General features: G+C 38.4%; 98 protein-coding genes, 1 other RNA gene, 3 pseudogenes and 1 riboswitch (2 of these 103 only partly in view). Of the genes and pseudogenes, 77 read left to right on the top strand and 25 right to left on the bottom strand.

All coding sequences use genetic code 11. The features are described from left to right. Positions 1-199: the 3' end of an NRAMP family divalent metal transporter gene (locus J4G36_RS10245; protein WP_210469900.1), read on the top strand. The gene continues 1,019 nt to the left of window position 1, outside the view; 199 of the gene's 1,218 nt are visible here — the last part of the coding sequence; its start codon lies beyond the left edge, outside the window; it ends in the stop codon at positions 197-199. A gap of 148 nt (positions 200-347) precedes the next feature. Here J4G36_RS10245 and nagE read toward each other — a convergent pair whose 3' ends face one another. Beyond that, positions 348-1,799: an N-acetylglucosamine-specific PTS transporter subunit IIBC gene (gene nagE, locus J4G36_RS10240; protein WP_210469899.1), complete on the bottom strand. Its 1,452-nt coding sequence runs from the start codon at positions 1,797-1,799 to the stop codon at positions 348-350. Between the two features lie 634 nt (positions 1,800-2,433). Here nagE and J4G36_RS10235 point away from each other — a divergent pair. After that, a complete protein-coding gene (locus J4G36_RS10235; protein WP_210469898.1) occupies positions 2,434-2,988 on the top strand; it encodes a hypothetical protein in 555 nt (184 codons plus the stop codon). A 136-nt stretch (positions 2,989-3,124) separates the two neighbouring features. Here J4G36_RS10235 and J4G36_RS10230 read toward each other — a convergent pair whose 3' ends face one another. After that, a complete protein-coding gene (locus J4G36_RS10230; protein WP_368668772.1) occupies positions 3,125-3,841 on the bottom strand; it encodes a DUF443 family protein in 717 nt (238 codons plus the stop codon). Between the two features lie 195 nt (positions 3,842-4,036). Here J4G36_RS10230 and J4G36_RS10225 point away from each other — a divergent pair, with 195 nt between their 5' ends. The 3 genes from J4G36_RS10225 (at position 4,037) to J4G36_RS10215 (ending at position 8,774) form a co-directional block, all read left to right on the top strand. Beyond that, positions 4,037-5,830 carry a sigma-54-dependent Fis family transcriptional regulator gene (locus J4G36_RS10225; protein WP_210469896.1) on the top strand — a complete coding sequence of 598 codons (1,794 nt, stop codon included), beginning with the start codon at positions 4,037-4,039 and terminating at the stop codon, positions 5,828-5,830. Positions 5,831-6,073: 243 nt separating this feature from the next. Further along, on the top strand, positions 6,074-7,267 hold the full coding sequence (locus tag J4G36_RS10220) for an iron-containing alcohol dehydrogenase (protein ID WP_210469895.1): 1,194 nt from the start codon (positions 6,074-6,076) through the stop codon (positions 7,265-7,267). Positions 7,268-7,322: 55 nt separating this feature from the next. Then, positions 7,323-8,774 (top strand): CoA-acylating methylmalonate-semialdehyde dehydrogenase, encoded by a 1,452-nt coding sequence (locus J4G36_RS10215; RefSeq protein ID WP_210469894.1) that lies wholly within the window; start codon positions 7,323-7,325, stop codon positions 8,772-8,774. Positions 8,775-8,832: 58 nt separating this feature from the next. Here the strand turns inward: J4G36_RS10215 and rpoN are convergent, their stop codons facing one another. Then, positions 8,833-10,122 carry an RNA polymerase factor sigma-54 gene (gene rpoN / locus J4G36_RS10210; RefSeq protein WP_210469893.1) on the bottom strand — a complete coding sequence of 430 codons (1,290 nt, stop codon included), beginning with the start codon at positions 10,120-10,122 and terminating at the stop codon, positions 8,833-8,835. A 414-nt stretch (positions 10,123-10,536) separates the two neighbouring features. Here rpoN and J4G36_RS10205 point away from each other — a divergent pair, with 414 nt between their 5' ends. From J4G36_RS10205 to J4G36_RS10165, 9 genes are all read left to right on the top strand, one after another. Further along, a complete protein-coding gene (locus tag J4G36_RS10205; RefSeq protein ID WP_210469892.1) occupies positions 10,537-10,863 on the top strand; it encodes a DUF3870 domain-containing protein in 327 nt (108 codons plus the stop codon). A gap of 268 nt (positions 10,864-11,131) precedes the next feature. Continuing rightward, complete coding sequence (locus tag J4G36_RS10200; protein WP_210469891.1) at positions 11,132-12,292, top strand: CaiB/BaiF CoA transferase family protein; 1,161 nt, start codon at positions 11,132-11,134, stop codon at positions 12,290-12,292. Positions 12,293-12,308: 16 nt separating this feature from the next. Beyond that, complete coding sequence (locus tag J4G36_RS10195) at positions 12,309-13,514, top strand: acyl-CoA dehydrogenase family protein (RefSeq protein WP_210469890.1); 1,206 nt, start codon at positions 12,309-12,311, stop codon at positions 13,512-13,514. A 551-nt stretch (positions 13,515-14,065) separates the two neighbouring features. Further along, on the top strand, positions 14,066-14,668 hold the full coding sequence (locus tag J4G36_RS10190) for a TasA family protein (RefSeq protein WP_210469889.1): 603 nt from the start codon (positions 14,066-14,068) through the stop codon (positions 14,666-14,668). A 166-nt stretch (positions 14,669-14,834) separates the two neighbouring features. Further along, a complete protein-coding gene (locus J4G36_RS10185) occupies positions 14,835-15,437 on the top strand; it encodes a SipW-dependent-type signal peptide-containing protein (RefSeq protein ID WP_210469888.1) in 603 nt (200 codons plus the stop codon). Further along, positions 15,430-16,059 carry a signal peptidase I SipW gene (gene sipW, locus J4G36_RS10180; RefSeq protein ID WP_210469887.1) on the top strand — a complete coding sequence of 210 codons (630 nt, stop codon included), beginning with the start codon at positions 15,430-15,432 and terminating at the stop codon, positions 16,057-16,059. The genes J4G36_RS10185 and sipW overlap by 8 nt, the downstream gene beginning before the upstream one ends. A 33-nt stretch (positions 16,060-16,092) precedes the next feature. Beyond that, positions 16,093-16,752 carry a M73 family metallopeptidase gene (locus J4G36_RS10175; protein WP_210469886.1) on the top strand — a complete coding sequence of 220 codons (660 nt, stop codon included), beginning with the start codon at positions 16,093-16,095 and terminating at the stop codon, positions 16,750-16,752. Positions 16,753-17,019: 267 nt separating this feature from the next. Continuing rightward, complete coding sequence (locus J4G36_RS10170) at positions 17,020-18,165, top strand: PD-(D/E)XK nuclease family protein (protein ID WP_210469885.1); 1,146 nt, start codon at positions 17,020-17,022, stop codon at positions 18,163-18,165. A 437-nt stretch (positions 18,166-18,602) separates the two neighbouring features. Beyond that, complete coding sequence (locus tag J4G36_RS10165; RefSeq protein WP_210469884.1) at positions 18,603-20,345, top strand: choline/carnitine O-acyltransferase; 1,743 nt, start codon at positions 18,603-18,605, stop codon at positions 20,343-20,345. 189 nt (positions 20,346-20,534) lie between these two features. Here J4G36_RS10165 and queE read toward each other — a convergent pair whose 3' ends face one another. The 3 genes from queE to queC are packed head-to-tail and all read right to left on the bottom strand — an operon-like array spanning position 20,535 to position 22,326. Continuing rightward, positions 20,535-21,242, bottom strand: a complete 708-nt coding sequence (gene queE / locus J4G36_RS10160) for a 7-carboxy-7-deazaguanine synthase QueE (RefSeq protein ID WP_210469883.1) — start codon at positions 21,240-21,242, stop codon at positions 20,535-20,537. After that, positions 21,239-21,664 (bottom strand): 6-carboxytetrahydropterin synthase QueD, encoded by a 426-nt coding sequence (queD, locus tag J4G36_RS10155; protein ID WP_210469882.1) that lies wholly within the window; start codon positions 21,662-21,664, stop codon positions 21,239-21,241. The genes queE and queD overlap by 4 nt, the downstream gene beginning before the upstream one ends. Continuing rightward, complete coding sequence (queC, locus tag J4G36_RS10150) at positions 21,661-22,326, bottom strand: 7-cyano-7-deazaguanine synthase QueC (protein ID WP_210470524.1); 666 nt, start codon at positions 22,324-22,326, stop codon at positions 21,661-21,663. Before queC ends, queD begins: the two co-directional genes overlap by 4 nt. Before the next feature lie 7 nt (positions 22,327-22,333). Then, a riboswitch (PreQ1 riboswitch) is annotated at positions 22,334-22,377 on the bottom strand. Positions 22,378-22,636: 259 nt separating this feature from the next. Here queC and J4G36_RS10145 point away from each other — a divergent pair. From J4G36_RS10145 to J4G36_RS10125, 5 genes are all read left to right on the top strand, one after another. Further along, the gene (locus tag J4G36_RS10145; protein WP_210469881.1) at positions 22,637-24,850 is read left to right on the top strand and encodes an EAL domain-containing protein; all 2,214 of its coding nucleotides are present in this window, start codon (positions 22,637-22,639) and stop codon (positions 24,848-24,850) included. A 25-nt stretch (positions 24,851-24,875) separates the two neighbouring features. Beyond that, entirely contained in the window at positions 24,876-26,510 is a 1,635-nt protein-coding gene (locus J4G36_RS10140; protein WP_210469880.1) for a thiamine pyrophosphate-binding protein, read from the top strand. Between the two features lie 4 nt (positions 26,511-26,514). Further along, entirely contained in the window at positions 26,515-26,904 is a 390-nt protein-coding gene (locus J4G36_RS10135) for a carboxymuconolactone decarboxylase family protein (RefSeq protein WP_210469879.1), read from the top strand. A 275-nt stretch (positions 26,905-27,179) separates the two neighbouring features. Further along, positions 27,180-28,277 (top strand): hypothetical protein, encoded by a 1,098-nt coding sequence (locus J4G36_RS10130; protein ID WP_246880473.1) that lies wholly within the window; start codon positions 27,180-27,182, stop codon positions 28,275-28,277. Beyond that, positions 28,235-29,497, top strand: coding sequence for an amidohydrolase family protein (locus J4G36_RS10125; protein ID WP_210469878.1), 1,263 nt, complete (start codon positions 28,235-28,237; stop codon positions 29,495-29,497). The genes J4G36_RS10130 and J4G36_RS10125 overlap by 43 nt, the downstream gene beginning before the upstream one ends. A 225-nt stretch (positions 29,498-29,722) precedes the next feature. Here J4G36_RS10125 and J4G36_RS10120 read toward each other — a convergent pair whose 3' ends face one another. Continuing rightward, positions 29,723-30,328, bottom strand: a complete 606-nt coding sequence (locus J4G36_RS10120) for a zinc ribbon domain-containing protein (protein WP_210469877.1) — start codon at positions 30,326-30,328, stop codon at positions 29,723-29,725. A gap of 378 nt (positions 30,329-30,706) precedes the next feature. Between J4G36_RS10120 and J4G36_RS10115 the strand changes: the two genes are divergently transcribed. The 8 genes from J4G36_RS10115 to J4G36_RS10080 all read left to right on the top strand — a co-directional run bounded on the left by J4G36_RS10115 (position 30,707) and on the right by J4G36_RS10080 (position 38,270). Continuing rightward, the gene (locus J4G36_RS10115; RefSeq protein WP_210469876.1) at positions 30,707-32,746 is read left to right on the top strand and encodes a BglG family transcription antiterminator; all 2,040 of its coding nucleotides are present in this window, start codon (positions 30,707-30,709) and stop codon (positions 32,744-32,746) included. A 2-nt stretch (positions 32,747-32,748) separates the two neighbouring features. Next, the gene (locus tag J4G36_RS10110; RefSeq protein WP_210469875.1) at positions 32,749-33,030 is read left to right on the top strand and encodes a PTS sugar transporter subunit IIB; all 282 of its coding nucleotides are present in this window, start codon (positions 32,749-32,751) and stop codon (positions 33,028-33,030) included. Between the two features lie 23 nt (positions 33,031-33,053). Next, positions 33,054-34,418, top strand: a complete 1,365-nt coding sequence (locus J4G36_RS10105; RefSeq protein WP_210469874.1) for a PTS ascorbate transporter subunit IIC — start codon at positions 33,054-33,056, stop codon at positions 34,416-34,418. A 15-nt stretch (positions 34,419-34,433) separates the two neighbouring features. After that, the gene (locus J4G36_RS10100; protein WP_210469873.1) at positions 34,434-35,279 is read left to right on the top strand and encodes a transketolase; all 846 of its coding nucleotides are present in this window, start codon (positions 34,434-34,436) and stop codon (positions 35,277-35,279) included. Next, on the top strand, positions 35,276-36,220 hold the full coding sequence (locus tag J4G36_RS10095; RefSeq protein ID WP_210469872.1) for a transketolase family protein: 945 nt from the start codon (positions 35,276-35,278) through the stop codon (positions 36,218-36,220). Before J4G36_RS10100 ends, J4G36_RS10095 begins: the two co-directional genes overlap by 4 nt. Positions 36,221-36,293: 73 nt before the next feature. Next, positions 36,294-37,091 (top strand): histidinol-phosphatase HisJ family protein, encoded by a 798-nt coding sequence (locus J4G36_RS10090; protein ID WP_210469871.1) that lies wholly within the window; start codon positions 36,294-36,296, stop codon positions 37,089-37,091. A gap of 332 nt (positions 37,092-37,423) precedes the next feature. Further along, positions 37,424-37,672, top strand: coding sequence for a DUF6429 family protein (locus tag J4G36_RS10085; RefSeq protein ID WP_210469870.1), 249 nt, complete (start codon positions 37,424-37,426; stop codon positions 37,670-37,672). Between the two features lie 238 nt (positions 37,673-37,910). Further along, positions 37,911-38,270 carry a DUF488 domain-containing protein gene (locus tag J4G36_RS10080; RefSeq protein WP_210469869.1) on the top strand — a complete coding sequence of 120 codons (360 nt, stop codon included), beginning with the start codon at positions 37,911-37,913 and terminating at the stop codon, positions 38,268-38,270. A gap of 117 nt (positions 38,271-38,387) precedes the next feature. On the opposite strand, the gene J4G36_RS10075 is transcribed toward J4G36_RS10080, so the two are convergent. Further along, the gene (locus J4G36_RS10075; RefSeq protein WP_368668771.1) at positions 38,388-38,996 is read right to left on the bottom strand and encodes a transposase; all 609 of its coding nucleotides are present in this window, start codon (positions 38,994-38,996) and stop codon (positions 38,388-38,390) included. 482 nt (positions 38,997-39,478) lie between these two features. Between J4G36_RS10075 and J4G36_RS10070 the strand changes: the two genes are divergently transcribed. From J4G36_RS10070 to ssrS, 4 genes are all read left to right on the top strand, one after another. Next, positions 39,479-40,210 carry an ABC transporter ATP-binding protein gene (locus J4G36_RS10070; protein ID WP_210469867.1) on the top strand — a complete coding sequence of 244 codons (732 nt, stop codon included), beginning with the start codon at positions 39,479-39,481 and terminating at the stop codon, positions 40,208-40,210. Next, positions 40,207-40,956, top strand: a complete 750-nt coding sequence (locus tag J4G36_RS10065; protein WP_210469866.1) for an ABC transporter permease — start codon at positions 40,207-40,209, stop codon at positions 40,954-40,956. The genes J4G36_RS10070 and J4G36_RS10065 overlap by 4 nt, the downstream gene beginning before the upstream one ends. A 68-nt stretch (positions 40,957-41,024) precedes the next feature. Beyond that, the gene (locus tag J4G36_RS10060; RefSeq protein WP_246880471.1) at positions 41,025-41,474 is read left to right on the top strand and encodes a VanZ family protein; all 450 of its coding nucleotides are present in this window, start codon (positions 41,025-41,027) and stop codon (positions 41,472-41,474) included. Positions 41,475-41,487: 13 nt separating this feature from the next. Next, positions 41,488-41,678, top strand: a non-coding RNA gene (gene ssrS / locus J4G36_RS10055) — 6S RNA. Positions 41,679-41,942: 264 nt separating this feature from the next. Here the strand turns inward: ssrS and J4G36_RS10050 are convergent. Further along, a complete protein-coding gene (locus J4G36_RS10050; protein ID WP_210469865.1) occupies positions 41,943-43,259 on the bottom strand; it encodes a uracil/xanthine transporter in 1,317 nt (438 codons plus the stop codon). Positions 43,260-43,468: 209 nt separating this feature from the next. Between J4G36_RS10050 and J4G36_RS18940 the strand changes: the two are divergent. Beyond that, positions 43,469-43,753, top strand: a pseudogene (locus J4G36_RS18940) (aldehyde dehydrogenase family protein); the annotation flags it as partial. A 99-nt stretch (positions 43,754-43,852) separates the two neighbouring features. Here J4G36_RS18940 and J4G36_RS10040 read toward each other — a convergent pair. After that, positions 43,853-44,185, bottom strand: coding sequence for a hypothetical protein (locus tag J4G36_RS10040; RefSeq protein WP_210469863.1), 333 nt, complete (start codon positions 44,183-44,185; stop codon positions 43,853-43,855). A gap of 349 nt (positions 44,186-44,534) precedes the next feature. Next, positions 44,535-45,210: pseudogene (locus J4G36_RS10035) on the bottom strand (bile acid:sodium symporter family protein); the annotation flags it as partial. A 488-nt stretch (positions 45,211-45,698) separates the two neighbouring features. On the opposite strand from J4G36_RS10035, the gene dacB reads away from it, so the two are divergent. From dacB to J4G36_RS09995, 8 genes are all read left to right on the top strand, one after another. Continuing rightward, the gene (gene dacB, locus J4G36_RS10030; protein WP_210470521.1) at positions 45,699-47,225 is read left to right on the top strand and encodes a D-alanyl-D-alanine carboxypeptidase/D-alanyl-D-alanine endopeptidase; all 1,527 of its coding nucleotides are present in this window, start codon (positions 45,699-45,701) and stop codon (positions 47,223-47,225) included. Positions 47,226-47,492: 267 nt separating this feature from the next. Next, entirely contained in the window at positions 47,493-47,882 is a 390-nt protein-coding gene (locus tag J4G36_RS10025; RefSeq protein ID WP_210469862.1) for an NEAT domain-containing protein, read from the top strand. A 299-nt stretch (positions 47,883-48,181) separates the two neighbouring features. Then, entirely contained in the window at positions 48,182-49,369 is a 1,188-nt protein-coding gene (locus J4G36_RS10020; RefSeq protein ID WP_210469861.1) for a M20 family metallopeptidase, read from the top strand. A 219-nt stretch (positions 49,370-49,588) separates the two neighbouring features. Beyond that, the gene (locus J4G36_RS10015; protein ID WP_210469860.1) at positions 49,589-50,602 is read left to right on the top strand and encodes an ABC transporter substrate-binding protein; all 1,014 of its coding nucleotides are present in this window, start codon (positions 49,589-49,591) and stop codon (positions 50,600-50,602) included. 22 nt (positions 50,603-50,624) lie between these two features. Next, positions 50,625-51,734: an ABC transporter ATP-binding protein gene (locus tag J4G36_RS10010; protein WP_210469859.1), complete on the top strand. Its 1,110-nt coding sequence runs from the start codon at positions 50,625-50,627 to the stop codon at positions 51,732-51,734. Next, a complete protein-coding gene (locus J4G36_RS10005; RefSeq protein WP_210469858.1) occupies positions 51,724-53,382 on the top strand; it encodes an ABC transporter permease in 1,659 nt (552 codons plus the stop codon). Before J4G36_RS10010 ends, J4G36_RS10005 begins: the two co-directional genes overlap by 11 nt. A 66-nt stretch (positions 53,383-53,448) precedes the next feature. Beyond that, on the top strand, positions 53,449-55,161 hold the full coding sequence (locus tag J4G36_RS10000) for a sensor histidine kinase (protein WP_210469857.1): 1,713 nt from the start codon (positions 53,449-53,451) through the stop codon (positions 55,159-55,161). Further along, positions 55,154-55,939, top strand: coding sequence for a response regulator transcription factor (locus tag J4G36_RS09995; RefSeq protein WP_210469856.1), 786 nt, complete (start codon positions 55,154-55,156; stop codon positions 55,937-55,939). The genes J4G36_RS10000 and J4G36_RS09995 overlap by 8 nt, the downstream gene beginning before the upstream one ends. A gap of 72 nt (positions 55,940-56,011) precedes the next feature. Here the strand turns inward: J4G36_RS09995 and J4G36_RS09990 are convergent, their stop codons facing one another. Together J4G36_RS09990 and J4G36_RS09985 are read right to left on the bottom strand one after the other, a co-directional pair. Continuing rightward, positions 56,012-56,932 carry a CPBP family intramembrane glutamic endopeptidase gene (locus tag J4G36_RS09990; RefSeq protein WP_210469855.1) on the bottom strand — a complete coding sequence of 307 codons (921 nt, stop codon included), beginning with the start codon at positions 56,930-56,932 and terminating at the stop codon, positions 56,012-56,014. 161 nt (positions 56,933-57,093) lie between these two features. After that, a complete protein-coding gene (locus J4G36_RS09985) occupies positions 57,094-57,282 on the bottom strand; it encodes a hypothetical protein (protein ID WP_210469854.1) in 189 nt (62 codons plus the stop codon). Positions 57,283-57,416: 134 nt separating this feature from the next. Here J4G36_RS09985 and J4G36_RS09980 point away from each other — a divergent pair, with 134 nt between their 5' ends. Further along, positions 57,417-58,241, top strand: coding sequence for a protein-glutamine gamma-glutamyltransferase (locus J4G36_RS09980; protein ID WP_210469853.1), 825 nt, complete (start codon positions 57,417-57,419; stop codon positions 58,239-58,241). A gap of 32 nt (positions 58,242-58,273) precedes the next feature. Here the strand turns inward: J4G36_RS09980 and thpR are convergent, their stop codons facing one another. Next, entirely contained in the window at positions 58,274-58,819 is a 546-nt protein-coding gene (gene thpR / locus J4G36_RS09975; RefSeq protein WP_210469852.1) for an RNA 2',3'-cyclic phosphodiesterase, read from the bottom strand. Between the two features lie 139 nt (positions 58,820-58,958). Between thpR and J4G36_RS09970 the strand changes: the two genes are divergently transcribed. After that, entirely contained in the window at positions 58,959-59,549 is a 591-nt protein-coding gene (locus J4G36_RS09970; RefSeq protein WP_210469851.1) for a superoxide dismutase family protein, read from the top strand. A gap of 50 nt (positions 59,550-59,599) precedes the next feature. Here J4G36_RS09970 and J4G36_RS09965 read toward each other — a convergent pair whose 3' ends face one another. After that, positions 59,600-60,691, bottom strand: a complete 1,092-nt coding sequence (locus J4G36_RS09965) for a carbohydrate kinase (protein WP_210469850.1) — start codon at positions 60,689-60,691, stop codon at positions 59,600-59,602. A 183-nt stretch (positions 60,692-60,874) separates the two neighbouring features. Here J4G36_RS09965 and J4G36_RS09960 point away from each other — a divergent pair, with 183 nt between their 5' ends. The 4 genes from J4G36_RS09960 (at position 60,875) to J4G36_RS09945 (ending at position 65,016) form a co-directional block, all read left to right on the top strand. After that, entirely contained in the window at positions 60,875-61,765 is an 891-nt protein-coding gene (locus J4G36_RS09960; RefSeq protein WP_368668770.1) for an EamA family transporter, read from the top strand. A gap of 105 nt (positions 61,766-61,870) precedes the next feature. Beyond that, complete coding sequence (locus tag J4G36_RS09955) at positions 61,871-62,803, top strand: carbohydrate kinase family protein (RefSeq protein WP_246880470.1); 933 nt, start codon at positions 61,871-61,873, stop codon at positions 62,801-62,803. Then, entirely contained in the window at positions 62,800-63,720 is a 921-nt protein-coding gene (locus J4G36_RS09950) for a pseudouridine-5'-phosphate glycosidase (RefSeq protein ID WP_210469847.1), read from the top strand. The genes J4G36_RS09955 and J4G36_RS09950 overlap by 4 nt, the downstream gene beginning before the upstream one ends. Before the next feature lie 114 nt (positions 63,721-63,834). Beyond that, the gene (locus J4G36_RS09945) at positions 63,835-65,016 is read left to right on the top strand and encodes a NupC/NupG family nucleoside CNT transporter (RefSeq protein WP_210469846.1); all 1,182 of its coding nucleotides are present in this window, start codon (positions 63,835-63,837) and stop codon (positions 65,014-65,016) included. 119 nt (positions 65,017-65,135) lie between these two features. Here the strand turns inward: J4G36_RS09945 and J4G36_RS09940 are convergent, their stop codons facing one another. Beyond that, positions 65,136-65,960 carry an aldo/keto reductase gene (locus tag J4G36_RS09940; protein ID WP_210469845.1) on the bottom strand — a complete coding sequence of 275 codons (825 nt, stop codon included), beginning with the start codon at positions 65,958-65,960 and terminating at the stop codon, positions 65,136-65,138. A gap of 383 nt (positions 65,961-66,343) precedes the next feature. Here J4G36_RS09940 and J4G36_RS09935 point away from each other — a divergent pair, with 383 nt between their 5' ends. The 4 genes from J4G36_RS09935 to nagB all read left to right on the top strand — a co-directional run bounded on the left by J4G36_RS09935 (position 66,344) and on the right by nagB (position 70,436). Continuing rightward, entirely contained in the window at positions 66,344-66,826 is a 483-nt protein-coding gene (locus J4G36_RS09935; RefSeq protein WP_210469844.1) for a hypothetical protein, read from the top strand. 192 nt (positions 66,827-67,018) lie between these two features. Next, positions 67,019-67,765 (top strand): toxin regulator, encoded by a 747-nt coding sequence (locus J4G36_RS09930; RefSeq protein WP_246880469.1) that lies wholly within the window; start codon positions 67,019-67,021, stop codon positions 67,763-67,765. 773 nt (positions 67,766-68,538) lie between these two features. Then, complete coding sequence (gene nagA, locus J4G36_RS09925) at positions 68,539-69,702, top strand: N-acetylglucosamine-6-phosphate deacetylase (protein ID WP_210469842.1); 1,164 nt, start codon at positions 68,539-68,541, stop codon at positions 69,700-69,702. 2 nt (positions 69,703-69,704) lie between these two features. After that, entirely contained in the window at positions 69,705-70,436 is a 732-nt protein-coding gene (nagB, locus tag J4G36_RS09920) for a glucosamine-6-phosphate deaminase (protein WP_210469841.1), read from the top strand. Positions 70,437-70,465: 29 nt separating this feature from the next. On the opposite strand, the gene J4G36_RS09915 is transcribed toward nagB, so the two are convergent. Continuing rightward, on the bottom strand, positions 70,466-70,897 hold the full coding sequence (locus J4G36_RS09915; RefSeq protein ID WP_368668749.1) for a hypothetical protein: 432 nt from the start codon (positions 70,895-70,897) through the stop codon (positions 70,466-70,468). A 110-nt stretch (positions 70,898-71,007) separates the two neighbouring features. Between J4G36_RS09915 and J4G36_RS09910 the strand changes: the two genes are divergently transcribed. Next, on the top strand, positions 71,008-72,114 hold the full coding sequence (locus J4G36_RS09910) for an alanine racemase (RefSeq protein WP_210469840.1): 1,107 nt from the start codon (positions 71,008-71,010) through the stop codon (positions 72,112-72,114). Between the two features lie 69 nt (positions 72,115-72,183). Here the strand turns inward: J4G36_RS09910 and J4G36_RS09905 are convergent, their stop codons facing one another. Then, positions 72,184-72,852 carry a GntR family transcriptional regulator gene (locus J4G36_RS09905; protein ID WP_210469839.1) on the bottom strand — a complete coding sequence of 223 codons (669 nt, stop codon included), beginning with the start codon at positions 72,850-72,852 and terminating at the stop codon, positions 72,184-72,186. 298 nt (positions 72,853-73,150) lie between these two features. On the opposite strand from J4G36_RS09905, the gene J4G36_RS09900 reads away from it, so the two are divergent. Both J4G36_RS09900 and J4G36_RS09895 read left to right on the top strand, forming a co-directional pair. Further along, entirely contained in the window at positions 73,151-74,170 is a 1,020-nt protein-coding gene (locus J4G36_RS09900) for a zinc-binding alcohol dehydrogenase family protein (protein WP_210469838.1), read from the top strand. A 65-nt stretch (positions 74,171-74,235) separates the two neighbouring features. Next, positions 74,236-75,588, top strand: a complete 1,353-nt coding sequence (locus tag J4G36_RS09895; protein WP_210469837.1) for a gluconate:H+ symporter — start codon at positions 74,236-74,238, stop codon at positions 75,586-75,588. A gap of 96 nt (positions 75,589-75,684) precedes the next feature. On the opposite strand, the gene J4G36_RS09890 is transcribed toward J4G36_RS09895, so the two are convergent. Next, complete coding sequence (locus tag J4G36_RS09890) at positions 75,685-75,924, bottom strand: hypothetical protein (protein ID WP_210469836.1); 240 nt, start codon at positions 75,922-75,924, stop codon at positions 75,685-75,687. A gap of 560 nt (positions 75,925-76,484) precedes the next feature. On the opposite strand from J4G36_RS09890, the gene J4G36_RS09885 reads away from it, so the two are divergent. The 3 genes from J4G36_RS09885 to J4G36_RS09875 all read left to right on the top strand — a co-directional run bounded on the left by J4G36_RS09885 (position 76,485) and on the right by J4G36_RS09875 (position 86,413). Continuing rightward, positions 76,485-77,087 (top strand): class D sortase, encoded by a 603-nt coding sequence (locus J4G36_RS09885; protein WP_483315885.1) that lies wholly within the window; start codon positions 76,485-76,487, stop codon positions 77,085-77,087. A 110-nt stretch (positions 77,088-77,197) separates the two neighbouring features. Beyond that, a complete protein-coding gene (locus J4G36_RS09880; RefSeq protein WP_210469834.1) occupies positions 77,198-78,307 on the top strand; it encodes a response regulator in 1,110 nt (369 codons plus the stop codon). Positions 78,308-78,628: 321 nt separating this feature from the next. Then, positions 78,629-86,413, top strand: a complete 7,785-nt coding sequence (locus J4G36_RS09875; RefSeq protein WP_210469833.1) for a SpaA isopeptide-forming pilin-related protein — start codon at positions 78,629-78,631, stop codon at positions 86,411-86,413. Positions 86,414-87,045: 632 nt separating this feature from the next. Here J4G36_RS09875 and J4G36_RS09870 read toward each other — a convergent pair. From J4G36_RS09870 to J4G36_RS09860, 3 genes and pseudogenes are all read right to left on the bottom strand, one after another. Then, positions 87,046-88,257, bottom strand: coding sequence for an NAD(P)/FAD-dependent oxidoreductase (locus J4G36_RS09870; RefSeq protein WP_210469832.1), 1,212 nt, complete (start codon positions 88,255-88,257; stop codon positions 87,046-87,048). Between the two features lie 97 nt (positions 88,258-88,354). Continuing rightward, a pseudogene (locus J4G36_RS09865) lies at positions 88,355-88,651 on the bottom strand ((2Fe-2S)-binding protein); the annotation flags it as partial. After that, complete coding sequence (locus J4G36_RS09860; protein WP_246880467.1) at positions 88,644-88,916, bottom strand: (2Fe-2S)-binding protein; 273 nt, start codon at positions 88,914-88,916, stop codon at positions 88,644-88,646. The gene J4G36_RS09860 and the pseudogene J4G36_RS09865, both read right to left, overlap by 8 nt. Positions 88,917-89,116: 200 nt before the next feature. Here J4G36_RS09860 and J4G36_RS09855 point away from each other — a divergent pair, with 200 nt between their 5' ends. Both J4G36_RS09855 and J4G36_RS09850 read left to right on the top strand, forming a co-directional pair. Continuing rightward, complete coding sequence (locus J4G36_RS09855; RefSeq protein ID WP_210469830.1) at positions 89,117-90,292, top strand: NAD(P)/FAD-dependent oxidoreductase; 1,176 nt, start codon at positions 89,117-89,119, stop codon at positions 90,290-90,292. Positions 90,293-90,400: 108 nt separating this feature from the next. After that, positions 90,401-91,480: a YkvI family membrane protein gene (locus J4G36_RS09850; protein WP_210469829.1), complete on the top strand. Its 1,080-nt coding sequence runs from the start codon at positions 90,401-90,403 to the stop codon at positions 91,478-91,480. Between the two features lie 112 nt (positions 91,481-91,592). Here the strand turns inward: J4G36_RS09850 and J4G36_RS09845 are convergent, their stop codons facing one another. Beyond that, the gene (locus J4G36_RS09845) at positions 91,593-92,486 is read right to left on the bottom strand and encodes an AraC family transcriptional regulator (RefSeq protein ID WP_210469828.1); all 894 of its coding nucleotides are present in this window, start codon (positions 92,484-92,486) and stop codon (positions 91,593-91,595) included. A gap of 180 nt (positions 92,487-92,666) precedes the next feature. On the opposite strand from J4G36_RS09845, the gene melA reads away from it, so the two are divergent. Beyond that, entirely contained in the window at positions 92,667-93,968 is a 1,302-nt protein-coding gene (gene melA, locus J4G36_RS09840; protein WP_210469827.1) for an alpha-glucosidase/alpha-galactosidase, read from the top strand. Positions 93,969-94,046: 78 nt separating this feature from the next. Here the strand turns inward: melA and J4G36_RS09835 are convergent, their stop codons facing one another. Continuing rightward, positions 94,047-94,979, bottom strand: a complete 933-nt coding sequence (locus J4G36_RS09835; protein ID WP_210469826.1) for an aldo/keto reductase — start codon at positions 94,977-94,979, stop codon at positions 94,047-94,049. Positions 94,980-94,996: 17 nt separating this feature from the next. Further along, positions 94,997-95,989, bottom strand: coding sequence for a Gfo/Idh/MocA family protein (locus J4G36_RS09830; protein ID WP_210469825.1), 993 nt, complete (start codon positions 95,987-95,989; stop codon positions 94,997-94,999). A 231-nt stretch (positions 95,990-96,220) separates the two neighbouring features. On the opposite strand from J4G36_RS09830, the gene J4G36_RS09825 reads away from it, so the two are divergent. The 18 genes from J4G36_RS09825 to J4G36_RS09740 form a co-directional block, all read left to right on the top strand. Further along, positions 96,221-97,795, top strand: coding sequence for a response regulator transcription factor (locus tag J4G36_RS09825; RefSeq protein WP_210469824.1), 1,575 nt, complete (start codon positions 96,221-96,223; stop codon positions 97,793-97,795). After that, positions 97,792-99,579 (top strand): cache domain-containing sensor histidine kinase, encoded by a 1,788-nt coding sequence (locus J4G36_RS09820; protein ID WP_210469823.1) that lies wholly within the window; start codon positions 97,792-97,794, stop codon positions 99,577-99,579. Before J4G36_RS09825 ends, J4G36_RS09820 begins: the two co-directional genes overlap by 4 nt. Before the next feature lie 143 nt (positions 99,580-99,722). Further along, a complete protein-coding gene (locus tag J4G36_RS09815) occupies positions 99,723-101,009 on the top strand; it encodes an ABC transporter substrate-binding protein (protein WP_210469822.1) in 1,287 nt (428 codons plus the stop codon). A gap of 176 nt (positions 101,010-101,185) precedes the next feature. After that, on the top strand, positions 101,186-101,998 hold the full coding sequence (locus J4G36_RS09810; RefSeq protein WP_210470518.1) for a carbohydrate ABC transporter permease: 813 nt from the start codon (positions 101,186-101,188) through the stop codon (positions 101,996-101,998). After that, entirely contained in the window at positions 101,995-102,819 is an 825-nt protein-coding gene (locus J4G36_RS09805) for a carbohydrate ABC transporter permease (protein WP_210469821.1), read from the top strand. The genes J4G36_RS09810 and J4G36_RS09805 overlap by 4 nt, the downstream gene beginning before the upstream one ends. 53 nt (positions 102,820-102,872) lie before the next feature. After that, positions 102,873-103,637, top strand: a complete 765-nt coding sequence (locus J4G36_RS09800) for a sugar phosphate isomerase/epimerase family protein (RefSeq protein ID WP_210469820.1) — start codon at positions 102,873-102,875, stop codon at positions 103,635-103,637. Between the two features lie 13 nt (positions 103,638-103,650). Beyond that, a complete protein-coding gene (locus tag J4G36_RS09795) occupies positions 103,651-104,676 on the top strand; it encodes a Gfo/Idh/MocA family protein (protein ID WP_210469819.1) in 1,026 nt (341 codons plus the stop codon). A 232-nt stretch (positions 104,677-104,908) separates the two neighbouring features. Beyond that, positions 104,909-105,799, top strand: coding sequence for an ROK family protein (locus J4G36_RS09790; protein WP_210469818.1), 891 nt, complete (start codon positions 104,909-104,911; stop codon positions 105,797-105,799). Positions 105,800-105,892: 93 nt separating this feature from the next. Then, positions 105,893-106,588, top strand: a complete 696-nt coding sequence (locus tag J4G36_RS09785; RefSeq protein ID WP_210469817.1) for a YesL family protein — start codon at positions 105,893-105,895, stop codon at positions 106,586-106,588. A gap of 168 nt (positions 106,589-106,756) precedes the next feature. Then, complete coding sequence (locus J4G36_RS09780; RefSeq protein WP_368668748.1) at positions 106,757-108,058, top strand: ABC transporter substrate-binding protein; 1,302 nt, start codon at positions 106,757-106,759, stop codon at positions 108,056-108,058. Between the two features lie 87 nt (positions 108,059-108,145). After that, positions 108,146-109,006: a carbohydrate ABC transporter permease gene (locus tag J4G36_RS09775; protein ID WP_210469816.1), complete on the top strand. Its 861-nt coding sequence runs from the start codon at positions 108,146-108,148 to the stop codon at positions 109,004-109,006. Beyond that, positions 109,006-109,824, top strand: a complete 819-nt coding sequence (locus J4G36_RS09770; RefSeq protein WP_210469815.1) for a carbohydrate ABC transporter permease — start codon at positions 109,006-109,008, stop codon at positions 109,822-109,824. The genes J4G36_RS09775 and J4G36_RS09770 overlap by 1 nt, the downstream gene beginning before the upstream one ends. Before the next feature lie 21 nt (positions 109,825-109,845). Beyond that, positions 109,846-110,871, top strand: a complete 1,026-nt coding sequence (locus tag J4G36_RS09765; protein WP_210469814.1) for a LacI family DNA-binding transcriptional regulator — start codon at positions 109,846-109,848, stop codon at positions 110,869-110,871. Positions 110,872-110,948: 77 nt separating this feature from the next. Then, positions 110,949-111,674, top strand: a complete 726-nt coding sequence (locus J4G36_RS09760; protein ID WP_210469813.1) for a ThuA domain-containing protein — start codon at positions 110,949-110,951, stop codon at positions 111,672-111,674. A gap of 17 nt (positions 111,675-111,691) precedes the next feature. Beyond that, on the top strand, positions 111,692-112,717 hold the full coding sequence (locus J4G36_RS09755) for a Gfo/Idh/MocA family protein (RefSeq protein WP_210469812.1): 1,026 nt from the start codon (positions 111,692-111,694) through the stop codon (positions 112,715-112,717). Between the two features lie 21 nt (positions 112,718-112,738). Continuing rightward, positions 112,739-113,707, top strand: coding sequence for a sugar phosphate isomerase/epimerase family protein (locus J4G36_RS09750; RefSeq protein ID WP_210469811.1), 969 nt, complete (start codon positions 112,739-112,741; stop codon positions 113,705-113,707). Positions 113,708-114,072: 365 nt separating this feature from the next. Continuing rightward, positions 114,073-115,065, top strand: coding sequence for an asparaginase (locus tag J4G36_RS09745; RefSeq protein ID WP_210469810.1), 993 nt, complete (start codon positions 114,073-114,075; stop codon positions 115,063-115,065). Positions 115,066-115,134: 69 nt separating this feature from the next. Next, on the top strand, positions 115,135-115,343 hold the start of the coding sequence (locus tag J4G36_RS09740) for a copper homeostasis protein CutC (RefSeq protein WP_210469809.1). 487 nt of this gene lie beyond the right edge of the window; the window shows 209 of its 696 coding nt (coding positions 1-209); it begins with the start codon at positions 115,135-115,137; its stop codon lies beyond the right edge, outside the window.

Below are 115,343 nucleotides of genomic sequence, written 5' to 3'. Positions count from 1 at the left end.
TCTTATTATCGCAGGCGCTTTGAATGCGCTCATCTTGCCACTCGCACTTGGCACGTTGTTGATCGCTGTTTATAAAAAAGAGATTGTGGGCAGTTATAAACACCCGATGTGGTTGACGATTGGCGGAGCGATTGTTGTTGTGATTATGGGGTATTTGGGAATCGTGACAATGATTGAACAGATTCCGAAGGTTTTTTAAGGTACCTGTGCAAGACACTATTCGGACAATACACTACAATTGCATCAAACGAAAAGGGGATATCGACTATATAACGCTTTGTCGATATCCCCTTGTTTATTTATCCAAAGTGGTGAATTGTCATAATTGCACCTTGCACAGGTACCTATTATTCTTGACGTATTTTTTCGATTTCATCCGCTACGAACTGTACGCTTGTGCCGACAATCACTTGGATACTTTGTGGTCCGACGACATTGATGCCTGGGACACCTGTACTTTTAATTTTCTTTTGGTCAACGGCTTCCATATCTTTCACTTCGACGCGTAGTCGTGTTGCGCAGAAGTCGATCGATGTGATGTTATCATTTCCGCCTAAACCATCATGAATTTTAGTGGCCATGTTCGTAAATTTGTTGTCTGATTGTGAACCTGTTTCCAGATCCTGCTCTTCGTCTTCCTCATCATCTCCACGACCTGGTGTTTTCAAGTCGAATTTAGTGATTAGGAATCTGAAAAGGAAATAGTAGATAACTGCAAACACGAGCCCTTGTACCATAAGCATTAAGGGTTGATTTGCGAGGGGTAATCTTGAGCTTAAGAAAAAGTCGATAAACCCTGCACTAAATCCAAATCCTGCCGTCCAATTAAAGCTTGCGGCGATGAATAAAGACAAGCCTGTTAACGCGGCATGTACAACGTAAAGAGCTGGCGCAAGGAACATAAATGCAAATTCAATTGGCTCTGTAACGCCTGTGAAAAATGCTGCAAACCCTGCAGCTAACATTAATGAAGCTGTTTGTTTTCTTCTAGTTGTTTTAGCTGTGTGATACATAGCAAGCGCTGCCGCCGGTAATCCAAACATCATAATTGGGAAATACCCTGCCTGATACATACCAGTGACGCCTTTCGTTCCGGTACCATCCCAGAACTTCCCGATGTCATTAATCCCGATTGTGTCAAACCAGAATACTGCGTTTAAAGCGTGATGCAATCCAGTTGGAATTAATAAACGGTTAAAGAATCCATAAAGACCTGCACCAACACTACCTAACTCACTGATTCCTGTACCAAAAGAAACTAAGGCACCGTAGAAAAGCGGCCAAATATAGAACAATGCAGCTGAAGCAAATAACATCGCAACTGCCGACATGATTGGAACCAGCCGTTTTCCACTAAAGAAAGCTAAGAAATCCGGTAATTTAACGTGACTAAAACGATTGTACATAGCTGCAGAAATAAGACCAGAAAGAATTCCAATAAAAGCATTATCTACCTTTGCAAAAGCGGCGTTCGTGTTTTCTGGATCAATGCCTTGAAACAACGCAACAGTTTCAGGCGCTAACAAAGTAGTAATCACCAAGAACGCAACCAATCCACTTAGAGCAGAAGCCCCGTCCTTACCCTTAGACATCCCATAAGCGACCCCGACAGCAAATAAAATCGGGATGGAATCGATAATAGAAGCCCCGGCTTTAATTAAAAACGCGGCAACAACGTTTCCTTCACCCCATCCAGCAGGGTCAATCCAATACCCGATTCCCATCAAAATCGCAGCCGCTGGCAATACAGCCACAGGCAACATCAAGGAACGTCCAAGCTTTTGCACATACTTCATCAAAATAAACCAACCTCCATTCTAGTTTTCATTATAATTGTATAACGTTCGTGGTATAAAAGGTATATTCAAATATACCTATCTACTAAATATACTAATAGACAGACACGAACAGAACATAAAGGCACCAGGGGTATATTCCAGATACCTTCAAAGACAATCTTCGACATTAAGGGGGAAACTCCTTCTATAATATACTGTTTTTTAGTTGCCTTTCAGGGATCACCTTTTTCAAGTGATATTTATTGGTACTATTATCAGGTAACTTTTTAGGTACCACTTTTTAGGTACCTGTGCAAGGCACTATTCAGAAAATACACTACAATTGTATAAACCACAAAAGGGATACCGACTCAGTAACACTTTCCCGATATCCTTTTGGATTTTCATTCGAAGCAATGAATAGTCATAATTGCACCTTGCACAGGTACCTATGAAGGGGAAACTTCTAGTGGTACTTAAATGGACAATTTTCAATCTGGTTTCATCACTTTGGAGTTCAATTTGTATTCCGTTAAACCAATGGTATAATTGTTTAAAAATGGATTTTAAGAGGGATCAGTATAAGTAATGCTGTAGAAGGAATTGTAAATGTTTTAGGCACAGTGTTTGGTTAATAGAAGAGGATGTGAGTATCTTGAAAAGAACATACATACCGGTTTTTCCAGATAGGAAGGATCATAGCAATAGTATATTTTATGATTATGAGTTAAATGAGTTTTTTACGACGTCACAACAAAAAATTAGTAGCCTCGCTTATTTATCTGGTTTTGTTGGGATAGTTTTCTATTCTTTTTTTAAAAATGTTTCAATTGATATCGGGCTAAATCCATTTGCCATGGTTTTGTTAAGTTTACTTATAGGTGCTACTATAGCTCTCATAACTTTGAAACTAACGATGAATATAATAAATAAAGGTTTAGCTGAAAAGAAAATAGTATTAACCCTTACAAAACAACAAGCTAGAGAATATATTTATGAAGGAAACAAACAATTTAAAGAGACGTATCGTGTTATAATATTTGTACTTTTTTTAAATCTCGTTAGCGCTATTTTTACTCTTTTAATGCCACATAATTTTATAATGTTTCTAGCGAATATAGTTTTCTGTGCAATATTAATAATACTGATATGGGGAGTTAGACCAATAAAAAGAAGACAAATTATTACTCAATTAATTAATGAACAGTAAAATTGGCCAATTTTTAGGTACCTGTGCAAGACACTATTCAAAAAATACACTACAATTGCATAAACCCAAAAAGGGATACCGACTCAGTAACGCTTTGTCGGTATCCCTTTGTTTTTTTATTCAGTACCGCGAATAGTCATAATTGCACCTTGCACAGGTACCTCCCAAAGTCTCCAGGAATAAAGGATAAAAGATTCGTTAATGAAAACAATAAAAAAATAATCATGAGACTTAGTGAAATAATCCAATAACCACTTAATATAATCATTAAGTAGGCAGAAGAAAATAATAAGAAACCGAAAAAGATATATACACCAATCGTTTTTAAAACAATGGAAACTGAGTTAGGAAGTATATTAATTTCTACAACGGGTAATTTATCAATATCCACTGTTTCTAAGAGTCTTTTCTTTGCTCTGATAGATAAACAGACTCGAAGCAAAACAGCAGGCGCCACTATTGAGACTAATAAAAATAGAATGAATGTCGTGGAGGGCATGACAAAATAGATGTCTCCAATTCGACGTAAATCTCCGAAAGTAGCAGAAGATTTATCAAAGTACTGAAATATTTTCGGGATAAATAATGCGAAAACAATCATTATAAAGCCGATTCCAAACAGATTTAAGCTGTTTTGTTTTTTTACATTTAGCCGATTAACGATTAGGTCATCTGCGTCTCGTTCCGTAATGGCATATGCTTTTTGCGGAATTAACCAATTGAAAGCAAAGAAAAGATAGCCCAATATTGAATGATCTCCATCTATTAAATAGTAATTTGAATTTGTATGTATAACTCTATAACGATTATTTTTAAAAAGAGATTTTACCGTTGCTTTCTCCAAATCTACCACGTCCAATTCAACGAATTAATGATCGTCGACACCTTCATCGACTTTACTGCCAGCCCAATCCACCTTACTAATAAACCTACCGCAAAAACTCCTAAAATACCAGTTCGTTCTCAGCAAACGTACCTATTAAGAATTGTGGTAAAATGGTGTTAATACAGATATTTCAAGAACTTATCTAAGGATTAGGGTGAAGCAATGAAAATACTGAATGAATTAGTTGATGGACAGGCCGATGAGAAGTTAAGCGCAGGACATTGGATGACGCCGTTTCCTCATATAATCGAGGTAGGGAAAACATATCGGGAAGCCGCGATAAAGATTGAGCAGCTTCAGCTTAACTGTTTACCCGTAGTCGATGAACGAGGGCATCCGGTAGGTTTAATCACTTTAAAGAAATTAATGAATATATTTTTGCACGAGAATCCAGATGAAGAGATTAATAGTAGTATTCGAATTCGAGATCTAGTTCTAATTGAACAAGACGCTAGTTTATTGGATATATGTCAGATTCCTCATAAGCAGTTTTTAGTAGTGGATGACAGTGGAAAACTCGTTGGAATTTTGACGAATCAAGATATCTTAGATGGATTTTCGAAATACATTTATTCATTAAAGCAAAGCGAGAACCAAGCTGATGCACTTAGTGTTATTTTGGAAAAAGCCTATGAAGGCATTGCCGTCGTCGATGAAAATGGGGTTTTATTGGAGTTTAATGAAGCATACAGCCGCTTTACAGGTGTGAAGCGAGAAGAGGCAATTGGCCGTCATGTTACAGAGGTCATTGAAAATACAAATCTACATATGACAGTAAAGACAGCCATTCCGGACCGTGGAGTGCTGCAAGTTATTCAAGGTCAGCCTATGGTTGTGCATCGAATCCCACTTTGGAAAAATGGGAAAGTTGTTGGAGCGATTGGCATGCTGATTTTTGAAGGTGTATCGGAAGTTTATGAAATTCTGGACAAATTACAAAGTGAAAAGGTTAAAAACAAGACGGAAACCAAAATGATGACGACTGAAATCGCGGAAGATAGCCGTATAACGATGGATCAAATCATTGGAACGAGTGAAAGCATTTTACGAGCGAAGCGATTAGCGCGAAAAGCGGCCAGAACAGCGGCTACAATTCTTATTTCCGGTGAAAGTGGCACCGGGAAAGAGGTGTTTGCCAAGTGTATTCATCATTTGAGTCCGTACTATAATGGGCCATTTATCAGTGTGAATTGTGGGGCTATCCCTGAAAACTTATTTGAGTCGGAGCTCTTTGGTTATGAAGAAGGCGCTTTTACCGGTGCTAAAAAAGAAGGGAAACCAGGAAAGTTTGAACTTGCGCAAAATGGAACGATTTTTTTGGATGAAATCGGTGAGTTATCGCTTTTATTGCAAACGAAATTATTGCGTGTCTTGCAAGAAAAAGAGGCAGAACGAGTTGGTAGTATTAAAAAGTATCGCGTAGATGTTCGTGTGATTGCAGCAACGAATCGCAATCTTGAGCAGATGGTTGAAGCCGGTACATTTAGAGAGGACTTGTATTATCGCTTAAATATTATCCGATTACATTTACCGCCTTTACGTGAACGAACAGAAGACATCCCTACATTATTAGCCCATTTTTCAAAAGAAATCTGTGATAAATACAACATCGTGGAAAAACATTTTACTTCGACTGCGGTTGCATCTTTAGTTAATAATCCATGGAAGGGAAACATTAGAGAACTGGTGAATACAATCGAGCAGGCAGTCATCATGTGTGATAAAGACATGATTGACGTCAGTGATTTACCTAAAGTAATGCGGCAGGATTCAAACGATGAACGGAAGAATTTGTCCTTAATCGAACAGGCAAAGTCTGTAGGCGAAGAAGCTGAAAAAAAGCTCATTTTAAAGACGTTGGAAACAGTTAATGGCAATAAATCACAAGCAGCACTCAAACTAGGTATCCACAGAACGACACTGTACCAGCGATTAAGAAAATACAGGATTCACTAATGTGTAGTGTAGTGACTACATAGTGTCGGTAGTTGTAGTGATGTCGCTACACTTTTGATAAGGAAGTGTAGGGGGATTTGTCATTTGTGAATTAATTCATAAATACTTATTTTGGGGTTTAATTGCCGGTAGGAGAGGGGTTAGAGCCTTTTAGTATTATTGCATCATGAACATTTTCTTCCAAATTATTAAATTGGCACGCTTCTTGCAATTAAGTAGGGTGAAGAGAATGGAGTGATGATAATGGAAAACTATAAGCTTTTCAGATCGCCACAATTAACGGTTTACGGGCGTGATGCTTTCAATCAGGTAGGTTCAGAAACTGCTCTCCGGGGAAAAAGAGCATTAATCGTAAGTGATGGAATTATGGAGGGGCTTGGTTACATAGAACGTTGTGTCAATTCATTGAATGAGAAAAGTATTGAAAGTGTCACGTATATTGGCGTGAAATCAGAACCAAGCGATAAGTATGTCGATGAAGCATTGACGCTGTTCAAAGACAACAACTGCGATATCATTCTTTCGCTTGGCGGTGGAAGTTGTATCGATACAGCGAAGGCGGTTGCGGTAGTTGCGACAAACGGCGGTTACATCGGAGATTATATGGGCGGAAAAAAGATGGTTTCGGTGCCAGCGATTCCCCATATCGCGATTCCAACTACGGCAGGTACTGGATCAGAAGCAACGGATGTAACGGTGATTACGAATTTAAGTAATGATGAAAAAATGATGATTAAGCAGCCAGCTTTTATGCCGGTAGTTGCGATTGTCGATCCGCTGTTAACGATGTCCTCTCCAGATAAAGTCACGGCTGCTACGGGAGTAGATGCATTATGTCATGCTGTAGAAGCGTATTTATCCAAAAGGGCACAACCATTGACTGACACACTTGCACTATCTGCAATTACATTGATCGTGAAGAACTTAAAACGAGCATACAAAAATCCGCAAGACATCGATGCTAGGGAAGGGATGTCTATTGGTTCGATGTATGCAGGTATGGCGTTTTCTAACGCATCTGTAGGTCTGGTGCACGGAATGTCTCGACCGATTGGTGCGCTGTTCAATGTTCCCCATGGCGAATCAAATGCAATGTTACTACCCGCAGTGCTTGAGTTTAGCCGCGAAGCATGCATAGACAGGCTCGCAGTAATTGGGCGGATCTTTTCCGAAGAAGCAGCACAAATGGACAATGATGTGGCTTCTAAACATGCCGTCGAGCAAATTAGAAACCTTTGTTCAGATCTCAAGATTCCTAATTTAAAATATTGGGGAATTGAGCAAGACAAATTTGAAAGTGTTCTCAAAAAAATGGCGGTAGATGCTTTAAATAGCGGTAGTCCTAGCAATAACCCTCGCGTTCCAAGCCAACAAGAAATCGAAGAATTATACCGAATCTGTTACGATTATCAATTTTCAGGCACAGAAGTCTGTTAGGATTAATGGGACGAAGTGATTTGATTGTGATTAATATTTCAAGGAGGAATAAACAATGACAAAAAATATAATAAAAAACTTTATTAACGGCGAATGGGTAGCGGCGAAAACAGAGAAGTATGAACAAGTACCGAATCCAGCAACAGGTGAAATCTTAGCAGAAGTACCCATTTCAACCGCGGAAGATGTAAACGATGCAGTTCAAGCAGCGTCAGAAGCGTTCCGTACGTGGAGTAAAACAGCTGTACCGAGGAGAGCACGGGTTTTATTCAAATATCAGCAGCTTCTTGTAGACAATTGGGATGAACTGGCTGAATTGATCACAATTGAAAATGGGAAGAGTTTTAATGAGGCGCGTGGTGAAGTTCAAAGAGGAATTGAGTGTGTTGAATTTGCGGCAGGCGCACCGTCACTTATGATGGGGAAACAATTGCCTGATATCGCTACGAATATCGAGTCGGGGATGTACCGTTATCCAGTCGGCGTGGTTGGTGGAATTACACCGTTTAACTTCCCAATGATGGTACCTTGCTGGATGTTCCCGCTAGCGATTGCAATGGGGAATACCTTTATTTTGAAGCCTTCAGAAAGAACACCACTTCTCGCGAATCGTTTGGCTGGATTATTACAAGAAGCTGGTCTCCCGGACGGCGTATTTAATATTGTTCACGGTGCGCATGATGTTGTAAATCGTATTCTGGAGCATGAAGATATTCCAGCAATTTCATTTGTAGGGTCAGAGCCAGTCGCGGAATATGTCTATAAAACAGGCGCAAGTTACGGGAAACGCGTCCAAGCATTGGCAGGCGCGAAAAATCACTCCATCGTCATGCCCGATGCAGATTTAGATTCATCTGTTAAAGAAATTATCGGTGCGGCTTATGGTTCAGCAGGCGAAAGATGTATGGCTTGTGCCGTGGTTGTTGCGGTAGGTGATGTTGCAGAACCGCTAATTGAAAAATTAATGGAAGCGGCTGATGGCCTTAAAATCGGTAACGGAATGGACGATGGTGTATTCCTTGGACCGGTTATTCGCCCAGACCATAAAGAAAAAACGGCTAATTATATTGAAATTGGTCAAGAAGAAGGTGCGAAACTTTTACGTGATGGACGTGAAGATGCGTGCATGACCGAAGAAGGCTACTTCATTGGCCCAACTATTTTCGATCATGTGACAACAGATATGAGAATTTGGAAAGAAGAAATATTCGCTCCAGTTCTGTCGATTGTTCGCGTTGCAACATTAGAAGAAGCAATTGCACTCACAAATAAATCCGATTTCGGAAACGGAGCCTGCTTATTTACACAAAGCGGTCACAGCGTTCGATACTTCCGTGAAAATATCGAGGTTGGCATGCTCGGCGTAAACTTAGGCGTTCCTGCTCCAATGGCATTCTTCCCGTTCTCAGGATGGAAAAACTCATTCTACGGTGATTTACATGCGAATGGATCAGATGGTGTAGAGTTTTATACGAGAAGAAAAATGCTAACGGCTCGTTGGTCGTAAACTAAAAAAAGGTTGCAGGGGAGAGTAGTTCTCTTCCTTGCAACCTTTTGAATTTGTATTAGATTTCTTTCCGCATTCTCGATGAGGGAATATTAAGTTCTTCCCGGTACTTACTGATTGTTCGTCTTGAAATCACAATGCCTTTTTCCGTTTTAAAGTATTCGGAAATATTCTGATCGGATAACGGCTTTTGCTTGTTTTCGTTCTCAATAAAGTCTCTTAAAAGTGCTTTCATTTTTGACTTTGAAATATCGTTACCATCTGTCATTTCTAGTTTTGAATTAAATAACAACCGTAAATCAAAGGAACCTTTCGGCGTTTGAAGTACTTTATTCGCTGTTGCGCGACTAACGGTTGATTCATGCATATTAATCTTATCTGCGACTTCCTTTAAGGTAAGCGGTTTTAAAGCGACAAAACCATCTGTGAAAAACGCTTCTTGCTTTTTAATGATGACTTTCATAATTTTAATGATCGTTTGACGGCGTTGCTCGATGCTGCTAATTAACCAATTATAATTCGCCAGTTTATGTCGAAGGTAGGTGGACGTTTCGTCGGTTGATGTTAAGGCATGTGTATAGTTATTCCTGAAATGGATTGTAGGCAGGTAACTGTCATTTAAGTAAAATGAAATGCCTGTTTCATTAAGTTCTACAATGATATCAGGATTCAAATATTGCGCCGAAAAGTCAGACAAGGAAGCACATGGTTTTGGATTTAAAGTTTTAATAAAGTCAGTGACTTCTTTTACTTTCTCTAGCGAAATATTCATGATAGACGCCAATTCATTCCATTTGCGATTTGCTAATAAATCCAAATGATTTTTAATTAGGGACTCCGCTAATTTCTGCTGTGGATAGTCGTAAGTAATTTGTAAAAGTAAGCATTCTTGTAAACTTCGGGCACCTATCCCGATCGGGCCGAGTAGTTGCAAAAGATGAATCCCGCGGGAAATTTCGGCGTCGTCATACCTTCCATTTTCCGGAAGAGTCAAATAGCCATTATCGTCTATATGATTAAGTATGAAACGAGTGAGTTTTTGATCTTGAGGATCCGTAAATAAAAGCTTCGCTTGTTCAACTAATTTAGCACGCATCCCAATATTATCACTTTTAATCAAATCAATCGGTGACTGAGAAGTACCAGTTGCTCTTGGATTACGAGTTCTGTCCTCATAAAGATTGTCTTTCGGCCGCTCTTCCAATTGAATTAATGGATTTTCCATCTCTTGTTCTTTTATATATTCATAAAGTTCATACGTGGAATACTGTAATAACTCAATGGCTTGTCTTAATTCAACAGTCATCTTTAGATTTTGTGTTTGTCTTTGCTGGAGAACAAGTTCCAATAAAATCACCTCCTAGCGTTTAAGATATATTCCCCACGCGATTATCATTACTGTCTATTATACCATAATCAGATTTATAGAAAGAATTAAACTTATCAGATGGTCATATTCTGGTATCCCTTTCTGCACCCTTTTTAAGTCATTTTTTCATCCCCTTTTTCAGGTCCTCTTTTCCAGGTACCCCTTTTTGGCACCTCTTTTTGGTACCTGTGCAAGACACAATACACTACAATTGCATAAAATAAATCGGGAGGGCGACATCATAGCATTTAGTTGATATTTTTCTGATTATGTATTCGAATTTGTGAATAGTCATAATTGCACCTTGCACAGGTACCTATCCAGGTACCTATCTATTGAGGGTATCTTTTGACGACTCCTATTGTATAATTAATTCAGAAAGGATTTGAGTGGATGAATACTATTTTTATAGCGGGGCATGCGCGTCTTCCGTCAGGTATGGCGGCGCAAAATATGTATGAAACACTGACGATTACAGCAGAAATCGATAAGCATTATGGTGTGATTGTTACGGCTAGCTGTACGTTGGCGACGCTTCATGGACAAGAGTTTGTTCAACAAATGCTGAGAGGATATAGTTTGCGAGATGGCATTGATAAGCCAATTGAGGTTGTGAGAAATCATTATTTAGGTAAAGCAGGGAATGCGTTAATTTCAGCGTTGAAAGACTTGTATAAACAATATGGTGCATATATTGAACTGAAGAATGAATCGAAGTGAAGATTATATAGAAGATTTTAATTAATATAATAATTGTATTTACAAATTACTTTCTATGGACTAAAATTAGAGATAACGAATCATGTTGAAACGTTCAAACGTTCATTGCGCATGATCAGCATTAACCGAAAGCCAAAACTGCCTAGTCTGCTGATAGTTCTTTTTCGGAGCTATCGCCACAGATAAAAGCCAGTTCAAATTGACTTACAGAAAAACTGTAGTCTATTTGAATTGGCTTTTTTAATTTAAAAGGAGCAGGGGTGAAAATGTGGCCGGAGCACTAAGTACGATTAAAGTACTTGATCTGTCGAGGGTTCTTGCGGGCCCTTATTGCACAATGGTTTTGGGCGATCTTGGTGCTGAAGTGATAAAAGTAGAAGCGCCAAATGGTAGTGATGAAACGCGCGGGTGGGGCCCGCCATTTAAAAATGGTGTTAGCGCGTATTATTTAACAGCGAATCGAAATAAGAAATCAATTACACTTGATTTAAAAACTGAAGAAGGTGTCGAAGTCATTAAAAAGTTCGTACTCGAAAGTGATGTCGTTATTCACAATTTCAAAACGGGAACGATGGAAAGGTTTGGGCTGGGCTACGATGCGCTCTATGAATTAAATCCGCGTATAGTCTATTGTTCGATTACAGGTTTTGGCGAAACGGGTCCTAATCGTGACATGCCTGGCTATGATTTTATTATCCAAGCAATGAGTGGCCTTATGAGTATCACAGGAACCAATGCGTCAGGTCCACAAAAATCTGGCGTTGCCATTACAGATGTTTTGACTGGCCTGTATGCATGTATTGGGATTCAGGCCGCTTTATTGGAACGCGTGCAATCGGGGGTCGGCCAGAAATTAGATATCGCTTTGTATGACACTGCGGTTAGTGCATTGGTGAATATCGGTAGTAACTATTTGATGTCCGGAGAAATTCCGACCGCGCTTGGCAATGAACATGCAAATATTGTTCCGTATCAAACATTTAGAACATTTGACGGTGAAATGGTCATAGCGGTGGGAAATGACCATCAGTTTAAAGCGCTTTGTCATATACTTGGCGAACCAGAAATTGCGGTAGACGATCGATTTAAGACCAATCAAGAACGCGTGAAGTATCGTGATGAATTAATCCCGAAGCTTCAAAAGGTGTTTATGACGAAAACGACAGTGTATTGGCAAGAGAAATGTCGAGAGAATAATATTCCAAGCGGACCGATTCAAAACTTGGAAGAAGTCGTGGGGGACGAACAACTTCAAGCGCGAAATATGTTCATCTCTCAAGACCATCCGACAGCGGGATCCATCAAGATGATAGGAAGTCCTTTAAAGCTTTCTAGGACACCTGTTGAAATTAAACACCATCCTCCGAATCCGGGAGAGCATCAAAAAGAAATCATGGACCGCATAGGTATGAATAAAACAATTAGATAAAAGGGGAGAACAACTAATGAATTTTTCATTCTCAGAAGAACAAACAATGTTACGCAGCACGGTCAGAGGATTTGTAGATAAGGAAATTATGCCACATATTGGGCAATGGGATCGCGAGGGGAAATCGGATCCGGCGATTTACAAGAAGCTTGCAGATCTTGGATTAATGGGCGTTTGTATACCAGAAGAATACGGCGGCAGCGGCATGGACTATAATTCACTAGCGATTGTTTGTGAAGAATTGGAAAGAGGAGATACTGCGTTCCGTACGGCCGTTTCCGTTCATATCGGGTTAAATAGCCTGTCAATTTTGCAGTGGGGGAATGAAGCGCAAAAGCAAAAATACTTGGTGCCACAAGCAAAAGGTGAAAAAATTGGCGCGTTTGGATTAACGGAACCTGCAGCTGGATCTGATGTGGCAGCACTTCAAACGACTGCCGTGAAAGACGGGGATCATTATATTTTAAATGGCCAGAAAACATGGATTTCGTTATGCGATGTCGCGGATAACTTTCTCGTATTTGCATACACAGGAGACCGTTCTAAAAAGCACAAAGCAATCTCCGCCTTTATCGTAGAACGAACTTGGGAAGGTTTTTCATCGGTTGCAACAAAAGGAAAACTAGGAATCCGTGCTGGAAATACAGGCGAGTTATTTTTCGAAGATGTTAAAGTGCCAAAAGAGAACTTACTTGGCGAAGAAGGCGAAGGGTTTAAAATTGCAATGGCTTCATTAGATAACGGACGTTTCACAGTCGCCGCAGGTGCAGTCGGCCAGATCATGGCATGTATGGAAGCAAGTGTTGACTATTGTAATGTGCGCAAAACGTTCGGAAAAGAAATCGGTAAGCATCAGCTCGTGCAACAAATGATTGCCAACATGGAAGCAGGTTTCCAAATGAGCAGATTACTCGTTTACCGCGCTGGCGTATTGAAAAATGAAGGCAAACGAAATACGAGAGAAACATCACTCGCAAAGTGGCAAGCCTGTGATTTTGCAAATCAAGCAGCAGACGACGCAGTCCAAATACACGGCGCCAATGGTTATTCAGATGAATATCCAGTTGAACGATATTTACGTAACTCCAAAGCGCCGGTTATTTACGAAGGAACACGTGAAATCCATACAATCATGCAAGCAGAATACGTCATGGGCTATCGCGAAGATAAACAACTGAACAAGATGTTACCAAGTTGGGAAGAAGAATTGATACAATCATAAACTAATTTAGTTGCCAGCTAACTTAAAGTATTTTTAGGTACCTTTTTTAGGTACCTGTGCAAGAAACTATTCACTACAATTGCATAAATTTAATGGGGTATCGACTGTGTAACACTTTGTCGATACCTTTTTTGTGTTTTCATTCGAATTATTGAATAGTCATAATTGCACCGTGCACAGGTACCTATCTATCAGCTATCAAATAGTCCAAAAGTATACCATTAAAATCACACCAAAGTAGAATAACAAAACGGTGAAAAGTACTCGTTAGAGGGAGGATGGATTCTTTAGCTGAGTCTATACTTAAGTTAGTTCCATTTTCATAGGGAGAAAAAATGAGTCTCTAGGAGGAGATGACCGGCGCTTAACTATAGAATTTTTTATCTACTACTGTAAATAACGTTAGAAGATAAACACAGTTATCGAACTATGAAAATGTTTGGAACCTGATCTGCCAAATTAATCGCAATAAAATTGATACTCGGAAAAGTATCTACCAAGTAAGTTTAGGTAACAACAAAATTAAAAACAAATCTTAGGAGGAAATTAAAATGAGTCTTAAAAAGAAACTAGCAATGAGTATCGCAACTGGGGCATTAGCTGTAAGTATGATCGGTGGGGGGACTTATGCTTATTTCAATGATGTTGAAGTGAACCAAAGTACATTTGCAGCAGGAACATTGGATATTAATATTGAAGGTAACGATGCAGACAATGCAATTATTAATGTTGACAATCTGAAACCAGGGGATTATATGATACGTACATTTAAAATTAATAACACTGGTAGCTTGGATGTATCTAAGGTATTGTTGACATCAAATTATACAGTATCTGACTACCATAACGATAATAAGGCTACAGACGACTTTGGAGAACATATTAAGGTTAAGTTCCTTGTCAATGCAGACAAAAGATCTCCTGTTCTCTGGGAAACTACTTTAAAGAATCTGAGTGAAGCAGACGCTGTTGAAAGAGATATTATTGGAACTATTCTTGGCGGAGAACCTAGCGGACTAAAGGCCGGCACATCCGATGAGCTTATCGTTATGTTCGAATTTGTTGACGCTGGTGATCAAAACGTTTTCCAAGGAGATTCTTTAAAGCTTAACTGGACATTTGACGCAAAGCAGACTAGTGGGACATTGAGATAACATATTTCCCCGGGAGGAGAGCACCTCTCCTCCTCTCTTTTATTTTATAAGACTGCCAGTACTCCTACTTATATATATTTCTCAACACACAACCCAAACCAACCTTGTGTTTTGAGAAATCTATTTAAGAAATGCCATTCATAAAAATTCGAAAGGCGTGAACAGGTTGAAAAAAGAATTGAGAAAAGAACGTAGACGCAGATACAAGAAGAATAATCAAGGTCTTTTCGTAGTTTTGAAAATGGCTTTGATATTTTATTTAACTATTTTTAGCGTTAGTTACATGACCTCCGGCACATCCGCATTTTTCAGCAACCAGTCGACAGTTTCCCAATCAATCACTGCCGGTATATGGGATGATTCCGATGAACCGGACGAATGCGATAAAGAAGAAGCGGAATCTGACAATGAAATCAATCCAGACTGTGAAAATGAAGATGATGAGCTTGTTCCAGAAGACGAAAATGAAACTGAACAAGAAAATAGTGAGCCAACGAAGTCAGAAGATAAATCAAATGAACCAGATATTGAAAAAGAAGATGAAGTTGATTCAGAAGAAGCTGTCAACGAGGAAGAGAACGAAAATCCTAAGGAAGATAATGAACAACCAGAAACTGAAGAAGAATCTGTAGACGAATCCAATGAAAAGAAAGCAGAAGTTGAAGCACCTATAGAAAAGTCGCCAGATGACGGCGCCGATGATGAAACAAACACTGCTGAACCTGAAGAAGAAAACACGGAAAAAACAGAGGGGGATTCAAATGAATAAGAAAAAAGTAGCGTGGAATAGGGAGAAAAAAGAAAAGAAGAAAATAATGAAATGGATAAATAGCATTGTAACTGGGATACTGATGGTCTTGCTAATCACTGTAGCTTCGGTAGTAGTTATCACGAAAGCTTCCGGCGGGGAGCCGCAACTTTTCGGTTATCAATTAAAAACAGTTCTATCTGGGTCAATGGAACCGGATATCCAAACCGGCTCAATAATTTCCGTAAAACTAGCCGAAGATAAAACGAAATTCAAAGAAGGCGACGTCATTACATTCATGGAAGAGGAAGGGATTTTGATTACACACCGGATCACTGAAGTGATGGGAAGTGGAGATTCTGTACTCTACCGAACCAAAGGTGACAACAATAACGCTGAGGACATGAATCCGGTTCTTGCCACCAATGTGGTTGCTGAGTACACTGGGTTTACATTGCCTTACGTCGGTTACTTTATAAACTTTTCTCAATCAAAGAATGGCGCATTCCTTTTGTTAATACCTGGTTTTCTACTGCTTATCTATTCTGCTTTTACGATTTGGAGGGTATTGTCTCAAATCGAACTGTCTCCAAAAAAGCAAGCAGATATTTTGGAAGAAGATGCAGAAAAAAGTTCTTCTTGAATCGATCGCTAAGATATAAAAGGAGGCTTAATCATGAACAAACTGTTTCGGTTTATCCCGCTATTATTATTGATTAGCGGAATATGCATCTTTCCCGTAGCGAGTGTATTTGCAGAAGATGATAATGATACAAAGAAGAAGGATATAGATATCACGCTTTCACCAAAAGATACGTTATTTAACATTAGCAATATGAAGCCCGGTGACTGGGCGCCCCGGACCATTACAGTTAAAAATTCTGGAAGTAAAGACTTTACCTATCAAATGGAGTCGAGGAACAATGGAGACACAAAGCTGTTTAATGAGTTACTGATGGAAATAAAAGCGGACGACAAGGAATTGTATTCAGGCAAATTGGCTGAATTTAAATCTGTAGGCGCAAGAAAACTCGTAAGCGGTAGTGAGGAAAATCTAGACATCACGATTCGTTTTCCAGCGCACCTTGGGAATGAGTTTCAAGGGCTTGAAGCAGCATTTACGCTCAATTTCACAGCGGAAAGTAAAAACTCCGCTCCAGTTAAAACCGCGACAAAAGGACAGATTGACAGCGGCGGTCCAAAGTCAAACGGATTCAGCCTGCCCGCCACATCAACAAGTATATTTAATCTATTATTAATAGGTATTGTACTCGTGTCAGGTGGAATTGTGATGATGATCATCGGCCACTACAGACGGATAAAATCATCAGCTTAAACTAGGTGTGAATGTGGTACCTGTGCAAGAAACTATTCACTACAATTGCATAAAATAAGTGGGGTATCGACTGTGTAACACTTTGTCGATACCTTTTTTGCGTTGTTATTCGAAATGTTGAATAGTCATAATTGCACCTTGCACAGGTACCTTCTAATAGTGCTAATTAATTAGGTATATTTACATAAGAATGAGACATTTAATTCCTGGAACTGTTATGATGATACTGTTGAAAAATTTCATAGTATATAGAATGCGAGGTTTAAAATGATTACGAATGCAAAAGAATTGAAATCGAACTTGAATAAATTAATTAGCGATCCGGATTTTTTATTTTTACAGGAATCCTTTGAGAAAGAAAGTTTGTTTCAATTATTAGGTTTTGGGCACCGTGAAACAATGCATAGTGCATTTATTAGCTGGCTAATATCACCGACTTCATCTTTGAGTTTGGGTTTATTTCCACTGAAACGTTTTCTTAACTATATTAGTGAAGAGAACATTGGAAATGTGAAAACAGCTATTGATTTTGATTTAATTGAATCGGATGTACTTGAACTGGATAAAATGCAAGTTTTTACGGAGTATTCGGAGTCCGTGGTTGATCCAGAAACCAATACTAAATTAAATGCTAGATTTGATTTATATTTAGTGAATGATACCGTAAGGATAATTATAGAAAACAAAGTATTATCACGTGAGAATAAAGACCAAACAGTGACCTATACTAAGATTTTGAATGACTTAGACAACCCCTATACATATGATTTAAAGGTGTTTTTATCGCCTGACCCTACGGTGAAGCCGAAATGTCCAGATTTTATTCAAGTTGATTATCAAGGTTTGTATGATTTCGTCATTCTTCCTTGCTTAAATCATCCTCAAATTTCAATTGAGAATAAAAATATTTTAGAACAATATGCACATAACTTAAGCATGGTATATAGAGGAGTGAACAAACCGATGGCTAAGGTGAACAATGAATTATGTATTTCCATTTATAATAAATATAAAGATGTATTAGACGAGATCTTTGATGCGGTGAAAAATGAAACGCCTGAAAAACGAAAACCAAAAACATCCTCTACAGTTCGTGTATCCAAGCTACCTTGGAATGAGATATATATTCGTCTAAGTGAGGACGAGAAGTATTTGGAGTCTACGTATGGAAACACTTTAACAAAAGCAGAAATTGATTTAACTAGCGGTCATATTTTATTCCAAGGAAAAGAGTTTAGTAGCCTTTCAAGTGCAGCTATTGCGGCGGTCAATTCTATCAAAGGTGAGAACTTCACAGATCGCTATAACGGATTTGCTTTCTGGAGTATCGTCTATCCAAATGGTGAAAGGAAGAAACTCTCTGAGGTGCGAACTGACCTCGAATTAGCCATGGAAACAGAGATAGAAGATTAAGTATAAATTTTAGGTACCAAAATTTTAGGTACCTGTGCAAGAAACTATTCACTACAATTGCATAAAGTAAGTGGGGTATCGACTGTGTAACACTTTGTCGATACCTTTTTTGCGTTGTTATTCGAAATATTGAATAGTCATAATTGCACCTTGCACAGGTACCCCTAAAAAGGTACCCCTAAAAAGATACCTCCAAAAGGGCACCCCCTAAAAGGTACCCCCAAAAAAACGTATCCCCAAAATGCCACCTCTCAAATGATGGATAATCATACGGGAAAATGGTATTATATGAGGTGACTAATTTTATCTTTAGTGTAATATAACATAAAATAAATTCCGAAAGGGAAGATTGGATCATCCAATCTTCCTTTTCGGCAAGACTTTAAATATAGAAGGGACTCATTATTATAAAAAAGACATTTGCGTATGAAAGAGAATTGCCATCATTACCGATACCTCCGTTAACTAGCACACAAACGAAACTCCTCGAGTGGGTTGAACCTCTCCTAACTGAAACGCAATTTCAAAACACAACAGAAGTTGTGAATCGATTTTTCCGAAAAGATGGGGAAGCTGAAATGCTTCAGGAAAAACTTCATGAATGGGACGACAAATTGTCTGGAAGTTGGCTCAAGCCTTTTTGGGATGATGCATATTTGAAATATCGTGGTTCATTGCCAACAGGGATGAATTTCAATATTTTATTGGACAATAAAAAGCATGAAAACCGCTATACGAGAGCTGAGTTGGTTGGGAAAGTAGGCCGTTTGGTCGCGGAGTTTTATCATACGATTATTGACGGGGAAATAGAGCCAGTTACACTTAGCGGAATTCCGCTTGATATGGGGCAATATAAGAAGTTTTTCCGCTCCGTCCGCATCCCTAGAGTTGAAAGAGATGAGTTTAGATTAGCTGAATTTGATAAAAGAAATAATCACATCGTTATCTTATATAAAAATAACTTTTATAAAGTAAATGTAACGAATCGTGAAGGCGCGATTTATCAAAGTAAAGAAATTGCATCAGCTATTGAACAGGTATTTCAATCAGAGAAAAATGAAGGTGCAAACGTCGGCATTTTTACAACAGCCAGAAGAGATGAAGCGGCAAGAGTCTATGAAGAACTGTCTGTTTCAAAAATAAATGCAGAAAATCTTCAAGCGATTGCTGATGCACTTATTGTCATTTCGTTGGACGAAGATAGCAATCATTCACAAGAGGCGATTGAAAATCTGATGTTAAATGGATCAAATAAGTATTTCGATAAAACAATTCAAGTTGTCATTACGAAAAAAGGTGAACTTGGTTACAGTATTGAACATACTGCTGTGGATGGCACAACGATATTTGCGGTTATTAGCTATGTAAATGACGGACTTTCCACTGATGCTCCTGAATTAATTCAGACGACTGAAGAAACTGTAGTAGAAAAAATGGCGTGGGAAATTTCAACGGAAGTTCAGCACTCGCTAACGAGATTTCAACAAGAATTTGCGCAAACGAAAAGTGATTTTCATGTCAAATCAAGAACCTTCTCGGAATTTGGTTCAGACGAGATTAAAAATATGAACATCAGTCCAGATGCATTTTTCCATATGGCCTTGCAAATTGCCCAGTACAGAACGTTCGGTGTGCTAAGAAGTGTGTATGAGCCTGTATCTGTCCGCGTTTTCCATGAAGGTAGGACAGAATGTGCCAGAGCGACTAGTATGGAGAAATGGAACCTAGTGAAGGCGTTGGAAAACGGTGAAAAAGACAACGAGACTTTGTATTCATTAATGAAGAAAGCTGGCGCTGCACATTCGAATCGAATTATCGAGTGTCGTAAAGGTTTCGGTGTTGAGAGGCATATGTTTGGCCTTGAACAAATTTATTATCTACACGGCGAAGACTTAGGGTTAAAGGAATTGCCTGAAATCTTTAATGATGAAGGGTATTTAACAATGCGACATGATTTCATCTCGACAAGCGGAATGGCTTATGACAATGTGAAATATCGGATTTTCGGACCTGTCGTAGAGGGCGGATTTGGATTAGCTTATATTTTATTGGATCAGTCAATATCTATAAACATTTCGTGTCGTATTTCAGAGGAAAAGCAGGCGCAGCAATTAACAAATCATTTAATCGATGCGCTAAGGGAATTACGTCAGATTGGCAATAGCCAGCAAAAATTTTAGGTACCTGTGCAAGACACTAATCAGTAAATTCACTACAATTGCATAAAGTGAAAAGGGGATATCGACTGCGTAACGCTTTGTCGATATCCTCTTGTTTTTTTATCCGACGCCTTGAATAGTCATAATTGCGCCTTGCACAGGTACCGACCAAAAGAAAGCACCGCCGATAAGCACCGTCAAAGTTTCGCCTTAAACGCCGCGTTTATTCCCCCATACGAGTGTATGCAGTTGGGGTAGTACTTTAGCGTCGTTCATGATTGTTGAGTGAACTGTTTTTTCGATTAGCCACTCATAGCGTTCGAGCAAATTCGTAACGAGAACGCTATCATCTGTTGTCAATGTATCATCATTTCCAGTTTGTAAAAAGAATGGAAATGATGGGTAGCGTAGATGTATTTCTTCCGCATATATAAAATCTGCATCATCGAAAATGACAATTTTAAGACTGGCGTTTGAGTTCACCAGACGTTCCATGAAGATGTCCAGTTTATTGAAATCCGTTGTCATCTTGGAACTTGGCGGTTTTGGAGAGAGCGTAATATCGTCTACTTTTAGCAACCAATCTTGCCAAAAAGAAGCTTGTGTTTCAACTGCAACTTTCCATCCTTCGGCATGGCATATATCGATGAACTCGCCAAGGCCTTTGTGAAGTGCGGGATTCCCACCTGAAATTGTGACATGTGAAAAGGACTGTCCGCCTATGTTTTTGAGTTCCTCTACAATTTCAATTGGGCGTTTCAATTCACTTTTACCCGAGCCGTCCCACGTAAAACTTGAATCGCACCAAGCGCATGAATAATCACATCCAGCAGTTCGGACGAACATCGTTTTTTGCCCCATAACCATACCTTCACCTTGAATTGTTGGACCGAATACTTCCATTACAGGAATTTTCATAGAGCGTCCTCATGTTCTGGTCGGTAGACGACATAGCTTGTCGGCGTTTCCCGAACAATGACTTGAAGACAGACTGGCTGATTTATTCTTGTCTGCAGTACTATTTGAATGGACTGCGAAATCTGTTCTGCTAAACGTTCAGTCGTTGGAAAATTCGTTTGGAATTCAGGATGATCATTTAGGACGGAATGATCATACTTTTTATGAATTAAATCTTTAATTATCTTGAAATCAATGAGGAAACCGGATGAGTCCAATTTGTTTCCTCCGATTGTTACATTTATATAGTAAGTATGGCCATGCATCATCTGACATTTCCCAGCATCTTCGTTTGGAATGAAATGCGCAGCTGAAAAATGCATGTCTTTATTTAATTCGAATCGATAGGAATGTTGCACTTGTGGATAAAATTGTTGCATCATTTGGCCGCACCTACTGACTTTTGAGATAAGTAAGTGGCAAGTCCCGCGTTTCGCAACAAGCACGCAGGACATTTTCCGCATCCTGAACTTGGGATCCCGTTGTAGCAAGTAAGCGTTTTTTCTTGCACAAAATCAAACGCATCAAGTTCATCAGCCAATGCCCACACTTCAGATTTATCCAGCCACATGAGCGGTGTATGGATAACGAACCTTCCGTCCATTGCTAAATTCAATGTGACATTAAGAGACTTGATAAAATTGTCCCGGCAATCAGGATAGCCGCTGAAGTCTGTTTCACTAACACCAGTAATGAGATGGCGAGCGCCAATGGCATCCGCATAAACAGCCGCAAATGAGAGAAATAAATGATTCCTCCCGGGTACAAAAGTCGACGGAAGTTCGCCGTCCTTTTCTATCACGTCGATATCATCCCGCGTTAATGCATTTGCAGATAACTGATTAATCAAATTCATATCCAGCACCTTGAATGATACATTGAGTTCTTTTGCAATTAATCGCGCATATTCAATTTCATCCGAATGGCGCTGTCCATAATCGAACGTCACCGTCGCAACTTCACCAAATTTTTTTAATGCCCAAAACAGGCACGTCGTACTATCCTGGCCGCCACTAAAAACAACGACCGCTTTTTCATTCTTCAAAGTAATCATCTCCTTAGTTTTTTAGAGAGGGAGTTCGCGAACCTCTTTTTACAATGCTAATGATAACATATATACAACCCTCAGGGGGAGAGTAATAGGTACCTGTGCAAGACACTAATCAGTATATTCACTACAATTGCATAGCCGTGAATAGTCATAATTGCACCTTGCACAGGTACCTATTCTACGATCCATGCGGGAGCACGGGAACACTACTTTTCTGTTATACTATTCTTCTAGAACGTTAATGACTGCTAAAATTATTTTTCATTATTAACATAGCGTTAGAAGTGCGGGAGGGGTGGCTTATATGATGGAACCTTATTTCATAACTGCATCTAAGAGAATGTGCCAAGAGGCCGGTATGGATCCAAATGAGGTTTCAAGACCGAAGAAATTTTTAAGTGAAGTAGCATTTGAGGATAGACGAAAATCCTATAGTGAAATATTATCTGTTGTGAGTTTTTTCTCGAATAAACTACTAGACTCGCTACAGGGGACGCCAATACTTGTGGTGGTTTCGGATGCAGAGGGTTATCTGTTAGATATTGATGGGGATGCAACGATCAAATCTATGATTGAACAATTTGGCATTAAAAAGGGCAGTCTTTTCACTCAAGAAGATACGGGAACGAATGTGATTAGTCTCGCATTGCAAGAGAAGCAACCAATCAGTATTATTGGCGACCAACATTATCATACTTTTCTTCATGAAATTGCGTGCTATGGAACGGCGTTTTATATTACTGATGAAAATAAAAAGCTTGGCAGCGTATGTATCATGATGCCGATTCAGTTTCAGAATCCGCTCTTCTTAACGATGTTAAGCCAGTCGATTGATTCGATTGAAAGAGAGTTATTACTGAGAAAACAAAATAGGAAATTGGATATTCTTAATCAAATCATGTTGAGCAGAACCCGAAACGGAATTGTAATTACTGATGAGTTTGGCATCACAATCGAGTTTAATGAATTTGCTCAAAAAATCTCGAATACTAGTCGGGAATCAGTCATCGGGAGAAATATTTGCGAATCGCCTTTAACTGGTGACTATTTCAAAGAAGTACTGGAACAAGAAAAAATGTTTAATAATGAAGAACTTAAATTTGAAGATAAGTCCGGGAATCTTGTCGTCTGCCTATTTGATGCACAACCGATTTATGAAGGGGACAAAATGATTGGTGCTTTTGGTCAGTTCAGAGATATTTCCGAAAGGTATTTATTGCAAGAGCAATATAACTACTTAGCCTATCATGATGAATTAACGAAATTGCCTAACCGCCGATATATAAAAAGAGAAATAGACACAATCATCCGGGAACTCCACTCGGGCGTTCATCGGACATTAGCACTTTTATACATAGATTTGGATCGTTTTAAAATCATTAATGATAATTTCAATCATTCATACGGGGATTACTTGCTTACAGAGGTGAGTAAGCGTTTATCAACTTGCCTGGGTGAAAATGATGTTCTTGCCCGAATGGGTGGTGATGAATTCATCTTCTTGCTCAAGGATTTTGAAGATGCTAATTACGTTGAAAACAAAGCAGAAGCGATCATTAATCTGTTTACGCAACCATTTTTAATTCAAAATAAAGAAATTCATACGACAGCTAGTATAGGCGTTGCGATTTATCCAGATTATCCACTTTCCTATGAAAAGCTTATGGTTTATGCTGACAACGCGATGTATCAAGCAAAATTACAAGGTAAAAACCGATACGTCGTTCACAGTTCCGATATATTAAAAGTCATGCAAGACGAATACAGTCTGGAGTTAGATTTGGGAAGAGCGGTTGAGAATAATGAGTTTGTCCTTCATTACCAACCTCAAGTTCATAATCTTACCGGCGAATTGGTTGGATTTGAGGCGCTTATTCGCTGGGAACATCCAGTGCATGGACTTTTACTACCCGGTAAGTTTATCAAACTCGCAGAAGAAAACGGTTCAATCACACAAATTGGCGAATGGGTTATTAATGAAGCATGTGCGCAAAATAAAAAGTGGCAAGAGGCTGGTATGCCGCCACTGAAGATGTCCGTAAATCTATCTACACAACAATTTCTTACGACAAACCTCATTAATTTTATGGAAGAAGTTTTGGAACGTACGCAACTCAATCCGGAGTGTTTCGTTGTGGAAATTACAGAATATATGGCTATGGAATACGATTATTCCATTCGCGTTTTGAAACAGTTAAAGGCACTTGGTATCGGAATCAGTATTGATGATTTTGGGACAGGGTATAGCTCGCTGAATTACTTGAAAGACTTTCCGATTGATACGATTAAGATTGACAAGTCATTCATCGACGAATTAATGAATGATCGGAATGGTGCTTTAATCGTAAAAGCCATCATTACACTGGCCCATAACCTTCAAAAGGAAGTAATTGCAGAGGGCGTTGAAACAATAGAGCAGCTGAACTTCTTAAAAGAACATAAATGTGATATTAGTCAGGGCTTTTATTTCAGTGAAGCACTTCCAGCAGATGAAATAGCGAACAGATACTTAGCATAACAAAGGTCATAGGGGGCAAAATTGTATGAAAACGACAGCATCCGTATTAGTAGAAAACTTTAAACATTGGGGAATTCACCATGTATTTGGGATTCCTGGTAAGGCAGTCTCACCAATATTATTTGAGCTATTGAACCATGAATTAGAATTCGTATTAAGTAAACATGAAGCAGCTGCAGGTTTTGAAGCGACAGGTTATGCGTTGATGAATGGGAAAATCGGTGTCGCCGTGGGTACATCTGGGCCTGGCGGAACAAATCTGATTACAGCAGCTGGCCAAGCAAAAGCTTCCAATGTACCTTTATTAATCATTACAGGCCATCCTTCTAGGAAAGATACAGGAAAACCACTGGGGCAGGATTCCAGCATTTTTGGGACTGATCTAGTCGCCATGTTCAAATCCGTCACCAAATTCAGTGCGGCTGTAGACCGAGGCGATATGTTACAACCGTTCTTACAACATGCACTGGAAATCGCGGTTACTGGTGTAAAAGGACCCGTGCATCTGTCGATTCCTTTTGATGTTTTATTGGAGGAAATTGACCCCTTCCAAATCGATTTTCCGGTGTCTCATGAAATGATTTCTCCGAGAACAACCGAAGTGATTGAAAAGCTGAACGTGGCTAATCGTCCGCTTTTGTTTCTTGGAAAAGGGGTTCATTCCAGCAGGGCTTACGACGAAGTAAGGCATCTCGCTGAGCATTGGAACATTCCTGTCATCACGACGCCGGGCGGAAAAGGGACGTTCCCGTCGAATCATAAGCTTTCTTTAGGTGCATTTGGATTGGGGGGAACCCCCGATGCGACGGCATACTTTGAGGATCCGGTTGACTTATTAATCGTTATTGGAACGAAGTTAAGTGATATGTCGACGGCTGGTTTATCGGTAGATATGCATCCCGACCATGTCATCCACTTTGACTATGATCCAACCTATATTGGAAAAGTGATACAAGTACCAACGATGCCTGTTCTTGGCGATATTAAGTCCAACTTAACAGCGGTTTTAAAGGACATTCCAGAAACAAACAGCGCATCGTTTTTAACGCAACCTGAGAAAAAACTTCTTCAGGTAAATCAACCAGGTGAACCGATGTCTGCAGTACAAGTGTTAAGAGCGATGCGTAACGCACTTCCGGATGACGCGATTATCTTTGGTGATGATGGAAGCCACTCGTTCTACGGTATAAAATATTATGACATTCACAAGCCTGGGACTTTCTTCTTTGATGATATTTTCGGCGCGATGGGGAACGGAATTGGCTATTCCATCGGTGCAAAATTAGCAGCACCTGAGAAAACAATTGTCTGCTTAGTCGGAGACGGCTGTATGTTCATGCATGGTACGGAAATCTCTACAGCATATAACTACGACTCTCCTGTCTTGTTCATCGTTTTGAATAACGGACGATTAGACATGGTGGAAAAAGGGATGCAAAAAATGATTGGTACATCAATCGGCGGTATTTATGAAACGCCACTCGACGCAACCAAATTTGCGGAATCCATGGGACTTGAAGCGCATACGTGTTATAATCCTAAGGATCTGGTCGATTTGATTAAAGAAGCATTACATAAAATTAATGAAACGAACAAGCCAATTCTAATAGAAGCAATCGTTGATGAAAATGAAATTCCACCAACGATGGGGAGGCAATAAGCAGATGGAAGAGAACGAAAGATACACAGCTGGATTGAAAGTCATGGAAGAATTATTTTCTGAAGAAGTACGTAGCGGAATGGAACAAATGAAAAAAGTTTCCCCCGACCTTTGGGAATTAATCGTCTCCTTTGGTTTTGGAGATTTATATGCTAGAAATACACTATCCCTTTCTCAACGGGAAATCATTACGCTCACCACACTCATTACGCAAGGTGCTTTCGATCAACTTCAAGTTCACTTGCAAGCTGCTTTGAAAGTAGGGCTCACAAAAGAAGAAATCATCGAAATCATCATCCACTGTGCTGGATATGTTGGCTTTCCAAAGGCTGTTCAAGCAATGGGAATCGCCGATGAGATATTCAAGCAAAATGAGCAGGACGCGTCTTTATAGAGAGTTCTAGGTACCTGTGCAAGACACTATTCAGATAATACACTACAATTGCATAACGTGAAAAGGGGATATCGACTGTATAACACTTTGTCGGTATCCCTTTGATTGTTTATCCAGTGTGGCGAATAGTCATAATTGTACCTTGCACAGGTACCGCCATAATTGCTATTGCAAAGATGTCGCCATAAACGGTAGCCTTTTAAACTATCCATCCAAGACAAACACACAACCCCTTATTTTCACATAATGTAGAAATAGAGAGGGGGATTTATATTTTGAAAAAAGAACAAGCTTCATTACCTGAGAAAAAGAAGACTAGAGAAAAATGGCAACCCTTTGAAGTGATTGGAATACTCCTAGTTGCTGGATCATTAATGATTTTAATATTCAATCCTAATTCATTGGCAAACTTTTTCAACACGGTGATAGCGGAAGTCAAGCCGGTTGTCGTTGATATTTTTTTAACGAGTGAAGTGGGAATTGCTATTATTGTCAGTGTCATTTTTGGCCGTACTTTGGAGCGATTAGGATTTACGGACGGTTTAATTCGAATTTTTGTCCCCGTGATGAAATGGCTTAACATTAATCCTGCCGTTATCGTTCCAAGTGCTTATAACATTCTTGGAGATATCAATGCCGCTGGGAAAATAGCAGGGCCTATTTTGGTGAAAGCGAAAGCGACAAAATCCGAACAGAAAATAGCTGTTGCTACGATGATTCAATCGCCGCAATCTTTTGCAACGCTCGTATTAGGTCTTATCGCATTAGCTGTCTTCAATATTAATGCATTTCCACTTATATTCTTCGCAATTTTTCTGCCGATTATCCTTGTTCCATATCTGTTATCCGTTACAATATATCGAGATACAAAGCGTGTCGCATTAAAGGAGTTGCCCCGTTTCACACCCAAAACGAGGTTCCTGCAAACAATATTTTCCTCATCAAAAGAAGGTGCCGAGTTACTTTTCTTAATTATTATCCCGGCAGTCGCGGCAGTGTTTTTCTTCATTGGCGCTTTGAAATTCTTTGGTATTTGGGACGCAATTCAATCTGGGTTAACAACGATATTAACCTTAATGAGCATCGAACCATCCACTGGAATCGTTTCAATCCTTGCCGCACCTACACTCGCAGTCGCGCAATTATCCGAGCTGGCAAGTACCGTTGATCCAAAATTGATTGTAGGTTCATTCGTGCTAGCGAATTCAGGCCTTCCATTGTCGGTCATTTTTGGTCAAGTGCCTGCAACCTGGGCGGAATCATCGGATTTAAATGAAAAGGAAGTTGTAAAAGCAGCAGTCGTCGGAATGATTATCCGATTTGCAACTGCTTGGACATTAGCGGTTCTATTAACGCCATTCTTGGTGAATTAATGATGGGGAAATATATGCTTTGCGGAAAAAAGATTGTCACTGTTAGTCACTTAGGGACAATTGAAAATGGTGCTGTCGTTGTCGAAGAAGGAAAGATTATTGATGTAGGCACTTGGGATAGGCTGGAGAAAAAATATCCTGCTATAAAGTTAATCGATTGCTCGGATTTCGTCATAACGCCTTCTTTAGTTGATTGCCATACGCATTTATTAGAATTTGCACCAACCTCACTTTATCCTGATGCGCCCATAAATCACTTCGTAGCGGGAAAGGAACTTCTTTTCGATGCGTTATCTTCGGGAATCACTGCGCTGGGTGAACAAATTTGTGGTCATCCACAATGCGATTTCTCAGTGAATGATTATCGAAATGCGATTAAAGATATGCCGATTGATATTTCATTTGCCACGACAAGCATTTCAATTGGCTTTGACGAATTAACCCATTTTAGTGCACTCACACAATCTAAAAGCATAGATAGAAAAACTTTGAACGATTTATCATTGGTCCGATTGATCGCACAAGCAAGCGACTATCCCGGAGAAAATATATTTATCAACGCAACACCAGCCAATTTTACTGCGAATGAAGTACCGAGAGCTGGAGAAATTGTTTATACACTAGAAGAATTGAAGAAAATCGTCGACATCTACCATCAGTCAGGGAAACAAATTGGCACACATGTCGCTGGAGAAGAAGCAATCGACATGGCATTAGAAGCAGGTTTCGATGTTTTACACCATGCGCACGGCATTTCAGACGCGTTAATTGAAAAGGTTTCAGAGCAAAAAGTGAGAGTTGTAGCGACACCAATCGGAGGAACTCACCTCATGCCAAACTCGCCCGGAGATATATTGAAGCTAATGGACAATAAAATTCCTGTATCAATTTCAACCGATTCATATTTACCACCATTTCAAGGAACCTCATGGCTGCCTTTTCAAGACACTGAACTAAAAGGACCCAAAGAACTCATGTTAATCGCCCAACCAGCTATGCACCTGTTAAAAAAGCAGCATTACAACGAAAACGAAATCCTAGCAGTACTCACAGCAAATCCCGCTGAAATCCTAGGAAAAGAAAAACACTTTGGGAAAATCGAAGTAGGAATGGAAGCGAACCTTTTAGTAGCCGAAGGAATTCCAGGTTTAGAAATTACCGACGTCGAAAAAATCAAGAAAGTATTCTACAAAGGCCAACAAGTCGTCAACCGTATTTAATAGGTACCTGTGCAAGACACTATTCAGATTATACACTACAATTGCATAAATCAAGAAAGGGATATCGCCACATAACACTTTGTCGATATCCCTTTGGCTTTATATCCAAATTCGTGAATTGTCATAATTGCACCGTGCACAGGTACCTTGGAAGGGTACCTTGACGGGACTAAAAAAAGGAAGCTGCCAAGTGATTATCTTGTCGGCTTCCTTCCTTATACATGATTAACCTAAAAATAGATACGCTAGCATTTCCAGTGCAATACTTATTAATATATAACCACTAAATAACAGAATTGCTATCCAAAACCCACCCCAACTAGTCCCGCCACGTTGTTTTACTTTTTCTAATAGCTGTTCACCTGAGTATTCCGTTTGCAACTTTTCGATTTCTTTTTGAGCATGGTTCTTATATATACCATTTCCGGCTATACCCAATGTCACTGCTACACCCAAACCAATATAGTTATTAATAGGGCCCCCATCTATTCCAGTGACCAAGATGACAATATCGATTGCAATAAATATCAATAATATGTATGCAATAACTTTGTACATTTTTCGATAGCCTAACCAAAAGAAAGTAGCGAAAACTGCAGCCCAGTTAATGGGTCTCTTATTATCTGGGTGCCATTTCCCAAAATAATACGCCTGTTTCTTTTCCCCTACAAATGCGCTCAACAGATTGTCATTCTGTACATTTTCGGGTATTTGAGTTAAGTCCGATTCTACTGCGCTAGTTTGCTTTTCGCAATTTCCACAAAACTTTTCACTTTCATTTAATTCCTTCCCGCACTCGGGACAATACATAGAGTTTACCAAACTTTTCATCCCCTCCTAACCTATGAATTGAGTATACCTCAGTTCATAGGTTATGGGTTATAATTTCCAAATTCCTGAAAATATCCTCATAAGTTTTAGGTACCTGTGCAAGAAACTATTTCGACAATACACTACAATTGCATAAAACCAAACAAGTAACCCGATTCTACAGGTACGTAATCAGACTTTAAGAGTTTTTATACGAAGCCGTGAATTGTCATAAATGAACCTTGCACAGGTACCGCCACAATTAACCCCTGAAAATGGATTTCGAGCATGAGTACAATGTAAGTCAAAATCTGTGACGGAGATTGGGTTCAAATAGCATTGAATTAGGTATGAAAGCGTTTTACAATGAAAGCAGGAAGTGATGAGGGAGGGTTGCTGGTGTTTGACCAAAGATCATATGCACTCTTGAAAGAAGTCACAATGTATGAAAATATCACCAAATCTGAAGTGATGCGAAAGCTGAATATCTCGGAGAGACAATTTCAGACTGATTTGGACAAGATCAATAATGCATTGGAAAACTTGGATTTTCAACGGATTGTTATTGAAGATAATGTATTCGTAGTAAATGAAAAGTTAAGAGATGCTACCAAATCTGGGTTGCTTCTGGATATTGATCCAAATCTCTTTGTCATTTCCGAACAGGATAGAGTATTTTTGATTTACTTATACACCTTTATTCGCAAGGAAGCGATTTCGAACTTCCATTATCAATTACTACTGGGTGTAAGCAGAAATACGGCACTGGCTGATGTTAAACGAGTAAGGGAATTATGCAGCAGTTGGGATATCGAAGTGGTATATACAAGAGCTGATGGCTATCACCTTGTTGGGGCTGAATATGATAAACGAAGATTGGCTTCCTATTGCATCGACACACTATTATCCCAAGCATTAGGCAAGGAAATACTCATTTTGGCGCTTAGGAAATGGAAGTTAGATGATTACTTGGTAACGACGAACAGAATCGTTATCGACTATTTAGCGGAAAATGAAATTCAGTTGGTTAATAGCCGAAAGAAAGAAATGATTACAAGACTTACTTTCATTCGAGCAAGAAATAAAAGCGATGAATTACTTTTTAAGGAATATGAAAAGCAAATCATCGAAAGACAGAATCTCTATAAACATGGGAAAAAGCTGGCGGAATACTTATTTAGCGAAGCCGGTGAATTGGAAAGCTATTACGTAACAATCCAGTTGCTTATTTCACAACAAGAAGTTTCCCGTGATGAAAACACATCGCTTGAAGATTTGGCGAATCGTATCATTGAAGAGTTTGAACGAATCACTTTATTGCCGATTGAAAACAAAAGCTTTTTGAAACAAAGCTTGTACAACCACTTGGTACCGGCGTTCTTTAGAATCGCATTTAGAATACCGTTAAGCAATCCATTGACAGCGCGGATTCAAGAAGAGTATCGGGAGTTATTCCAGTTTGTCAAACAAGCGTTATCTCCATTAAGCATGTGGACTGGACAAGTGATAAGCGATGACGAAATCGGTTTTTTTACCCTTCATTTCGGCGGTTATCTTGGCAGGAATAAAAGATATAAACCAGAAAAAATACATGCGATCATTGCTTGCACAAATGGAATCAGCTCATCACTTATGTTAAAGGCGCAGCTAAACGAAATGTTTCCGGAGATTATGTTATCCAGTGTTCACACCATCGGAGAAATTTCGGAAATACCTACATCAAGCTATGATTTAATTTTTTCGACTGTTGATGTTTCATCAATAAAACCGGTTTATATTGTAAAGCCTTTATTGTCACAAGTTGAGAAAAATTATTTATTTCAGGCGGTTGCATCAGATTTTCCACAAATGGATTTCAATCAAGTCTCCGTTGAACAGGTTATGTCAGTTGTACGTAAATATGCTGATATCAAAGAAGATGAAAAGTTATATTCGGAACTTGTTAATTTATTGCATTCACAAAACACAGATAAAGGGAGATATGCACCAATGCTATCAGAGCTATTAACTAAAGATATGATTCAGTTTACCAGTGAAAAATTAGCATGGAGAGATGCGATAACAAAAGCATCCAAACCATTACTTGAAGACGATAAAATTGAAACAAGCTATGTCGATGCAATGATCAGTAATGTAGAAGAACTAGGCGCATACATCCATGTTGGAAAAGGAATCGCTATTCCACATGCAAGACCAGAAACCGGTGTAAAGAGTGTCGGTATGTCCTTTCTTCGGACAACTTCGCCAGTATTGCTTTTGGATAAAGAAGAGCATGCAATCGACATATTTATTTGCATCGCCGCGGTTGATAATGAAGCCCATTTGAAAGCGCTCGCGCATTTAACGAAAGTGTTGGCAGATGATAAGAAGCTTCAAACATTGAAGGATGCAAAAACAGCTGAAGAAGTAATTGAAATTATAAAAAAGGGAGAAGATTAATCATGAAAATTTTAACAGTATGTGGGTCAGGTTTAGGAACAAGTTTTATGGTGGAAATGAACATTAATACAATTTTAAGCGAATTAGGCATCACAGATGTAGAAGTGAATCATTCAGATCTAAGTTCAGCAGCACCAGGTGACGCAGATGTGTTTTTCCTTGCAAAGGATATTGCGGAAGGCGGATCTCATTTAGGTGAGGTTATCGTTCTCGAAAGTATTATCGACATGGATGAGCTACGTGAAAAAGTAACACAAGTAATGAAAGATAAAGGAAAAATTTAAATTCCTAAAGGGAGTAATGGATTATGAATAATTTTCTCAGTGTATTAGTTGATATATTAAGTCAACCTGCAATTCTAGTCGCGTTAATCGCGTTGATTGGTCTCATTGCACAACGGAAAAACATATCAGATACATTAAAAGGAACAACAAAAACATTTGTTGGGTTCCTAGTAATTGCTGCAGGGGCAGGTATCTTGCAAGGTTCCTTGGCCCCATTTGGCGCTATGTTCGAGCATGCATTCAATGTAGCGGGCGTAGTTCCAAATAATGAAGCGATCGTTGCACTAGCCTTAACGGAATATGGTACAACAACAGCATTAATCATGTTTTTCGGAATGATTGTAAACATTATTATTGCTAGATTCACAAAGTTTAAGTATATCTTTTTGACAGGTCACCACACATTGTATTTGGCATGTATGTTGGCCGTCATTATGGCAGTAGCAGGATTTAGTACGGTACCGCTAATTGCAGCAGGTTCTGTGGCATTGGGTATTATCATGACATTGTCACCTGCGATTCTTCAACCATTCATGCGTAAACTCACTGGAAATGACAATGTAGCAATCGGTCACTTCAGTGCAGTTGGATATGCAATTAGTGGTTTGGTAGGTAAAGCAGTTAAAGGGAAAAATCCTACATCAACAGAAAAAATCAACTTTCCAAAAGGACTAGGGTTCCTACGGGATAGTACAGTTAGTATTGCATTGACAATGATTATTCTATATGTCGTTGTCGCATTGTTTGCAGGTCCAGCTTATATTGAGGCTGAATTAAGTGAAGGTACGAACTTCCTGGTATTCTCACTCATCCAGGGTGGAACATTTGCAGCAGGTGTATTCGTCATTTTATCTGGTGTTCGTTTAGTACTAGCCGAAATCGTTCCTGCGTTTAAGGGAATTTCAACAAAGTTAGTACCGAATGCTAAGCCAGCGCTAGATGTACCAATTATTTTCACATTTGCACCAAACGCAGTATTAATTGGATTCTTCTCCAGTTTCGTCGGTGGAATTGTCAGTATGGTTGTCATGGCATTTTCAGGAGGAATCATCATTTTACCGGGCGTTGTACCTCACTTCTTTACAGGGGCAGCAGCGGGTGTATTCGGTAACGCAACAGGTGGCGTTCGAGGGGCAGTTGCAGGATCCTTTGTTAACGGGATTTTAATCTCATTCTTGCCGGTATTCTTGATGCCAGTATTAGGAGATCTAGGGTTTGCAAACTCTACATTCTCGGATACAGACTTTGGTGTGGCAGGTATCTTCTTCGGAACACTAGCAAATTATGCGGGTCCGATTGCGATTACAGTTAGTCTAATCGTTATTCTTGCATTAATGTTCTTCGCGGGTTTATTCGACAAGAAGAAAGAACAAACAGATTCTAAATAAAAAGGAGATTGACTTATGCTAGCGACACAACTAGAAACAGCAGCGAAACAAATTAGATTGTATACATTAAAAGAATTGAAAGCCTTAGGTTTTGGACACTTCGGTGGAAGCTTATCAATCGTAGAAGCATTGGCAGCTATTTACGGCAAGCATTTAAATGTTGATACAGATACAGCAAACGATCCGAACAGAGATTACTTTGTTTTATCAAAAGGCCACGGCGGACCTGCATTGTATGCAACACTATTTCTAAAAGGGTTCTTTTCAGAAGAAGTTTTATATACACTTAACCAAAATGGAACAACATTGCCATCCCACCCGGACCGCAACTTAACGCCAGGCGTTGATATGACTTGTGGTTCATTGGGACAAGGTATTTCTGCTGCAACAGGTATTGCATATGGTAATAAACTTGCGGGTCAAGACAATTACACGTTCTGTATTGTAGGAGACGGCGAATTAAACGAAGGACAATGTTGGGAAGCATTCCAATTTGCATCCCATCACAAGTTAGAGAATTTGATTGTTCTGCTTGATGATAATAAAAAACAATTAGATGGTCCGACGAAAGATATTATCGATCCGCTTGATTTTGTTGCGAAATTAACTGCATTCGGCTTCGAAACAGTAGAAGTTGATGGATCTTCAGTTGATGCTATCGATAAGGCAATCGCACAAGCAAAAGAGAATAAAGGAAAGCCGCAAGCAATTGTTCTAGATACAATCAAAGGACAAGGCGTAAAACACCTAGAAGAAAAGGCCGACAATCATCATGTACGCCCAAATGAGGAAGATTGGAAAGCAATTAACGAAGCAATCGAGACATTAGAAGAACAGCTAGAAGGAGTGCTTGCAAAATGACTTTAATTCTTGAAAAAACTGAAAAAGAAATGCGTCAAGTATACGCTGAAACTGTTTATGAGCTAGCACAAAAAGATCCACAAGTAATTGTTATGGAAGCAGACCTAAGTAGCTCCATGTCAACAGGATCTCTAAAAGATAAGTTGCCAAACCAATATGTAAACGTTGGAATTATGGAAGCAAATATGATGAGTCTTGCTGCAGGTTTGAATATTACCGGCAGAAAACCATTCTTGCATTCATTCGGACAATTTTTAACAAGAAGAGCTTTCGACCAACTATTCGTGTCATTAGCTTATGCTAAATTATCGGCTGTACTTGTTGGTTCAGATGCAGGGGTATCTGCAGAACATAATGGCGGCACACATATGACATTTGAAGATATGGGATTAATGAGAAGTGTACCAAAAGCATCAGTCTATGAAGCGAGTGATCCAACTCAATTGGCTTATCTTCTTAAGAAAGGCTATGAAGAGGGCGGCGTCCACTACATTCGTACAATTCGTAAAGACACAGTAAAACTTTACGATGAAAATACTAATTTTGAAAAAGCACAAGTTTTAAGAGACGGTGAAGATGTTACGCTTGTCGCAAGCGGAATCATGGTGGCAGAAGCATTGCAAGCTGCTGATATGTTAGCAAAAGAAGGCATTGAAGCTGCTGTAATCGATATGTTCTACATCAAACCATTGGACGGAGAAACTCTCTTAAACTCAGTTAAGAAAACTGGAAAAGTAGTTACGGCTGAGAACCACAACGTTAATAACGGTTTAGGCAGTGCGGTTTGTGAATACCTAGCTGAAAATTATCCGGTTCCAGTACGTAGAATTGGTGTCAAAGAACAATTCGGTCAAGTCGGATTAACACCATTCTTGCAGGAGTTTTATGAATTAACTGCAGAAGATATTGTAAAAGCAGCTAAAGAATTAGTTAGTCAATAATATGAAATCTGAACCCTGCTATAATGGATAGCAGGGTTCTATTTCTTACATTTATTCGCAAGGAGGTAACGATATGTATCTTACTGATTACCATCACCACACAGATAATTCCTTTGATTCGAAAGCCAGTATGCTTGAAGTATGCGAACAAGCCATCAAAAATGGACTAGATGAAATTTGTTTTACGGAACACTTTTCCGTAAACCCTAAAGTTCCTACCTACGGACATCTAAATTTTGATAGATACTTTTCGCAAATTAATGAATGCCGCAACAGATATAATGGAAGATTGGTCATCAAAGCAGGCATCGAACTATGCGAGCCCCATTTGTTAAGGGATGAATATAAAGAGGCTTTAATAGATTTTGATCTAGACTTTATTATGGGCTCCGTGCACAATATTAACGAAGAAAAACTCAGAATCTATATGCAAAACAAAGACGCCCACGCTGTTTACCAAGGCTATTTTGAAGAAGTCTATGCACTCGTATCCCACGCTGACATAGATATCCTCGCCCATTTGGATCTCATGAAGCGATATGCAATAGACACAATCGGCAACTACAAGCTAGCCGATTTCCATTCAATCATCGAAGCTATATTGAAGAAGGCAATTGAAAGAGGAATCGGAATCGAAATCAACACATCCGGCCTTTCCAACAAAAGGGTGAAAGAACCTTTTCCATCCAAGGAAGTATTGAAGTTATATAAAAACCTTGGCGGCGAAATTCTCACAATAGGTTCAGATTCACACCGCGCAGAAACCGTAGGCGCCCACCTCGGCGACGCCCTTTCATTAGCAAAAGAAGTAGGCTTTGAATATGTCTACACATTTGAGTCAAGAAAAGCTAGGGCCGTCAGGATAACATAGTTCCAGTGCACTTCTTTCGGTGCAACATATTAGCTATTCTTTTAGGTACCTCTTTTTAGGTACCTCTTTTTAGGTACACTTTTTAGGTACCTGTGCAAGACACGATTCAGACAATACACTACAATTGCATAAAGTAGAAAGGGGATATCGACTGTATAACACTTCGTCGATATCCCCTTGATTGTTTATCCAGAGCCGCGAATTATCATAATTGTACCTTGCACAGGTACCTTCCATTGGTACCTTGCATTAGAAAAGTAAACCATTGAGATTCAATTAATCTTCAAATATACTAAATTAAAATCAATGAAAAGGAAAAGAGGTTGTTTAACATGGAGGATAAAATTAAGGATCTCACTTTGCTACTGCTATACCTGACGTCGTGGAAAGATAGAGACGACTTTCCAGAAATGCCTAGAAGTTGGAAAGGATATCCGTTTTATGTATTAAACGAACTCTCTGATGAGGACTTGATTAGGGATAGTAAAAGATCCAAATCCGTTTATTTAACCGGGGATGGGGTAAAAGAGGCGAAAGCATTGATGGAAAAGTATTTTGCTGAAGATGGGGATAGGGGGTAAAACTGGTTGAAAGGTACCTGTGTCAAAAACTTTTCGTACAATACACTACAATTGCCTCAAGTGAGCAGTGATAAGACTCTACAACACTTGGTTGATATCCATACGACTTATTACCCTAAAACATGAAAAGTCAAAATTGCACCGTGTACAGATGTCAAGAAAAGATCGCGACCATCGACTTGTTCCCATGTTTTTCGAGTTGATAAGCGGGGAATACTGGAAGTGCAGGAGGGATAAAATGCCAGTAAATTTAAAACGAGCTTATGACGATGTTTCTAAAAAAGACGGCGTCCGAATTCTTGTTGATCGATTATGGCCTCGCGGAATTTCAAAAGAAGATTTACAAATTGATCATTGGATGAAAGAAGTCGCGCCTTCAGATGAATTAAGAAAATGGTTTGATCATGAAACGGAAAAGTTCGAGAGATTTAAAAAGAAATATAAAAAGGAATTGGACGATAAAAGTGACTTGATGGAAGAGCTCAAGGATATTGTAATAAAGCATAAAAAGAATGTAACATTAGTCTACGGCGCAAAAGATGAACAGCATAATCAAGCGGTCGTACTAAAAGAAATTCTAGACAGGCAACAGGTTTAGGTGCCTGTGCAAGATATTCGAACAATACACTACAATTTCATAAAATTAGAAGGGATACCGACTTACTGCACTTTGTCGATATCCCTTTAACTTTTTATCCAAATTCATTAATGTTAATCATACTTCCAACTGTTTGTCCTCCTCCGCAGTCTGTTTATACGTTAGACAGTATTGACAATAATCCTGATTCGTTTTATCAATCGGATTTGGAAGGAAATTGGCTACTACATTCGTTCTCAAGAAGCTTGGTGGAGTTAGGTTTTCATTTGCGTAATAGCGAAACGAACTGTAAGGGTAATCTTCGGGCTTTTCCACAATTGGAATTAAGGTATCGATTGGGTTGCGATGGATGTAGCTGCTAATAGCGAGAATTGCATTTGGACCATTCGCTTGTTTGGAGAAATATCTTTTTTCATAAATCCGGCCGACGTGAGCATAACGTTTTGCGTAATAATCGCTGTATCTTCGATTGATACGCGCCATAACTTTGGCAAGGTCTACATATTCCGAGCGGATCAGCAAGTGGTAATGGTTCGACATGACGCAATAGGCGAGCATCGTATAACCGTCTTTTGCTGCGCCGTATTCGAAAATGCGCATAAGCTCCGTAATGTCTTCCTCGGTCTGAAAAATATTTTGCCTGTTGTTCCCGCGCATGCTGACATGATAATAGGCGTGCGGATGCCAGTTTCTTTTACGTCTTGGCGAATTAAAAACCCCCTTTATTCCTATTCAATCAAATTTCCTTAATCATACTTAAAAAATGACTTACCATCAATCCGATGGAAGAAAAAGTAAGTAACTAAAAATGAATCTTGAACCGTCATAAACCCAGCGTTAAACTGGAAAATGAAAACTAAAATGTAATTTTACAGCAAGAATTCGACCGATAATTTTATTTTGAGGTTTTTACTCCCCACCGCGAAATCCTCAAGCGGTTATTCGATACTAACTAGTGTATATTGGTACTATACAACACATATTATCTAGGTACTTGTGCAAGAAACAATTCCAAAAATACACTACAATTGCATAAACCTAAATCGAAATACTATGATAGAAGGATTCGTTAAATCTTTTATGAATATTAATTTAAAGACTCGAATTGTCATAAGTGTACCTTTAAAGAGGTACCTCTTTAAAGTTACCTCTGTTAACCCTTTTAATAAATGGACTTGCGAATAGATATCATCCAGAGGAGATTGTTAATGGATAAATTATATGAACCTGCACTTCATTTTCGTGAAGTGGATTATTCGGTTGGTGATATAAATATATTAAAAAAGATTACGGGATCGTTTCCGAAAGGGAAGATTACCACGCTTGTCGGTCCTTCAGGGGCAGGGAAGACGACATTGTTGAAATTGTGTAATGGTCTTATATCTCCGACTGCTGGAGAAATTTTGATTCACAAGAAACCGATTGCGACATTCGAACCTGTGGAATTAAGACGTTTTGTGGGCATTGCGCTTCAAAGTGCGCCGATGATTTCAGGCACTGTATTTCAAAACCTATGCCTGCCATTAGAATTACGCGGGGGAAAGTTGAGTGAAGAAGATGCGATTCGTTTTCTAGAGGATGTCGGATTAGAGGATAAGTTTTTGCATTGGAAAACGGATGATTTGTCGGGTGGACAGCGTCAAAAGGTATCGATTGCCCGAACGTTAGTGAATCGATCGGAAATTTTGCTGTTGGATGAAATCACGTCAGCTTTGGACCGGACTTCATTACATGAAATCGAAGAATTAATAACCAAAATCAATCGGAAATACGGCGTGACGATTATTTGGATTACGCATAATTTGGAGCAAGCTTTGTCAATCGGCGACTATACTTGGGTAATGATGGGCGGAGAAGTTGTTGAAACTGGGGAAAGTGGGTTGTTGAAATCACCGAAAAATGAACTCGTAAAGCAGTTTGTACAAGGAGATTTATCATGACATATATAACGTTATCTATCACGCTGATATTTGTTGTTATACCTCTGATTTTATCCAAGACACTCCGGTTAGGTTTAGAAAAAGACACGATTATCGCGACGATCAGGTCGATTGTTCAATTATTAGCAGTTGGATACGTGCTGAAATTCGTGTTTGATTCAGAAAACCCTATCTATATCTTCTTAATGGTAGCGCTTATGATTTTAGCGGCAACGCAAAATGCGCGCACAAAAGGGAAGTCGATTAAGGGAATTACGTGGAAAATTGCAGTCACGCTCATATTCGTCGAAGTGCTGACGCAAAGCATCATGCTAGGCTTCAAAATCATTCCAGCAACTGCGCCGTATATCATTTCGACGAGTGGAATGGTCATCGGAAACTCGATGGTGCTGTCGATTTTATTCCTCAATCGCTTTACAGCAGAAGTGGAATCGCATGCGGATGAAACCGAATTAATTCTTTCACTCGGTGGTACCCCAAAACAAGCCATTAACAGGCAACTCATCAATTCGATTAAAGCGAGCATGATTCCAACAATCGAAAGTCAAAAGACAATGGGACTCGTTCAACTCCCCGGCATCATGAGCGGTCAAATCATTGCAGGCGCGGACCCAGTCCAAGCAGTCCAATACCAATTACTTATTATTTTCTTATTGCTCACAACCGCATCGGTAACCAGTATTTTACTTGGGTTTTTATCGTATCCAAGCCTTTTTAACGAGCGAATGCAATTGTTGAGAAAGTAAATGCATGGATAGCGGCAGCCGCCTTTGGGGATATTAAGTAGTATTATTACGCGAAAGGTTGTTGTTCCTTGTACTTATTCCGATTATTTATCCTCGCCTTTATGGCATTCATACTCGTTGCAACTTGTACATCTGATCCCCATGCATTTTTGTATAATCAAGTTGTAAGCTTTAAAATAAATCCTTCACCAGTGTTCGCTGATTTGTTTATTATTGGCGATATTCCTTTAACAAGCGGCTTTTATTTGATTCAAAAAACGGCGCATGTCTTAGGGTTTGGCGTACTTTATATTTTGCTCCTTCGGGGTTTTAACAACATGAAAATTGCCTTCGTAGTAAGTGGTTCGTATGCATTACTTACAGAAGTGTTGCAACTGTATTTTTCTCGGAGTGGCCGGCTGTTTGATGTAGGGATAGATTTGGTGGGGATTTACTTGGCATATTTACTTTGTAACTCCTTTTCTAAAAATGCAATTGATGATAGGGAAAATAAACCATTGATTGCTGATCATAAGTGATGTATACTAAGAACACAAGCTGCATTGTTCGTATGACTATTAAGTTTTAACCTTTATACTGTAACAGGGAGTTTTACATCGAAATTGGAATGGCATGCCTCGTTCATTATTAATGAGGACGTACAGGAAAATTTCTGCGAACACCCACTTTTAGAAGTGGTGGTTTAAAACTTTCTATATAAATACGGCAGAGGCGGCTTACCTACATAAAAAATTAGATTAAAGATCATAGCAAAGTACTGTCCACTTCGGATGGTGCTTTTTTTGTTTGCGAATTTGTTAGGTACCTTTGGTAGGTGTGTGTGGTACCTGTGCAAGAAACAATACACTACAATTGCATAAAATAAATGGGAGTGTCGACTTCATAGTGTTTAGTCGATATTTTTCTGACTATTTATTTACATTCGTGAATAGTCATAATTGTACCGTGCACAGGTACCTTAATAAAGGTACCTTAATAAATAAACATCACTGTGTACTATCAGTTATAACTTTCCGATCAGTCCCCACGTGCTCCCAATTGATAAAAGTCTCCATTATTAGTGAGATCAAAAATCCCATGATGAAACCATTTGTTATTAAAGGGAGGATAATTGCGGGCAAAAAGGTGAATAAACTAGCATCGACCGTCATTATACTTACGCCTATTAGTACAGGGGCTGCAATCCGATAAATCGTAACTGAATTAAATGTATAGCCATTAAAACTTTTTAAGGAAGTCCCCAACAATTGGGAATAAGCCACTAATAATACAGCGTTACCTACAGCCATAGGAAGCGTAGCGAGCATTAGACCTAAAGTGGGTATTATTCCGATGACTATAACAAGTCCGCCACCAATTAAAAAAGGTCTGCGATCAAAAATCTGTGTACTTTCCAAAAAACCTATAGACGAAGCAAACGGCGCAAAGACAACGAGACCGAACAAGGATGCAATCATGGAATAGATTCCAGTCAACAAATACGAGAATCGATATCGGTTCCTAGAAACATCCACATCCATTAATTTAGATGCAGCCTGAATGGATGCCACCGTATTACTTAAATTAATCATACAACCTAAAAAGGTGATAGCAATTATGCCGTATTCCAAATTCGGCGTACCTAATGGAAATAGAGAAAATGCAGCGACCCCACTATCTGTGACAGGCTTAGCGATTGGAAATAGCAACGCATAAACAATCCAACCACCCAACATGCCAATTAAAATTGAAAAATCGCCAATTACTTTATTTCCTATTATCTTCATTAGCGCAACTACAATTGCAAGTCCAAAAGAAAATAATGTGATACGCCAATTCAATGAACCGTCTACATTAATCTCCAACATCCCATTGAAAAAAATGAATGTAAGTTGAAAAGTTAAAAGTAATAAATAGACGCTCATAACCATTGGGCTAAATATTTTTTGAACGAATGAAATTAAATTAGATGCTGCTAAAAGGATTGTTACAATACCAGCAAGTATTATGCCAGTTGCAATTCCTCCACCAATGCTATGTAAACTTAAGCCAAGTGAGGATGCCGATAAACACAAGTTAAGAATTAGGCCCCAAATTACCCCTGAAGGACCTTCCATCAAAGGGAATCGATGTCCAATTAGCCCTTGCAAGATACAAGCCGCGCCAGTCACGATAAGTGCGCTACGTAAAATAGTGGCAACTTGTTCTGGCGGCAAACTGAAAGCAAAACCAATTGAAATAGGGACGACAACAATATTCGCGAAAATAAAAAAGAACCATTGGACTGAAGCAAATGTTGTAGACCAGGATAATATTCTATTCATAAAATCACCTTTTTTCAATAATAAATAAACCTAAATTATATTACTCTATCAAGATTAAGAGAAAATGCTTATCATAATAATTTATTAACGAAATTCATGTAATTTGCGGATAATTCGATAGAGTCTATTTACTAATGATAACATAGAGTTGAAATCACTTACATCGATTATTTTTGGGGAGGAATTATTACAAGTCATTAAAATTATGAGCTGATATGGTTTCCCACGCGAAAAGTATCAAACAAGGACCAGGTATTAATGAAGATACACAAATGGGGCCGCTAGTTTCCGCTTTACAACAAAGTCGAGTAAAATAATCTTTGGTCCGGTTCTTGAAGCAGGCTGAGAGCTGGCGCAGTTTGAACTGTTATCAAGTGTTCGATGTCGCGACCCGATTCGGTGGATTTAAACAATCTGGGATTGATCGCGTATTGGGCTCATATGCACTAGATAACTACACAGAAATTAAAAGCGTCTATATTTCACTTGAATAAAACGAATTCAAGTTTATTATTAAAAACTACAATGCGACAGCGTGAAAAAGGAACCTAACCATTATTGGTCAGGTTCCTTTTAGCCTTTTTCTTACACATTCAATGCAGTAAACCAACTTCAAACTTCTTCCGGTTAAATGCCATAATATTAAGCATTTCAATCGCAGACATTGTTAGAAGCCTATCTGCAAAATCTACTGCGATTTCATTATTCGGAAATGGAAAAGCGTCAATTTCTTTATCAATGAAATACTCATTGTTTTCTTCTTCTCCCATTAACGTAAAAAGTCTAACAACATGGTGGCTAGCTACAGGTGAAATATCATGAATGATGATGATCATGAGTGGCCCCTGGGAACTCATAATTAGTTCATGAATCTCTACTTTTTCTCCCGATAGCCAATCTAAATTTAACTTTACCTCTTCTTCCAATTTCCCCATTCCCCTTTGTATGTACCCTATACTTTATCCCCATATATAAGTATAGTATACTTATCCTGGAAATTAAATGATTTATTGGAACTTTTTAAAAGGTACCTGTGCAAGAAACTATTCAAACAATACACTACAATTGTATAATCGGTAAACAGTAATTGCATGATACAGCGATGTGTAGGAATACTTTTTGAGTTTTCATTCGAATTCATGAATAGTCATAATTGCACCTTGCACAGGTACCTCTCAATAGGGGTAGATCAACAAAAATTCTTTGTAAAATCAAAAAACATGTGTGCGTGACATAAACAATGTCCTGCACACATGTTTTTATAAATTTACTAAATTACTTCTTCGCCCGTCGCGCCCAGTAAGTAGCCAACAACGGTCCAGATATATTATGCCAAAAAACTAAATATCGCACTTGGCACTGCTGCAATCGGACTAAAGTGTGCGGCTGCCAAGGCGGCGCCGAGTCCGGAGTTTTGCATGCCGACTTCGGTGGAAATTGCTTTTTGACTGGAATAGTCGAGTTTGAATAGCTTGGCGATTAAGAAACCGAATAAATAACCGAGCCCATTATGTAGTATGACAACTGCAAAAATGAGTAACCCCGATTCGATGATTTTCTCTTTACTCCCTGCTACAACCGCTGCAACAATCATGACAATTGCAATAACCGAAACGAGCGGCATGATGTCGACGCTCTTTTTTGCCTGTTCCTTCAAGAAGAATTGGACAATTAAACCAAGAATGATTGGTAGAATCACAATCTTCAAGATAGACATAAACATGGTGGAAGCCGAAACTTCTAACCATTCGCGCGCAAGTACAAAAATGATAGCGGGCGTTAAAATTGGCGCCAGCAAAGTCGAAACGGATGTCACTGCGACCGAAAGTGCTGTATTTCCTTTCGCGAGGAATGTCATGACGTTTGAAGCCGTACCGCCCGGACATGATCCGACGAGAATTACACCGATTGCGATCTCAGCTGGCAAATTAAACCCACTGTTTAGTATAAAGTAATCCCTTTTTCGACTATCCCATCTACATCTTTAGCACTTTACTGTCATAAATCGCTATTACATAGTGTTCATTTACAGAATAATTAAAGGACTTCGTTGCCATGAAACGGAATAGTTCAAGTACAGTGAATAACGATAGGGAGGTAGGATGAATTAAGATAGTACCGAAATTGAATGTAATCTCCAGAGATGATCACGCTTTTTTGTTGATACCGTTTTTTAGGTACCTGTGCAAGAAACAATTTTGACAATACACTACAATTGCATAATCCAATATGGGAATGCGATTACAACAACACTGCACATTATTTTTTTGAGTTTTAATACGAATTCGGGAATAGTCATAATTGGGCCATGCACAGGTACCTTTTAAGGGGTACCCCAGAAGGCACCCCTTAAAAGGCGCCCCTAAATGGCTATCTCCAAAATCGGTACCACTAAAAACAGATTTAACCAAATAACCTAGACAGGAAGTGGACGTATTTATGTTAATCGGAAAAAAGTTGAAGAGCCTATTATTAGGATTTTTAATTGTGGTATTAGCCTTTTCACCAATAGTTGGACAAAACAACTTTTCCACGGCAAATGCATCTGAGGAAGTAACAACAAATCAACTCAATGAATCTGCATCATTGAGTGAAAAACTTCAGGAAATTTTAAGCGACAAGCGTTTGAATGGGGCAATTGCTGGCGTTAGTGTCAGAAATGAAATGGGTGAAGAATTATTTGAGCAGTACGGCGATATTCGCTTACATCCTGCATCGAATATGAAGTTGCTAACAAGTGCTGCGGCGCTGGCGACACTTGGGGAAGATTATAAATTTACGACCGAAATATTGACGGATGGAAGACTCGCAGGAAAAGTACTTCATGGTAATGTATACATGAAAGGGAAAGGAGATCCGACCTTATTAAAGGAAGATCTTGATCAACTTGCGAGTGAATTGAAGGCGCAAGGTATTCATAAAATTAAGGGGAATTTAATCGGTGATGATAGCTGGTACGATGATGTTCGCTTATCGATGGATTTAAACTGGAATGACGAGCCCTACTATACTGGCGCACAAGTTTCTGCGTTAACAATTTCTCCGAATGAGGACTATGATTCAGGTACTGTCATCGTGGAAGTAAGTCCTTCCAAAAAGCCTGGCGAAACTGCGCAAGTAACACTATCACCAGAAACAGATTATGTCACAATTATCAACAAAACAAAAATGGTCCCAGCAGGTCAAGCCAAGAGTATTTCAATAGAACGCGAACATGGATCAAATAACATCGTCATTCAAGGTACAATGCCATTAAACGGGACAAACTCAAGATCCTGGGTTGCGGTGTGGGAACCGACAATGTACGCAATAGATGTGTTTAAGAAATCACTTGAAGAGAATGGCATTAAGCTCATCGGCAATTCAAAAGTGGAAGCAGGGGTTACGCCACCAGATGCTAAAATACTCACTTCACGGAAGTCTATTGAACTAAAGGATCTTCTAATTCCATTTATGAAACTTAGTAATAATGGGCTTGGAGAAACGTTAACAAAAGAAATGGGGAAAGTTGTCCATGACAAAGGAAGTTGGAAAGAAGGCCTCCAAGTCATTCATCAAGTAACGACAGATTTGGGCGTAAAAGGCGATACAATCTTGCTTCGTGATGGCTCAGGGATGTCACATAAAACCTTGATTCCTGCCACAGAGTTTACTAAAATGCTAAATAATGCTAAGGAGGAAAGTTGGTTTTCTTCCTTCAAGAAATCCTTGCCAATAGCAGGAGAGCCTGACCGATTAGTCGGCGGGACATTACGAACCCGTATGACCCAAGAACCGACGAAAGGGAACGTAACTGCAAAAACTGGTTCGATAACAGGTGTTACTAGCCTATCAGGATACGTATCATCTAAAGACGGGGAGAAATTAGTTTTCTCAATCATGATTAACAATTACCTTGGCTCCTCGTTAACATCAATAGAAGATGCGATAGCTACAGTACTAGCCAAACACGAATTTGACGAATAAAGGTTGAGCCTACTAAAAGCTATTGGGAGCGGGCAAACCAGCTTATTAGTGCCCGACTGCCACACATTATCTAGTCCATCATCCCACCATAAACTTGGTGGGATTTTCATTACCAATTTGAATGAAGAAAGGGGAAACAGAAATATACAGAGCTAAAAAAATGCATTTAATAGGCAATAGAATTAAACTATATGGTAATGTGGCTGCGTCAATAATCATGGTATAAGAGCATACGCTTTGCACGATACGAATGAAGGGGGAAATAGAATGATAAACGAGATACATATAGGTGAAGGAACCCATAAAATTGGTGTTCGCACACACAAAATGACGACAATTGAACCTTCTGCTATGGCAGATTACCTCGGTGAGACAGCTTCTATAGCAATTAAAGATGATAAGATTCAACTGACACTTACGATAACAGATCATAAAACAATCACAGGCTTTCAGGTAGAGAATCAAGCCGGTGAACTTATAGAAGCGACAGATAAACAAGTAAACGTAGAAGCAAATAAGCGGGAAGAAACGTTCAAACTTGAACATTTAAAATCACCCTTAAATGTTCAAGTACAATATGTGGTCGAACATGCTGGGAGGAAAATCGAAGGCGATGAAGGGCTAAGGCTTTCATTTAATGAAAAAGATTTAGCTTAATAGATTGCATCTAGCCTCTCTTGCTCAAGAAAAGGTACCTGTGCAAGAAACTATTCGAAAAATACACTACAATTGCATAAACCCAAAAAGGGATGCCGACTCAGTAACGCCTTGTCGGTATCCCTTTGACTTTTTATACGAATCCTCGAATAGTCATAATTGCACCTTGCACAGGTACCTTTTTTACACCCCTTCTTTTAATCACCGTTTTTAGCAAATCAAATATCGGGTACATATAGATATGTCCAAAATAATAATATCGATTTTAGGATATGCTTGACTAAGAGGAGGAGTATGAGTTGAAAACAAAGTTAATGACCATGCTTGAAAACCGTAAAGATGTGATGATTCAAATTCGTCGTCATTTACATGAAAATCCAGAACTGTCATTTAAAGAAGAAAAAACGGCACAATATATTGCAGATTTTTATAAAGGAAAAGATGTGGATGTCCAAACAAATGTTGGGAATGGCTATGGAATTATCGTGACGATTAAGGGGGACAAGCCTGGAAAAGTAATCGGCTTGCGCGCGGATTTCGATGCGCTGCCAATTCACGAAGAAACGGATGTCCCGTTCAAATCGAAAAATGAAGGCGTCATGCATGCCTGTGGACACGATGGCCATACCGCGTATATGTTAATCCTTGCAGACTGTCTGATACAACTTAAGACATCGATTGCCGGTACGATAAAAATTATTCACCAACATGCAGAAGAAGTGCCACCAGGCGGCGCGAAAAGCATCGTCGAGTCAGGGGTTCTTGATGATTTAGACGCTGTTTTTGGAACGCATTTATTCCCCATGGACCCTATCGGAACTGTTGGTTACCGAAGTGGCTATTCAATGGCGGGAAGAGCGTATTTCAAATTAATCATTCAAGGAACAGGCGGACATGGATCATCTCCACAGAACGCAAATGATCCAATCGTCGCTGGCGCTCATTTTGTGACCGCCGTCCAAACCATTGTCAGCCGCCGACTCAATCCCTTTGAAATGGGTGTAGTAACAATTGGTTCATTCGACGGAAAAGGCACCTTCAACATCATAAAAGACAGCATCGAAATCGAAGGTGATATCCGCTATATGAATAAAAATACTGAAAAACGCATCGAAAAGGAACTACGCCGTATCATTGACGGCATCGGGCAAGAGTTTGGTGTGAAATGCGAGTTGACGTACCTAACTGATTATCCGCCACTGTATAATGATCCCGATATCACAGTACAAGTCGTTTCGATTCTCAACGACGCAAAGGACCCGGAAATTTCCAATGTCACTGAATATCCGATGCTCTCAGGCTCAGAAGACTTTTCGTACTACTTGGAGAAAATACCGGGCGTATTCTTTTATATCGGTTGTAAACCAAAGGGTGTGGAAAAAGCCTATTTCAATCACCATCCGAAGTTTGATATTGATGAGGATGCCTTACTTGTTTCGGCGAAATCGGTGGGACATGTGGTTTGTGGGTATTTGAAAATGGAGTAATATTATTAAAGAACAAATGAAAAAAGGGTTGTCGTAGAAAATCAGTTCTCACTGACTTTTGGGATAACACCTTTTTTATTTGTAGATTGGATTTTTATATTGATTTTTCCAAACTGTTATAAAAAGTAGACAATTGTGTTTAAAAGTGACATTGTAAACGCTTACAGGTGGTAATAGAATTAACATATACCTATGAAAATAGAAGAAGGGGGATTTACAATGAAGAAATTGATTAGTTTGGTAATGGTTCTAAGTTTAACAATATTCATAGTTGCTTGCGGAGGTAAAGACAGTGGAAGCGATGATAAGTTAGTTATATATTCTCCAAATAGTGAGGATATCATAAATACAATCATCCCTATGTTTGAGAAAGAGACTGGTATCAAGGTAGAGCTAATATCAGCTGGTACTGGAGAATTAATTAAACGAATTTCATCTGAAACAGACAACCCATATGCGGATATCATGTTCGGCGGGAGTAAGGCTCAGGCTTTAGGGTATCCAGAACTGTTTGAAGAGTATATATCGAAAAATGATGGTGACATGTTAGATGGTCATAAAAATGAAACTGGATTCTTAACGCCTACCATTGCAGATGGCAGTGTAATCTTGGTGAATACGGATCTGATTGGCGACATTAAAATAGAAGGATATGAAGATTTATTAAATCCGGAACTGAAAGGTAAAATTGCTGCAGCTGATCCAGCTAGCTCAAGCTCAGCATTTGCACAATTAACAAATATGTTATTGGCAGTTGGTGGAGACTACACATCTGATAAAGGTTGGGACTATGTAGAAAAATTGATTGAGAACTTAGATGGAAAAGTTGCGAGCGGTTCAGGAGCTGTTCATAAAGGTGTAGCGGATGGTGAATATGTTGTTGGTTTAACATATGAAGACCCATCAGCAAGCTATGTTAGGGACGGTGCTCCAGTTAAAATCGTCTATCCAAAAGAAGGAACTGTCTTTTTAGATGCAGGTGTGGAAATTGTAAAAGGCTCTAAAAATCTTGAAAATGCAAAGAAATTTGTTGATTTTGTAATTTCTAAAGAAGCACAAGATGCTTTTGGAACGAAATTGACAAATCGTCCATTACGAAAAGATGTTGAACTAGGCGATCATATGACTCCTCTTTCTGATATTAATATTATCGAAGAAGATGAAGAGTATGTTAAGGATAATCGTGATGAAATCATTGAAAAATACATTGATGTATTTACAAGTGTACAATAAGTAATTAAAAAGAGGGATATCGATGAGTGTTTCAATTAATTTTAATAATGTAGTGAAAAAATACGATGATGTTACAGTCATTCCTGGGCTATCTTTTGACATCAAGCAGGGTGAATTTTTCACCTTGCTTGGCCCTTCTGGGTGTGGTAAAACAACTTTGTTAAGGATGGTTGCCGGATTTAATAGTATTGAAGGTGGAGAAATTGCTTTTGGTGATAAAATCATTAACGGTATCCCTCCACAACATCGAAATATTGGGATGGTTTTTCAAAACTACGCGATTTTCCCACATTTGACTGTTAAGAAAAATGTTGGTTTTGGACTTGGTAATCGAAAAATATCAAAAGAGGAAATTGAAAAAAGAGTTTCAGATATATTAGAGGTCGTCCAAATAAAACAATTTGAAAATCGTTTACCAGAAAACTTATCAGGTGGCCAGCAACAAAGGGTAGCCTTGGCACGTGCAATTGTAATTGAACCAAGCGTTCTACTAATGGATGAACCACTATCAAACTTAGATGCAAAATTACGGGTAGATATGCGTAATGCCATAAAAGAAATACAGCGAAAAGTAGGCATTACAACTGTATATGTGACACATGACCAGGAAGAGGCCATGGCTGTTTCTGACCGAATTGCGGTTATGAATTTAGGCGTAATCCAACAAATAGGATCGCCGCAAATGATTTATCAACGACCAGTAAATATCTTTGTCGCAAGTTTCATCGGGAGAACGAACGTTCTTGAAAGAGACATTAAGATTGAAAACGACAAATATATACTACACTTGGATAAAAATTATTCATTTGAGGTATTCAACCTAACATTACCAAAAGCGAATAACACATCCAGAGTTAAACTGTCCATTCGTCCAGAGGAATTTATGATTGATAAAGATAATCCAGAAGGTATTGAAGCAAAAGTGCTAGATCATGTATTTCTAGGCTTAAACAATCATTACTTTGTTCAATTAAATAACGGTGAAAAAGTAGAAGTGATCCAAGAAGCTCAAATTGGAGAAACGATTGAGCCCGGAACGATGGTAAGGCTTCGTGTTAAAAAAGAGAAGATCAATATATTTGATTTTGATAGTGAAATTAACCTTATAGAGGGTGTTACGAATGGTTTCTAATTGGACTAAGAGAAGAGACATGTGGTCGTACATCACATTAGGAATAATTGTATTGTATGCCCTTCTTCTAGTTTTTCCTTTGTTTGCTCTTTTGAGACAGAGCTTTACAGTTGATGAAGCGGGAAACTTTTCACTAGAATATTTTTATAAATTTTTCGGGAAGAAATATTATTATGGTGCTCTTTTTAATAGTTTTAAAGTCACGATAGCTGTAACAATTGCATCTGTTCTTATCGCTACGCCGCTCGCGTACATTATGACTACGTTTAAAATGAAAGGAAAAATATATTTACAAATTATTATTCTAATTTCTTCAATGGCTCCACCATTCATTGGTGCGTATTCATGGATTTTACTTTTAGGAAGAAATGGTGTTGTAACGAATTTTATGAGCGATATTTTCCGGATTAATACTCCGGATATTTATGGTTTCACTGGGATTTTAGTTGTTCTAACATTGCAATTGACGCCCTTAGTTTATATGTTTTTAATGGGTGCTTTTAAAAGCATCGATAATTCACTATTAGAGGCAGCCCAAAGTATGGGGTATACTGGCATTAAAAAAATCATGAAAGTGGTAATGCCCTTGATTATACCAACATTACTAGCAGGAGCACTAATGGTTTTCATGAGAGCGTTAGCAGACTTTGGTACACCAATGTTAATTGGTGAAGGGTTCCAAACGTTACCCGTGCTAATTTTTAATGAGTTCATCAGTGAAATGGGTGGAAATGATGGATTTGCTGCCGCAATAAGTGTTATTGTAATCGTCATCGCATTAACAGTTTTCTTGATTCAAAAGTTCATTTCCAATAAACAATCCTTTTCAATGAGTAGTTTACACCCTATCAGGGAGAAACAAGAAAAAGGTTGGAGAAATATATTAGGACATTTATATGTATACGGGTTTCTAGCATTGGCCTTTTTACCGCAACTATATGTTGTCTATACAGCATTCTTGAAAACATCGGGACGTATTTTTGTTAAAGGTTATTCATTGGATAGCTTTAGAATGGCTTTTAGTCGTGTAGGCGATGCAATTTATAATACATTTATGCTTGGCTTAATCGCTATGGTTTTTGTTGTTATTATCGCAGTTCTTATCGGTTATGTCACGGTTAGAAAGAGAAATGCCGCTTCGAATGGATTGGATATTATATCGATGGTTCCTTATATTGTTCCAGGATCTGTAATGGGTATTGCATTGTTGCTTGCATTTAATAGCAAACCATTAATGTTAAGTGGTACAGCGGCAATTATGATTATCTCATTTGTCATACGGCGGCTACCTTACACGATTCGCTCAAGTGCCGCAATTGTTCACCAAATTAGCCCAAGTGTGGAAGAAGCGGCGGCAAGCTTGGGAGCATCAAAAATGAAAACGTTTATTAAAATTACATTGCCTATGATGTTGCCCGGCGTAATTTCAGGTGCGATTCTAAGTTGGGTGACGATAATAAGTGAGTTAAGTACCTCAATTATTTTATACACAGGTCGAACGAAAACGATGACTGTAGCTATTTATACGGAAGTTATTAGAGGCAACTACGGAATTGCAGCAGCATTATCGACGATATTAATGGTTATTACGGTTTTTTCATTACTTCTATTCTTTAAATTAACAGGGAAAAAAGAAGTTGCTATTTGAAAACTAAATAATCTCCTAACAAACTATAGTATAATTATAGTGAATGACAAAAGAGGGGGTGACTGTATGCTCAGAAAGAAAAAGAGAAGTTTTAAAGAAGCGACAAGATTTCTTTTTTTGAAGTATACTGTCATCCCTATTTTTGTAGTTATGATTTTATTTTGTTTGTTTACCATTTTTGTTTTCAAAATAAAAATTGTACACGATGCGAATAAGTCGGCAAAGAATGTGGAATCCGGAATAATGGCTGTTTATAATACATATATCGAAGAAATCAATCGAATGTCGGAGTTAGATACCGTTATTACTAATCTAAGAACAAAACGAAATAATCATATGGTATATGAGGAGTTTTATAATTTTAATAATCGCCAAGAAGTTAAAAGTGTTTTTCATCTAGTCGATAACCGGGATGTTATACTAGCTTCCACTACAACCTCAAAAAAAGAATTAGATAATGAGATTATTAATGAAATAATTCCAAGCATAGAACGGAATCTAGATGAAATTTTAATAGATGCTAGACAAACTCAATATAGTCACGGGAAAACTACGGTCTTTACTATTGGAAAAGCCATTAAACGTGAAGACCAAATCTTAGGATATTTGGTTTTCCAACTTTTTGAAAAAGATTTGCAGAGATTAATCTTCGGTGAAAAAGCGGATATTGTTGTTGTCACTGACAAGTATGATCAAATTATTGTTTCGACTAATAGCATTGTAAAAGGGCTTATGAACAAGTTTATTCCTGAAAAAACCGGAAACTCAGAAGTGAAAATCATGAATGAGCGCTATTTTATGAATGAAATTGTAACAGCGAATAAGGTTTTCACGATTTACACTTTGAAAAATGTTAAGTATGGAAGTTTAATAATTATACTTTATATAATTTTCATTTTAGTGGTGTGCGGGTTGTTATTTTTTCTATTGAGAAGCTTAGCAGAAAAAATGTCTGCTAAGAATGTGGAATCTATTGACAAGCTCTTTACAGCGGTTTCTCGTCTGGAGACGGGTGACATGAAATCCTATGTGAAAATAACTACTGGTGATGAATTTGAAGTTCTAGCAAATCGATATAATTCGATGTTAGACCGATTAAATGAATTGAACTTAAAAAATAAAGAGTTATCCGAGATTAGAAGGAAAAATGAAATAAAAATGTTGCAAAGCCAATTTAATCCACACTTCATTTTTAATGTGTTGGAGACATTAAGGTATACGATGTTTGTAAATATAGAACAAGCACAAGAAATCATCTTTTCTATCTCACGGTTATTAAGGTATAGCATAAACAATGATGAAAACAATGTGCCATTTGAAAAAGATTTAGATTATATTCTGGACTATCTAAAGTTGCATAAATTTAGATTTAAAGATCGTCTAGAATATACAATCGAGGTTGAGCCTGAAGTAAAGAAAATATATGTTCCAAAATTACTCCTGCAGCCAATTATTGAAAATGCAATAAATTATGGATATAGAAGACAAACTCATCTTCAAATTACAATACGTGGAGTAGTTATTGGAGATTATGTATCGTTTACAGTTGAGGACAATGGCGGAGGAATCGACCAGGAAAAGCTTACTGAAATTAGAGTTAAACTTTATGATAAAGTACAAAGAACCGGAGATAGTGGGATTGGGCTTGAAAATAGTCATCGAAGAGTGATTTTGCAATACGGTGAAGAATATGGCTTAACAATTGAAAGCATCGACAATGCTTTTACAAAAGTAAACGTCAAAATACCATATAGCAAAGGAGCCGATAACGATGTATAAAGTCTTGATTATTGAAGATGAAGATATGATACGTGAAGGTTTGAAATATATGATTGATTGGCTAAGCTACGACTGTGTCGTTGCAGGTGAAGCCTCAAATGGCGTGGAAGGACTAGAGAAAATCGAGCAGTTAAAACCTGATATCGTGTTGCTTGATATAAATATGCCATTAAAAACAGGTATTGAACTACTTGAGGAGAACGATTGGAAGTATTCATTTAGTACAATTATTCTCTCAGGTTATGAAGACTTTACCTATGCCAAAAAGGGCATTGAATTCAGTGTAACTGATTATTTATTGAAGCCAGTCCATCATAAAGAGTTAATTGAAGCGGTTGAAAGAGCGAAAGAAACCGTCCTATTAAAAAAGCAATATCAGATCCTGCAAGAAAACAGCGAAGCAATGGATAACTTTAGTGTTTTGAACTTAAGTCTCTTAAATGAAATAAATAATAAACAATCCCATATAAAGCAAATTATTGATTATATCCAAGATAACTATTCACAGAAAATCAGTATGGATGATTTAATAAATGAGCTTGAAATGAGTGCGACATACATAAACAATAAGATAAAGGAAAGTACAACCTATACTTTTAACGAATTATTAAATCGGTATCGTATTCAAAGAGCTATTGAAATTATTAGTATAGGACAAGAAAAGATTTCGACGGTGGCCCTTGATGTTGGATTTAGTGATTATAGATATTTCATCAAAGTTTTCAAGAGATATACTAATGCACTCCCAAGTGATTTTGTCAATTACTATAAGAATTAGGTTACAAATAGCATAGAAAATGGGCTTCTTTGGTAACCAGTAAAAGCTGGTTTTCCAAGAAGCCCTTTTGAATTAGTTTAAGGTATTTTCCTCATGTTCATAACCCCGCCACCTACAATAACCCCTAGTAGCAACAAACCCTACCAAAATTAGCAACGTCGCCATTAATCCGCCTTCTAAACCAAACGCGCCGCCCGTCAACCAATCACGTCCTGCAATTGTTTCTACGCTATAAATACCATTCGGCGCCGTCCCGCTCACCGCGAATCCAAAAACATTTCCTTGAAAATAGTTCCAAGTAATATGATAACCAATCGGCAACCAAAGACTATTTGTCGCATAAAACATATACGCGAATAAAACACCGACGACCGCGATATTGGTCAATCCTAGCATACTCACATTGGGATTCAATCCATGCGCAATGCTGAAAATCAAAGCAGATGCTACATAGATTACCCACTTTTTATTCCCCCTGCTCGCCAGTGTGGACATGACATAACCCCTAAAGAACATCTCCTCCGAAAAACCAACAAGAATGAACAAAATGAGAAAACTAATCGTGTACACCGAGAATTGAGGACTCGACAATGGATTCATAAGCGTCACATTCCCGGTCGCCAACAACACAATGAAAATCACGGTTATTGAAATCGCCCCAAGAAAAAGTCCGAACCATAAATCTTTTACAGAACCTCTAAAACCTAATTGTTTTATAGTTCCCTTGTTAATAAAACGCCATAACAAGTATGTGATGAGTATTGCGCCTACTGATCCACCGCCTTGCACCAATAAGAAAATCCAAGGGTGCGTATCTAAAGCAGCCATTATGTCCGGGGTACCCGTTTCTCCATTAATAAGTGAAGGTGCTTCTGTGAAGATTAATAGGATAGCACCCGGAAGTGCAAATAACTGTTGAACAATTATTAAAGCTGTAAAAGCTAGCAAAACTAGCCAACCAGCACGAATTTGACCCGATTCATTTTTAAACATCTAATCCCCCCCAAATACATATCAATAGAGTCGTGCAAGATTATCATAGTCGGTGATAATACTTTTTAGAACAGTAGTTAATACTATTCTGATAATACACTAGATTCTTGTAAAACAAAAGGCGAGAACCCATATTATGGTTCTCACCTTTCAAATGCCAACTATTTTTTATCTTCACCAGATCGCTGTTTCCTATTTTTATCCCTTGATTCAGAATCAAAATCCGCAGAAAACTCCTCATTAGACTCATTTTTTTGGTTATTGCTGTTGCTGTTTAAATTATTTTTGTAAACCTCGAAACTATTATGAGTTCTTTCATTCATTGTCTTTTTGTTGTTTTTATTATTCATACGGCGTCACCTCCTACAGTTTAATGTGTACAAATTAGAAGGTTTTATTCTTAACTGGCAACAATTTAATAAACACACATCCCAACCTCACTCGAATATGATGGATTAACACGAAACCTGAAAAGAGGTGTAGTATGATCCGAATAGCTGGTGAACCCTTTCGACAAAGCGACCTGCAACCAACGGATAGTGTTGAACGAATAATCCTCAGCCGATTAACTGAAAATCCAACTGCTTACGCCTACCAATCGCTAGCCGAATTATCATTCGAACTAAAGTTTAGGAAAAACATCATAGATCGTGCCAGAGCTATGAATGAAAGCAGTGCAAAGTTTGCAGTATTTAAACGTTCACGTTGCAATTCTCAATACTGGATTTTGACTAGTGTTGGTGGATTCCAGTTACGCCGCGGTGTAAAACCATCTGAAGCGATTCGGGATATCTATTTAACCAGCTCGGAATATGCATTCGAATGTGCAACAGCAATGGTGATAATCTTTTATCACGCCGCGCTCAACCTGATTGGCGATGACGTATTCAATCAATTATTTCAGGACATTTACTTATACAGTTGGCATGCAGATACTGACCTCGGCTTAAAAGCTTACTATACTCGTGACTTTATTCCCGGAGATGTCGTCTATTTTAATAATCCCGATTTCGATCCCGTAAAACCTCAGTGGAGAGGGGAAAATGCTGTCGATCTGGGGGATGGAACGTTTTTTGGTCATGGTGTCGGGATCCAAACAGACGAAGAAATGATTCGCATTTTGAATAAAAGTAGAAAGCGAGAGAGCACTCAATCAGCCTATTTGACGAATATAGTTGCCAGACCGGCATTTAAACCATTGTCGGATATTTTAGTCGCGCGACAAGTCTATTCAATTCCTAAATATCCATCACTCGTCGCACATCATAATGATAGTTCAATTTCATTTGATCAATATTTGTTCATTTAAAATGGAAGCGCATAAATTAGCGTTTCCGTTTTTTACTGTATCATTAAAAAAGTTTCAACCGCTTCGTATTTGGGAGATTTTCTTGGATGGATTGTAAACAACGCGAAAGAAGATACTGGAAGTTTAATGGATTCCAACTTTTCCTTTGGAATAAAGAGCCCATCTTTCGTCTTCCGTTTTTTGGCAATCGTGATATGCGGGATAAATCGATCGGAAGCGGGTCGATCCAACTGGGTAGCAACGGTTTCCTCGATTTCTTTTTGCAATGTCGTTAACACTTTGTTTTCCTTAATTGATAAATAGACAACACGTGGGCCAGAAGGAGAACCGAAATAGGATAATCCATCAATATGCATGTTAAATACGGGTGTTTTATTGGTAATCATCCTCAGACTTTCTATCAAAGAGGGCAGTGATTTTTTATTCATGGCGCCAATAAATGATAACGTCACATGTAAATCGTCTGGATGTGGAATTACTTTGTAAGCATCATCCAAACGATATTTGGTTCTGTAAGCGTCCATTATATGTTCAAGATTCGTAGGGCTTTTTATGCCAATAAAGTAGTGTCCGGACATAATTTGTTCCTCCTCTGTATGACTTTTAGTGTAACCCAATTTTCAAACCTAAACCTAAGGTATGAATCAGCGCCATTTAAGTTTAAAAAGATTCACTGGTGGCATATACGAGTAAATACATAAAGAGGAGCGTGGTAAAATGAAAAAATGGTTTTTGCTAATTGCTGCGATGGGGTTAGTTTTAGCGCTAGCCGCATGTGGTGATGAGAAGAAAGATGAGCCTGCAAAGGAAAACGATGAAGCCGCAACCGAACCTTCGGAAACTGAAGAAACGGATGAAATTGAAGCGGTTAAGGTCGATTTAATCGATGCGAATGAAGAGTCAGTAGGTACGGTAGAATTGACTGAAGAAGAGAATGGTGTGCTTGTAAATGTGAAAGCGGAGAACTTGCCTGAAGGTCCGCACGGTTTTCATTTTCATGAAGCAGGGAAGTGCGAAGAGCCTGATTTTGAATCAGCAGGTGGACATTTTAACCCGACAGAATCAGAACATGGTTTAGAAACTGAAAAGGGTCCACATGCCGGTGACTTACCGAATCTAGAGGTTGGAAAAGACGGTAAAGTGGAAGAGGAATTTGTTGCTGAACACGTTACGTTGAAAATGGGAGAAGCAAATTCACTATTAAAAGAAGGCGGAACTGCGTTAGTGATTCATGCTGGAGCAGACGATGGAAAAACACAACCATCTGGCGATTCAGGGGATCGAATTGTTTGTGGTGTAATTCAATAAACAATAAAGGAAGCCGACAAGTTAAAACTTTGTCGACTTCCCTTTTAATTTCACGTGTATTCCTTCACGATTTCATAAATCTTCTCTGGCCGCAAATGAATCGACACGGATTCCTCGGTTTGTAAAGTTAACGCAGAGCCGGCGAGCCCAAGTTGGCAGGCGGTCAATAACGATTCTTCGTGCAAGAGTCCGTAGATTGCACAAGCAGAGAATGCATCGCTAGCACCTGTGACATCGACAACCTTAGTTTTGAAAGGAGCTAGATGTCCAGATTCAGCCTGGGATGAATAATAAACCCCTTGATCAGCAAGTAAAATAATCACTTTTTGAACACCGCGCGCTCGGATTTCATCGGCGGCAGTTGCACAATCCTCGCTTGAGTCGATTTTTACACCACCGAGCACTTCAGCTTCTTCTTGGCTTAGCATCAGCACTTCCACACCTTCAAGACGGTGGGGGAGTTTTTTTGCTTTGGCTGAAGAAATCGGATCAATGTACAAAGGAATATCTTCATCTCTGCAGCGAGTAATCACGTAATCTATGCACTCCTCGGAAATATTGGTATCTATAAAAACGGCTTTAGAGGCAACGATATAGGACCACTTTTCTTCAATCATCGGAATGGTAATCTTTTCGTAAATGTTCATGTCGGCCATGGCGACAACCGTTTCGCCGTTTTCGTCCAATAACGTCGTATAAGTCCCCGTTCGTTCAGTCTGAAGAATCCAAACTTGGCTAACATCAACCCCGTGACTTTTCGTTTCCTCTAACAACCAGTCACCTTCTTTATCATCGCCAATAGCGCTCATAAGTGAAGTGTTATAGCCGAGTCTGCTTAAATTTTCGGCGAAGTTACGTGCGACACCCCCGCAAACTTCGGTCGTTTTGACCGGATTCGATGAATATAACCGCACAGTTTGTTCTGATCGCGCTTTTCGGTCCGTGTTTGCACCACCAATGCATACGATTGACGATTCTTCTTGAAGAATATAGGCTCGCCCTTTAATTTCACCGCGTTTTGTCAAATTCCCAATATAATTCGCAACCGCTGAGCGCGATAAACCCACCTTGGCTGATAATTCTTGTTGTGAAATGAACGGATTTATTTTGATATGGTGTAAAATCTGTTTTTCTTTATTCAATAGAGTCACCTCACTTCTAGTTAAACAAATGTTTGCATTATAGACAAAAGTTTTCTATACTTAATTGCACTGTAAATGGAAAGTCTAGACTTTGTCAATAATTTATATTCAAGTATAGAAAAATCATACACCATTGTCACCACTTGGTAAACAGGCTTCAATTAGGAGGAAATTTTAATGAGAATTTGGTTTTATCCCTTATTAGTCGTTATCGCGGCTAGTAGTTATGGTTTGGTTTCGACAATTATTAAACTTGCTATGCTTGGTGGCTTTTCAGCATCTGAAGCAATTACAAGTCAATTTTTTATCGGCTTTTGTTTAGCAGCGCTCATTTTCATTCTCACAAATAGAACGAAGTTAAGTTTTAAAGGCTTTGGCATTCTTATTTTAGCGGGCATATTAACGGCAATGACAAATATCGTTTATGGTCGTTCATTAATCTATTTACCCGCGTCATTGGCTGTTGTTCTTTTATTTCAATTTACATGGATCGGCATGGTAATTTCTTGCATCGCAAAACGTCAACTTCCTAGTCGAATTGAATTTATTTCTTTGATTGTCTTGTTTGCAGGCACAATCCCAGCAGCAGGTTTGATCGATGTAGATTTGTCTCAAATTCCGGTACAAGGTTGGTTATGGGGATTCGCGGCGGCGATTTGTTTCTCACTATTTTTATTTGTGAATGGCAAGCCGACTGCAAGCATGAATCTTTCGAATCGATTACTATTGGTTTCGTTTTTCGCATTTATGACGACGTTCGTTTTCCAGTCACCAGAAATTATTTGGAACGGCACTTTATTCGGAGAAGGCTTGTGGATGTATGGGTTGGCATTGGGGTTATTCGGGATGATTATTCCGGTATATCTATTTACGATTGCCGTGCCTAAAGTTGGATTAGGCATGTCATCCATATTGGGTGCATTTGAATTGCCGATTGCCGTGATGGTATCTGTCATTTTACTCAGCGAAACAGTAACTGCTTTGCAAATAATAGGTATAGTAATCATCATTATTGGGATAACATTACCGACGCTGCAAAATAGAAATACGCTATCAGTTAAAAATAAAGTCTAAAAATAAACGTTTGACATACAATATCTTTGTCGTTATAATAAACATATGTTTAAGAGTAAAACTTTTGTTTCGCGCGGGAGGGGGTGTAAAAAAATCGCTAGTACTATGAAACCGATAATTTGCATAGGCGGTGCTAACGTAGACCGAAAATATTATGCAAAACATAAAATAATTAATGGCACGTCTAATCCAGTGACATCCTCTCGAACAGTCGGAGGGGTGGCCAGAAATATTGCCGAAAATCTAGGTAGGCTAGGAGAAGAAGTTGCATTTATTTCAGTAAGAGGTAGTGATTCCGAGTGGAATGAGATCCACGACGCATCATCTCCCTATATGAATTTAGATCATGTTGCTGAAATTGAAAATTCTTCAACAGGATCGTATACAGCAGTGTTAGACAAAAATGGCGATTTGTCGATTGCGTTAGCCGACATGGATATTTTCAAAGAGATAACACCCGCGTTGTTGAATAAAAACAGCGAACTGCTGAAAACAGCAAAAAGTATTGTTGTCGATTTAAATTGTCCTGGTGAAACAATCAATTACCTTTGTTCATTCGCTTCAGAAAATAACATTCCATTGATCATCATTCCTGTTTCTTCACCAAAGATGGAAAGGCTTCCAACAGATTTAAATGCGGTAAGCTGGCTCATCGTCAATAAAGACGAAACAGAAACGTTCATGGATATCACACTTGATAATGAACAGGACTGGAAACATTCAGTCGAGAAATGGTTAGCGTTGGGTGTTAAAAATGTTATTGTAACGAACGGATCAAAAGGTGTCGTTGTGGGTAGCGAAGAGAACGGCATTCGTTTCTTCCCAGCTATCGAAACAAAGGCGGTCGTGGATGTTACAGGTGCAGGAGATTCGTTTTGTTCAGGCGTTATTTATTCCTGGTTGCAAAATAAAGAACTTGACTACATCATTCAATCCGGCTTGGTGAATTCCCACAAAACAATCTTATCCGAGCATACAGTGAGACAAGAATTATCACAAAAGCAATTTAAATTAGATATGGAGGAAATTATAAAATGAAAAACTACATCGAATTAGCACAAGAGGTAAAAGACGCACAAGCAGCAGGTAAAGCAATCGTCGCTTTGGAATCAACAATCATTTCACACGGCATGCCTTACCCACAAAACGTGAAAATGGCGCGTGAAGTTGAACAAATCATTCGCGATAACGGCGCAGTTCCAGCAACAATCGCAATTATCGACGGGAAGATTAAAATCGGTTTAACATCTGATGAACTTGAGTTATTCGGAAATAGCTCAGGCGTGGCTAAAGTATCACGTCGCGACTTGGCACAAGTTGTCGCTTCAAAACAATTAGGCGCAACAACAGTTGCAACAACAATGATCTGTGCTGAAATGGCTGGCATCCAAACATTTGTAACAGGCGGTATTGGCGGTGTTCACCGTGGTGCTGAAACGACAATGGATATTTCAGCTGACCTAGAAGAACTGGCTCAAACTGACGTTGCAGTTATCTGTGCAGGTGCGAAATCAATCCTGGATCTGCCACTTACACTAGAATACCTAGAGACAAAAGGCGTTCCTGTAATCGGTTATGAAACAGAATACCTACCAGCATTCTACACAAGAAGCAGTGAGCACAAACTAAACTTCTCCACTGATTCAATCGATGTCATTGCTGAAACTTTGAAAACGAAGTGGGAATTAAACCTTAAAGGCGGCGTCGTAATCGCTAACCCAATTCCTGAAGAACATGCAATGGACGAGGATTTCATCAATGGAATTATTGACCAAGCGATTAAAGAAGCAGAAGAAAATAATATTGTCGGTAAAGACAGCACGCCGTTCTTACTTGGGAAAGTCAAAGACTTAACAGAAGGTAAGAGCCTTGATGTAAATATCGAGTTAGTAAAACATAACGCTAAAGTTGGCGCGCAAATCGCAGTTAGCTTAAACGAAAAAACGAAAGCATAATACAACTAAACACCTATACGATTGTTTTCCATATTGATAAAAGTTAGTCAAATGGAAAACAATTCGTATTTGTGAAGATTGAAAGCGCTATCAGTTGAAGGGGAGCCTCTACACATGAAATTCATCTTTTTACTAACAGGGATTCTCCTTGTTTTTATGGTCGGATATCTAGTTAGTAATAATAGAAAAGAAATCAAATATAAACGTATTCTGATTATGCTAGCTGTACAAGTCGTCTTAGTTTACTTGATGATGAATACAAGCGTAGGCTTGAATATCATAACGAGTATTGGTAAATTCTTTGAAAAGCTATTAGAGATAGCTGACACGGGAATTCAATTTGTATTTGGCGGTCTGGTAAATGAAGGTGAAATGTCATTTATTTTTGTAGCCTTATTACCGCTCGTTTTCTTGTCAGTCTTAATTGGCATTTTAAATTATATTAAAGTACTACCATTGATCATTAGATACATAGGTTTAGCTTTAAGTAAAATAACTGGAATGGGCAGGCTTGAAAGTTATTTTGCGGTATCGACTGCTGTGCTTGGACAACCTGAAGTGTTTTTAACCGTTCTCAAGCAAATTCCACTCCTATCGCCGAAAAGACTTTACACAATTTGTACGTCTGCGATGAGTGCGGTAAGTATGGCAATGCTTGGGGCTTACATGACAATGTTAGAACCCAAATTCGTTGTAACGGCAGTGGTATTGAATATTTTTAGTGCGCTAATCATAGCAAATATTATTAATCCTTATGATTTAGAGGAAGATGAGGATTTAATCGAAGTCGAAAAAGATGAACGAGTTCCTTTCTTCCAAATGGTTGGAGATAGTGTAATGGACGGTTTTAAGCTGGTTGTTACAGTAGCGGCTATGCTCTTAGGATTTATTGCTTTGATGGAATTGGTTAATGTGATTTTCTTAGGTGTGTTCGATGTTTCATTCCAAACGGTTATTGGTTTTGTTTTTGCACCAATTGCATTTTTAATGGGCATTCCATGGGGAGAAGCTGTACAAGCAGGTGGCATTATGGCTACCAAACTTGTTACGAATGAGTTTGTGGCCATGTTAAGTTTTGGTGATCTATCAGAGACGCTGTCTGATAAAACCGTTGCGATTGTATCGGTCTACTTGGTTAGCTTTGCAAACTTTGGTACTGTCGGTATTGTTGCAGGGTCCATTAAATCGATTAGTGAAAAACAAGGGAATCATGTGTCAAAGTTCGCTTTAAAGCTGCTGTTAGGGGCTACGTTGGCTTCTGTTATATCAGGAACGATTATGGGGATTATGATGTGAGGTTAGTTAAGAAAAGTGTGGAGGGCGTTCCTCTGCACTTTTTTATATTAAAATGCAAAAAGCCGTCCATGGTTAGGACGGCTTTATTCCTTGGTTACCCTAGGTAGTTATCAAATCATTTATCTGTTATTCATTTCACTAGGAATCGCATTATGGTGCTCGTTGCGGTCTAGTGCAGCAATTTTATCTAAGTCTGCATGACTCAACTCAAAGTCAAATACATCAATATTTTCGTCCATTCGTGATGGTGTTACTGTTTTTGGAATGGCAATGATTTCTTCTTGAAGATGCCAGCGTAGGATAACCTGTGCTGGTGTTTTACTGTGTTGATTTGCGATTTCTTGAATGACTGGATCTTGTAATACTTTGGTGCCGTTCATTAATGGACTATATGCCTCAAGCACAATGCCGTGTTCTTTACAAAATTCTTTCAGTTCTTTTTGTTGTAAATACGGGTGGCATTCCACCTGGTTGACAGCTGGTACAACTTCACATTCGGTGAGAATCCGCTGCAAATGTTCGATGTCGAAGTTACAAACACCAATCGCTTTTGCGCGGCCTTCTTTATATATTGTTTCCAATGCTTTATAGGTTTCTACGTATTGATCAAAAGCTGGGGTTGGCCAATGGATTAAATAACGATCCACGTAATCAAGACCCAGTTTTTCCAGGCTTTCATCGAATGCTTCTAATGTACTTTCATAGCCCTGATCCGCATTCCAAAGCTTCGTCGTGATGAATAAATCCTCGCGCGGCACATTAGTTGTGGCAAGCGCTTTTCCAACACCGACTTCATTTCTGTAAATTTTAGCGGTATCAATTAAACGGTAACCAGCGTTTATTGCCTGTCCTACCGCGTTCTCAGCCTCGTCGTCGGGAATTTTCCACACGCCGAACCCAAGCTGAGGAATCTCAATGCCATTGTTTAATGTAATGATTTGCATAAAATCGCATCCTTTCTATACTATATCTACTAGTCTAGCATAGGATTTTAGAAAATTGAATTTTATGGTGGTCGGAGTTGTAGTGTTTCGAAAATTTTTAATTATGAATTTCCAAGTCTCAATCATTTTAGGTGTAGAGTCCCGACAAAATTGCAGTTTTTTTGTCGAATTTAGTCCTTTTGTGCCACGTGGTTATTATTATTATTGTGAACTCTATATATTACTGATACAATAGACTTATGGAAAAGTTGCAATTGGTACTTAATTGTTGAGCGTATAGTGGGATGTATAAGCATATTTAGTTTGTATCGAAGGTAACTGAATCCTTGCATTAGAGAGAGAGAAAAATAGATAAAACCATAGTGGAAGTGGGAGATGAGAAGATGGAACTGCAGCTAATTTCTGACAAAGATAAAGATAATGAGATGCTGAAAGTTGATCTTGAACAAAATCAGTTTATGGATGGACCGCTAGCCATCCATGTTGTAGAAAAAGTTAAGAAAACCGGTATTAACCCTAAAACAGGTCAACCAATAAAGCCGTTAACGGTATTTTTAACTTCTGAAAGATACAAAGAATTCAAAGAGAAAATGTTGAGCACTCCGATCATGGGCGAATCTCAAATTAATGGACCTGCCAATGAGTGGAAGAAAATTTTGCTGCAGTGGCTTAATTTTAAATTTAAGGTAATTGCGTGGCGTGTGTCTGTGCGCAAATTAGTAGGGTTACTGAAAGATTCAGGAATCACATTCAATCAGAATGATGAATCTCTTATTTCACCAATCATTATGCAGTGGCTAGAGATATTCAAAACAGAAGTTGAGAGTGGATTGAAACTAGAAATGAATATGTTAATTCGTGAGTAATTCATTTGAACTGAATAAAATGATATCCTAATAAATAACCGCCCTTTATGGGTGGTTATTTATTTTTAAATGTCAATTGCTTAATCCTTTATGGTGCTATATGATTATAAAGGAAATATTGCTCGTGGGACTTTTGAAATGCGTTGTAGTCTGAATGGGTAGATGTTTTACATAGATTTTGGGGGAGTTATATTGAGTAAGAAAAACAAGTCTTTACTTATTGGTGGCGGCATCGCATTAATCATTTTCATGATTATTATTGGGTCTATTTCAAGTTCGTCTGCCAGAGCTAAAAGTGAATTGCAGATAGAAATCGAAACACAACAAAGTTTAGTTAAAGAACGAGATTTGGAAATAGCGAAATTGAATAAAATCGTCGAAGAAGCGAAGCCCTGGTTTGACCTTCAAGAGAAGGAAAGACTAGAGAAAGTCGCAGAAGCAGAGAAGAAAGAAGCTGCGAAAAAGGCTGAAGAAAAAGCAAAGGCTGAAGCTAAAAAAGCTGAAGAAAAAAAGAAAGCGGCAGCAGCGAAAAAAGCAGCAGAAAAAAAAGCGGCAGAAAAAGCGGCTAAAGAAGCCGCCGCTGAAGCTGAAGCTAAGAAAAAAGCCGAAGAAGAAGAAAGAATTGGTTATGACACGGGTATCACATATAATCAGCTTGCAAGGACACCAGATGACTTTGAGTTTAAAAAAGTTAAGTTTCGCGGGAAAGTCATTCAAGTAATTGAAGGCGATGGCGAAACACAAATCCGACTTGCTGTGAATGATAATTATGACACAATCCTTTACGCGGCCTATGAATCAGATATCGTGAAATCCAGAATACTGGAAGACGATATGATAACAATTATGGGGATTTCAGGCGGCCTACTCTCCTACGAATCTACCAATGGCGGAACAATAACAATCCCGATGGTTTACGTGGCTAAAATTGCTCAGTAAATAAAGGTCATTAAGCCCATTAAATAAAATGAAAAAATCATGCAAAACCCACTAAAACGAAATCATCGGTTGGTGGGTTTTTGAGTTGAAAAAATTAGTACTGATGTAGCCTTGTGGCTATGCAGAAAAGAAGGAGTTCATAACTTATTCTCGAAATAGAAGAGGGGGAAGTGTGAAGAAGAGGTTCAATGAAGTGCGACTAGAAATACCGCGAAAATCTTTAACTCAGCCAGATATATAATTACTTTCGTGTCGAGAAATTTACTACCGGGGGTTGATTAGAATAAGCAATTTCAGCGATCAAGATTACGAGCATGAACAGGGAAACGATAAGGTGAGGGATTCGTATAGTTCAGATATAGATGAAATCCACTACGTCCCGGAAAATTATAGTCGTATGCCGGAATCGATAATTTTTTACTGTCGCTTGATGGCTTTTCTAATCATGCTTATTTCGTTCTTGTTACTATTCGATGACTTGTCCAATTTAAAACACTTTATTAGATGGTTACTGATTTGGCTGGGTACCGAGTTGGTTGGTTTTGTTTTGGGTTTTCATTGGTTAAGGCGGCGGCTTGAACGTAGCTGAAAGAAGGGGTTAAAAAGCATCTATTATCATGTTTAATGAGACATTGAGATGTGTTAAAATGAAAACGAAACAGATTTTTGTTTTGTTAAATGAGGAACTTATTTTAGATCTTAGAGGTATTCGTGCGTATAGTGTCGAAGCTATTAATAGAGATTAATAGCTTGAAAATTAGGAGTGAATATTTATGGTGCAGACTTTATTAATCTCGAATATTACCATTGCTGATTCAAAAAGAGAGCGCTTTATTGGAGACGTTTTACTGGATAATGGTAAAATCATTGAAGTTTCGTCTTCTATAAAGAAAGATGCGGACATTCACGTTGATGCGAAAGATAAAGGATGGATTCTCGTCCCGGGTTTTATAGACATACATATCCACGGTGCATCGGGCTTTGATGTAATGGACGGGACGCAGGAAGCTTTAAATGGCTTGGCGGGTGCGCTTCCTCGTGAAGGCACGACGAGTTTTTTAGCGACGACGATGACGCAGACGGAAGATGGAATCGAAAACGCACTCAAGAATGCAAGTCTATTTAATGCCGATGCGACACAAGCTGAGATGCTAGGTATCCATTTGGAAGGACCATTCATATCGGCCAAAAGAGCAGGTGCACAACCGATTGAGCATATTACGTTGCCTTCGATTTCATTATTCGAGCAGTGGCAAAAATTGAGTGGCAATCGGATTAAACTTGTGACAATTGCGCCTGAAGTGGATCACGGGTTAGCCTTTATTGAAGCGGTGACTGCAAATCAGGTGGTTGCATCATTGGGGCATACAGATGCAACTTATGAAGAAGTAAGTGAAGCGGTTAAGGCGGGTGCACGGCATGTGACGCATTTATATAACCAGATGAGTCCTTTTCATCATCGCGATCCTGGTGTTGTGGGCGCGGCCTTGTTGGAAAAGCCTTTGATGGTTGAATTAATTGTCGATTTTATACATAGTCATCCAAAGTCGGTTGAACTTGCTTACCGTCAAAAAGGAGCGAGTGGCATTATTCTTATTACGGATGCGATGCGCGCAAAAGGTCTTGCGCCTGGTACGTATGATTTGGGTGGACAAGATGTCGCGGTCACAGAGAATGATGCACGACTAGCTGATGGCACACTTGCCGGAAGCATATTGACGATGGAAAATGCAGCGAAAAATATGAAGGCGGCAACGGATTGTACATTATCCGAACTTGTTGCCATGACATCGACAAATGCAGCAAAACAGCTTGGACTTTCCAATAAAGGAGTAATCGCATCAGGAAAAGATGCAGACTTAACAATTATCGATCGTGACTGGAATGTTCAAATGACAATTTGTAGTGGTAATATCGCATATACGAGGGGGAAGTAAAGATGAAAGTAATAGTAGTTGAAAATTATGATGAGGTTAGTCAGGAAGCATCACAATTAGTAGAAGAAAAGGTTAAGGGAAATGGTGAGTTGGTACTTGGTTTAGCTACTGGTTCAACGCCGCTTGGACTATATGAAAATCTAATTGATGGCCATAAAACACGTAATATTTCTTATGAAAACGTGAAAACCATTAATCTGGATGAATATCTGGGATTGGAGAAAACGCATCCAGCAAGCTATAATGCGTTCATGTATGAGACGCTTTTCAAACATGTTGATGTGAATCTAGATCAAACCTATATCCCTAATGGCGTGCCGGAATCTGCTGAAGAGGAATGTGCGCGCTATGAAGAAGTAATCGACAGTATTGGTCCTGTCGGTCTGCAGATATTGGGCATCGGAACAAATGGTCATATCGGGTTTAACGAACCGGGAACAGATCCTGAAAGTCTAACGCATGTTGTCGAACTTAATGCTTCTACTAGGGAAGACAATGCGCGATTCTTTGACTCATTGGATGAAGTTCCAACGCATGCGATAACGATGGGCATAAAGTCAATTTTAAAAAGTGAACAAATTATTTTAATGGCCTCGGGGAAAAGTAAAGCTGATGCGATAAAAACGTTATTGGATTCAAAAGAAAACGTAAATCCGGATTTTCCCGCATCCTATTTATGGACGCATAATGATGTTACGCTTATTGTGGATAAGGATGCTTATTCGCAAGTTTAAACACAAAAAAAGAGCCCAAGGGCTCTTTTTTACTTATTCAATTCCTCATATGCAATTATTTTTAAAGCGAGCATTTCCTCTGCGGTAAACTTTCCTTCTAAACTGCTTAGAATATCATTCATTTCATTTGCTGAAATTCCATTTTGATATTTCGTTTGCATATTCTGGAGTTCGCCGATGCCTACTTTTTGAATGATGGCTCTTGTCGCTTGTTCTTTTGTTTTATAAGGTAGGTTACTCGTACCAACATTACCTTCCGCGATAAACTGCTGTACTTGTGGATCATTATTTACAATCTGTTTAATTTCTTCTAATTGTCCGGTGTTTTCTAATTCACCATAGACAGAGTCCGCGACGTTTTCGGAAATTTTATTGGTACCAAAATAATAAATCCCATATCCGATGCTGCCAATCAGGAGCATTAAAATGAAAAGACCTTTGAAAAACTTCAAAATACACACCTCTTTCCTTATAAGACTATTATTTGCAAAAAAAGTTCGATTTAGAACACATTGACCACTAATCAGAAAATTGTTAAAGTAGAATATATGACAATAGAGGAGATTACGCCATGAAATTCGTTGAACTTGAGACACCTGCGCTATTAATCGATAGAGAAGTAATGTTAGATAATCTGAAGTTTATGCAGAACTATGCGAATGAAGAAAAAGTTCATTTACGACCGCACACAAAGACGCATAAGATGCCGATGGTGGCCAAGCTCCAGGAAGAGTTGGGTGCAAATGGAATTACTGTCGCAAAAGTGGGCGAGGCGGAAGTCATGGCGAACCACGGATTGACGGATATTTTCATTGCCAATCAAATCGTCGGTAAATCTAAAATCGAACGCATTCGAAAGTTGGCCGAAACAATTAACCTATCTTTTGGCATCGATGATCCTTACCATGTGAATGAAATCGAAGCTGTTTTCGAAGGCGCGGCGAATAAAGCCCAAGTCGTCGTGGAAATCGAAGTCGGGGAGAACCGATCGGGCGTAATTGAAGAAAGTGCTTTTCGTACATTGTTGGCGTCAATTCAAGCGAGTCGGAATGTAGAATTCAAAGGTGTGTTTTCTCATGATGGTCATTCCTATAAAGCTGAAAATCTGGATGAATGCAGGGAGATTTTTACCCGAAGTGTTGAACGAACTTTACGTTTTGCAGCGATTGCAGAAGAAGTAGGAATGAAACCAAACGTGGTTAGTATTGGTTCTACGCCGTCTCTTATGCAAAACTATGAGATTCCAGATGGCATTACAGAAATACGACCTGGCACTTATGTGTTAATGGACGCGTCTCAAGCAAATGTCATCGGTACATATGACCGTTGTGCAGCGACGATTCTGACAACGATAATCAGTAAACCTACTACTGAAAGAGTTATCGCGGATGTAGGCGCGAAAGGGATTACCGCGCAGAGAAGAAGTATAGGTATCACAAAAACGGCGGGTCTTGGGTACATTAAAAGCTTTGACAATGTCCATATTTCCGATGTTTTTGACGAGCATGCGATTATTTATAATCAAGAATTTCGTGATCAAGTGAGTATCGGTGATAAAGTCGAGATTATTCCAAATCATATTTGTCCCGTTTGTAATTTGCATGAGAAAGCGTACTTAATTTCCAATGGTGAAGTGGTTGAGGAATTAGTCGTTGAATGCCGAGGGAAATTGCAATAATAGAAATGGAGTCAGCCTATTTATGAGGTTGACTCCATTTTTATTATAAGTGGACAGTTTATCGCTTTTTTAATCTGTCATCACTTCATCCCATCGCTCTTCAGCTTCATTTTTCAGACTTTCAATATGCAACGTTAATGTAGTTGCAAGGGTAGGTAAATCTCGGTTTTTCATCGCTTCATACATGTTCCAGTGATCTTTATGTCTTTTAATCGTACTCTCTAAAGAAGTAGAATGGACAATACGAGATAAGTCTACATGTGTATTAAACGAAGAGAATACATCTTTGATTTTGCTGTTGTTTGCCCATTCAATAAGTGTTTTATGGAATTTCATATCTAACTTGCTGTATTTATCAAAAGGAAAGGGGGCCACGTCAAGTAATGCATCCATGCTTTCAACGATTTTGCCCCATTCTTCTAGTTCATCATCATTGATGTTTTGAATTGCTTTCTCGGCTGCCCATAATTCTATCATTAATCGGGCCTCGAGTACTTCGATAAATTCAGTAAAGTTTAATTGGGTTACATAGGTTCCTTTACGCGGAATGATTTCGATTAACCCTTCATGTACTAACTGGTTGATAGCATCTTTAATTGGTGAGCGACTTACTCCGAATTCTTCCGCTAGTTTATGGATGTCGAGCTTATCGCCGGGTGTGTATATTCGTCCGATAATATTGTCGCGCAGAATCGTGTAAACCTGTTCAGTTAACAGTGAAGTTTCAATTCTAGCCATTTTTCATACTTCCTTTACTTATATTTATAATTTGATTTACAAACAGTCTCAGCCTAATCAAGTGCTAGATGATGTTAAATATTTCTAGCATGATTTAACAATTAAAGAAATTACAAAAAAGTATTGACGTGTAAAACAAAAGAATGTAATCTTACATTAACATGTGAAATGTTACATGTCACTTGTTATTAATTTGAAAAGAAAGCGATATCATTTTGAATAATTGATTTTAATTGGAGAAATAAGCATAAACAAAGAAACTTGTAAATAAGAGAAAGTAACTAAGGGGTGTAGATAAATGAAAGCGGTTAGAATTCCAGAAGCAAACGTCATTGAAATACTAGAGATTCCTGAACCAATGATAGAACAACCTGATGATGTAAAAGTGAAAATTAAAAGAGTTGGTATTTGTGGGTCAGATATGCATATTTATCACGGCACAAATCCGCTTGCGACGTACCCGAGAATTGTCGGACACGAAGTCGCTGGAGAAATAATAGAAATCGGCGCGAATGTAAAAAACGTAGCTGTTGGTGATCATGTCGTCATAGAACCCATTCGTTATTGCGGCGAATGTTACGCTTGTAAAAATGGCAGGCCGAATGTATGTAAAGAAGTGTCTGTATTTGGTGTCCATGAAGACGGCGGTATGAGAGAAGTGGCCATCCTATCGGAAAAGCAAGTGCATAAAGTGAATCCTGAAATTGATTGGGATGAGGCAGTAATGGCTGAACCTTATACAATCGGGGCCCAAGCAACATGGAGAGGGAACGTCCAAGCTGGACAAACTGTATTTATCCAAGGTGCTGGACCTATCGGGATAACGGTTCTTAAAATGGCGAAACTACGCGGGGCGAATGTTATTATTTCAGATTATACAAATGAAAGATTGGAATTTGCAAAAGAAAATGGCGCAGATCACACAATCAATCCTTCTGAAGTCGATGTAGAAACAAAAATCAATGAAATTACACATGATGAAGGTGCAAATGTTGTAATTGACGCGGTTGGTTTACCACAAACATTTGAGTTAAGTGTTAACGTGGCTTCAGTTGCAGGCAATATTGTTTTATTAGGTTTCAATGCGACACCATCCTCCATTGCTCAAATGGAAATTACAAAAAAAGAATTAACAATTACAGGTTCAAGATTGCAGACGAATCAATTTGGAAAAGTTGTTGAGCTAATCAATGATAGGAAATTAACGCATAATGGTTTAGTCACACATAAGTTTCCAGTCAGTCAAATTAAAGAAGCATTCGAGTTCATAGAAAAGAATCCTCAATTAGTTCGCAAAGCGATTATTGAGTTTGAGTGATACTGGATTAGATTCCAGGGGTTTCATCGAAAATATTTAACTGAAGAAGTTGGGGGAATAGAAGAATGCCGTTAATAATCGTTGCTTTAGGGATTATCGTATTACTCGTATTAATCATGAAATTTAATGTGAATACATTTATTTCATTAATCGTTGTTTCATTCATGATCGCATTTGCTTTAGGAATGCCGTTCAATGAAATCGTTGGTACTATTCAGACGGGTATGGGAAATACCCTAGGAGGAATTGCATTAGTCTTTGGACTTGGGGCAATTTTAGGTAAATTGATCGCAGATGCGGGCGGTGCGCAACGTATCGCCATGACATTAATTGAGAAATTTGGCGAGAAGAGAATTCAATGGGCAGTTGTTGTTGCCGGATTCATTCTCGGAATTGCCTTGTTCTTTGAAGTTGGTCTTGTATTATTAATTCCGATTGTTTATCAGATTGCTAAGCAATTAAGAATATCATTTTTCTGGTTAGGTCTACCGATGACGACTGCATTATCGGTGACACATGCATTTTTGCCGCCGCATCCAGGACCTACCGTTATTGCTCAACAATACGATGCAAACGTAGGATTAGTCTTGCTTTATGGTTTTATGATCGCGATTCCAATTGTCATTATCGCTGGACCACTATTTACAATCATTGCTAGAAAACTTGTTCCTTCTGCTTTTGAAAAGGAACCTACAGGAAGTATGGCTTCTATAGGGAATGCGAAACAATTTAACTTAGAAGATACGCCAGGTTTTGGTATCAGTGCGTTCACTGCTTTATTCCCAGTAATTTTGATGGCGCTTTCAACGATTGTTGTTTTATTCGAGGATGCCATGGGGGTATCAGGAAACTGGTTTTTTGACCTGATTGGATTAATCGGTGCGCCAACGACAGTTATGTTGCTCTCTGTATTACTTGCGTTAGTTACGATGGGGACTGCCAGAAAAATCCCGATGAAACAGCTCATGCAATCCGCGGAAAGTTCGATTGCGGCCATCGGTATGATGTTACTTATTCTTGGTGCCGGCGGGTCACTTAAACAAGTGTTATTAGATGGTGGGGTTGGTGATACCGTTGCGCAGATTTTTGATGGGAGTACAATTTCACCGCTAATTCTAGCTTGGCTTATCGCCGCTCTCTTAAGAGTCGCGCAAGGATCAGCGACAGTTGCTGCTTTGACAACAGCTGGACTCGTTATCCCATTGATGGCGGGTACGGGCGTTAACGTAGAGTTAATGGTGTTGGCAACGGGTGCCGGTAGTATCATTGCTTCTCACGTAAATGATACTGGTTTCTGGATTGTTAAAGAATCTTTCGGATTAACAATGAAAGAGACATTCGGAACTTGGACAGTTCTTGAAACACTTATATCAGTTCTAGGTCTTGGATTCGTTTTATTATTAAGCCTATTTGTATAAAATTAATCGTAGAGGTTCGCCGATTTCTGGCGGACCTTTTTTGTTGTTTGTGAAGAAAGGTTTGGAGGTTTAGCCAAAGCTAAACCTTTTACTCAATCATTCAAGATCATCCATGTATCTTAGCAAATCCCCACGCGGTCCTTTCTCATAAAAATCGGCTGAATCGTAATCGTCAGAAGAATAATCTTCGTATAAGTTTATTTCAGGAACGTAGGTGTCACTGTCCATATCGCTAACTAACATAGCGGCACTGCACATTGGGCAAATGTTTATAGCTCTCCATTTACCTACAGCAAATTCATTATCGCATTTTACGCAGGTCGCGTAATTCACCATCAACATCGACTCCCTTATTGAGTAATTTGAAAAGTTGTAAACCATTTTTCCCCAATTTATTGCGCTGGGAATTAACTATATTAGAAAAAATAAAAAGTCATCCAAGTTTTTAGAATGGGTGACTTTTTTGAGTTTATCATTGGATTGTAGGTAGGGTGGTGTGCTCTTTAGTCGTTTGAGCGTATGGATTGGTCGCTTTGAAGGGCTCATTGGGCTTTTCATTGTGCGCTTTAGTCACTTTGAATGTGCTATTAGTCGTTTGAGCGCATACTTTAGTCGTTTTGAGTGTTATTTACCAATTAATTGGTTGCGGCACTGCTGGGTGGCGTCCCCAGTTGGACAGGCGTAGGTATTATTTTCCACTTTCCGTCGAAAGTGCCCCATATACGCGGGACAGAGGAGTGCCGCCTCTCTGTGACTAGTAGTATATACAAAATGTCGATAAAATATACTAGATTTAGTGTAGATTTATTGAATTCATAAGCAAATCTAAAATTTACACTTTTTTATTAGAAAATAATGGTAAACTATAAGGTAACTCAAAGAATAAAGTTAGGGGTGTGAAATTGAATAAAAGAAGATTGATTCTCGGGATTTTATTTTTGCTGATTGGCTTAATTTTAATCTCCATTCCGCTGTATCACGAGTGGAAGCAGGGACAGGGTGTGACTGCATTAGAAGAAGCTTTATCCCTAATTGAAGCATCAGACGGTGAACCAGTGGACTTATCTCAAATTGACAATCTTCCTTTTACTGAAGAAGAAATAAAAAATGTTTTAGAATTGGAAATCCCTTATATAAATATCCAACAAAAAGTTTTAAATCGTACAACTGAAGAGAATTTAGCCATCGCACTGACGCAAATTAAAGAAGACCAGGTTCCGGGAAAAGGCAACTTCACAATTGCAGGACATAGGGGATATCGGGATGGACGTCATTTCAGCAACTTAGCTGAAGTGCCTATGGGGGAGAAAGTTTATTTGCATTCATCTGATCAAACATTTGTTTATGAAATCATAAGTTCAGAAGTGATTGAACCGACAAATATAGGTGTTCTAGACGATAAAAAAGATCTAAATGAAATCACGATGATAACTTGTACAATAAGCGGCAAAGAACGCGTAGCAGTAAAAGGTGTCCTCATTGATACAATTGTAGAGTAGTTGTGTTTTATCGTTTAAGAATAAGCTATACAAAGGAAGGAAAAGTGCGTGAAGTATTTCAATATCTGTCCATGCAAAAATTACGATAATCATTCCAGGGGGGAAGGTTAATGAAGGTAGTTTTAGTTGATGATGAGCAACTTGCCGTTGAAGTGCTTGAAATTGTACTTGGTAAATTTCAAGACATAGAAATTGTAGGGAAATATACAGATCCCGAGTTAGCGTTACAGGAAATAACAGATTTGAACGCAGATGTAATTTTTCTAGATATGGAAATGGGTGAATTCCATGGCCTTCAACTTGCTGAAAAATTAATTAAAAAACTTCCTAATCTCGATATTGTTTTTGTGACAGCTCATGCCCAGTTTGCGTTGGAGGCATTTGAGGTATTTGCGGTTGATTATTTACTTAAGCCTGTCAGTAGCGAACGATTAGGAAAGACAATCGATGAACTACGGACGAGGCGGCGAAATCATAAGAATATATTGGAAGAAAATGTGACAGAGAAATATTTGCTCGCCAAAACAATGGGGAGTTTCAACTTGCTCTGCCCGAATAGTAAAGAAATCAAATGGCGTACGCAAAAAGTGAAAGAACTTTTTTTGTATTTATGGCATCATAATCCAACCCCAATACATAGGTCTAGAATTTTAGATGACATATGGCAAGATTATACTGAGGACCGGGCGGCAGCATTAATGCATACCACCTTGTATCAACTAAGAAAATTGCTTCGAGAAATTGGATTTGTCGATCCGGTTAAATTGATCAATGAACATTACATCATTAATGTTCCAGTTAAAAGTGATTTTCATGAAATCGAACGAATAATTGGGTCTACCAAGCTGTCCGCGCATTTGGTGGAGAACATGGTAGAGTTATATAAAGGCAACTTCTTGGAGGAAGAGGACTATCATTGGGCCTTGTCTACACAGTATAAAATGAAAAACAATTACCTAAATTTGTTAGAAAAATACGCACTTCAAGAAATGGACAATCAGCAACGAATAGTAGAAATTTGTCTTGTGAAAATGTTGGAATTAGAACCGTATAACGAAGAGTTTGTTTATTACCTCGTAGATTTCTATGGAAGAACGAATAATTTAGTAAAATTGGTTGGTGTGATAGAGAGATTTAAAACCGTATGGGTTGAAGAATTGGGCATTGATATACCGGACAAAATCATGGGAATATATAATGAATATATGATTCGTTCGTAAAATGAAAAAAAGACTACAAATCATTCCAGAGTTGGGAATGATCTGTAGTCTTTTTTTATTGCTTAGGGATATTAAATTCCGAACTGCGGATATCCAATATAGGAATTTCACGTCTATGACTAGGACTTTTTGCTCTTGAAAATTATTGTTCAGAAATTGTTCAGTTTCCCTGTAGTACTATCTATGGGTATGAGGTTTGTTAATAGTCCTTCGGGTTTAGCCAACTAAGCCTAAGGGGTGTTGGCAATAATTTTTTTTGAAAGGGTGAAAATCTAAAAGATACAAGTTTAAATTAATTATAAAAATAAAGGGGGGGTCTTCATGTTTAAGCAGTTTAATGCATTTGCATTAGCGTTATTAATTATCGGGCAAACTATTTTGGGACCAATGGCAGTCAGTGCTGAGTCATTTACAGAGCCTGAGGAGTCGATTGAAATTGACACAACGGAAACAGAGATTGAAGAATCAGTAGAGGTTGATGAAGAAAAACCAGCAGAATCAGTTCAAGAAGAACAAGCTGAAGAATTAGGCGAGGAAACAGTTCCGGTTGAATCTGACGAGCCTGTAGACGAAGAATCTGTTGTTGAAGAATCACAACCCAAAACAGAAACAGAAACAGAAAAAGTTCAGTCAGAGCAAAAAGAAACAACAGAAGTGAAAGAGTCGACTAATGAAAATGATGAAAAGAATGTGACGAAGGCAGCGCCATCTGAAATCACGGAAAATATACTCACCAGCGCAGACGTTGTTATCATGGACCGAAATGGCAATGTGATAGAGCGTGCTGACCTAGATTCAATTATTTCCGTGTATTATACATGGGCACTTAAAAACAATCATGGTTATACGGCGGGATCGACGTTTACATTTCAAGTCCCAACAGAATTAGAAGTGTATGAGGTTGTTACTAATGAACCTATGCGTGCGCCAAATGGCGATATTGTTGGTTATTTTTCTGTTGCAATGAATGGAACGGCGACAGTTGTGTTTACTGAGTATATTGAAAACCATTCTAATATATCAGGAACACTAGAAGTTGTTACCGAATTAAGAGAAGACATTATCGTAACAGAAGATAAGGAAGTTATTATCACGCCAATCGAAGGTGAAGCATCAATTGTTGTGCCGATTACGTATCACCCAGGCGGACCATCAGTTGAAAAAAAGGGTATCCCTAACAAAGGATATAATACTGAAACAATTGAATGGACAGTCGACTTCAATAAAACATTGGAAACAGTGAAAAATGCAGTATTAAGTGATCCAATACAAGCGGGTCAATCATTAAAAGATGGAACTATCAAGCTGTATCACTTAATCACTCAATTAGACGGTACTGTTACTCAAGGTGCCGCAGTAGACGCAGGGGCTTATTCAATCGGAAAAACTGCAGGTGGAGCAGACTTTATTATTGATTTTAGTGGTGATATCTCGACGGCATATCGCCTCGTGTATACGACTGATATTATCAATCAAGATCAAACAGATTTTAAAAACAAAGCAACATTATTGTCAAACAACACTAAAGTTGCGGATGCATCAGCATCTGTTCAGGTGAAAAGAGGCACACCATTAGCGAAAAGAAGTGCTCATTATGATGCTGCAACACAAACGATTACTTGGGAAATCAAGTACAACTACAATGAGAAAAACATCGCAAAAAATGATGCGATTTTAAAAGACTTGTTCAACGGTAGCCAAGAACTTTTGGAAGACTCGTTTAAAGTTGAAGAAGTAACAATTGATGGAAACGGCAAAGAAGTCGGATGGAATAAAATCGACTCAGGTTATACTATTACGCCTATTTCCGAAGCTGGTAAAAACGGATTTACATTTGCATTCAATCATGATGTAGAAAAAGCTTATAAAATCGTTTATAAAACAAAAGCAACTGACCGTGTATTTGAAGGTGAGAATATTGTCAACAAAGTGAGCACGGAACAAAATGATGGAAAAGGCGAACAATGGATTGATCAACAAATCTTGTTTAAATCCCATGGCAATGCAAATTATGCGGATAAAACAGTCGATTGGACAATCAGCTTTAACCATGACGCTCAAAAGATGAATAATGTAGTATTAACAGATGTCTTTACGAACGCAGGACTCACACTTCTGCCTGACACCCTCGTGATTACAAATGATAAAGGAACGTTAAAAAAAGGTGTGGATTATAATTTAGTACAAAATGACCAGAATGAGTTTGTTATTCAGTTCACCGGTACGATTAATACGCCGCACACAATAAAGTACACGACGAACTTTGATTATAATCAAAGAACGGACAAAGCTTTAAACTACTTGCAAAATAGTGTCACGCTAACTTGGAAAGATGAAGCTGGCGTTGATCAATCAAAATCAGCAAAATCTAACTTTACACCTGATGATTACACACAATCCAACGGTTTCAAAAACGGCTCATACAATGCTGTATCAAAAGAAATCACTTGGAATATTGGGGTAAACTATAATCTTCAAACAGTTGAAAATGCTTCTGTGGAAGACTTTATCCTGGGTAATCAAAAACTGATTAAAGATTCAATTGAAGTTTATGAAATGTCTTTAACTGGGGGATCTAACGGAACCGAAGTAAAAGAATTAATCCCCGGTGTGGATTACGCCATTAGCTGGGTAGAAAAAGACGGGAATCCGGGTTTTCTAGTGAAGTTTAACAATACAATTACAAAACCTTATATGGTAACGTACAAAACGAGTTTAAGAGATGCCCATTTCGTAAATGCCAAGTACTCCAACACGGCAACAGTTTATGAAGGCACTGAAAAAGTAACGGATTTGAATGCAACTGTATCGATTCCGCATGGTGGGGCGTATACAACTAAGTCGGGTAAACAGAACGGTAAAATTATCGATTGGTCGGTAAACATTAACTTTGCCCAATCAAAAGTTACGAATGCAACAATCATTGATACACCAAGTACAAATCAATCACTTTTAGAACAATCATTCCATCTTTACGCAACTGAAGTAGCTAAAAACGGAACTGTCAAAAAAGGTGATTTGTTAACACTCGGTGAAGATTATACGCTCGAATTTAGCGAGGATCCATATTCATTCAAACTGAAGTTCACAGAAGAAATTAGTGAACCGTATATTTTAGAATATCAATCACTAATCCTTGCAAAACCAGGCGATCACGTGAATAATGCCGTTAAATTTAGCGGTGAAAATGTTGAGGAAGGTGTAACCGAATCTAGTAGCCGCGTTGAAGTTAGATATACTTCTGGCATGGGGACTGGCAAGGGGGAAATCGGCCGTTTAACAGTTACGAAAACAGATGCAACAACGGGCGATGTTCTGAACGGTGCAACATTTACTTTGAAAGATGCCGACAGTGGAACAATTATAAAAACAGCAACGACAGATGAGCATGGTGTGATCACTTTTGATCGATTACTTTTCGGTGATTATCTGTTAATTGAAGAGGAAGCGCCTGATGGTTACTTGATTATTAATCAAGAAACATTCATCACAATCGATCAACCATTTGAAAAAGACGATGAAGCAAAAGTTGGAAATCAAAAAACGATTACGAATCAAAAGATTATCCGCGCTGTTCAACTAGAAAAAGTAGACAGTGAAAATTCCGAGGTTAAATTAGCAGGCGGAAACTTTGAGTTACAACGAAAAGCCGAAGATAAATGGAATACGATTGGACTACTCGTTACGGACGATAAAGGAATTCTTTACAAAGAAGGACTTGAGCCAGGCGAGTATCGATTTATTGAAAGAATTGCCCCACATGGTTATCACGTTGACGATACACCGATTCCGTTTACGATTGGTGAAAATCAAATTGAAGTATTAACAGTTGGCCCCATAAAAAATGAAATTATAAAAGGCGCTGTTGAACTTACAAAAGTCGATAAAGATAACCGGAAAACTGTTTTAGAAGGTGCCATCTTTGAATTACAAGATGAAGAAGGCAATATGCTCCAAGAAGATTTAACAACTGAAGAGAATGGTAAAGTTGTCGTCACTGATTTAAAACCAGGAAACTATCAATTTGTTGAAACACAAGCACCACATGGTTACAAACTCAATCAGACGCCAATTGAATTTACGATTGTAGCAGCGCAAAACACAATTTTAAAAGTGACTGCGCTGAATGAAATTATTTTAGGATCGGTCGTTCTCACGAAAGTGGATGAAGACGATTCAGAAGTTACGTTGGAAGGCGCTATATTTGAATTACAAGATGCAGAAGGAAATGTCATTCAAAGCGGAATTTCAACAAATGATAAAGGTGAAATTTCAATCAAAAAGCTTACACCTGGTGACTATCAATTCGTAGAAACGAAAGCACCTACTTACTATCAACTTGATCCGACGCCAATCAAATTTACAATTGACCTGGGGAAAAATGAAATCGCAATTCCTGTCAAAGTACCTAATAAATTAATAACAGGCGCTGTCGAATTAATAAAAGTTGATAAAGATAACAAAGAAATAACATTAGAAGGTGCAGTATTTAAACTTCTAAATGAAGCAGGTGAAACGCTCGATGAGGCGTTGGCAACAGATAAAGATGGAAAGATTACTGTAGAAAACTTAAAACCAGGCAAGTATCAATTCATCGAAACACAAGCGCCAACTTATTATCAATTAGATAATAAAGTAATTGATTTTGAAATTAAGAAGTCTAAAACAGTTGCAGATATTGAGTTACTCAAAATTACAGCTGAAAATGAATTGATCACAGGCTCTGTCGAATTAACGAAAGTTGATGAGGACAACAACAATGCAACCATGTCAGGTGTGGTCTTTGAATTATCTTCTTTAGATGGATTTGATCTTGAAGAAACAACATTTACAACGAACGAAGAAGGAAAAATTATTGTCGATAAGTTAAAACCAGGTCACTATCAATTTACTGAAGTAGAAACATGGTTTGGTTATGACTTGTTAGAAAATCCAATCGGTTTCGAAATTATCAAGGGTCAAACTGAAATCGAGATTCCTAAGTTTACAGTTGGCAATGAGCTAATTACAGGTTCCGTCAGCTTATTGAAAGTCGACATAGACAACGAGCATGCACCACTATCAGGCGTTGTTTTTGAACTCGCTTCATTAGACGGACTTGATCTCGCAGAAACAACATTTACAACGAATGAAGAAGGAAAAATCGTTGTAAACAATCTAAAACCAGGTAAGTACCAATTCACTGAAGTAGAGGCACCTTTTGGCTATGATTTACTCGAAGAACCAATCGAGTTTGAAATCATTAAAGGCCAAACAGAGCTAGAAATTCCACTACTAACTGTTGAAAACGAATTATCTACAGGTTCTGTCGAATTAATAAAAGTTGATGTAGATGATGAAAATGCACCGATGTCAGGCGTCGTCTTCGAACTGACTTCATTAGACGGACTATTGCTTGACGAAACAACATATACAACGAACGAAGACGGAAAAATCATTGTAGATAACCTGAAACCAGGTAAGTACCAATTCACTGAAGTAGCAGCACCATTTGGTTATGATCTCCTCAAGGACCCAATCGACTTTGAGATTATTATTGGCCAAACAGAACTAGAAATCCCAGCTCTAACAGTTGGCAATGAGTTGACTACAGGGTCCGTTGAATTATTGAAAGTCGACATAGACAACGAGCATGCACCACTATCAGGCGTTGTTTTTGAACTCGCTTCATTAGATGGACTTGATCTCGCAGAAACAACATTTACAACGAATGAAGAAGGAAAAATCGTTGTAAACAACTTAAAACCAGGGAAGTACCAATTCACTGAAGTAGAGGCACCTTTTGGCTATGATTTACTCGAAGAACCAATCGAGTTTGAAATCATTAAAGGCCAAACAGAGCTAGAAATTCCACTACTAACTGTTGAAAACGAATTATCTACAGGTTCTGTTAAGTTAGTAAAAGTGGACGTAGATAATGAAAATACACCCATGTCAGGCGTCGTCTTCGAACTGAGTTCATTAGACGGACTATCGCTTGACGAAACAACGTTTACAACGAACGAAGAAGGAAAAATCATCGTAGATAACCTGAAACCAGGTAAGTACCAATTCACTGAAGTAAAAACTTTATTCGGCTATGATCTCCTTGAAGAACCAATCGAATTTGAGATTATTATTGGCCAAACAGAACTAGAAATTCCAGCACTATCAGTTGGAAACGAGTTGACTACGGGTTCCGTTGAATTATTGAAAGTCGACATAGACAACGAGCATGCACCGCTATCAGGCGTTGTTTTTGAACTCACTTCATTAGATGGACTTGATCTCGCAGAAACAACATTTACAACGAATGAAGAAGGGAAAATCGTTGTAAACAACTTAAAACCAGGTAAGTACCAATTCACTGAAGTAGAGGCACCTTTTGGCTATGACTTACTCGAAGAACCAATCGAGTTTGAAATCATTAAAGGCCAAACAGAGCTAGAAATTCCACTACTAACTGTTGAAAACGAATTATCTACAGGTTCTGTTAAGTTAGTAAAAGTGGACGTAGATAATGAAAATACACCCATGTCAGGCGTCGTCTTCGAACTGACTTCGTTAGACGGACTATCGCTTGACGAAACAACATATACAACGAATGAAGACGGAAAAATCATTGTAGATAACCTGAAACCAGGTAAGTACCAATTCACTGAAGTAGCAGCACCATTTGGTTATGATCTCCTTGAAGAACCAATCGACTTTGAGATAATTATTGGCCAAACAGAACTAGAAATTCCAGCTTTAACAGTTGGCAATGAGTTGACTACGGGTTCCGTTGAATTAACTAAAGTTGATAAAGATAATAATGCGTTGACTTTGGAAGGTGCGGTATTCGAACTTCAGGATTCTGAAGGTACAACATTGCAAGAAGGTCTTACAACTGATAAAGACGGAAAGCTTATCGTGACTGACTTAAAACCAGGTGATTATCAATTTGTTGAGACAGAAGCACCATATGGATATGATTTGAATGCATCGCCAATCAAATTCAAAATCGATATTGGGCAAACAGAAATTGCAATCACCATTGTAAGTAACGAGTTAACAACAGGTTCTGTTGAATTAATAAAAGTTGACAAAGACAATCAAGAAATCAAATTGTCCGGTGCGGAATTTAGTTTACTAGACGGTGATGGAAACCTGATTGAAGATGGATTGACAACAAACGATGAAGGGAAAATTGTTGTCGATAATTTGAAGCCAGGTAATTATCAGTTTGTAGAAACGAAAGCACCAACAGATTATCAACTTGCTCCAACACCAATTCACTTTACAATTGATAAAGGGCAAGAAGTGGTCCTCACAGTACTTGCTGAGAACGCGTTAATCACGGGATCAGTTGAACTAACAAAGGTTGACAAAGAAAATGGGGAGTTGACTTTATCCGGAGCTGAATTTGAATTACAAGATGCCGAGGGTAATACACTTCAAGAAGGTCTTACAACTGACGAAGATGGCAAATTAGTTGTAAATGATTTGAAACCAGGTGACTATCAGTTCGTAGAAACCAAAGCGCCATTTGGATATGAACTAGATCAAACACCAATCACGTTTACGATTGATAGAAGCCAAGCTGAAATCCTTACACTCACAATGGTTAACGAATTATCAACAGGCGCTGTCGAGTTAACAAAAGTCGACAAGGAAAATGCTGATATAACGTTAGCTGGCGCAGAGTTTGAGTTACAAGATGTAGATGGAAATTCGCTACAAACAGGCTTAACAACAAACGCTGATGGTAAATTAGTAATAAAAGATTTAAAACCTGGTCACTACCAGTTTGTAGAAACCAAAGCGCCAGTTGGATACGAATTAGATTCGACACCAATTCCATTTGAAATTGTAATCGGACAAGAAACAGCGATTGCATTAACAGTGGATAATGAAAAAACACCGAAAGAAGAAAAACCAGAAACACCAGTTAAACCGGAAAAACCAGCAAAACCAAGTAAACCAGTAACACCAAACAAACCAGAAAATCCAAGTAAACCAGTAACACCGGGTGGTAAACTACCACAAACAGGGGAAGAACAATTCCTGTACATGATTGCATTTGGTGCTCTTTTCTTAATTGCAGGCGGAACAATCTTATTCCGCAATAAGAGAAGAGAAGCATAAAAGAATTTATAAGCCCTTATAGCTGCTGGCTATAGGGGCTTTCTTTTTGTATTAATAGAGTAGGGGTAGGCGCTTTACAGCCAGGCCGGTGTCAATGATGTAACGTCGCCCATGATGTCCGCGCAATCGGTCAGAATCCCCGCTCAATCAATCAAATCCATCGGTTATGTCCACTGAATCATAAAAGATCTCCGCTCAATTTCATCGCGGCCCATGATGTCCGCGCAATTCGTAAAGATCCCCGCTCAATCAATCTAAATCATCGATTATGTCCACTGAATCATGAAAGATGTCCGCTCAATTTCATCGCGGCCCATGATGTCCGCGCAATTCTTAATAATCCCCGCTCAAGCAATCAAATCCATCGGTTATGTCCACTGAATCATAAAAGATCTCCGCTCATTTTCATCGCGGCCCATGATGTCCGCGCAATCTGTCATGATTCCCGCTCAATCAATCAAAATCATCGATTATGTCCGCTGAATCATGAAAGATGTCCGCTCAATGTCATCGCGACCCATGAAGTGCACGCAATCACCCTCACAGTCCTCACAGCTCCTTATGAAGTCCTCTCCCGACAATTCTGCATAGAAAAAAGCCAACCGCTACAACAAAGCGGTTGGCTTCGAAATTCAAGAAATCTTTGTCTCATGAAACGCGCGTTCAATCTTCGCACGTCCCTCATCAATCCCTGGGTGGAATTGAATGGATGCAGCGTCACGAACAGCTTGTACGTTTTCAACAGCTTGTTTAATTTTAGCGTTGATATCTTTTTGGTCACGTAACTTTTGTTTCACAATCGATAGACCTGCTAGTGTACCTTGCGCTCTTGCAACTTTAGCGCTCTCGATGCCTGTGATGTTGCCGGCAACGAAGAGGCCTTCGAGTGGTGTTTCCATTTGTTCGTTGTGTACAGGAACGTGCCCGCCTAGTTCTTCAATATATTTGAATGGGCAACCAATCACGGAAGCAAGTTCTGCGAGCGGATAAAGTCCGCCGGCGATACAAACGAAGTCGACTTCAATGATTTTTTCGCTACCCTTGACAATTTCTCCGTCAGCAGTGATGTCACACATTGTAACGGACTCTACTTTTTCAGTCCCATTAATTTGAACGATGGCTTTACGGATATGAATGGGCATACCCCACATTTTCACGCCGCCTTTTGGGTAAAAGGATACCGCGATGTTGCGCACCCATTCCGCTTTTGCAAATTTACTTCCGAAACGCAGGAATGCTGAAGGAGCTAAGTGGGCGATGCGCACTAAACCTTCCATGACTTTCCTTGGGTTTGCGTGATCTTTCGTCACGACATTACTTACGGGTAATGCCATACTATGCAGCTCGACACCTGCGATTTGCAACTCACGAGCAATCGCGGCTGACAAGACATTTACGCCGACGACGACGCCTTTAGTTCCAACGCGTACACGGTGAACGTTCGTCATGACTTGTGCTGCTCCGATTGACATGACGCCTGGAAGTGTCCAGCCAGGAATTGGTGCGGCTGTTTCGGCAGCGCCCGTTGCAATTAGTAAGTTTTCAGATTCGAAAACGCCTTCATTTGTGTGAACAGCGTAACCGTGATTTGTTTTTTCGATATGGTGGGCGGAAATACCGCATTTGATTTCAGTGTTGAGTGTTGTTGCTTTATCCATCAAAATCTTAGTTTCTTCGATGCCGTTCCACCATTCTCCTGTTGGTTCTTGGTGAAGTTGTCCGAGCAATCGGCCACCTGGTTTTGGAAATTCATCGATAACGAGAACGTGCAGGTTTGATTCACGGCAGGCAATGGCAGCTGATAATCCAGCAGGTCCTGCACCGATGATGACTACATCATACATGCGGTTCACCATCCTTTTTTCCTTCGTTTATCTTTTCAAATTCAGCGTAGGTGCGTGGCCATTCTTCGGTTTTTGACTTGAATGGAGCCGCTTCCATTTTTCCGCTTTCGACTTTCATATCTTTTTGAATGGTTGTCATGCATGCGCGAACGCCGCCCGCATCATCAACTGTGACACGACATTCAAAACAATGTCCGATATTGCAATAAATCGCACGTGGTGCGCCGGTTTCTTCATGCACACGTAATTGGCGAATGCCGTTTGCAAGCAGTGCGGAAGCGATTGTGTCGCCTTCGAAACCTGTATATGTAATGCCGTCAAAAGTAAACGTAACGGGTGTTTGGTTTTCTAATTTCCCTAAAACAGGATGATCGATAATTCGATTATTACTCATTGCGTTTCTTACCTCCTAAAACGGATAATGAAACAGGTCGAACAGGGGGTTGAACCTTTAATGGGATATCATTGCCCGGTTTTTCTCCTGTCACTTCTTCAAGGACCGCATCGACGGCCGGACGACATGTGCGACCTCCACAATAGCCCATTCCTGCACGCGTACGCAGTTTTAATTCGCGAGCTGAGCAGTTATATAGACTTGCCGTATTCTCAATGTCTTCAAGTGAAACTTCTTCACATCTACAGATAATCAATTTATCCATAAGGCCAATCCTCCCTTTACACTCGATTTCCATCTTACTGGTTTATATTACTACAAAATAAAGTTTGACACTTGATCCCCTACTATTCTAACATAGATACTAGTGGAGCAATAATATTTATTTAGAAAACAGAAGGTTGTTTAACTATATCATCTATAGAATAGTATAAACGATTTGACTGTGTCAAAGGAGGATTTCACATGTCGAAACAAAATCATGCAGAAGTGGCAATAATTGGCGGCGGAATTGTGGGCTCTGCAATCGCATATTACGTTGCGAAATCTGGAATCGATTGTGTATTAATCGAGAAAAATGATATTGCAAGTGGTACATCTTCTCGTTGTGATGGAAACATTACGATTGTTGATAAAGATCCTGGCTTCGATAGTTTGATGTCGTTGAAAAGCCAAGAATTGACGGTGGATTTACAGCGTGAGTTAGATTTGGAATTTGAATATCGAGCGCTTGGGAGTTTGCTAGTTTGTGAAAATGACAATGAAATGCAAGCGGCGGCAGAGTGGGTGGACATTCAAACGAAAGCAGGTTTGAAGTTTAAATTGCTAGACCGAGAAGATCTTCGTCAAGAATCGCCTTATTTCGCTGATGACATTCCAGGTGGATTAGAGTGTGAAACTGATTCCCTTATAAACCCTTATTTGTTTTGCTACTCACTAATCGATAAAGCGAAACAATACGGTTTAAAAGTGCAGACGCAGGCGGAAGTTACGGGAATTACTAAAAAAGAAGAATTTACGATTGAAACGACGAATGGCACATTTACGGCGAAAAAAGTTGTGAATGCTGCTGGCGTATGGGCACCGTTCATCGGTAAAATGCTAGATTTGGATATTCCAATCATCCCTCGAAAAGGGCATATTATTGTCGGCGCTAGACAAAAGCCGGTCATGATGCGAAATGTAATGGAATTCGGCTACTTGATGAATAAATTCGGTCGTGATCGCATCGTCGATAAACGTACGGAAAAGCATGGGGTTGCACTCGTACTTGAACCGACTGAAAGCCAAAACTTTTTAATCGGAAGCAGCCGTCAATTTGTCGGATATGATGGAAGAATCGACATGAATGTGGTCGAAACCATGGCCATGAGAGCGCTTCGTTTTTATCCGAAGATGAATGATTTTAACATGATTCGTGCGTATACAGGTTTCAGACCTTGGACGGAAGATCATTTGCCGATTGTGTCGGAAGTTGAGCAAATTCCTGGATTTTACATCGCAGCAGGTCATGAAGGGGACGGAATTAGTTTAGCAACCGTAACAGGTAAGCTCATTGAAGAATTGATCAATGAGAAGACGACAACGATTCCAACAGATCCACTACGTTTCGACCGTTTTGATAAAGTTCCAGTCTTATAACAGAGAGTGGCTATCATAAATGCTGCGAATTGTTTGCAGACGTTTTGATAGCTTTTTCTATACATACTCCAATCATCAGGGGATATTCTAGAAAAAGGGGAAGTTAACATGTTTAGGGTTTTGAAGATTGGAAGCGCTTTTATTGGAATAATTGTTGGTGCAGGACTTGCTTCAGGGAATGAAATCGTACAGTATTTCACAAGTTTTGGAACGCTCGGTACAATCGCGGCAATACTCGCTACTGCTTTATTTGCCTATCTCGGCATGACATTAACCAGGTTGGGAAGTCGCACACAGACAAAATCTCATAAAGAAGTCATTTATAAAATTAGCGGTCCTTATCTCGGTATCGTGGTCGATGCAATCATCGTTATCACATTATTCGGTGTTGGGGTTGTCATGCTGGCTGGTGCAGGTTCTGTATTGAATCAACAATTTGGATTAGAACCGTATATCGGTAATCTACTTATGTCAGTTTTAGTCATCGGAACTGTCATGATGAATGTACAACGCGTAATCGCAGTTATTGGAAGTATTACACCGTTTTTGGTGTTAACAATCATTCTGATTGGAATCTATTCCATTTTCACAATGGATGCTTCATTCGCGGAATTGAATCCGATCGCTAAAGATATAGATACGACATTACCAAACTGGTTCGTTTCAGCGATTAACTATGTATCCTTTAATATCGCTGTAGGAGCAGCCATGGCGCTCGTTATGGGGGGCGCTGAAAAAGATGAGAAAACTGCGGCACTTGGCGGTCTAGTTGGCGGTATTGGGCTCGGGCTGATCATTATTATTAGTCATTTAGCAATCTTCTCGAAAATAGATCTTGTGGCAGATTACGATATGCCCATGTTGAAATTAGTGCATGACATTTCACCAGTTATGGGGATTTTTATGTCCGTCATTTTATTCGGGATGGTCTTTAACACTGCGGTCAGCATGTTCTATGCGTTTGTCGCGCGGTTTTCGGATATGCATACAAAAAAGTCTAATGTAATGATTGTTGTTACGGTCACGATTGGATTTGTTTTAAGTTTCATAGGTGGATTCAAAAATCTCGTTTCATTAGTCTATCCATTCATAGGATACATTGGTTTATTCCTCATCGCAGCGTTAATTTACGCGCCGTTTAAATTAGCGAAAGATAATCGTGTGAAGAAAGTATTGGTGAAAAAGTAAATCATTGCGATTAACTACGCCCAAAATACTTTAGTAAAATAATAAAATTTAACCGAGTACATGAATTTATTTGTTCATGTACTCGGTTTTTCATATCCCAACGGTTAGCTCCTCAATGATTTCCTATCAGGTGATCGACTGTAATGAAAGATTTAGTATTTCTGTATTCGCCCGGTGATATATCTAGATAAGAGCGGAATACTTTACCGAAGTAGTTTCCATTTGAAAAGCCAACTTTAAGCGCAATTTCATCAATCGTTAGGTTTTTATTTTTTAATAATTCGATTGACGCGTTAATCCTCATGTTCGTTAGATATTGTATTGGCGTAGAATTAATTGAATGACTAAATAATCTAGTAAAATGATATTTGGAAAGACCAGAGGCGTTTACAATATCGTCAAGCGTGATAGGGGCATGATAATTATTATTCATAAATATAATTGCGTTAGAAATTGCTTCTGGCCATTCTTCACTTGATTTGATATTAGATATATAACGATTTAATGCCATTAAAAAAGAATAGGCAAATGAGGATGTTTCATATGCATCGTTGATTTTATTTCTTGAAACTTTGCCCAAGACTTTTAGAATAATTGAAATTGGAGTAGAATATAAGTCTAATTTTATGATATGACCAACTTCATCGACTATATCCTTATATAATCTAAGTGCCTCCTCACCAAATAAAGTAATGTGGATAAACTCCCATTCTGAACTATTTGAAGGTAAATAATAACGATGGTCACTGGGTACTTTGATAAAAAAGGCATCACCAGTTTCAAGTTGATATAGCTGATTTTGAATACTAATTTCACCTACACCTTTAAGGGTGTATTGGAAGATAATGATATCCTTTTCACTTCTAGTTAAACCATTCCAGTCATATGAACAATCTGACTGCTTTTCCCATCCCAAGGAGTCGATGCCTGCAATACGTCGCTGATGGGTTTCTTTAAAACGAAATCCAAATGTACCAGGTTTTAATGAATGAAAATTAGATAGCAATATATTACCCTTCTTTCTGGTTTAATTCCTATTGTGTAACTATATTACTTGGACTATGATGATTACAATAGTTAGTTGACTAGAATGAGAGTTTAAATAATTATAAAGATAATCAAAATAAATTCATCTAAAATTACTCTTATTCTTGAAAATGACGAAAAATATTTGGAGGTTTTATAAATGTCTAAAATTACATTTTTGGGTGCAGGTAGTTCAATTTTTGCGAAAAACGTACTTGGTGATTGTATGAGCGTTGAGGCCCTGCAAGATTTTGAAATTGCTTTATTTGATATCGATCATGAACGACTAAGGGACTCAGAGAAAATGTTGAACAATATCAAATTGAATCTCGAATCTACTGTGACAATTGTATCTTATACAGATAGAAAAGAAGCATTAAGAGGTGCAAAATATGTCATCAATGCGATTCAAGTTGGGGGATATGACCCAAGTACAATTATAGACTTTGAAATACCTAAAAAGTATGGACTCCGTCAAACGATTGCCGATACAGTTGGAATTGGCGGTATATTCCGGAGTCTAAGGACGATACCCGTCATGCTGGATTTTGCGAAGGATATGCAAGAGGTATGTCCAGATGCATGGTTTTTAAACTATACGAATCCTATGGCTGCGCTTACAGGAACGATGCTTAGATACACTGGCATTAAGACAGTCGGTTTGTGTCATAGTGTACAGGGATGCGCAGAAGACTTACTCAAATCATTGGATATGCCAACAGATAATATTCAATGGGAAATAGCCGGGATTAACCACGTTGCTTGGTTACTTGAAATTAATCGTAATGGTGAAGATTTATATCCTGAGATAAAAAGAAGAGCGCTTGAGAAACAAAAGGAAAAACATAATGATATGGTTCGTTTCGAGCTCATGTTACGTTTTGGTTATTATGTAACAGAGTCCTCTGAACATAATGCGGAATACCATCCTTATTTTATTAAAAGTCAATATCCAGAATTAATCAATCGTTTTAATATCCCGTTGGATGAATATCCAAGGCGCTGTATTAATCAAATTGAAGGATGGAAAAAAATGCGTGAGGATTTAGTTAACGATGAAAATCTATCACATGAACGAACGAATGAATATGGTTCGTACATTATAGAAGCCATGGAAACAAACCAGCCAATTAAAATTGGTGGAAATGTATTGAATACGGGTGGTTTAATAAGTAATCTGCCAGAAAATGCATGTGTTGAGGTCCCATGTCTTGTAGATGCTAGTGGAATTTCACCTATATATGTTGGTGAATTACCAGAACAGTTAGCTGCGATTAATCGAACAAATATCAATACACAGTTACTCACGATTCAGGCTGCAATGACAGGTAAGAAAGAACATATTTATCATGCAGCTATGCTGGATCCTCACACTTCAGCCGAGCTATCTATCGATGATATTGTTGCCATGTGTGATGAGCTAATCGAAGCACATGGGGATATGTTACCAACGTATAAGTAAAATTTAATTAAAATAAATATACCCTAGTAGCAGGGACTTAAGGAAATGTCATTGCTACTAGGGTATTTTATATCGATTTTATGAAATTTGAAGGTTTAGCCATTTAATTTCATCTTCTGTTAAGAAAATCTCAGCGGCTTCTCTACATGAAAGCATCTCGCTATGATTTTGTGGTCCAATAATTGCTGCTGTTGGAAATGATTGATTTAAGACATAAGCTAAGCTGATTTGGATTGTTTCCACGTTTTTATCCTTGGCCAATTGTTCAGCTCTACGGTAGCGCTCCCAGTTTTCATCATTATAGAATACCCGAACCAAATCTTCATTGGATCGATCTTCTGGTGTGAAACGACCGGTGAAAAAGCCACGCGCTTGTGCAGACCAGGAGAGAATAGGTAGCTTAGATTTCTCATGCCACGCTAGCATTGAATCATCGACTGATACACAATCTGGCCAATAAGGTGACTGTGCTTTTGCTAAACTTAAGTTAGGACTACTAAAGGAAAAACCGATTAACCCATGCTTCTCTGCGTATTCATTTGCTTCTCGAAGTCGCTCAACGGACCAATTGGAACCTCCAAAAGTGCCAATTCTACCAGCTTCTACATGTTCATTTAATATCTCTAGTATTTCGCCTACATGTACAGTCGGATCATCACGATGAAGTGCATAGAGCTCAACATAGTCTGTACGAAGTCTGTCTAAACTGATTTTTAGTTCTTCATCGATTGCTTTTTTATTGATTTGTGGGCCATCCTGATTTGGGTGTCCACCCTTTGTCAGCAAAAGAACATCATCGCGGCGTTTGTTTTCTTCCATCCAGATCCCAATTGCTTGTTCGCTTTTTCCACCAGCATAAACAAATGCTGTATCGAGAATGTTTCCGCCGATACTCATATAGTTGTCTAGAACCTCAGTAACCTTATCAATAATTTCTGGTGCGAAGTAATCAGTCCCCATGACAAGTCCAGTAACCGTTTTTTCTAAATTCCCTATTTTAATATTGCGCATGTTAAATCCCCCTATTTTTATCCTAATAGAATTTTTTCTTGTTTTTCTGCGGAAATTAGTGCTCCTTTAACTGCTCTTATGTTGTGAATGATATCTTCAGCTGGGAATTTAGTAGGCTTTCCGTCAAGCACTGCCTCTGCAAAATTATCAGCCTGCAAAGCATAAGGATTAATGTTATCATCAAGGATTTTTTCTGTTTGTCCATTTTTTATAATTTCATATGATTGGTCTCCGAGAAAAGCTTCTTTCATTACAATTCTTCCTTCAGAGCCAAGAATTTCGAGCTCGTTTCTAAACTCAGCCCACATACCACAATCAAATGTTAAGGAAACACCATTTGAAAACTCCATTATTCCGGACGCCATCATATCCACATCGCCATGATCTGGTGAGAAAAAGGCTTGGGTAGTTACCGCTGAAGGTTCTTCGTCTAGTAGGAATCTAGCAGCACTAATTGGGTAACAACCTACATCATAAATCGATCCGCCACCCCATTCTTTTGTAAAACGAATATTCCCGGTATCTTGCGCGCCATTAAATGTGAATACGCCATGAATACCACGTATATCGCCAATCTCACCATTATGAATTAATGTCTTAATATCATCGTATCTTTTTTGGTGGCGATACATATATGCTTCTGCCAAAATAACGCCTGCATCTTTACACGCTTCAATCATTTCTTCAGCTTCTGCTTCATCCAATGCAATTGGTTTTTCACATAAAATATGTTTACCAGCTTGAGCGGCTTTAAGTGTCCACTCTTTATGTAAGTGATTAGGTAGTGGAATATACACTGCATCAATTGCAGGATCATTTAGTAATTCTTCATAACTACCATATGCTTTAGGAATACCTAATTCATCAGCATATGCTTGCGCATTTTCCAAAGAACGGCTTGCAACCGCTTCCACTACATTCCTATTGGACTCCTGTATACCCGGAATAACCGACCGCTTACCAATACTTGCAGTACTCATAATTCCCCAACGAACTTTCTTTTCTGTCATTAAGTAACGCCTCCTTAGATTAAAAACAGTATAACATTAGTTTTTTAGAAAGAAATAGTAAAAATATTATGTATTAGGATTATTATTGTTTAATAGTTAAATTATCGGTAGATTTCATCCGATTTTTACAAGTGATTATTTTCTAAGTCGATGGATAACACAGACAATGATAGAATGGTTATAGAGTATGAAGGTATTTTTATTTTGATATGCATGTAGGGGAGGATATATATGCCGTTACATCAATGGTGTAAAGTTTTGATTGTCGATGACGAACTACTTATTAGACAAGGAATTAAACATTCTCTTCATTGGGAAAAAGAAGGCTTTCAAATAATAGGTGAAGCTGCAAATGGTGAAGAAGCGCTAGATTTAATAGAAAACTTGCAACCGCATATAGTCATCACGGATATGGTGATGCCCGTTATGGACGGGGTGGAATTGACGAAAGCAATTAAAGAACATTATCCTCAAATTGAAATTATCATCTTGAGCAGCTTTGGGGATTTTGATTATGTGCGTTCTACATTTCAACTTGGAATAACTGATTATATTCTTAAACCACAATTAGAAGGCGCTGATCTCTTGAATGCACTTAAACAAGCAGCTCAACAAATCCCGGGATTTGTTTTAGTTGAGGATAATCGTGAGGATGTGGCAGTTCCAATTGAGGCTATCATAGATAGACTGTTAACGGGCTTTGAACTAGACGAGGATATATCTCCAATTGAGAACTTTTTTTCATGTCGTCATTTTTGCATACTTGGAATTGATATTAAATCACATAAAAAAGGTAGGGTTCAAACATTAGTTGCAGAAATTGAAGAGAAGTTAAAAAGCAATTTTACCAAGATTAAAATACATAGACTACCAGTCACACAAAATACAATCGCGTTTTTGGTTAACTTTGAATTGAATCAATTACAAACAATTAAGGACTTTATGAAAACGATTTCAATGTCACTAAGATATGTCGACACTACCATGGGTTGGGTCTTGACAGAGCCTTTCACTAATTTTTTCGATTTAAAGAATGTTTATCAAAAAGATTTACAACGACTAATTCAATATCGTTTTTTCTTACCGGATACATCAGTGATGATTTATGATGAACTCCCGAGTGACCGAGAAGTTAATGAACCTTTTCAATTAACGAAGTTCACTGAACTATTTCAACGTAAACAATTTGAGGCAGCATTTTTATATTTGGAGGCTTATATTGAAGACCTGTCCCACCAATATACAGCAGATGAGTTTGAATTTAAGTCTTTGTTAGGAAATATCATTTTCAATGTAGCGATGCTATTAGGAAACATGGAGTATGACAGTAAAGAATTGGAAGGGGAGAAGTATTCTTATATCTCTTTAATTGACGCAGCCGGCGACGTAAACGAAGCTTTATCACTATTAGATGAATTTTTAACAAATGCAAAAGTAGTGATTGGAGCAGTTCCTTCTAAATCGGAACAACCTAATATGCGAAGACTATTGGATTATATTAATGAACATTATGCAGAACCGTTAAATCTAACTGAAATGGGGAAAAAGTTTCATTACAATCCATCGTACTTGTCAAATTATTTCAGTGATAATAATGATCAAAGCTTTAGTGAATATTTAACACAAGTGCGAATTGAAAAGTCTATTGAGCTATTGCAAGAAAAAGACAAGTCAATCGCTAAAATTAGTATGTTAGTAGGTTATTCTGATCATAGCTATTTTTGCAGGGTATTTAAAAAAATTAGGGGAGTTTCACCAAGTAGCTATCGAAGACAATATTTTAGTACAAGGAAGCGGGAAGAATGAAATCTTTTTTTGAACGCATAGATAGTTATGGGTTATTCGTGAAGATATTCCTCGTCATGTTCTTTAGTATTATTGCGATTACAATTACAATCACGGTTAGTACATTGAAAATGTCGGAGAACCTATTTACAGAAACATTTAGTGTAACTAACTCAAAAATACTTTCGCAAATAGAAGAAAATGTTGAAGAGTTTAATTACTCTGTGGTGAGTACGGTGAATCATATTGAACAAAGCAGTACAGTTAAAACGTTTCTTACAGAAAGTGATAGTAATTCCTTGGAAATGACAAAATCATTTTATAATATGAGCGTGCAGATGAATCTTATTCGAGCTCACTTAGATAATTATGATACTGGAATTACAGTATTGGGTGTAAATGGACGCGACTTTTCGACAAATCGTATATATTGGCCGAATACAGAAAAAGAATTAGCAGATCACGAAATCACATTGAATTCACTAGAAAATCCAAAAAGATTGTCATATCACTATGATGATTTATATACGGAAGAATTAATAAAGCCAGCAATTATCGCCTCAAGGGCGTTGTCCGATAGGAAAAGTGGAGAAATCTACGGGGTTTTGTATATTGCAATGCAAGAACTAGATTTTCGACAGTTCTATACAAGTTATACCAGCGAAGGAAATAATGTTGCGATTATTAATGGAGCAGGAACGATTGTGTCTAGCAATAATGCTGAGCTAATTGGACGTGATGAACAAGTCTTACTTAAGCATGCAAAAGAAATTGATGAACTTAATTTGAATTACAAAAACGTTGAATTTCTTGATAGGGAACAGATTGTACTCGCTGAATATTTGCCGTCATTAGATTTATATCTGGTGAACTTTATAGATAAGGAACTTGTCATGGCTAAAATGGTTGATAAGAAATCAATTATTCTTATTAGTATTTTGATTGCCGGCATTGCATTACTATTTGTCTATTTTATTTCTAGACGCCTAACCAGTTCATTAACGGGTCTGGTGAATCAAATTAATAGTATTGCAAAATCTAATTTTGATCATTATATAACAGTTTCGGGTAGCTATGAAACGAAACAGGTAGCGACAGCGTTTAATATTATGCTTGATGAATTACATGAATATGTAGAGGAGTTAATCCTCACACAAAAGAGTCAACGTAATGCTGAGTTGGCTGCATTACAACAACAAATCAATCCTCACTTTTTATATAATACGCTGGCTTCTATAAAGATTATGGTAAAACAGGGGAATAGAGAAAAAGCATCTGAAATGATTAATAAACTTATTTCTTTATTACAAAATACACTAGGGAATATCAGCGAGACAAATACAGTAGAACAGGAATTATCAAATATGAAAGACTACACTTTCATTAATCAAGCCCGATACGGAGAGCAGATAAGGGTCAACTACTACATAACTCCTGATGTTTTGTCTTGCGAACTTCCTAAGTTAATCATTCAGCCCTTTATAGAGAATGCATTTTTTCATGCATTTAATCATAAAACATCCGGATTTATTCACGTCATGATAGGACAAGAGGAGAATACCCTAATATGTGAAATCATCGATAATGGCGATGGAATGGAAACAAATCTTGATAAACAATTGCCGAGCTACAAAAGCAAACGACAATTATTTAGTGGGATCGGAGTAAAAAATGTAAGTGAAAGAATTAAATTATTATACGGAGAAGCATATGGTGTGGAAATATCTAGTGAATTGGGGGAAGGAACAAAAGTAAAGTTACGATTACCCATTATTAAATCTGTAGATAATCCTGAATTACAATAATAGTACAAGTTAAAAATGACGAACAATTTAGTTAACATTAAAAAGTCCAAAAACAGGTGGATATTATCCTAACATCCCCTGTTTTTTGTGTGTTAAATTAATGACAGAAAGCGCTTACAAATAAGCAGATGGAGGAGAGAACAATGAAGAAAATATTTATGTTGCTATTAATGAGTGTATTATTAGTAGCTTGCTCTTCAACCGGTTCCGATGATAGTGGAAGTAAGGGTGGAAATGATGAAGTTGATGAAGTCACAGCTTGGGCATGGGATCCAAAATTTAATATTGCGGCATTGGAAATTGCAAAAGAAGTATATAAAGAAGAAAATCCAGACTTGAATGTCAAAATTATTGAAAATGCGCAAGATGATATTATTCAAAAGTTAAATACCGCATTAGGTTCAGGTACAACAAAAGGATTACCTAATATTGTTTTAATTGAAGATTATCGTGCACAGAGTTTTTTACAATCCTTCCCAGACTCATTTTATGAATTGACGGATTTATTTGAAGCAACAGACTTTGCTGAGTATAAAATTGCACCAACGAGTGCAGATGGTAAAAACTATGGTATTCCATTTGATACTGGTGTAACTGGCTTGTATGTTCGTACGGATTACTTAGAGGAAGCTGGTTATTCAGTAGAAGATTTAGAAGGTATTGATTGGAATGAATATATAGAGATTGGAAAGAAAGTGAAAGAGGTTACAGGAAAGACATTCCTTACAATCGATCCTAATGATCTTGGTCTCATCCGAGTCATGATTCAATCCGCAGGCTCTTGGTATGTGAAGGAAGATGGTGTAACTCCAGACCTTGTTGATAATGCAGCACTAAAAGAGGCATTTGAAGTTTATAAAGAAATGATAGATACAGGAATCTTAAAGCCACACTCTGATTGGAACCAGTTTTTAACAGGTTTTAATAGCGGAGATGTTGTGACTGTACCAACAGGAAATTGGATCACACCTTCTATAAAGGCTGAGGAATCGCAATCTGGAAACTGGGCAATTGTTCCGATACCTAAATTGACTGTTCCGGGTTCGGTAAATGCTTCGAACTTAGGCGGAAGCTCATGGTATGTATTAAATATTCCAGGTGCTGAGCAAGCAGCGGATTTCTTAAGTAAAACATTCGGTTCGAATGTTGACATGTATGAAAAACTTGTAATTGACGTTGGCGCAATTGGTACTTATACACCAGCATCAGAAAATGATGCTTATGCTAAAGAAGATGAATTCTTTGGTGGGCAGAAAACAGTAGCGGATTTTGCGGCATGGCTAGAAGAAATTCCAAGTGTTAACTACGGAATGCACACTTATGGCATTGACGATATTATTACCGTTGAAATGCAAAACTATTTAAATGGTAAAAATATTGACGATGTTATGAGCGACGCTCAGAAGCAGGCAGAAGCACAGTTTAATTAATTCAGTGGAAAAACGATAAGCCTTAAGCAATTGATTTGTTAAAAAGATCCAATTTCAAACGATCTGATTAGATCAATTGTTTAAGGTTCTTATTAAAATTAAGGAAGTGATGCACAGTGAACGGTAAAACTAAAACCAACTGGATAGGCTGGTCATTTGTTGGTATTTCAACCATCATGATTAGTATATTTTACTTTTATCCTATGATTCAAGCATTAATTCTCTCATTCCAATCGGGGTCAGGGACAAATCTAAGTTTTGTTGGGCTAAGTAACTATAAGCGCGTTTTTACCGATCCAACATTTATTGCCGCTTTTACAAACACGTTTATTTATCTGATAATACAAGTGCCTATAATGATACTCTTAGGACTGTTTTTATCCGTTCTCTTAAATGATCCTAAATTAAAGTTTAGAAGTTTTTTTCGTATCGCGATATTTTTACCTTGTGTTACATCGCTTGTTGCATACTCGGTTATTTTTAAAGACCTGTTCGCGACTAACGGAATCATAAACAAATTTCTATTACAATTTTCACTTGTCCCTGAAGCTATTAATTGGTTAGCAGATCCATTCTGGGCGAAAGTCACAATTATCATTGCGATTACGTGGAGATGGACAGGATACAACATGATATTTTATCTGTCAGGGTTACAAAATATTGATCACTCAATATACGAGGCAGCAAAAATTGATGGTGCTTCTTCATTTCAGCAGTTTTTCAAAATTACAATTCCAATGTTGAAACCAATTATTTTATTTACATCCATTACATCAACAATAGGGACGTTACAAATATTTGATGAAGTCATGAACATTACGAAAGGTGGTCCAGGGAATTCGACCACATCCATTTCTCAATACATATATAATCTATCATTCAAGTATACACCGGACTTTGGCTATGCAGCGACGGTCTCATACTTTGTTGTTATCGCTATTGTAATTTTCGCGGCATTACAGTTTAAGTTAGCAGGTGATAAAAAATGAAAAAGATAAAAAGAATATTCACGTATCTCTTTTTAACATTTGCGGCGATAATTTCTATTTTTCCATTCTTTTGGATGATAGTCAGTGCAACAAATAAATCGATAGATGTGTCTAAGGGAAAGTTAATTCCAGGAAGTCACTTAGTTGAAAACTTTAAAAATTTAATTGAAACGGTTGATATTGTCCCTGCACTGACAAACTCAGCAATTATCTCAGTATCAACAACCATCTTGTCCTTGATAATTGCTTCCTTGGCTGGCTATGGATTTGAGATTTATCAGAGTAAGAGGAAAGATATTGTATTTAACATATTGCTAATTTCAATGATGATTCCATTTGCGGCATTAATGGTACCGTTATACCGAATGTTCGGTTCGATATCTACGGTTGCACCATTCATAGGAATGGACACATTAGTAGCTGTCATGCTACCTACACTAACAACCGCTTTTCTAATTTTCTTTTTTAGACAAAATACTAAGATGTTTTCAAAGGAATTGATTGAAGCAGGCAGAATAGATGGTTTAAGTGAACTCGGCATATTCTTCCGTATTTATATGCCAACAATGAAAACGACATATGCAGCTGCAGCTATCATTACTTTTATGAATAGCTGGAATAATTACTTGTGGCCGCTAGTTGTTTTGCAATCACCAGAGAAACAAACAATCCCGTTACTAATATCTAACTTGGGTTCAAGCTATTCACCTGATTATGGTGTAATTATGTTAACGATTGTAATTGCAACATTACCGACGGCACTCATATTTTTCTTGATGCAGAAACATTTTGTGGCGGGAATGATGGGATCAGTGAAGTAAGTAATTAAGTCTTTTATCACTTCGAAATCAAAACAAAAAGGGGACTTTTAAAAATGGGAAATACACCGATTGCGCTTCAAATGTATTCATTACGAGATGAGAGTGAGAAAGATTTTATTGGCACACTAAAAAAAGTAGCCGATATGGGATATGACGGAATAGAGTTTGCAGGCTATGGGGGGTTAGCTGCAGATGTATTAAAAAAAGAATTGGATGAGCTCGGTTTACAAGCAGCTTCTAGCCACGTTCCGCTTACTACATTGGAGCAGGAACAAGAATTGGAAGAAATAATTCGCTATCAACATGTGATAGGTTGTAAAAACATTGTATGTCCATACCTTCCACCGGAAAGGCAAACAAAAGAAGACTATTACGATCTGCTACCAATCTTAAACAAGATCGGAAAACGTTGTTTTGAGGAAGGGATAAATTTCTCCTATCATAATCATGACTTTGAGTTATTTCCAATGGATAACGGAAAAAAACCGCTTGAATTATTACTAGAAGAAACCAATCCCCAATGGGTTCAAACAGAATTTGATGTTTATTGGTTAACAAAAGCTGGTGAGAATCCAGTCGAGTGGATTGAGCGTTACCATAATCGGACACCGTTAATTCATTTGAAAGATATGACGACTGATGGTGAACAGTTTTTTGCGGAATTGGGTACAGGTGGCGTAGATATTGACGGAGTATTAACACAAGGAAGCAAGTCAAATGTCGAATGGTGGGTTGTAGAACAAGATCAAAGCAGACGTACTCCGCTGGAAAGTGTCAAGATTAGTCTTGATTATTTAAAACAGAAGTTTACAAGATAGAGGGGGAATTATAATGAGTAAATTAAAAATAGGTGTAATCGGATGCGGAAGTATTGCTAAGTTGCGTCATCTTCCAGAATATGCAGCAAATAACCAGGTGGAAATTGTTGCAGTATGCGACATTGTTGAAGAACGTGTAAAAGAAACAGCAGAATTGTATAATGCCAAAGCATATACCAATTATGAAGAATTGCTTCTGGATGAAGGTATTGATGCGATTAGTGTTTGTCTGCCAAACTACTTACATGCAACTGTTTCCATTGCTGCTTCAAATGCCGGAAAACATGTATTATGTGAAAAACCAATGGCAACTTCTCGTGAAGAAGCAGAACGGATGATTGAAGCTGCAAGTAAAAATAATAAAAAACTTATGATTGGTCATAACCAACGTTTTGTACCTTCTCATGAAAAAGCCAGACAACTTATTGCGAATGGAGACCTTGGCAAGATTTATAGCTTCCGCACTACATTTGGCCATGCTGGTCCGGAAGGTTGGAGTGTCGATGGGCGCAATAGTTGGTTTTTTAATAAGGAAGAAGCCTTTATTGGTGCAATGGGTGACTTAGGCGTACATAAAACAGATCTAATGCGCTATCTACTAGATGAAGAATTTCAAGAGGTTGCTGGATTTGTCGAAACAAATGCTAAGAAGGATACAGAAGTTGATGATAATGCTGTTTGTGTCTTAAAGACAGAATCAGGTATTATCGGCACATTAGCTGCAAGTTGGGCATATAGTCCAAACTCGGACAATTCAACAGTTATTTATGGAGAGAAAGCGATTCTTCGCTTGGAAGACGATCCTCAGTATTCATTAATCGCACAATATACAAATGGAGAAGTTGTTAAGTATGAATTAGGCGCTATCCAATCAAATGAGGAAGGTGGACAACATACCTCACATGTTATTGATCATTTTGTATCCGCAATTGTGAACGACACAGATGTGGCAATTTCCGGCGAAGAGGGTATGAAGTCACTGGAAGTCGTCCTAGCGGCATTGGAATCCAATCAAAACAAAACAATTGTGAGCATTTGAATTCGGACTTATTTAATGAGAAACCTGCTAATATGTGGTGGGGTTAAACATAAACAAATGGTTGTGGCATATGAATTTCTAACTCATATGTCACAACTTTTTCCGTCTGTAATTTACAGAAGCTCCACATGTTGAAACTACTAAATACATAACAAGAATATTGTTTTGCTAGTGGCTAGAAGTAAAGCCTTATGCTACAGTTAATTCGAATATAAATAATGGGGGAGTAACTATGAACGTATTAGCGATTGATATCGGTGGGACATCTGTTAAATTATGTATGGCTGATGAAAAGGGAACTGTTACGCAATTTAAAGAAATTGAATCCGGTGCGTCAAAGGGTGGACCCTTTCTCGTTGAAAATCTAATCGAAGTCATTTCAGAGAATTATACAGGCTTCGAAGCAATCGGAATCAGTACAGCTGGACAAGTGAATAGCGAAGAAGGATCAATCATTTTTGCGAATGAAAACTTTCCAAATTACACAGGGATGAATTTAAAAGAAATTTTCGGAGAGAAGTTCAATGTTCCGGTAAAAATCGAAAACGACGTGAATGCTGCTTCATTGGGTGAAAAACACTTTGGCGCAGGACAAAGATTTGACGATTTTTTATGTCTTACATACGGAACAGGTATTGGTGGCGCGATTGTCATTAATTCAGAAGTTTACAAAGGTGCGAATGGCAGTGCGGCCGAAGTCGGCCACATCGTTGCGCATCAAGGCGGTATCAAGTGCAATTGCGGGTGCTTCGGATGTTACGAAATGTATGGCTCGACAACAGCTTTGGTGAGAAATGCACTGGAAGTTAATGCAGAATATGTGAATGGCCGTAAAATTTTCGAAGGCCTCGCTAAAGGCGATGAGCAGCTAGAAAAAGTCCTCCAAGACTGGGTTCTTGAAGTATCATACGGACTTGTTTCACTCACACACATCTTCAATCCACCAGCAATTATCATAGGCGGTGGCGTTATGGAGCAAGAAAGATTGGTTGAATTAGTTAGAACCAAAGTTAAGGAACTTATTATCGACAGCTTTTCCGATGTAGAAATATTGAAGGCGGAACTTGGAAATAAAGCGGGTTTACTTGGAGCGGCTTCTTTACATTTTAGTCAGGTTGCTTAAAGGCTACTTATTAATTTAATTAACTGATTCAGTACCCCCTTTTTAGAAGGTGGGTACTGAATTGCTTAGAAAGCAGTAAAGGAGTACATTCATATGGATAACAATTCTGGATTCATGGGCGCACTATACACGCTCAGTGAGTGGGTTATGAAATTCTCAGTAACAAATTTACTTTGGATACTATTTAATCTACCAATCGTTTACTTACTGATCACTATTTTATTCATGGAACAACTTGAAATTGTATTCATTTTGTTCATTCCCATCATTCTATTCATGCCATTTCTTTTCTTCCCCGCAACAACAGCAATGTTCGCGATGGTGCGAGATTGGATAATTAAAGATGAAGGAATCAATCAGCTTTTCAAAAAGTATTGGGGTTATTACAAAGAGAATTATAAACGTAGCGTTGGAAATGGAGCTTTGTTAACAGTTGCGTGGGTCATATGGGCGGCGGATGTCTATTACTTTTATGAGAAAAACACTGCGATGATGATTCTATTTATTATCATGGGAATACTATTGCTAGTCTTTTCGATTAATTTGTTTTCGGTCACAGTTCATTTTCACTTAAAGTTTTCCACTTCATTAAAAAATGCATTGCTACTTACAATTGGAAGTCCTATTTTATTTATCGCAGTGGCGATGAGTAGCGGGGTAGTCATCTACGTCAGCTTTAATGTCTTCCGGTTCATCATCCCATTTCTAACAGGCTCTCTTATTGCGTTTCTCTCTTTTTCAGCGTTTTATCGAAACTATTTAAAGCTAGTCTCTAAAAATACAGAATAATATTTTATTTAAACATGTTGCACTATTTAGATTATCGTGTTACTCTTTATAAGAATCATCTATGCAAACGGTTTCATGAAATTGAGTTCCCACTAGTTGTCGTACGTGGAAACTAATGATTTGTTTTATGCAACCGTATTCATAGAAATGGAAAAGGGGAGATTATTAGTGAAAAGCAAAAAAACGTTAATTAGTTTAGTTTCTGTATTTCTATTATCTATCTTTGCGTTAGTAGGTTGCTCGTCAGATGACGACAAAGGGAAAGACAAAGCATCAGGAGATCAAATCACAATTGATATATTTCAATTTAAAGTAGAAATCAAAGATCAGTTTGAAGAACTTGTAAAAGTATATGAAGATGAAAACCCTGGCGTAAAAATCAACGTTAAAACAGTTGGTGGCGGAAACGATTACGGCGCATCATTAAAAACATCATTTTCATCAGGTGAAGAGCCAGACATTTTCAACGTCGGCGGACCTTCAAGTGTTGAAGAATATAGAGAATACCTAGCTGATGTTTCAGATACGAAAGCAGTTGAAGAATCCATTGACGGAACATTGACTGCAGTACAAGACGGCGATGAAGTACTAGGGTTACCATTTAACCAAGAAGGTTACGGATTAATTTATAATAAAGCGATTTTTGAAGAGGCTGGTCTAAACGCGGATGATATTGTCACGTATGCAGACTTGGAAGAAGCGGTTAAATTACTTGATAGCAAAAAAGATGAGTTAGGCATTGACGCGGTATTTGCATTGCCAGCTAAAGAAAAGTGGGTTTTAGGCGACCATATTTCAAATATGTTTATTGCATCAGACTTTAATGATGATATAACTGAAGCATACAATTCTAAAACAATCGCATTTGACAAAGGCGATGAGCTGAAAAGATATCTTGATTTGCAAAACAGTCATTCAGTTCAGCCAGTACTTAGTCTAGATTATTCACAGCAAGTTGAACAATTATTTTCTTTAGAAAAAGTAGCCATGATTCAACAAGGAAACTGGGTTTACAACTCTGTATACGATATGGACCCAGAATTAGCTGAAACTGGCATTGGCATTCTTCCTGTTCCAGTTGAAGGTTTTGAAGGTAAAATACCTGCTGGTGTACCAATGTTCTGGGCTGTAAACAGCAAGAGTGACGAAAAAGTTGTTCAAGCAAGTAAAGACTTCTTGGACTGGGTGTATACATCTGAGACGGGAAAAACGGCAGTACTTGAAGACTTTAAATTCATCCCTGCTTATAAAGGATATGACGCATCAAAAATTGCGGATCCACTTTCACAAACAATTTACGAATACGCTGAAGCTGGAAATACACTTGAAGGATGGGTATACCAAGCAGCGCCGACTGGTTGGACTCAAGAATCACTTGGCGTTAATATTCAGAAGTATTTAAGTGGAGATTTGAAGTGGGAAGAAGTAATTTCTCAGTCACGTGCTAAATGGGAAGCCGAACGTAAGTAATCAGAAATAGATAGAAAAATACAGCTAACAAAAACCTCCTAAAAAGATTTTTGTTAGCTGTTATCATTTACATCGGAGGTGCTGCTAATGCGAAATCGTGATTTTTCATTCTGGTTGTTTTTAACACCGGTCATCTTAAGTTTAAGTCTTGTTATCCTTGTCCCATTTGTTTACGGGTTTATTTACTCTTTTACGAATTGGAATGGCATGGTGGCGACTGAATTTCTTGGTTTTAAGAACTACATCACATTATTTAAAGATGCCGAATTCAGAGCATCGATATGGTTTACGACTAAATTTGCAATTTGCTCGGTCATCCTCCTAAACTTTTTAGGATTAGGACTCGCATTGCTGGTCACTCGTAATCTTAAAACAAATAATTTAATGAGAACTGTCTTCTTTATGCCGAACTTAATCGGTGGGCTCATCTTAGGATTCATATGGCAGTTTATTTTCATAAGTGTTTTTGGAAACTTAGGAGATTTACTTGGAATCGAAGCGTTAACAGGGTGGTTGTCAACAACTGCAACTGGCTTCTGGGGACTCGTCATCTTAACGTCATGGCAAATGGCCGGTTACATAATGATTATTTATATTGCTTACCTAGAAAATATACCGAAGGACTTGCTGGAAGCTGCGGAAATCGATGGGGCTTCTAGTTTCCAACGTTTTCGAAACATCACGTTTCCATTAGTGGCACCAGCTTTCACGGTTAGTATGTTTCTAACGTTGTCGAATTCATTTCAAATCTATGATCAAAACTTATCCTTAACAAATGGTGGTCCGTTTAACTCAACACAAATGGTTGCGATGAACATTGTGAAAACTGCCTTTACTGAAAATAAAATGGCTTTCGCCCAATCAAAAGCGGTCATTTTCTTCGTCATTGTGGCAGCGGTCGCAATCACGCAAGTTTATTACAATAAGAAAAAGGAGGTCGACATGTAATGAAAGATAAGAAACGTAATCTAATCATCATTGAAATTATCGGCCTCTTACTCGCATTATTATGGATTTCGCCTTTTTACTTAATGATTGTGAACGCATTCAAAACAAAAAAGGAAATTTTCTCAGGGGTACTTGGGCTGCCAGAAGGGTTTGAAACGAATAACTTTGTTCAAGCTTTTCAAGACTTGGACTTTATAAATTCCCTGTTCAACTCTTTACTCATCACAGTTGTCGGCGTAGGAATTATTATTCTTTTTTCTTCGATGGCTGGATATGCACTTGCTCGAAACAAAAGTAAGCTGAGCGGCCTTATTCTATTACTTTTTGTCGCAGCAATGCTCATTCCGTTTCAGTCCGTCATGATTCCACTCGTTTCACTGTTTAGTAAAGCTGATATGTTGAACCGTGCTGGCTTAATCTTCATGTATTTAGGATTCGGTTCGAGTTTATCGATATTTTTATACCACGGAGCAATGACCGGAATTTCGACTTCATTGGATGAAGCTGCAATTATCGACGGTGCCAATAAATTTCAAGTCTTTTGGCATATCATATTTCCGTTATTGAAACCAATTTCCGTTACAGTCGGCATATTAAATGTGATTTGGATTTGGAATGATTACCTATTGCCTTCCTTAATCCTTTCGGATGAAAATGCGACGATTCCGATTAAAATGTTCCTTTTCTTCGGACAATATACAAAACAATGGCATTTAGCATTAGCTGGCTTAACGATTGCGATAATTCCAGTGATCATCGGTTACTTCTTTGCGCAAAAGCAAATAATTGAAGGCGTTTCCGAGGGTGCCGTTAAATAAATCGAGTTGGAGTGAAGACCTATGTCGGTCACCATCAAAGATGTCGCAGCACGGGCAAACGTAGCTCCATCAACCGTTTCTCGTGTAATCTCAGATAGCCCATTAATTAGTGAGAAGACAAAACGTAAAGTTCATAAAATCATGGAGGAAATGGGCTACCAGTTGAATTATAATGCGCGTATTCTGGCTCAAAAATCGACGAAAACAATCGGGATTGTTATGAAGAACTCGACAAAAGAGTCGATGCATAATACTTTTTTTCCTGAAGTCATTCGCGGAATTAGTGCGTTATGTAGCAAGTATGATTTCAGCATCAGTCTCACGACAGGTGAATCCGAAGAAGAAATTTTTAATGATACGGTTAAGATGGTCGGCGGAAAAAGAGTAGACGGTATCATTATTTTATACTCGAAAAAAGATGATAAAGTTGTTCCTTATTTAATCGAATCTGGTATTCCTTTTGTCGTCATCGGAAAGCCGTTAATCGAATCGGGAAATATTATGTTTGTTGATAATGATAATGTGCAAGCGGCTAGTGAAGCGACAAGATATTTATTAGATTTTGGTCATGAAAAAATTGCTTTTATCGGCGCAGATACTGAGTTCGAAGTAGGGGAAGCAAGATTAAATGGTTTCTTACAAGCGATGAAAGCTAAAAATTTAGTTGTATCAGATGCTTATATTAAAGATTCGCACTTGGACGCTGAACACGGAAAACAAGTGGTTGCCGAATTAATGAATCTACCTGAACCGCCAACAGCGCTTATCATTCCAAATGATTTAAATGCATTGATCGCATTGACTGCTTTAGGGGAGCGTAATATCAAAGTACCCGATGATGTAAGTATCATCAGCTTTAATAATTCGATGATTTCGGAAGTGTCCAATCCTCCATTAACATCAGTCGATATACAGATATTTCAATTGGGCTATGAAGCGGCAAACTGCTTGATAGAGCTTATCAATGATCCTGATATGTTTAAAAAGAGCGTAATTATTCCGACCGTTATTCACGAAAGAAAATCGTGTATGACGTTAAAAGTTTAGGTTACGCCTAAATTTTAACTAGTGATGCAACCGATTGCATCAATCAATGCAACAAGCAAATAAAGGAGAGATTATCTTTGAACATTGTCGTATGGAATGAAAACCGCCATGAAAAGAAAAATCCAGTTGTAGCGGATATTTATCCAGAAGGAATTCACGGCTGCATAGCAAACTTTTTAAGAGAGGATGCTCATACAGTTACAACGGCAACGCTCGATGAACCTGAACATGGTTTATCCGAAGAAGTATTGAGTCATGCAGATGTACTCATTTGGTGGGGACATCTCGCGCATGATGAAGTCGACGATGCGATTGTTGAACGCGTGAAAAAACGTGTGTTAGAAGGCATGGGCTTAGTCGTTTTACACTCAGCTCATTTCTCTAAAATCTTCAAGACGCTCATGGGTACGACTTGCGATTTGAAATGGCGTGAAGCAGATGAAAAGGAACGTTTATGGGTAGTCGATCCGACCCATCCAATTACGGAAGGCATCGGGGAATATATTGAACTCGAAAAAGAAGAAATGTACGGGGAACACTTTGACATTCCGGCTCCAGACGAGTTGGTTTTTGTCAGCTGGTTCGAAGGTGGAGAAGTTTTCCGCAGCGGTGCAACATTCAAACGTGGGAACGGAAAGATCTTCTATTTCCGTCCAGGTCATGAAACGTACCCGACTTATCATAATGAAGATATACAAAAAGTAATTCGTAATGCAGTCAAATGGGCTGAAAATACGAATACACCAACACCAGTTTACGGAAACGCTAAGCCATTAGAAAAATTAGCAAACTATAACGAATGAATTTAGGAGTGGAAAACATGCGAAAGTTAAAAGTAGCTGTTATTGGATGCGGAAGTATCGCAAGGCATAGACATTTAATCGAGTATAAAAATAATGATGCAGTAGAAATTGTAGCGGTTTGCGACATTGTCGAAGAAAGAGCCGTGGAAATGGCAAGCAAGTATAAGGCTAAATCTTATACGAGTTATGAAGAATTGTTGGAAAACGAAAAATTAGATGCGGTGAGCGTTTGTCTACCAAACTACTTACATGCGCCAGTTTCGATAGCTGCATTGAACGCGGGATGCCATGTATTATGCGAAAAACCGATGGCAACATCTAAAGAAGAAGCGGAAGATATGATTAAAGCTGCAACGGAAGCGAATAAAAAACTTATGATCGCGCATAACCAACGTTTCGTTCCTTCCCATGCGAAGGCGAGACAATTAATTGCCAATGGTGAAATTGGAAAGATTTATAGTTTCCGAACAGCATTTGGACACGGCGGACCTGAACAGTGGAGCGTTGATGGTGCGGATAGCTGGTTCTTTAAAAAGGATCAAGCATTTATCGGCGCAATGGGCGATCTTGGTGTTCATAAGGCAGACTTACTTCGATTCTTACTTGGAGAAGAGTTCGTTGAAGTCGCTGGTTTTATCGAAACAAACGCAAAGGAAAATACCGATGTGGATGACAATGCGGTTTGTATTTTAAAGACAGATAGCGGGATTATCGGAACACTCGCTGCGAGCTGGGCTTATTCGGCCAAAGAAGATAATTCTACAATTATTTACGGTGAAAAAGCGATTTTACGTATTGAAGATGACCCTAATTATTCCTTAATCGTTCAATATAAAACGGGCGAAGTCGTCAACTATGCATTAGGCGGTATTCAGTCAAACGCTGAAGGCGGTCAAACAACGACACATACGATCAATCATTTTGTAGATGCAATTATTGAAAACACTGAGCCGCTTATTAACGGTGAAGAAGGCAAGAAGTCATTAGAAGTGATTTTAGGCGCGTTGGAATCAATGAAAACGAAACAGTTTGCTAGAATCTAAAAATACTGGGAGGTTTTATTTATGAAACTAGGTGTATTTACGGTGTTATTCGCAGATAAATCATTTGAAGAAATGCTTGACCATGTTCAAGCAGCAGGCTTAGATGCAATCGAAATCGGTACAGGCGGTTATCCGGGAGATGCACATTGTAATGTCGATGAACTTCTCGCGAGCGAAGATAAACGAAAAGAATATTTGGATAAAGTTCATTCACGCGGCTTAACCATTAGCGCGTTCAGCTGTCACGGAAATCCCGTTTCGCCGAATCAACAAATTGCCGGGGAAGCGCATGAAACATTCGTGAAAACGGTGAAACTCGCACAACTTTTAGATGTTCCCGTGGTGAATACTTTTTCAGGAACCCCTGGATCAAACGAAGACTCTACACAACCAAATTGGCCAATTTCTCCGTGGCCGACAGAGTACACGGACATTTATAACTGGCAATGGGAAGAGAAACTCATTCCGTACTGGAAAGAACAAGGGGAATTTGCGGAAGATCATGGCGTGAAAATCGGCATCGAACTTCACGGCGGATTTTCAGTTCACACGCCGTACACCATGTTGAAATTGAGAGAAGCGACTTCACCAGCAATCGGTGCAAATCTCGATCCAAGTCATCTTTGGTGGCAAGGCATTGATCCAGTCGCTGCAATCAAGATTTTAGGAAAAGAAAATGCGATTCATCATTTCCATGCAAAGGACACGTTCATCGACCAAGAAAACGTGAACATGCACGGATTAACAGATATGCAACCATACGGAGATGTGCAGTCGCGCGCGTGGACATTTAGATCTGTAGGCTGTGGCCATGGCATACAAGAATGGTCCGATATGATGAGCGCACTGCGCACCTTCGGTTATGATTTTGTCGTCAGTATTGAACATGAAGATCCTCTAATGTCCGTTGACGAAGGATTTTCACGTGCTGTGACGAACTTGAAGTCTGTATTGATAAAAGACCAACCTACGGATATGTGGTGGGTGTAAAGAAAGTAAATGTCTCGGGTTTTACACTTTAAGAATCTCATCAAAACAACATAGGAATAGTGCAATACCTTTCCAAAGCTGAGGCTTACGCTATGAAAACTTCATTCATAGCGTGAGCTTTTTTACATGGTTAACAGTAATGAATTTCCTAGTACTTAACGAATTCTTGATTACTACTTGTATTCCGAATATATGGAATAGGCAGTTGACATATATATTTCCTTATCCTATAGTTTTAACAACATCGTGGAAGAAAATAAACTAAATGCGTAATATCGTTGCGTTAAATGATAGGCTAACAAATACTCTCCACAGATTAGAGAAGATTCATAGAAAAGTATATACAGTAAAAAGAGGTGTAAATAATGACAAACCCAGTAATTGTAGAAGAATACAGAGGTGGACATCTTGAAAATAGTCATCAAGGAATTATTTGTGTTGTTAATGATAGAAAAGAAGTTATATATGAAAAAGGAAATATAGAGAGTCATGTTTATTATCGATCAGCGATGAAACTAATCCAGGCGATTCCGATATTTTCAACGAATATCATTGATAAATATAAGCTTACTCAACAAGAAGCTGCCTTATTCACAGCATCGCAGCGAGGTGAAAAGTACCATCAAGAAGCACTTGAAAGCTTGATGGATAAACTAGGTTTAACGGAAGACCTGCTAATTTGTGGTGCGAGCTATCCGCTAAATGATGAAGCGAAAGAGCAATATATTTGGAATCATAAGCCGAAGAGAAAGTTACTTCATAATTGTGCGGGAAAACATTTAGGGTTCCTCGCCTATGCAAAAGAAAACGGTTTCGATCTAACTAGCTATGATCATCCGAATCATCCGTTACAGACCGAAATTTTAGCACATTTATTCGAGCTTTCTGAAACACCAGTAGAGAATATTCATAAAGGTATGGATGGTTGTGGTGCGCCCGTTTATGGTGTCCCTCTCAAGAATATGGCGATTTCTTACTTGAAATTTGTTGCACCTGATTTAATCAAAGATGAAAAGACAGCGCAAGCCGTGATTAAAATTGGTGAAGTGATGAATGCACATCCGGAGATTATTGCATCTCATAATTTTATCTGTAGCGTGTTGCTTGAGGATGATAATATTATTGCCAAAGGTGGCGCACAAGGCGTGTATTGTTTAGCTCTAAAAAACGAACGGATCAGTATTGCTTTAAAGGTTTCAAGTGGTTCTGAACTGGTCTGGCCTATATTGGTTGCTGATATACTTGAGAAGTTAAATTACAGCAATAAAAAAACAATAGAAAACTTACTTGCAATCCGCTCTGAGGAAATTCTGAATGATAACGGAAAACCTATCGGTGAAACGAAAGTAAGATTATAAACTTTGGAATAGATAAGAATGGAATTGTTAATAGCAAATTTAAGTTAAACATATGGAGGAGTGGTTGATATGGTATTAGAAATTATTGCGACAAGTTTAGAAGATGCGGTTATTGCAGAACAAGCTGGCGCTGATCGGATAGAACTTTGTGTTGCTTTATCGGAGGATGGACTAACGCCGAGTTTAGGTTTGACAGAGTCGGTTGTGAACGGTGTTAAGATTCCAGTGAATGTGATTGTCCGCCCTCATAATCGAGGTTTTCATTATACAGAAGATGA

The organism is Sporosarcina sp. 6E9 (assembly GCF_017921835.1).
Lineage (GTDB): Bacteria > Bacillota > Bacilli > Bacillales_A > Planococcaceae > Sporosarcina.
Note: the sequence above shows the minus strand (reverse complement) of the source record. Positions and strands in the feature narration are given on the sequence as shown.

Excerpts from the sequence above, each read along its gene's own strand:
- J4G36_RS09910 (WP_210469840.1), top strand. The coding sequence starts at position 71,008 with ATGAAATTCGTTGAACTTGAGACACCTGCGCTATTAATCGATAGAGAA.
- queE (WP_210469883.1), bottom strand. The coding sequence starts at position 21,242 with ATGAAAATTCCTGTAATGGAAGTATTCGGTCCAACAATTCAAGGTGAA.
- J4G36_RS09830 (WP_210469825.1), bottom strand. The coding sequence starts at position 95,989 with ATGACAGAAAAGAAAGTTCGTTGGGGAATTATGAGTACTGCAAGTATT.
- J4G36_RS09755 (WP_210469812.1), top strand. The coding sequence starts at position 111,692 with ATGCGAAAGTTAAAAGTAGCTGTTATTGGATGCGGAAGTATCGCAAGG.
- J4G36_RS09810 (WP_210470518.1), top strand. The coding sequence starts at position 101,186 with ATGATTAGTATATTTTACTTTTATCCTATGATTCAAGCATTAATTCTC.
- J4G36_RS09795 (WP_210469819.1), top strand. The coding sequence starts at position 103,651 with ATGAGTAAATTAAAAATAGGTGTAATCGGATGCGGAAGTATTGCTAAG.
- J4G36_RS09850 (WP_210469829.1), top strand. The coding sequence starts at position 90,401 with ATGTTTAGGGTTTTGAAGATTGGAAGCGCTTTTATTGGAATAATTGTT.
- J4G36_RS10005 (WP_210469858.1), top strand. The coding sequence starts at position 51,724 with ATGGTTTCTAATTGGACTAAGAGAAGAGACATGTGGTCGTACATCACA.
- J4G36_RS10215 (WP_210469894.1), top strand. The coding sequence starts at position 7,323 with ATGACAAAAAATATAATAAAAAACTTTATTAACGGCGAATGGGTAGCG.
- J4G36_RS09940 (WP_210469845.1), bottom strand. The coding sequence starts at position 65,960 with ATGCAAATCATTACATTAAACAATGGCATTGAGATTCCTCAGCTTGGG.
- J4G36_RS09820 (WP_210469823.1), top strand. The coding sequence starts at position 97,792 with ATGAAATCTTTTTTTGAACGCATAGATAGTTATGGGTTATTCGTGAAG.
- J4G36_RS09790 (WP_210469818.1), top strand. The coding sequence starts at position 104,909 with ATGAACGTATTAGCGATTGATATCGGTGGGACATCTGTTAAATTATGT.
- J4G36_RS09945 (WP_210469846.1), top strand. The coding sequence starts at position 63,835 with ATGAAATTCATCTTTTTACTAACAGGGATTCTCCTTGTTTTTATGGTC.
- J4G36_RS10065 (WP_210469866.1), top strand. The coding sequence starts at position 40,207 with ATGACATATATAACGTTATCTATCACGCTGATATTTGTTGTTATACCT.
- melA (WP_210469827.1), top strand. The coding sequence starts at position 92,667 with ATGTCTAAAATTACATTTTTGGGTGCAGGTAGTTCAATTTTTGCGAAA.
- J4G36_RS09985 (WP_210469854.1), bottom strand. The coding sequence starts at position 57,282 with ATGAATAATAAAAACAACAAAAAGACAATGAATGAAAGAACTCATAAT.
- J4G36_RS10050 (WP_210469865.1), bottom strand. The coding sequence starts at position 43,259 with ATGAATAGAATATTATCCTGGTCTACAACATTTGCTTCAGTCCAATGG.
- J4G36_RS10080 (WP_210469869.1), top strand. The coding sequence starts at position 37,911 with ATGCCAGTAAATTTAAAACGAGCTTATGACGATGTTTCTAAAAAAGAC.
- J4G36_RS10120 (WP_210469877.1), bottom strand. The coding sequence starts at position 30,328 with ATGAAAAGTTTGGTAAACTCTATGTATTGTCCCGAGTGCGGGAAGGAA.
- J4G36_RS09880 (WP_210469834.1), top strand. The coding sequence starts at position 77,198 with ATGAAGGTAGTTTTAGTTGATGATGAGCAACTTGCCGTTGAAGTGCTT.
- J4G36_RS10105 (WP_210469874.1), top strand. The coding sequence starts at position 33,054 with ATGAATAATTTTCTCAGTGTATTAGTTGATATATTAAGTCAACCTGCA.
- J4G36_RS09785 (WP_210469817.1), top strand. The coding sequence starts at position 105,893 with ATGGATAACAATTCTGGATTCATGGGCGCACTATACACGCTCAGTGAG.
- J4G36_RS10010 (WP_210469859.1), top strand. The coding sequence starts at position 50,625 with ATGAGTGTTTCAATTAATTTTAATAATGTAGTGAAAAAATACGATGAT.
- J4G36_RS09765 (WP_210469814.1), top strand. The coding sequence starts at position 109,846 with ATGTCGGTCACCATCAAAGATGTCGCAGCACGGGCAAACGTAGCTCCA.
- J4G36_RS09750 (WP_210469811.1), top strand. The coding sequence starts at position 112,739 with ATGAAACTAGGTGTATTTACGGTGTTATTCGCAGATAAATCATTTGAA.
- J4G36_RS10095 (WP_210469872.1), top strand. The coding sequence starts at position 35,276 with ATGACTTTAATTCTTGAAAAAACTGAAAAAGAAATGCGTCAAGTATAC.
- queD (WP_210469882.1), bottom strand. The coding sequence starts at position 21,664 with ATGATGCAACAATTTTATCCACAAGTGCAACATTCCTATCGATTCGAA.
- J4G36_RS09950 (WP_210469847.1), top strand. The coding sequence starts at position 62,800 with ATGAAAAACTACATCGAATTAGCACAAGAGGTAAAAGACGCACAAGCA.
- J4G36_RS09890 (WP_210469836.1), bottom strand. The coding sequence starts at position 75,924 with ATGGTGAATTACGCGACCTGCGTAAAATGCGATAATGAATTTGCTGTA.
- J4G36_RS09855 (WP_210469830.1), top strand. The coding sequence starts at position 89,117 with ATGTCGAAACAAAATCATGCAGAAGTGGCAATAATTGGCGGCGGAATT.
- J4G36_RS09955 (WP_246880470.1), top strand. The coding sequence starts at position 61,871 with ATGAAACCGATAATTTGCATAGGCGGTGCTAACGTAGACCGAAAATAT.
- J4G36_RS09875 (WP_210469833.1), top strand. The coding sequence starts at position 78,629 with ATGTTTAAGCAGTTTAATGCATTTGCATTAGCGTTATTAATTATCGGG.
- sipW (WP_210469887.1), top strand. The coding sequence starts at position 15,430 with ATGAATAAGAAAAAAGTAGCGTGGAATAGGGAGAAAAAAGAAAAGAAG.
- J4G36_RS10145 (WP_210469881.1), top strand. The coding sequence starts at position 22,637 with ATGATGGAACCTTATTTCATAACTGCATCTAAGAGAATGTGCCAAGAG.
- J4G36_RS09770 (WP_210469815.1), top strand. The coding sequence starts at position 109,006 with ATGAAAGATAAGAAACGTAATCTAATCATCATTGAAATTATCGGCCTC.
- J4G36_RS09815 (WP_210469822.1), top strand. The coding sequence starts at position 99,723 with ATGAAGAAAATATTTATGTTGCTATTAATGAGTGTATTATTAGTAGCT.
- J4G36_RS09905 (WP_210469839.1), bottom strand. The coding sequence starts at position 72,852 with ATGGCTAGAATTGAAACTTCACTGTTAACTGAACAGGTTTACACGATT.
- nagA (WP_210469842.1), top strand. The coding sequence starts at position 68,539 with ATGGTGCAGACTTTATTAATCTCGAATATTACCATTGCTGATTCAAAA.
- J4G36_RS09995 (WP_210469856.1), top strand. The coding sequence starts at position 55,154 with ATGTATAAAGTCTTGATTATTGAAGATGAAGATATGATACGTGAAGGT.
- J4G36_RS10000 (WP_210469857.1), top strand. The coding sequence starts at position 53,449 with ATGCTCAGAAAGAAAAAGAGAAGTTTTAAAGAAGCGACAAGATTTCTT.
- J4G36_RS09825 (WP_210469824.1), top strand. The coding sequence starts at position 96,221 with ATGCCGTTACATCAATGGTGTAAAGTTTTGATTGTCGATGACGAACTA.
- J4G36_RS09895 (WP_210469837.1), top strand. The coding sequence starts at position 74,236 with ATGCCGTTAATAATCGTTGCTTTAGGGATTATCGTATTACTCGTATTA.
- J4G36_RS10140 (WP_210469880.1), top strand. The coding sequence starts at position 24,876 with ATGAAAACGACAGCATCCGTATTAGTAGAAAACTTTAAACATTGGGGA.
- J4G36_RS09805 (WP_210469821.1), top strand. The coding sequence starts at position 101,995 with ATGAAAAAGATAAAAAGAATATTCACGTATCTCTTTTTAACATTTGCG.
- J4G36_RS10175 (WP_210469886.1), top strand. The coding sequence starts at position 16,093 with ATGAACAAACTGTTTCGGTTTATCCCGCTATTATTATTGATTAGCGGA.
- thpR (WP_210469852.1), bottom strand. The coding sequence starts at position 58,819 with ATGTCCGGACACTACTTTATTGGCATAAAAAGCCCTACGAATCTTGAA.
- J4G36_RS09835 (WP_210469826.1), bottom strand. The coding sequence starts at position 94,979 with ATGCGCAATATTAAAATAGGGAATTTAGAAAAAACGGTTACTGGACTT.
- J4G36_RS10135 (WP_210469879.1), top strand. The coding sequence starts at position 26,515 with ATGGAAGAGAACGAAAGATACACAGCTGGATTGAAAGTCATGGAAGAA.
- J4G36_RS09990 (WP_210469855.1), bottom strand. The coding sequence starts at position 56,932 with ATGTTTAAAAATGAATCGGGTCAAATTCGTGCTGGTTGGCTAGTTTTG.
- J4G36_RS10190 (WP_210469889.1), top strand. The coding sequence starts at position 14,066 with ATGAGTCTTAAAAAGAAACTAGCAATGAGTATCGCAACTGGGGCATTA.
- J4G36_RS09980 (WP_210469853.1), top strand. The coding sequence starts at position 57,417 with ATGATCCGAATAGCTGGTGAACCCTTTCGACAAAGCGACCTGCAACCA.
- J4G36_RS09970 (WP_210469851.1), top strand. The coding sequence starts at position 58,959 with ATGAAAAAATGGTTTTTGCTAATTGCTGCGATGGGGTTAGTTTTAGCG.
- J4G36_RS10100 (WP_210469873.1), top strand. The coding sequence starts at position 34,434 with ATGCTAGCGACACAACTAGAAACAGCAGCGAAACAAATTAGATTGTAT.
- J4G36_RS10170 (WP_210469885.1), top strand. The coding sequence starts at position 17,020 with ATGATTACGAATGCAAAAGAATTGAAATCGAACTTGAATAAATTAATT.
- J4G36_RS10025 (WP_210469862.1), top strand. The coding sequence starts at position 47,493 with ATGATAAACGAGATACATATAGGTGAAGGAACCCATAAAATTGGTGTT.
- J4G36_RS09800 (WP_210469820.1), top strand. The coding sequence starts at position 102,873 with ATGGGAAATACACCGATTGCGCTTCAAATGTATTCATTACGAGATGAG.
- J4G36_RS09935 (WP_210469844.1), top strand. The coding sequence starts at position 66,344 with ATGGAACTGCAGCTAATTTCTGACAAAGATAAAGATAATGAGATGCTG.
- J4G36_RS10070 (WP_210469867.1), top strand. The coding sequence starts at position 39,479 with ATGGATAAATTATATGAACCTGCACTTCATTTTCGTGAAGTGGATTAT.
- J4G36_RS09860 (WP_246880467.1), bottom strand. The coding sequence starts at position 88,916 with ATGGATAAATTGATTATCTGTAGATGTGAAGAAGTTTCACTTGAAGAC.
- J4G36_RS10110 (WP_210469875.1), top strand. The coding sequence starts at position 32,749 with ATGAAAATTTTAACAGTATGTGGGTCAGGTTTAGGAACAAGTTTTATG.
- J4G36_RS09745 (WP_210469810.1), top strand. The coding sequence starts at position 114,073 with ATGACAAACCCAGTAATTGTAGAAGAATACAGAGGTGGACATCTTGAA.
- J4G36_RS10015 (WP_210469860.1), top strand. The coding sequence starts at position 49,589 with ATGAAGAAATTGATTAGTTTGGTAATGGTTCTAAGTTTAACAATATTC.
- dacB (WP_210470521.1), top strand. The coding sequence starts at position 45,699 with ATGTTAATCGGAAAAAAGTTGAAGAGCCTATTATTAGGATTTTTAATT.
- J4G36_RS10205 (WP_210469892.1), top strand. The coding sequence starts at position 10,537 with ATGAATACTATTTTTATAGCGGGGCATGCGCGTCTTCCGTCAGGTATG.
- nagB (WP_210469841.1), top strand. The coding sequence starts at position 69,705 with ATGAAAGTAATAGTAGTTGAAAATTATGATGAGGTTAGTCAGGAAGCA.
- J4G36_RS09900 (WP_210469838.1), top strand. The coding sequence starts at position 73,151 with ATGAAAGCGGTTAGAATTCCAGAAGCAAACGTCATTGAAATACTAGAG.
- J4G36_RS09775 (WP_210469816.1), top strand. The coding sequence starts at position 108,146 with ATGCGAAATCGTGATTTTTCATTCTGGTTGTTTTTAACACCGGTCATC.
- J4G36_RS10085 (WP_210469870.1), top strand. The coding sequence starts at position 37,424 with ATGGAGGATAAAATTAAGGATCTCACTTTGCTACTGCTATACCTGACG.
- J4G36_RS10220 (WP_210469895.1), top strand. The coding sequence starts at position 6,074 with ATGGAAAACTATAAGCTTTTCAGATCGCCACAATTAACGGTTTACGGG.
- J4G36_RS10225 (WP_210469896.1), top strand. The coding sequence starts at position 4,037 with ATGAAAATACTGAATGAATTAGTTGATGGACAGGCCGATGAGAAGTTA.
- J4G36_RS10195 (WP_210469890.1), top strand. The coding sequence starts at position 12,309 with ATGAATTTTTCATTCTCAGAAGAACAAACAATGTTACGCAGCACGGTC.
- J4G36_RS10090 (WP_210469871.1), top strand. The coding sequence starts at position 36,294 with ATGTATCTTACTGATTACCATCACCACACAGATAATTCCTTTGATTCG.
- J4G36_RS09870 (WP_210469832.1), bottom strand. The coding sequence starts at position 88,257 with ATGTATGATGTAGTCATCATCGGTGCAGGACCTGCTGGATTATCAGCT.